The sequence below is a fragment of the Streptomonospora sediminis genome, assembly GCF_054778995.1.
This window is the reverse complement of record NZ_BAAGYZ010000126.1, coordinates 1-105,202: the sequence shown is the minus strand read 5'-3', so window position 1 is coordinate 105,202 and position 105,202 is coordinate 1. Positions and strand designations below refer to the sequence as shown.

98 protein-coding genes and 4 tRNA genes are annotated in these 105,202 nt (G+C 70.8%); 17 read left to right on the top strand and 85 right to left on the bottom strand.

The genetic code is table 11. From position 1 onward, the window contains the following. Nucleotides 1–405: 405 nt before the first annotated feature. From ACYVD5_RS25135 to ACYVD5_RS25115, 5 genes are all read right to left on the bottom strand, one after another. The gene (locus ACYVD5_RS25135; RefSeq protein ID WP_461003611.1) at nucleotides 406–987 is read right to left on the bottom strand and encodes a hypothetical protein; all 582 of its coding nucleotides are present in this window, start codon (nucleotides 985–987) and stop codon (nucleotides 406–408) included. Between the two features lie 384 nt (nucleotides 988–1,371). After that, nucleotides 1,372–2,178 (bottom strand): SDR family oxidoreductase, encoded by an 807-nt coding sequence (locus ACYVD5_RS25130; RefSeq protein ID WP_461003610.1) that lies wholly within the window; start codon nucleotides 2,176–2,178, stop codon nucleotides 1,372–1,374. An 83-nt stretch (nucleotides 2,179–2,261) separates the two neighbouring features. Then, nucleotides 2,262–3,251 (bottom strand): NADPH:quinone oxidoreductase family protein, encoded by a 990-nt coding sequence (locus ACYVD5_RS25125; RefSeq protein WP_461003609.1) that lies wholly within the window; start codon nucleotides 3,249–3,251, stop codon nucleotides 2,262–2,264. 143 nt (nucleotides 3,252–3,394) lie between these two features. Next, nucleotides 3,395–4,303 carry a universal stress protein gene (locus ACYVD5_RS25120; RefSeq protein WP_461003608.1) on the bottom strand — a complete coding sequence of 303 codons (909 nt, stop codon included), beginning with the start codon at nucleotides 4,301–4,303 and terminating at the stop codon, nucleotides 3,395–3,397. Between the two features lie 306 nt (nucleotides 4,304–4,609). After that, nucleotides 4,610–6,265 (bottom strand): glycine/sarcosine N-methyltransferase, encoded by a 1,656-nt coding sequence (locus ACYVD5_RS25115; RefSeq protein WP_461003607.1) that lies wholly within the window; start codon nucleotides 6,263–6,265, stop codon nucleotides 4,610–4,612. Between the two features lie 465 nt (nucleotides 6,266–6,730). On the opposite strand from ACYVD5_RS25115, the gene ACYVD5_RS25110 reads away from it, so the two are divergent. Further along, nucleotides 6,731–8,044: an aminotransferase class I/II-fold pyridoxal phosphate-dependent enzyme gene (locus ACYVD5_RS25110; protein WP_461003606.1), complete on the top strand. Its 1,314-nt coding sequence runs from the start codon at nucleotides 6,731–6,733 to the stop codon at nucleotides 8,042–8,044. A gap of 161 nt (nucleotides 8,045–8,205) precedes the next feature. Beyond that, nucleotides 8,206–8,823: a DUF6069 family protein gene (locus ACYVD5_RS25105; RefSeq protein WP_461003605.1), complete on the top strand. Its 618-nt coding sequence runs from the start codon at nucleotides 8,206–8,208 to the stop codon at nucleotides 8,821–8,823. 102 nt (nucleotides 8,824–8,925) lie between these two features. Here the strand turns inward: ACYVD5_RS25105 and paaC are convergent, their stop codons facing one another. Continuing rightward, entirely contained in the window at nucleotides 8,926–9,741 is an 816-nt protein-coding gene (gene paaC, locus ACYVD5_RS25100) for a 1,2-phenylacetyl-CoA epoxidase subunit PaaC (protein ID WP_461003604.1), read from the bottom strand. 647 nt (nucleotides 9,742–10,388) lie between these two features. Between paaC and ACYVD5_RS25095 the strand changes: the two genes are divergently transcribed. Further along, nucleotides 10,389–10,754, top strand: coding sequence for an STAS domain-containing protein (locus ACYVD5_RS25095; protein ID WP_461003603.1), 366 nt, complete (start codon nucleotides 10,389–10,391; stop codon nucleotides 10,752–10,754). A gap of 171 nt (nucleotides 10,755–10,925) precedes the next feature. On the opposite strand, the gene ACYVD5_RS25090 is transcribed toward ACYVD5_RS25095, so the two are convergent. From ACYVD5_RS25090 to ACYVD5_RS25075, 4 genes are all read right to left on the bottom strand, one after another. Continuing rightward, nucleotides 10,926–11,636 carry a M50 family metallopeptidase gene (locus ACYVD5_RS25090; RefSeq protein ID WP_461003602.1) on the bottom strand — a complete coding sequence of 237 codons (711 nt, stop codon included), beginning with the start codon at nucleotides 11,634–11,636 and terminating at the stop codon, nucleotides 10,926–10,928. 107 nt (nucleotides 11,637–11,743) lie between these two features. Then, complete coding sequence (locus ACYVD5_RS25085) at nucleotides 11,744–12,718, bottom strand: DUF4097 family beta strand repeat-containing protein (protein ID WP_461003601.1); 975 nt, start codon at nucleotides 12,716–12,718, stop codon at nucleotides 11,744–11,746. Between the two features lie 80 nt (nucleotides 12,719–12,798). Beyond that, complete coding sequence (locus ACYVD5_RS25080; RefSeq protein ID WP_461003615.1) at nucleotides 12,799–13,467, bottom strand: response regulator transcription factor; 669 nt, start codon at nucleotides 13,465–13,467, stop codon at nucleotides 12,799–12,801. A 2-nt stretch (nucleotides 13,468–13,469) separates the two neighbouring features. Continuing rightward, nucleotides 13,470–14,834, bottom strand: a complete 1,365-nt coding sequence (locus ACYVD5_RS25075) for a sensor histidine kinase (protein ID WP_461003600.1) — start codon at nucleotides 14,832–14,834, stop codon at nucleotides 13,470–13,472. A gap of 263 nt (nucleotides 14,835–15,097) precedes the next feature. Between ACYVD5_RS25075 and ACYVD5_RS25070 the strand changes: the two genes are divergently transcribed. The 4 genes from ACYVD5_RS25070 to ACYVD5_RS25055 all read left to right on the top strand — a co-directional run bounded on the left by ACYVD5_RS25070 (nucleotide 15,098) and on the right by ACYVD5_RS25055 (nucleotide 18,410). Then, on the top strand, nucleotides 15,098–15,508 hold the full coding sequence (locus ACYVD5_RS25070; RefSeq protein WP_461003599.1) for a TOBE domain-containing protein: 411 nt from the start codon (nucleotides 15,098–15,100) through the stop codon (nucleotides 15,506–15,508). Then, a complete protein-coding gene (modA, locus tag ACYVD5_RS25065; RefSeq protein ID WP_461003598.1) occupies nucleotides 15,501–16,352 on the top strand; it encodes a molybdate ABC transporter substrate-binding protein in 852 nt (283 codons plus the stop codon). Before ACYVD5_RS25070 ends, modA begins: the two co-directional genes overlap by 8 nt. A gap of 76 nt (nucleotides 16,353–16,428) precedes the next feature. Then, entirely contained in the window at nucleotides 16,429–17,184 is a 756-nt protein-coding gene (locus ACYVD5_RS25060; RefSeq protein WP_461003597.1) for an ABC transporter permease, read from the top strand. A gap of 8 nt (nucleotides 17,185–17,192) precedes the next feature. Then, nucleotides 17,193–18,410 carry an ABC transporter ATP-binding protein gene (locus tag ACYVD5_RS25055; protein WP_461003596.1) on the top strand — a complete coding sequence of 406 codons (1,218 nt, stop codon included), beginning with the start codon at nucleotides 17,193–17,195 and terminating at the stop codon, nucleotides 18,408–18,410. 135 nt (nucleotides 18,411–18,545) lie between these two features. Here ACYVD5_RS25055 and ACYVD5_RS25050 read toward each other — a convergent pair whose 3' ends face one another. From ACYVD5_RS25050 to ACYVD5_RS25040, 3 genes are all read right to left on the bottom strand, one after another. After that, nucleotides 18,546–20,774, bottom strand: coding sequence for a PrsW family glutamic-type intramembrane protease (locus ACYVD5_RS25050; protein ID WP_461003595.1), 2,229 nt, complete (start codon nucleotides 20,772–20,774; stop codon nucleotides 18,546–18,548). Between the two features lie 227 nt (nucleotides 20,775–21,001). Beyond that, the gene (locus ACYVD5_RS25045; protein ID WP_461003594.1) at nucleotides 21,002–21,517 is read right to left on the bottom strand and encodes a GrpB family protein; all 516 of its coding nucleotides are present in this window, start codon (nucleotides 21,515–21,517) and stop codon (nucleotides 21,002–21,004) included. Between the two features lie 152 nt (nucleotides 21,518–21,669). Beyond that, nucleotides 21,670–22,563 (bottom strand): endonuclease/exonuclease/phosphatase family protein, encoded by an 894-nt coding sequence (locus ACYVD5_RS25040; protein ID WP_461003593.1) that lies wholly within the window; start codon nucleotides 22,561–22,563, stop codon nucleotides 21,670–21,672. 371 nt (nucleotides 22,564–22,934) lie between these two features. Between ACYVD5_RS25040 and ACYVD5_RS25035 the strand changes: the two genes are divergently transcribed. Continuing rightward, nucleotides 22,935–23,432 (top strand): NUDIX domain-containing protein, encoded by a 498-nt coding sequence (locus tag ACYVD5_RS25035; protein WP_461003592.1) that lies wholly within the window; start codon nucleotides 22,935–22,937, stop codon nucleotides 23,430–23,432. A 75-nt stretch (nucleotides 23,433–23,507) separates the two neighbouring features. Here the strand turns inward: ACYVD5_RS25035 and ACYVD5_RS25030 are convergent, their stop codons facing one another. The 3 genes from ACYVD5_RS25030 to ACYVD5_RS25020 form a co-directional block, all read right to left on the bottom strand. Then, complete coding sequence (locus ACYVD5_RS25030) at nucleotides 23,508–24,998, bottom strand: NAD(P)H-hydrate dehydratase (RefSeq protein ID WP_461003591.1); 1,491 nt, start codon at nucleotides 24,996–24,998, stop codon at nucleotides 23,508–23,510. A gap of 139 nt (nucleotides 24,999–25,137) precedes the next feature. Next, entirely contained in the window at nucleotides 25,138–25,782 is a 645-nt protein-coding gene (locus ACYVD5_RS25025) for a Uma2 family endonuclease (RefSeq protein WP_461003590.1), read from the bottom strand. A 135-nt stretch (nucleotides 25,783–25,917) separates the two neighbouring features. Continuing rightward, the gene (locus ACYVD5_RS25020; protein ID WP_461003589.1) at nucleotides 25,918–26,715 is read right to left on the bottom strand and encodes an alpha/beta fold hydrolase; all 798 of its coding nucleotides are present in this window, start codon (nucleotides 26,713–26,715) and stop codon (nucleotides 25,918–25,920) included. A gap of 390 nt (nucleotides 26,716–27,105) precedes the next feature. Between ACYVD5_RS25020 and ACYVD5_RS25015 the strand changes: the two genes are divergently transcribed. After that, the gene (locus tag ACYVD5_RS25015; RefSeq protein WP_461003588.1) at nucleotides 27,106–27,657 is read left to right on the top strand and encodes a DUF4913 domain-containing protein; all 552 of its coding nucleotides are present in this window, start codon (nucleotides 27,106–27,108) and stop codon (nucleotides 27,655–27,657) included. Between the two features lie 119 nt (nucleotides 27,658–27,776). Here the strand turns inward: ACYVD5_RS25015 and coaA are convergent, their stop codons facing one another. Together coaA and ACYVD5_RS25005 are read right to left on the bottom strand one after the other, a co-directional pair. Beyond that, complete coding sequence (gene coaA, locus ACYVD5_RS25010; RefSeq protein ID WP_461003614.1) at nucleotides 27,777–28,682, bottom strand: type I pantothenate kinase; 906 nt, start codon at nucleotides 28,680–28,682, stop codon at nucleotides 27,777–27,779. Nucleotides 28,683–28,923: 241 nt separating this feature from the next. After that, complete coding sequence (locus tag ACYVD5_RS25005; RefSeq protein WP_461003587.1) at nucleotides 28,924–30,471, bottom strand: COG1361 S-layer family protein; 1,548 nt, start codon at nucleotides 30,469–30,471, stop codon at nucleotides 28,924–28,926. Nucleotides 30,472–30,812: 341 nt separating this feature from the next. On the opposite strand from ACYVD5_RS25005, the gene glmS reads away from it, so the two are divergent. Then, nucleotides 30,813–32,663, top strand: coding sequence for a glutamine--fructose-6-phosphate transaminase (isomerizing) (gene glmS, locus ACYVD5_RS25000; RefSeq protein WP_461003586.1), 1,851 nt, complete (start codon nucleotides 30,813–30,815; stop codon nucleotides 32,661–32,663). A 153-nt stretch (nucleotides 32,664–32,816) separates the two neighbouring features. On the opposite strand, the gene glmM is transcribed toward glmS, so the two are convergent. The 3 genes from glmM to rplM form a co-directional block, all read right to left on the bottom strand. Further along, nucleotides 32,817–34,166, bottom strand: a complete 1,350-nt coding sequence (gene glmM, locus ACYVD5_RS24995) for a phosphoglucosamine mutase (RefSeq protein ID WP_461003585.1) — start codon at nucleotides 34,164–34,166, stop codon at nucleotides 32,817–32,819. Nucleotides 34,167–34,389: 223 nt separating this feature from the next. Further along, entirely contained in the window at nucleotides 34,390–34,902 is a 513-nt protein-coding gene (gene rpsI, locus ACYVD5_RS24990) for a 30S ribosomal protein S9 (protein ID WP_461003584.1), read from the bottom strand. Between the two features lie 35 nt (nucleotides 34,903–34,937). Then, nucleotides 34,938–35,387 carry a 50S ribosomal protein L13 gene (gene rplM, locus ACYVD5_RS24985; protein ID WP_461003583.1) on the bottom strand — a complete coding sequence of 150 codons (450 nt, stop codon included), beginning with the start codon at nucleotides 35,385–35,387 and terminating at the stop codon, nucleotides 34,938–34,940. Between the two features lie 2,057 nt (nucleotides 35,388–37,444). On the opposite strand from rplM, the gene ACYVD5_RS24980 reads away from it, so the two are divergent. Continuing rightward, a complete protein-coding gene (locus ACYVD5_RS24980) occupies nucleotides 37,445–38,560 on the top strand; it encodes a hypothetical protein (protein WP_461003582.1) in 1,116 nt (371 codons plus the stop codon). A gap of 104 nt (nucleotides 38,561–38,664) precedes the next feature. Here the strand turns inward: ACYVD5_RS24980 and truA are convergent, their stop codons facing one another. From truA to ACYVD5_RS24750, 46 genes are all read right to left on the bottom strand, one after another. Then, nucleotides 38,665–39,549 (bottom strand): tRNA pseudouridine(38-40) synthase TruA, encoded by an 885-nt coding sequence (gene truA / locus ACYVD5_RS24975; RefSeq protein ID WP_461003581.1) that lies wholly within the window; start codon nucleotides 39,547–39,549, stop codon nucleotides 38,665–38,667. Nucleotides 39,550–39,636: 87 nt separating this feature from the next. Then, the gene (gene rplQ / locus ACYVD5_RS24970) at nucleotides 39,637–40,194 is read right to left on the bottom strand and encodes a 50S ribosomal protein L17 (RefSeq protein ID WP_461003580.1); all 558 of its coding nucleotides are present in this window, start codon (nucleotides 40,192–40,194) and stop codon (nucleotides 39,637–39,639) included. Nucleotides 40,195–40,302: 108 nt separating this feature from the next. After that, a complete protein-coding gene (locus ACYVD5_RS24965; protein ID WP_461003579.1) occupies nucleotides 40,303–41,319 on the bottom strand; it encodes a DNA-directed RNA polymerase subunit alpha in 1,017 nt (338 codons plus the stop codon). A gap of 137 nt (nucleotides 41,320–41,456) precedes the next feature. Continuing rightward, the gene (gene rpsK / locus ACYVD5_RS24960) at nucleotides 41,457–41,861 is read right to left on the bottom strand and encodes a 30S ribosomal protein S11 (protein ID WP_461003578.1); all 405 of its coding nucleotides are present in this window, start codon (nucleotides 41,859–41,861) and stop codon (nucleotides 41,457–41,459) included. A 93-nt stretch (nucleotides 41,862–41,954) separates the two neighbouring features. Beyond that, on the bottom strand, nucleotides 41,955–42,335 hold the full coding sequence (gene rpsM / locus ACYVD5_RS24955; protein WP_461003577.1) for a 30S ribosomal protein S13: 381 nt from the start codon (nucleotides 42,333–42,335) through the stop codon (nucleotides 41,955–41,957). Between the two features lie 218 nt (nucleotides 42,336–42,553). Continuing rightward, nucleotides 42,554–42,667, bottom strand: coding sequence for a 50S ribosomal protein L36 (gene rpmJ, locus ACYVD5_RS24950; protein ID WP_040274893.1), 114 nt, complete (start codon nucleotides 42,665–42,667; stop codon nucleotides 42,554–42,556). Nucleotides 42,668–42,735: 68 nt separating this feature from the next. Further along, entirely contained in the window at nucleotides 42,736–42,957 is a 222-nt protein-coding gene (gene infA, locus ACYVD5_RS24945) for a translation initiation factor IF-1 (RefSeq protein ID WP_017593374.1), read from the bottom strand. Between the two features lie 300 nt (nucleotides 42,958–43,257). Beyond that, the gene (locus tag ACYVD5_RS24940; RefSeq protein WP_461003576.1) at nucleotides 43,258–43,725 is read right to left on the bottom strand and encodes a DUF1707 SHOCT-like domain-containing protein; all 468 of its coding nucleotides are present in this window, start codon (nucleotides 43,723–43,725) and stop codon (nucleotides 43,258–43,260) included. A gap of 136 nt (nucleotides 43,726–43,861) precedes the next feature. Then, nucleotides 43,862–44,686: a type I methionyl aminopeptidase gene (gene map / locus ACYVD5_RS24935; RefSeq protein ID WP_461003575.1), complete on the bottom strand. Its 825-nt coding sequence runs from the start codon at nucleotides 44,684–44,686 to the stop codon at nucleotides 43,862–43,864. Continuing rightward, nucleotides 44,686–45,336 carry an adenylate kinase gene (locus tag ACYVD5_RS24930; RefSeq protein WP_461003574.1) on the bottom strand — a complete coding sequence of 217 codons (651 nt, stop codon included), beginning with the start codon at nucleotides 45,334–45,336 and terminating at the stop codon, nucleotides 44,686–44,688. Before ACYVD5_RS24930 ends, map begins: the two co-directional genes overlap by 1 nt. Further along, nucleotides 45,336–46,649, bottom strand: coding sequence for a preprotein translocase subunit SecY (gene secY, locus ACYVD5_RS24925; protein ID WP_461003573.1), 1,314 nt, complete (start codon nucleotides 46,647–46,649; stop codon nucleotides 45,336–45,338). The genes ACYVD5_RS24930 and secY overlap by 1 nt, the downstream gene beginning before the upstream one ends. A gap of 314 nt (nucleotides 46,650–46,963) precedes the next feature. After that, nucleotides 46,964–47,428: a 50S ribosomal protein L15 gene (gene rplO / locus ACYVD5_RS24920; protein WP_461003572.1), complete on the bottom strand. Its 465-nt coding sequence runs from the start codon at nucleotides 47,426–47,428 to the stop codon at nucleotides 46,964–46,966. Continuing rightward, nucleotides 47,425–47,613 carry a 50S ribosomal protein L30 gene (gene rpmD, locus ACYVD5_RS24915; RefSeq protein WP_461003571.1) on the bottom strand — a complete coding sequence of 63 codons (189 nt, stop codon included), beginning with the start codon at nucleotides 47,611–47,613 and terminating at the stop codon, nucleotides 47,425–47,427. Before rpmD ends, rplO begins: the two co-directional genes overlap by 4 nt. 2 nt (nucleotides 47,614–47,615) lie before the next feature. Next, a complete protein-coding gene (gene rpsE, locus ACYVD5_RS24910; protein WP_461003570.1) occupies nucleotides 47,616–48,218 on the bottom strand; it encodes a 30S ribosomal protein S5 in 603 nt (200 codons plus the stop codon). A gap of 46 nt (nucleotides 48,219–48,264) precedes the next feature. Beyond that, on the bottom strand, nucleotides 48,265–48,651 hold the full coding sequence (rplR, locus tag ACYVD5_RS24905; RefSeq protein WP_461003569.1) for a 50S ribosomal protein L18: 387 nt from the start codon (nucleotides 48,649–48,651) through the stop codon (nucleotides 48,265–48,267). Nucleotides 48,652–48,653: 2 nt separating this feature from the next. Further along, nucleotides 48,654–49,190, bottom strand: a complete 537-nt coding sequence (rplF, locus tag ACYVD5_RS24900; RefSeq protein ID WP_461003568.1) for a 50S ribosomal protein L6 — start codon at nucleotides 49,188–49,190, stop codon at nucleotides 48,654–48,656. 16 nt (nucleotides 49,191–49,206) lie between these two features. Next, nucleotides 49,207–49,605: a 30S ribosomal protein S8 gene (gene rpsH / locus ACYVD5_RS24895; RefSeq protein WP_461003567.1), complete on the bottom strand. Its 399-nt coding sequence runs from the start codon at nucleotides 49,603–49,605 to the stop codon at nucleotides 49,207–49,209. Between the two features lie 322 nt (nucleotides 49,606–49,927). Next, nucleotides 49,928–50,113, bottom strand: a complete 186-nt coding sequence (locus tag ACYVD5_RS24890) for a type Z 30S ribosomal protein S14 (RefSeq protein ID WP_461003566.1) — start codon at nucleotides 50,111–50,113, stop codon at nucleotides 49,928–49,930. 8 nt (nucleotides 50,114–50,121) lie between these two features. Next, the gene (gene rplE, locus ACYVD5_RS24885) at nucleotides 50,122–50,697 is read right to left on the bottom strand and encodes a 50S ribosomal protein L5 (protein ID WP_461003565.1); all 576 of its coding nucleotides are present in this window, start codon (nucleotides 50,695–50,697) and stop codon (nucleotides 50,122–50,124) included. After that, on the bottom strand, nucleotides 50,697–51,002 hold the full coding sequence (gene rplX / locus ACYVD5_RS24880; RefSeq protein WP_461003564.1) for a 50S ribosomal protein L24: 306 nt from the start codon (nucleotides 51,000–51,002) through the stop codon (nucleotides 50,697–50,699). Before rplX ends, rplE begins: the two co-directional genes overlap by 1 nt. A gap of 3 nt (nucleotides 51,003–51,005) precedes the next feature. After that, nucleotides 51,006–51,374, bottom strand: a complete 369-nt coding sequence (rplN, locus tag ACYVD5_RS24875) for a 50S ribosomal protein L14 (RefSeq protein WP_186356312.1) — start codon at nucleotides 51,372–51,374, stop codon at nucleotides 51,006–51,008. A gap of 103 nt (nucleotides 51,375–51,477) precedes the next feature. Continuing rightward, nucleotides 51,478–51,753: a 30S ribosomal protein S17 gene (gene rpsQ / locus ACYVD5_RS24870; protein ID WP_461003563.1), complete on the bottom strand. Its 276-nt coding sequence runs from the start codon at nucleotides 51,751–51,753 to the stop codon at nucleotides 51,478–51,480. After that, complete coding sequence (gene rpmC, locus ACYVD5_RS24865; RefSeq protein WP_461003562.1) at nucleotides 51,750–52,004, bottom strand: 50S ribosomal protein L29; 255 nt, start codon at nucleotides 52,002–52,004, stop codon at nucleotides 51,750–51,752. Before rpmC ends, rpsQ begins: the two co-directional genes overlap by 4 nt. Beyond that, a complete protein-coding gene (gene rplP / locus ACYVD5_RS24860) occupies nucleotides 52,004–52,420 on the bottom strand; it encodes a 50S ribosomal protein L16 (protein WP_461003561.1) in 417 nt (138 codons plus the stop codon). Before rplP ends, rpmC begins: the two co-directional genes overlap by 1 nt. A gap of 3 nt (nucleotides 52,421–52,423) precedes the next feature. Continuing rightward, a complete protein-coding gene (gene rpsC, locus ACYVD5_RS24855; RefSeq protein WP_461003560.1) occupies nucleotides 52,424–53,278 on the bottom strand; it encodes a 30S ribosomal protein S3 in 855 nt (284 codons plus the stop codon). Next, on the bottom strand, nucleotides 53,278–53,655 hold the full coding sequence (gene rplV / locus ACYVD5_RS24850) for a 50S ribosomal protein L22 (RefSeq protein WP_461003613.1): 378 nt from the start codon (nucleotides 53,653–53,655) through the stop codon (nucleotides 53,278–53,280). The genes rpsC and rplV overlap by 1 nt, the downstream gene beginning before the upstream one ends. Nucleotides 53,656–53,730: 75 nt before the next feature. Further along, the gene (gene rpsS / locus ACYVD5_RS24845) at nucleotides 53,731–54,009 is read right to left on the bottom strand and encodes a 30S ribosomal protein S19 (protein WP_461003559.1); all 279 of its coding nucleotides are present in this window, start codon (nucleotides 54,007–54,009) and stop codon (nucleotides 53,731–53,733) included. 12 nt (nucleotides 54,010–54,021) lie between these two features. Next, complete coding sequence (gene rplB, locus ACYVD5_RS24840; protein WP_461003558.1) at nucleotides 54,022–54,855, bottom strand: 50S ribosomal protein L2; 834 nt, start codon at nucleotides 54,853–54,855, stop codon at nucleotides 54,022–54,024. A gap of 74 nt (nucleotides 54,856–54,929) precedes the next feature. Beyond that, a complete protein-coding gene (rplW, locus tag ACYVD5_RS24835) occupies nucleotides 54,930–55,220 on the bottom strand; it encodes a 50S ribosomal protein L23 (RefSeq protein ID WP_461003557.1) in 291 nt (96 codons plus the stop codon). After that, a complete protein-coding gene (gene rplD / locus ACYVD5_RS24830; protein WP_461003556.1) occupies nucleotides 55,217–55,891 on the bottom strand; it encodes a 50S ribosomal protein L4 in 675 nt (224 codons plus the stop codon). Before rplD ends, rplW begins: the two co-directional genes overlap by 4 nt. Nucleotides 55,892–55,894: 3 nt before the next feature. After that, nucleotides 55,895–56,545, bottom strand: coding sequence for a 50S ribosomal protein L3 (gene rplC, locus ACYVD5_RS24825; RefSeq protein ID WP_461003555.1), 651 nt, complete (start codon nucleotides 56,543–56,545; stop codon nucleotides 55,895–55,897). Between the two features lie 13 nt (nucleotides 56,546–56,558). Continuing rightward, nucleotides 56,559–56,867: a 30S ribosomal protein S10 gene (gene rpsJ, locus ACYVD5_RS24820; protein ID WP_017621536.1), complete on the bottom strand. Its 309-nt coding sequence runs from the start codon at nucleotides 56,865–56,867 to the stop codon at nucleotides 56,559–56,561. Between the two features lie 253 nt (nucleotides 56,868–57,120). Beyond that, nucleotides 57,121–58,314 (bottom strand): elongation factor Tu, encoded by a 1,194-nt coding sequence (gene tuf, locus ACYVD5_RS24815; RefSeq protein WP_461003554.1) that lies wholly within the window; start codon nucleotides 58,312–58,314, stop codon nucleotides 57,121–57,123. Between the two features lie 52 nt (nucleotides 58,315–58,366). After that, nucleotides 58,367–60,481, bottom strand: coding sequence for an elongation factor G (gene fusA, locus ACYVD5_RS24810; protein ID WP_461003553.1), 2,115 nt, complete (start codon nucleotides 60,479–60,481; stop codon nucleotides 58,367–58,369). 46 nt (nucleotides 60,482–60,527) lie between these two features. Then, nucleotides 60,528–60,998, bottom strand: a complete 471-nt coding sequence (rpsG, locus tag ACYVD5_RS24805; RefSeq protein WP_461003552.1) for a 30S ribosomal protein S7 — start codon at nucleotides 60,996–60,998, stop codon at nucleotides 60,528–60,530. A gap of 2 nt (nucleotides 60,999–61,000) precedes the next feature. Next, complete coding sequence (gene rpsL / locus ACYVD5_RS24800) at nucleotides 61,001–61,372, bottom strand: 30S ribosomal protein S12 (protein WP_461003551.1); 372 nt, start codon at nucleotides 61,370–61,372, stop codon at nucleotides 61,001–61,003. Between the two features lie 504 nt (nucleotides 61,373–61,876). Further along, nucleotides 61,877–65,782 carry a hypothetical protein gene (locus ACYVD5_RS24795; protein ID WP_461003550.1) on the bottom strand — a complete coding sequence of 1,302 codons (3,906 nt, stop codon included), beginning with the start codon at nucleotides 65,780–65,782 and terminating at the stop codon, nucleotides 61,877–61,879. 180 nt (nucleotides 65,783–65,962) lie between these two features. After that, complete coding sequence (locus tag ACYVD5_RS24790) at nucleotides 65,963–69,838, bottom strand: DNA-directed RNA polymerase subunit beta' (protein WP_461003549.1); 3,876 nt, start codon at nucleotides 69,836–69,838, stop codon at nucleotides 65,963–65,965. A 34-nt stretch (nucleotides 69,839–69,872) separates the two neighbouring features. Continuing rightward, nucleotides 69,873–73,340 (bottom strand): DNA-directed RNA polymerase subunit beta, encoded by a 3,468-nt coding sequence (gene rpoB / locus ACYVD5_RS24785; RefSeq protein ID WP_461003548.1) that lies wholly within the window; start codon nucleotides 73,338–73,340, stop codon nucleotides 69,873–69,875. Between the two features lie 867 nt (nucleotides 73,341–74,207). Continuing rightward, the gene (gene rplL, locus ACYVD5_RS24780) at nucleotides 74,208–74,594 is read right to left on the bottom strand and encodes a 50S ribosomal protein L7/L12 (protein WP_461003547.1); all 387 of its coding nucleotides are present in this window, start codon (nucleotides 74,592–74,594) and stop codon (nucleotides 74,208–74,210) included. A gap of 90 nt (nucleotides 74,595–74,684) precedes the next feature. Continuing rightward, nucleotides 74,685–75,218 carry a 50S ribosomal protein L10 gene (gene rplJ, locus ACYVD5_RS24775; RefSeq protein WP_461003546.1) on the bottom strand — a complete coding sequence of 178 codons (534 nt, stop codon included), beginning with the start codon at nucleotides 75,216–75,218 and terminating at the stop codon, nucleotides 74,685–74,687. 565 nt (nucleotides 75,219–75,783) lie between these two features. Continuing rightward, complete coding sequence (gene rplA, locus ACYVD5_RS24770; RefSeq protein ID WP_461003545.1) at nucleotides 75,784–76,485, bottom strand: 50S ribosomal protein L1; 702 nt, start codon at nucleotides 76,483–76,485, stop codon at nucleotides 75,784–75,786. Nucleotides 76,486–76,564: 79 nt separating this feature from the next. Further along, nucleotides 76,565–76,993 carry a 50S ribosomal protein L11 gene (gene rplK, locus ACYVD5_RS24765; RefSeq protein WP_461003544.1) on the bottom strand — a complete coding sequence of 143 codons (429 nt, stop codon included), beginning with the start codon at nucleotides 76,991–76,993 and terminating at the stop codon, nucleotides 76,565–76,567. A 287-nt stretch (nucleotides 76,994–77,280) separates the two neighbouring features. Next, nucleotides 77,281–78,108: a transcription termination/antitermination protein NusG gene (gene nusG / locus ACYVD5_RS24760; RefSeq protein ID WP_461003543.1), complete on the bottom strand. Its 828-nt coding sequence runs from the start codon at nucleotides 78,106–78,108 to the stop codon at nucleotides 77,281–77,283. Between the two features lie 135 nt (nucleotides 78,109–78,243). After that, entirely contained in the window at nucleotides 78,244–78,528 is a 285-nt protein-coding gene (gene secE / locus ACYVD5_RS24755; protein WP_461003542.1) for a preprotein translocase subunit SecE, read from the bottom strand. A gap of 115 nt (nucleotides 78,529–78,643) precedes the next feature. Continuing rightward, nucleotides 78,644–78,716 (bottom strand) — tRNA-Trp (locus ACYVD5_RS24750). 251 nt (nucleotides 78,717–78,967) lie between these two features. On the opposite strand from ACYVD5_RS24750, the gene ACYVD5_RS24745 reads away from it, so the two are divergent. Next, a complete protein-coding gene (locus ACYVD5_RS24745; RefSeq protein ID WP_461003541.1) occupies nucleotides 78,968–80,176 on the top strand; it encodes a pyridoxal phosphate-dependent aminotransferase in 1,209 nt (402 codons plus the stop codon). Nucleotides 80,177–80,318: 142 nt separating this feature from the next. After that, complete coding sequence (locus ACYVD5_RS24740) at nucleotides 80,319–81,347, top strand: adenosine deaminase (RefSeq protein ID WP_461003540.1); 1,029 nt, start codon at nucleotides 80,319–80,321, stop codon at nucleotides 81,345–81,347. Nucleotides 81,348–81,494: 147 nt separating this feature from the next. Here ACYVD5_RS24740 and ACYVD5_RS24735 read toward each other — a convergent pair whose 3' ends face one another. The 16 genes from ACYVD5_RS24735 to ACYVD5_RS24660 form a co-directional block, all read right to left on the bottom strand. Next, on the bottom strand, nucleotides 81,495–82,085 hold the full coding sequence (locus ACYVD5_RS24735; protein ID WP_461003539.1) for a TMEM165/GDT1 family protein: 591 nt from the start codon (nucleotides 82,083–82,085) through the stop codon (nucleotides 81,495–81,497). 514 nt (nucleotides 82,086–82,599) lie between these two features. Continuing rightward, nucleotides 82,600–83,697, bottom strand: coding sequence for a UDP-N-acetylmuramate dehydrogenase (locus tag ACYVD5_RS24730; RefSeq protein WP_461003538.1), 1,098 nt, complete (start codon nucleotides 83,695–83,697; stop codon nucleotides 82,600–82,602). Nucleotides 83,698–83,755: 58 nt separating this feature from the next. After that, nucleotides 83,756–84,184, bottom strand: a complete 429-nt coding sequence (locus tag ACYVD5_RS24725) for a MaoC family dehydratase (RefSeq protein ID WP_461003537.1) — start codon at nucleotides 84,182–84,184, stop codon at nucleotides 83,756–83,758. After that, the gene (locus tag ACYVD5_RS24720) at nucleotides 84,181–84,666 is read right to left on the bottom strand and encodes a MaoC family dehydratase N-terminal domain-containing protein (protein ID WP_461003536.1); all 486 of its coding nucleotides are present in this window, start codon (nucleotides 84,664–84,666) and stop codon (nucleotides 84,181–84,183) included. The genes ACYVD5_RS24725 and ACYVD5_RS24720 overlap by 4 nt, the downstream gene beginning before the upstream one ends. A gap of 208 nt (nucleotides 84,667–84,874) precedes the next feature. Beyond that, nucleotides 84,875–85,039: a 50S ribosomal protein L33 gene (gene rpmG / locus ACYVD5_RS24715; protein WP_461003535.1), complete on the bottom strand. Its 165-nt coding sequence runs from the start codon at nucleotides 85,037–85,039 to the stop codon at nucleotides 84,875–84,877. Nucleotides 85,040–85,125: 86 nt separating this feature from the next. Beyond that, nucleotides 85,126–85,198: transfer RNA gene (locus tag ACYVD5_RS24710), tRNA-Met, on the bottom strand. Between the two features lie 112 nt (nucleotides 85,199–85,310). Continuing rightward, nucleotides 85,311–85,386: transfer RNA gene (locus tag ACYVD5_RS24705), tRNA-Thr, on the bottom strand. A 183-nt stretch (nucleotides 85,387–85,569) separates the two neighbouring features. Beyond that, entirely contained in the window at nucleotides 85,570–87,822 is a 2,253-nt protein-coding gene (locus ACYVD5_RS24700; RefSeq protein ID WP_461003534.1) for an AAA family ATPase, read from the bottom strand. Nucleotides 87,823–88,158: 336 nt separating this feature from the next. Then, nucleotides 88,159–93,174 (bottom strand): SbcC/MukB-like Walker B domain-containing protein, encoded by a 5,016-nt coding sequence (locus ACYVD5_RS24695; RefSeq protein WP_461003533.1) that lies wholly within the window; start codon nucleotides 93,172–93,174, stop codon nucleotides 88,159–88,161. Nucleotides 93,175–93,238: 64 nt separating this feature from the next. Continuing rightward, complete coding sequence (locus tag ACYVD5_RS24690) at nucleotides 93,239–94,552, bottom strand: TIGR02678 family protein (RefSeq protein ID WP_461003532.1); 1,314 nt, start codon at nucleotides 94,550–94,552, stop codon at nucleotides 93,239–93,241. Between the two features lie 196 nt (nucleotides 94,553–94,748). Then, entirely contained in the window at nucleotides 94,749–95,519 is a 771-nt protein-coding gene (locus ACYVD5_RS24685) for a DUF2397 family protein (RefSeq protein ID WP_461003531.1), read from the bottom strand. A gap of 177 nt (nucleotides 95,520–95,696) precedes the next feature. After that, on the bottom strand, nucleotides 95,697–96,233 hold the full coding sequence (locus ACYVD5_RS24680; RefSeq protein WP_461003530.1) for a hypothetical protein: 537 nt from the start codon (nucleotides 96,231–96,233) through the stop codon (nucleotides 95,697–95,699). Between the two features lie 233 nt (nucleotides 96,234–96,466). After that, a complete protein-coding gene (locus ACYVD5_RS24675; RefSeq protein WP_461003529.1) occupies nucleotides 96,467–96,769 on the bottom strand; it encodes a hypothetical protein in 303 nt (100 codons plus the stop codon). A gap of 13 nt (nucleotides 96,770–96,782) precedes the next feature. Next, nucleotides 96,783–97,031: a hypothetical protein gene (locus tag ACYVD5_RS24670; RefSeq protein ID WP_461003528.1), complete on the bottom strand. Its 249-nt coding sequence runs from the start codon at nucleotides 97,029–97,031 to the stop codon at nucleotides 96,783–96,785. 13 nt (nucleotides 97,032–97,044) lie between these two features. Beyond that, the gene (locus tag ACYVD5_RS24665) at nucleotides 97,045–97,290 is read right to left on the bottom strand and encodes a hypothetical protein (RefSeq protein WP_461003527.1); all 246 of its coding nucleotides are present in this window, start codon (nucleotides 97,288–97,290) and stop codon (nucleotides 97,045–97,047) included. Nucleotides 97,291–97,345: 55 nt separating this feature from the next. Continuing rightward, the gene (locus ACYVD5_RS24660) at nucleotides 97,346–97,600 is read right to left on the bottom strand and encodes a hypothetical protein (protein ID WP_461003526.1); all 255 of its coding nucleotides are present in this window, start codon (nucleotides 97,598–97,600) and stop codon (nucleotides 97,346–97,348) included. Between the two features lie 921 nt (nucleotides 97,601–98,521). On the opposite strand from ACYVD5_RS24660, the gene ACYVD5_RS24655 reads away from it, so the two are divergent. Beyond that, nucleotides 98,522–99,307, top strand: coding sequence for a DUF4386 family protein (locus ACYVD5_RS24655; RefSeq protein WP_461003525.1), 786 nt, complete (start codon nucleotides 98,522–98,524; stop codon nucleotides 99,305–99,307). Nucleotides 99,308–99,427: 120 nt separating this feature from the next. Here the strand turns inward: ACYVD5_RS24655 and ACYVD5_RS24650 are convergent. Continuing rightward, a tRNA-Tyr gene (locus ACYVD5_RS24650) sits at nucleotides 99,428–99,509 on the bottom strand. A gap of 257 nt (nucleotides 99,510–99,766) precedes the next feature. Between ACYVD5_RS24650 and ACYVD5_RS24645 the strand changes: the two genes are divergently transcribed. Next, on the top strand, nucleotides 99,767–100,264 hold the full coding sequence (locus ACYVD5_RS24645) for a YajQ family cyclic di-GMP-binding protein (RefSeq protein ID WP_461003524.1): 498 nt from the start codon (nucleotides 99,767–99,769) through the stop codon (nucleotides 100,262–100,264). 151 nt (nucleotides 100,265–100,415) lie between these two features. Here ACYVD5_RS24645 and ACYVD5_RS24640 read toward each other — a convergent pair whose 3' ends face one another. After that, nucleotides 100,416–101,279 carry a M48 family metalloprotease gene (locus tag ACYVD5_RS24640; protein ID WP_461003523.1) on the bottom strand — a complete coding sequence of 288 codons (864 nt, stop codon included), beginning with the start codon at nucleotides 101,277–101,279 and terminating at the stop codon, nucleotides 100,416–100,418. Nucleotides 101,280–102,011: 732 nt separating this feature from the next. Here ACYVD5_RS24640 and ACYVD5_RS24635 point away from each other — a divergent pair. Both ACYVD5_RS24635 and ACYVD5_RS24630 read left to right on the top strand, forming a co-directional pair. After that, nucleotides 102,012–103,862 carry a 2-oxoacid:acceptor oxidoreductase subunit alpha gene (locus ACYVD5_RS24635; RefSeq protein ID WP_461003522.1) on the top strand — a complete coding sequence of 617 codons (1,851 nt, stop codon included), beginning with the start codon at nucleotides 102,012–102,014 and terminating at the stop codon, nucleotides 103,860–103,862. A gap of 43 nt (nucleotides 103,863–103,905) precedes the next feature. Beyond that, on the top strand, nucleotides 103,906–104,925 hold the full coding sequence (locus ACYVD5_RS24630) for a 2-oxoacid:ferredoxin oxidoreductase subunit beta (protein ID WP_461003612.1): 1,020 nt from the start codon (nucleotides 103,906–103,908) through the stop codon (nucleotides 104,923–104,925). Nucleotides 104,926–105,202: the final 277 nt, after the last annotated feature.

The following is a 105,202-nucleotide window of genomic DNA, read 5'->3' as shown; positions in this document are numbered from 1 at the left end:
GCGGACCGCTTCGGTGCCGGCGGCTGCGGCGTGCGGGCCGCGGGCGGCGGCCCGGACGCGCCAACGCGGGTGCAGCCGCACCGCTCCGATAAGAGTTTCCACTGGTCAAGGCGGATAAATGGCTTCCGGGCAGTCCGGTGGCGAAGGTGCGGCACGTCCGTATCGGTGCACGCGGAAAACGATTGCCCTGGCACCCGAGGGCAGGCGTCGGCGCCGCCGGACGCGCATCGTGCGGAGAACCGGGCATGATCCGTGTCACACCACTGGCGCACCGCGCCCGCCCGTTGCGCGAGTCGCGCGGACAGGCGCGCGGAGCCGGCGCGCCCACTCGGCCCGCTCAAGCCGGCTCAGCGCCCTCCGGCCCGCTCGCGGCGGCCCCGGGTGGCTCGGAGCGTCCGGACGGCCTCAGGACGGCCTCAGGCTGCTGCGCAGCCCGCCGGTGCCTTCCTCCTGGCCGTAGGGAAGTTCGTCGGCCCGTTCTCCGCTGGGTGTCATCGCGAACCAGGTGCCGTCGGCGCCCTGGCCGTTGACGTCGCCGGGATTCACATCGCCGGAGAACCGGTACAGCGGCCAGCCCGCCAAGGTGAGCTGCGAACCGCCCTCGTCGTGCTCGATCCGGTCGACCGCGCTCTTGTCGAGCCCGTCCGTGGTCACCTCGCCCTCGACCAGCGCAGGCGGCCACTGCTCCGCGCAGTCGTCAGTGCAGGTGGACTCCGAAGGGTCGGCGCTGTCGGCGGTGTAGACGTAGAGCGTATAGCCCTCGGCGTCGGTGACCACGGGGCCGACCGGAGTCTCATCGGCGACGTTGACGGTGGCCGCGGCATCCTCGGCCGACTCGCCGGGCAGATCGGCCGAGCCGGATTCGCCGCCGGGAAAACCCGCCCCGCAGCCGGACACCGGCGCCAGCACCGCCACCAGGACAGCCGCCGGCAGCGCGGCGGCGCCGGCCCGCCGGCGCTTCATGGCGCTGAAAGCCTCCACGGTCACACCCCTTCCGCTGTGTTGCCGCGCAACCGAACGTATCGGTGCGAACGCGCTCCGGAAACGACTTCACCGAAGTATGTCCGTGATTTGAGCGGGATTTGGGGTCCGTAACCGGGTGCCGGTATGCGGGCGGTGCCGGCCCCGGAGGGCGTTGGGTCCCGGGACACCTCCGCCGGAAGCGGCGGCTGCGGCAGGCAAGGAGGCGAGCCGCGCGGCCGGCGGGGCGGCGATTGCGGGGTGGCGCCGCCACCTCGCGGAGCCGCAACCCGTGCCTGCTTCCGGTTGTCCGCTATCCCCAGCTTGTCGGCTTTTCCGGGATTGCGGCCAGGGTTGCGGCCCGGGTCGTGACGTGACCGCCGCGCCCCGCCGCCCCGCTCCTGCCGTCCGCTACTCCGGTCGGGCCGCGGTGCTCGGGCGGATCCTGGCCCATGCGCGGCGCATGCCCTCGATCCAGCGGTCGCGGTCGGCGGCGCGGCGCTGTTCGAAACCCGCCGCCTCGGGGTGGGGCAGGATGAGGAACCGGCCCTCGTGCAGCGCCGCCACCACCGACTCGGCAACGTCCTCGGGCTCGATGTAGGAGCCCCCGAGGCGGGTCGCCGCAGCGTCGCCGTCGCCGGCGGTCATCGCCGTGTTCACGCCCTGCGGGCACAGGCAGGAGACGGAGATGTTCTCGTCGGCGTGCCGGATGGCCAGCCATTCCGCCAGCGCGACGGCGCCGTGCTTGGTGGCCGAGTAGGGTGCGGAGTCGAGCTGGGTGAGCAGGCCGGCGGCCGAGGCCGTGACGATCAGGTGCCCGCCGCCGCGCCCGGCCATGCGCGGGAACAGTGCCCGCGCAGTGTAGACGTGCGCCATGACGTGCACCCGCCAGGACAGTTCCCAGTCGGCGTCCGTGCCCAGACCGGGCCCTGACGCGACACCGGCGTTGGAGCACCACAGGTCGATGGGCGCGTGGTCGTGCTCGATGCGGGCGACGGCATCGGCGACCGCCGCCTCGTCGGAGACGTCGAAGGCCAGCGAGTGGGCGCGCTCGCCGAGCTGCGCGGCCGCCGCGGCGGCGCGGTCGCCGTCGCGGTCGGTGACCACCACCCGCGCCGCGCCCTCGTTCAGCAGCCGCTGGGCCAGGGCCCGGCCGATCCCGCCGGCGGCGCCGGTGACGACGGCCGTCGTCCCGGGGATGGAGAACGGTTCGGCCATGGCGCGGCTCCTCAACATTCCGGGCGGCTCTGGGGACGGCGGCACCGGCACCGCGGCCGGGGCCGATCGGGGTGTTCAGGTGCTCAGGGGGCGAAGACCAGCCGGCCGACCGTGTCGCCCTCGGCGAGCCGCTGCACGCCCGCGGCCAGTTCCGCGGCGCCGAGGCGCTCGCTGACCAGCGGCTTGGCCAGCCCCTTTGCGGCGAGTTCGGTGAGGCGGTCGTGGGCCTCGGCGATGGCCTCGGGCACCCGCTGGCGGTACAGGCCCCAGTGCAGGCCGAGGATGGAGTAGTTCTTGATCAGCGCGTGGTTCAGCCGGGGCGCGGGGATGGTGCCGCCGGCGAACCCGACGACGACGATGCGCCCCTCGAAGGCGATGCATTTGGTGGAGCGCTCGTAGGACTCGCCGCCGACCGGGTCGAAGACCACGTCGGCGCCCCGCCCGCCGGTGAAGTCCTTGACCGCGGCGACGAAGTCGTCGGCGCGGCGGTCCACCACCGCGTCGGCGCCCAATGCGGCGGCCGTCGCCGCCTTCTGCGGCCCGCCGACGACTCCCACCACGTGCGCGCCGGCGGCCTTGGCCAGCTGCACAGCGGCGCTGCCTACCCCGCCCGCGGCGGCGTGCACCAGCACGGTCTCGCCTTCGCGCAGGCGGGCGCGGCGGTGCAGGGCGAACCAGCCCGTCTGGTAGCCGATGAACAGCGAGGCCGCCTCGTCGTCGGTGAGCGCCGCGGGGGCCGGGAACACCGAGTCGGCGCTCATCAGTGCGTAGTCGGCAAAGGCGCCGGCAGGCAGGTCGGCGCTGCCGATCACGCGGGTGCCGGCCTGGGCGCCGATGCCGGAGACCCCCTCGCCCACTTCGGCGACGTCGCCGCACAGCTCCACGCCGGGCGTGAAGGGCAGCGGCGGCTTGACCTGGTAGGTGCCGCGGCACAGCAGGGCGTCGGGGAAGTTCACCGCGGCGGCGCGGACCCGCACCAGGACCTGGCCGGGGCCCGGACTCGGAACCGCGGTTTCCTCCGGCCGCAGGACCGCTGCCGGCTCGCCGGTCTCGTGCACCCGCAACGCTCTCACTGGCCGCCTCCGCAGACTCCGCACTCGGATACCGGTCGGTCAGATACCAACCGGTCGGTCCGTAGCAGTCAACCGCGGCCCGCGGCTGCGCGTCAAGGGTCCGCGTGCACGGGAGGTCCCGGGCGCCCGGGACTCCGGCCGGCTCAGCGCACGACGGCGACCGGGCCGTGTGCGCCGTGCAGCACGGACTGGCTGACCGAGCCCAGCATCAGGCCGCGGAATCCCCCGCGGCCGCGCGAGCCGACCACGATCAGATCCGCCGGCGTGGCCTCGTCCAGGATGGCCACCACCGGGTGGGCGCGCACCGTGCGCAGGTCGACCGAAACACCCGGGTACTCGGCGCGGATGTCCTCCAGTTCGGCCTCGGCGGTGCGGCGCGCCGTGGCCTCGACGGCGTCGTCGTCGAACGCCTCGGGCGGCACGGGTCCCATCGCCGACACGAACGCCGCCATGGGCTGCCAGGCGCACACCCCCAGCAGTTCGCTGTCGGTCCACCGCGCCTGCGCGAAAGCGAATTCCACCGCCCGGCGGCTGGACTCCGAGCCGTCGACACCGGTGATGATGCGGCCCTTGGCCCCGTGGGCGGCCTCGTGCTTCTTCGGCAGCACCACGACCGGCACCGGCGAGTGCGCGGCCAGCTCGATGCCGACCGAGCCCACGAACGCCGAAGCCAGGCCGCCCAGGCCCCGCGAGCCCACGACCACGGCCGAGGTGTCGGACTGCTTGGCTTCGTCGAGCAGCGCCTCGGCGGGGCGGGAGGTGGGCATCCGGGTGCGCACCGATAGCTCGGGAAACAGCCGCAGGATCCAGTCGCGGGCGTAGTCGAGCAGCGCCTGGGCATCGCGCAGCCGGTCGGAGGTCTCCTGTTCGCCGCCGCGCGGCACGATCTCGCGGAAGGCTCCAGCGGAGTCGGGCGGGCCGACCGCTGTGACGATGGTGATCCCGCGCCCGCGCAGCGCCGCCTGGTTGGCCGACCATTCCAGCGCATAGCGGCTGGACTCGGAGCCGTCGACGCCGACGACCACCCACAGTTTCTCGGACGTGCCGTTCATCTCGCGCTCCTCCTCCTGCCGACGCGGCCTCGTCCGGGCGCCGCGGCCGGCGCGGCCACGCGGCGCTGGGGCCGGCCGGGTTCTCCGGGCGGGTCCGACCGCGGCGGCCGCACGGTATCCGCAGCGCAGAGTACTCGCGGTCGTGGTACCCGGAGCCGGCGCCGGTGGAAACCGCCCGGAACCGCAGCGGTGTCCTGGCCGGTGCCTACCCGAAGTGCCGCCGGCGACACGCCGCCCGCAGACACCAGCGGCCCCGCGGACGAGCCGCGGGGCCGCTGGTGAGTCGCCGGGGGGTAGGCGCCGCGATCAGGCGCGGTAGTGCAGGATGCCCCAGGCGAGAGAGCCCGACCGACCGCCGTTGACCCAGTTGCGCAGGCCGGTCTTCATGTGCTCCAGGTACTCGTTGCTGATCTTGCCGCTCAGCTCCGGCTCGCGGCGCTCGGTCTCGGCGAGCACGCGGCCGTAGTGGTTGGGCAGCTGCTCGCTAAGGTCCTCGAACCCGACCTTGCTCATCCCCAGCCGTGCGGCCTCGCGGTCGTAGAAACCGGGGGTGCCCATGGTGTCCAGGTGCAGCCGCTGCAGGATCGGCTGCAGCGTCTCCGAGGAGGCGCTGTCGGTCGCCATGGGGTCGGTGAACACGAAGTGGCCGCCCTTGCGCAGCACGCGGACGACCTCTTCCATGACACGCGAGCGGTCACCGCTGTGCAGGAAGGCGTCCTGCGACCACACGACGTCGAACCCGTTGTCCTGGACCGGGATGTCCTCGAACGACCCGTCGATGACGGTGATGAGGTGGTCCAGCCCCGCCTCGCGGTTCTTCTCGCGGTTGCGCTCGTTCTCGACCTCACTGAGGTTCAGGCAGGTCACCTGGCAACCGTAGGTGGCGGCCAGGTAGCGGGCGGAGCCGCCGTAACCCGCGCCGATGTCGATCACCTGGGTGTCGGCGGTGACGTCGACCTTGCCGGCCATGCGCTCGACGGTGCGCGCACTGGCCGCGCCGATGTCATCGTTGTCGGACTCGTAGAGGCCGACGTGGATGTCGGTGCCGCCCCAGATCGTGTGGTAGAAGGTGTCGGCGTCACTGGAGTTGTAGTAGTCGCGCGCCGTCTGCACCGCGGTCGAGTACGCGTCGCTGAGCTCGTCGTCGGTGTAGTAGGACTTCTCCGCGATGTGGATGAAGAAGTCCGGCTCGTTGGCGCGGTAGGTCTCCTGGAAGTCGCCGTAGGTGTCGATCTTCTGGAAGCCCACCTCGCGCATGAGCCGCCGCACGTAGTTCTTGCGCAGCGGGAACATGTTCAGGTGGTACTTGGACTCGTCGGGGAAGCGGTAGACGAACCGGGCCAGGCCCTCGTCTACGTGCTCGGGCTCGGCCGAGACCTCGTCACCGCAGTAGTAGTAGGTGTGGCTGTTGCCGTAGTCGCCGTCGAGCAGGCTGTCGTAGTTGCGCTGATCCAGGATGAGCACGCCGTCGTGCTTGAGCATCGCATAGAACTCGGCGAGCGCCTTGCGGCGGTCGCGCTCCGAGAACAGGTGCGTGAACGAGTTGCCCAGGCAGATGATCGCATCGTAGGTCCCGTGGACGTCCCGGTTCAGGAACCGCCAGTCGGCCTGGACGATGCGCAGGATGTGCCCGCCCCAGGTTTGGCCGTTGGCGAAGGCCTGAGCCAGCATCTCCGCACTGCCGTCAGCGCTGACGGTCTCAAAGCCCTCTTCGACGAGGCGGACCGAGTGGAACCCGGTTCCGGTCGCCACGTCGAGGACCTTCTCGACGCCGCGGGCCTTGAGCTGCTCGATGAAGAAGCGGCCCTCGCTGGCGGAGCGCTTCTTCCAGTCGATCAGCTCGTCCCACTTGTCGACGAACCCCGTCACGTACTCGGCTTTGTAGTGGTCGGTGTCGCGAACGGCCAGCGGGTCGTCACCGAAATGCTGCTGATCCTGTCCTTTAATTGTTCGACTCCTCACACTCGAAAAACCCTCTCACCAGACACACACGACGCCGAGGGTAAAACTTCGCGCCTATACATTGAACGCCATGACCCCCACCATAGTTCAAGTGGCAGAAGGCATTTTTCGGGTGTCTTCGCAGGTCAGAGCGTAAAAATTCACCCCGGGTCACCATCGCGGCACAACAGCCCGCCCCAACGCCCCCATTCAGACCCGACAACGAATCGCACTACGCAACGCATTGCGCAAGGCGCACCCTTGGAAAAAGAAAGAGCGACCAGGAATCAAGGCGGAATTCCCAATAGGCTATACTTCTCTCTCCGACCATCGGCGACATTGACGGAGAGTTGTTGGGGCCGCGCCGCCCGAACCCGCGCAACGTCCGCGGCCATCGCGGCACCTGCGCGCATCCGCCCCCTGCGCCCCGCTGTCCGCGCGCCCCGCATCCGCCCGCAACCCGCTCCGCTACTGGATAATGCGGGCATGGCCATCACCGGACGCCGATCCAATGAGATCGCCGACAGCGTTGAACGCGCGATCACCCACGGTGACCTCGGGGCCGGTGCCGCACTGCCCCCCATCCGCGACCTCGCCGGCGAGCTCGGTGTGAATCCGAACACAGTGGCGGCCGCCTACCGGGTGCTGCGCGAGCGCGGCCTGGTCGAGACGGCGGGGCGCCGCGGCACCCACGTGCGCTCGCACCCGCCCGGAGCCCCGCGCGAGACCGAGTCCGGCGGCCTGCCTCCGGGCACCCGCGACGCCGCCACCGGCAACCCCGATCCGCGCCTGCTGCCCGACCTCGCCGACGCCCTGGCCGCGGTGGCCCGGCGGCGCTCGGGCCGCCACGCGCTCTACGGCGAGCCGCCGATACGCCCCGAAACCGCCGCTGTCGCCCGCGAGATCTTCGCCGCCGACGGTGTGCCCGCCGAACGGCTGGCGGCCACCTCCGGCGCCCTCGACGGCATCGACCGGGTCCTGCGCTCCTCACTGCGGCCCGGCGACACCGTCGTGGTCGAGGACCCCGGCTGGTCGAGCACCCTGCAACTGCTCACGGCGCTCGGGTTGCGGGCGGTACCCGCCGGCGTCGACGACGAGGGGATGCTGCCCGGCCCGCTGCGCGCGGCGCTGCGCGGCGGCGCCCGCGCCGTCGTGGTGACCGACCGGGCGCAGAACCCGGCCGGCTCCGCGCTGAGCCCCGAACGGGCGGCGGCCCTGCGCGCGGTCATCGCCGAGCATCCCGACGTCCTCACCATCGACGACGACCACGGGTTCGGGTTCGTCTCGGCGCCCTTCCACAGCCTGGCCGCGGCCGCCGGCCGGTGGGTGCTGGTGCGCTCGATGGCCAAAACCTACGGCCCCGACCTGCGGCTGGCCGTGCTGGCCGGCGACACGGTGACCATCGAGCGGGTCCGGGCCCAGCAGCAGGCGGGACCGGGCTGGGTCAGCACCGTGCTGCAGGAGGCGTTCGTCGAACTGTGGCGCAGCGGCGCCGTGGACCGGGCGCGCACCGCCCGCTCCTACGACGAGCGGCGCGAGGCGCTCATCTCCCACCTGGCCGGCCACGGCATCAGCGGCCGGGGGCGCAGCGGCGTCAACGTGTGGGTCCCGGTCGACGACGAGGCCGCCGCGGTCACCGCCCTGCGCGCCCGCAACTGGGCGGTGGCGCCGGGGCGGCGTTTCCGGCTGGACTCCCCGCCGGGCATCCGGGTGACGATCTCGGCCCTCGACACCGGGGAGACCCCCGGGCTGGCCGCCGACATCGCCGCCGCGGTGCGGACGGGCGGCCCTCCGGTGTAGCGGTGCCGGACCGCGCCCGGCCCCGTGCCCGATGCGCCCTTGCCCGTCCCCGTACCGCATCCGGCGCGCTGACCTGCACCGACGAGTCGGCCGTGGTTTTCGCGAGTGTCGGCCGGGTATGTGGCAGGCAACCGTGTTCAGGCCGTATCGGGGGGATCGGCATGAGCGAATATGGCAACGAGCGGCGCGTGAACACCACCAGACTCTGGTCGGGCGGTCTCGCCACGGCCGTGGTCGCGGCACTGATCATCCTGGTAGGCGCCCTGGTGGTGCGCGGCGTCCTGGGTATCCCGATCCTCGCGCCCGAGGAAGCGGGCTACGTCGGCGGGGTCGGCACCGCGGTCTACGCCGTCATGGCGGGTGTGGCCGCGCTGGTGGCCACGGCCCTGCTGCACCTGCTGCTGGTCAGCGCACCGCGCGCCAGCACGTTCTTCGGATGGATCGTGGGGCTGGCCACCGTGGTCGCGGCGGTGAGCCCGTTCACCCAGGAGGCCCCGCTGTCCAGCCAGATCGCCACCGCCCTCATCAACGCCGTCACCGGCGGCGCGATCGTGTCCCTGCTGAGCAGCGTGGGCGCGACCGCTGTGCGCCGGCGCCGCCGCCGGCGCACAGCGGTAGACCGCGACGTGCCCGAAGGCGGCGAGTTCGACGACTCCGGCTACACCAGCGGCTACCGCGACGCCGTCACCGGGGCGCCCAACCGCCGCTACGGCGGCCGCCACCGCGGCTCCGGCGATCCCTACGACCCCGACAGCACCACGCGCATGCAGCGCGAGTGAGGTGCCGCGGCCTGCGGGCCGCCCGATGATGTGCGGCCGGGCCCGGTCCCCCGCGGGGGCCGGGCCCGGCCGCTGCCGCGCGCGCCGCACCGGCCGCGCGCCTCAGCCCGGGGCGGCGCGGTCGCGGCGGATATCGGCCAGCGTGCGGGCGAACGTCTCGGTATGCACCCCGCCGCGACCGCACATCTCCATGGAACCCACCGGCGGAACCGGGTCGGGCCGGGCCAGGTGCGCGTCGCGCAGGACCCCGCCGACACACGCCTCCCAGGCGGGGCGCAAACCCGCCGGGTCGGTCCCGATACCGGCCTCGGCGGCGGTGCGGGAGACGTCGTCGGAGGCGAACAGCTCGCCCGTGCACGGCCACACCCCGCCCAGCGCGTCGTCAAGCCGCCGCCGGTCGCGGTCGGCCGCCGCCAGCCGCAATGTCCAGCGCACGGCGTGGTCGCGGTGGAACGGCAGCTCGCTCACTGCCGTGCGGGCGATGCCGGCCAGGGCCGGATCGGCCGAGACGGTCAGCGCGGAGTACAGCTCCAGCGCGTAGGTCGAGAACAGCAGTTGGCGCACGACCGCGTGGGCGAGGTCGGTGTTGGGCACCTCGACCAGCCGCAGGTTGAGGAACTGGTCGGCGTCGCGGCCCAGCACGAGGTCGTCCTCCGTGCGCAGCACGCCGGTGAGCTGCTCCTCCATCCGCCCGGCGCAGCCCAGCAGGAAGCGGGCCAGCCGCAGCTGGCCCTGCGCGATGCGGGTGGCTTCGGTGGCGGAGTCGTGGGCCGCGGCGCCCGAGCGGCCCGGCCACAGCCCGGCGGTGGCGGACTCGGCCAGCCGGTGGCCCGCCACGAGCGCATCGTCGCCCAACCGCAGCACGTAGGCCGTGGCCGCGGTGTCCGCCGCGGCGGCCGCGGCACCTCTCTCGTTCATCGCAACCCCCACAGTGGCGACCGGGTACGCGCAGCACCGCCGATGGCCGGGCGTGCGGCGCGCAGCAGCGGTGCGGTGCGGGCCGCGAGGTCGGCGGCCCGCGTGTACCCCCCACTACCCCGGCCGCGCCGGTTCGGACACCTGACCGCCGTAGTGCCCGTTGCGGGTGTGGCACATGTCGCTTCAGCGGCCCCTCGTCAGCTGACAGGAGAATCCGCAGGTAAACGCCGCGCAAGCGCATAAGGGGACACACAAGTGCGTCACTCACGTCACGATAAGGCCACGGCGCTATGGTATTGTCCCGGACGAATGCTTGATTCTAAGCATCTTAGGAATGAGGGGGAGCGGCGTTCGCGCATCGCGAGCCGCCCAGCAGGCCGAACAGGCCACAGCCATCTGCCGCCGACCGCCTCCTGCCGACTTCGCGCCCGCGGCACTACGGCACGGCAAGCAGCGTAGATCCACATATGCCTGACACATCGGTTGTCAGCATGGGGGTAACCGACTTGAACAACCAGCCTCGCCTATGCGGCGCGTCGACCAACGTGCTGGCCGGCACGTTCGGAAAAAGCCTTCGCCCTGGAGGCGACGGAGGCGCCGCGCCGACCGCCAGGGCAACGGTATCGGCGCAACACCCCGGAGCGAACATGGCCGCGCTGAAGATCACCCGCCGCAACGGCGACGACGGCATCGTCCTCTCGCTCAGCGGTGAAATCGACATGGCCACCGAGGACCAGTTCCACCGCGCCGCACGCGATGCGGTCGAAGCCCGGCCCCAAGGCCGCCTCATCCTCGACTTCGGGCGCCTGTCCTTCATCGATTCCAGCGGGCTGCGGGTCCTCATCCAGGCGCACAAGGCCGCCAAAAGCACCGGAGGTTCCCTCTCCATCGCGGCCGCGTCCGAGCGCATCGCCCGCATCCTGCACGTGACCGCGATCGACACCCGCATCCCGGTCTTCCCCACCGTCGAAGCCGCCCTCGCGGCTCCCCAGGAGAGCTCCAGCACCAGCTAGCCTGCGCTGCCGCTTTTTCCGGGTCCGGGCCCGCTGGGCCGAAAGATAAGGCGCCCACGTGCAACGTGCGGCGCCTGAGTCATGTCCGGGCCCGGTAGCCGGCCCGCCCGGCCCGGTCCCTCCGGATCGGCCGGGCGGGGCGGCGGCACAGCGGCACGGCGCGGCGGCGGTTCAGAACAGCAGCAGCCAGATGCCCGCCGCCGTGACCGCGATGTTGACCGCGCCGAAGAACACCACCCACACGATCCCCGGCACCCCGGTCAGCCGGTGCAACTGGTCGGCGTCGGACTGCGGCGAAGGCTGGCGGCTGCGCTGCGACTGCAGTTCGAACACCGGCCGGATCCCGGCCAGCAGCAGGAACCACGTGAACAGGTAGGCGAACGCCGCCTGCACCTCAGCGGGGGTGAACCACGAGACCAGGAACACCACCGCGCCGGTACCCACCACCGAGACCACGCCGTAGACGTTGCGGATCAGCAGCAGCATCGCGGCCAGCACCAGGATGCTCATCCACAGCAGTGCGGTGATGCGGTTGCTCACCAGCAGCAGGATCGCCAGTAGTCCCACGATCGACGGCGTGATGTAGCCCGCCGCCACGGTCAGGATCATCCCTAAACCGCGCGGTTTGCCGCGGGAGACGGTGACCCCCGACGTGTCGGAGTGCAGCCGGATCCCGGTCAGCTGGCGGCCGCTGAGCAGCGCCACGACAGCGTGGCCGCCCTCGTGGGCGATGGTGACGACGTTGCGGGCGATCCGCCAGGGTCCGCTCACGACCACCACGGCCAGCGCGACCACCCCGGCCGCGATGATCAGCCAGGTGGGCGGCGGCGTCTGGACCGTGAAGACCTCCTGCCAGACGTCTCCGAACGTTGTCGCTTCCATGTTGCCGCTCTCCCATCGATCGCACTCAGGCGCAAACTGTAGGGCATGGCAGCAGGGCGGCCGTCCTGCGGTGGGGACGGCCGCTGCGCGCGATCAACTGATCGTCTCTAGTCGTCGGTGCCGACGTTGACCCCGCCGGTGGTCGTGGTGACCTCGATCTCCCCTTCGGCGTTGCCCGCCATCTCGACGTCGATGTCGCGCTCACCGGTGGTGGAGTCGCCGCTCACCTGGTAGGCGCCGTGGGGGACCTGCACATCGACCTCGCCGGTGCTGGTCTCGACGTCGATGCGGCTGAACTCCTCCAGCGCCTCGATGTCGACCGAGCCGGTGGTGGCCTCGACCTCGGCGACGGAGAACCCGGCTTCCAGGTCGATGTCGCCGGTCGTGGTCTCAAGCTCGAACCGGTCGGCGTCGAAACCGCCCAGCTCCAGCTCGCCGGTGTTGCTCTCGGCCTTGACGGTGCCGCCCTTGCCGGACGCGCTGATGGATCCGGTGTTGGACTCCAGGTCCAGATCGCCTTCGACACCGCTCAGCTCGATTTCGCCGGTGGACGTGCCGGCGTGGATCTTGCCGGTCAGGTTCTCGCCGCTGATCGTGCCGGTGTTCGTCTCGGCCTTGATGTCGCCGGCGACGCCGTTCAGGTCGACGTCGCCGCTGGCGGCCTCGATCTGCACTTCCGTGCCCTCGGGCACGCCGATCGAGTAGTCGATCTCGCACCCGCCGAACATCCACGCGCCGCCGCAGGCGGACTCGGCGACGAGGGTGCCGCCGTCCATGCTCAGGTCCTCGCGGGGATCGGTCAGCGGCGTACTGCGCAGTTCGCGCTCGATGGTGACGCGGTCGCCCGTGGCACGGTGGACGTCGACGTCGCCGCCGGAGCCGTGGTGCAGCTTGACCGTATCGGCGCCCGCGAAGTCGTCGCTGCGGGTGGAGCCGCCCAGCTCGACGCTGCCGTAGGCGGTCAACCCGCCGCCGAGCAGCACGACCAGCGCCACCATCGCGCCGATGAGCAGCCACCCGGAGCGCCGCACACGCGGTTCCTTACTGGATGTGGCGTAAAGCCCGCGTCCGGTGAATGTCATTCTGGTTCCCTCCGGGGGATGCCTGTGCTCCCCTCGATCTCTCGTGTGGGTGGGGATCGGGTGCCTGCGCCGGGGTTCGGTCATGACGCGGCCCGGTGGTGGTCGGTGCCGCGCAGGTACTCCAGGACCGCGCGCACCCGCCGGTGGTCGTAGTCGTCCTGGCCGAGGTCGAGCTTGGTGAAGATCGCGCGGATGTGTTTCTCGACGGCGCGTTCGGTGATGAACAACTGGGCGGCGATGCCGGCGTTGTTCAGTCCTTCGGCCATCGCACCGAGCACCTCGCTCTCGCGGGGGCTGAGCCGCTCGATCGCGCTGTCGTTGCGGCGGCTGAGCAACTGGGACACCACTTCCGGGTCGATGGCCGCACCGCCGTCGGCGACCCGGCGCAATGTCACGAGGAAGTCGTCGATGTCAGCCACGCGGTCCTTGAGCAGGTAGCCGACTCCGCCGGTGTCGCCGCCCAGCAACTCTGCGGCGTAGCGGCTGACAACATGCTGGGACAGCAGCAGCACGGCGGCGCCGGGCCGGCGGCGGCGGATCTCCAAAGCGGCCTGCAGCCCTTCTTCGGCGTAACCGGGCGGCATGCGGATGTCGATGAGGCACAGGTCCAGATCGGTGTGCGCGTCGACGGCGGCGAGCAGATCGTCGGCGTCGCCGACCTCGGCGAGCACCTCGACCCCGGAGTCTTGGAGGAGCTTGACCATACCGCTGCGCAGTAGCACGGAGTCCTCGGCGATGATGATGCGCACGGTCACGCCTCCCAGGGGATTTCGGCGGTGAGGATGGTCCCCGCACCGGCCGGGCTGTTTACGGCAAGTATTCCGTCGACGGCGTTGATCCGGTCCCACAGGCCGTACAGCCCCGTACCGGAATCGGGGTCGGCGCCTCCGGAGCCGTCGTCGGTGACCGTGAGGCGCAGCAGGTCGCCGGACCGGTCGGCGATCCGTTCGGCGCGGACTTCGGCGCTGCCGGCACCGGCGTGCTTGGCGACGTTGGTCAGGGCCTCGCAGGCCACGTAGTAGGCGACTCCCTCTGCGCGGGCGGAGGGGCGTTCGGCCAGTTCCACGCGAACCTGGACGGGCACCGGGCAGCGGCCGGCGGCGACGGGCAGGGCCGCTTCAAGGCCGTGGTCGGTGAGCGCGCGGGGGTGCAGGCCGCGGGCGACCTCGCGCAGTTCGGCCATCACCTCTTTGGCCTCGCTGCGGGCCTCGTCGACCAGGGTGCGGACTTCATCGGGGTTGGAGGCGCGCTCAAGCTTGGTGCGCGCGCGGCTGAGGGTCATGGTCACCGCGAGCAGGCGCTGCTGGGCGCCGTCGTGCAGGTCGCGCTCGATGCGGCGGCGTTCGGCTTCGGCCGCGTCGACCATGCGCAGGCGGCTGTCCTGCACCTGGGCCAGGCGGCGGCGGATCAGCAGTTCGGGCGCGTCCAGCAGCAGCCGGCGGCTCACCTCGATTTCCAGCCGCACCAGCCACGGCACCGCCCACATGCCCAGCACCGCGCCCACCGGGCCCAGCACCACCGCCACCAGCGGCGGTGCGTCCAGCGCCCCGTTGGTCAGTGCGTAGCCCGTACCGATGAGGGAGCCCAGCGCCAGCGCGGCGCCGTAAACCACCAGGCCCAGCGCGATCCCCCCGAGGACGACCCCTTGGATGCCGGTGAGCGTGGCGCAGACGAAAGCGGTCCAAGCGGACCGGCCGTAGAGGTAGTCGATGGCGCGCAGGAGCAGCAGCGCCGGGTTGCCCGGCTTGGTGGGCGCCGGTTCGGGCACGCGGGTCTCGACAATGCCGAAGACGTCCTCCAGGCGGCTGCGCTGGATGCGGCAGGCCACCCGGGCGAGCAGGGGCGCGGCGGTGAGCATGGCGGCGGCGAAGCCGATCAGCACCGGCACCGTGGGCGGGCTGCCCTGCGGCAGGGCGTCGATGAGCCGGCCGAAGAAGGTGAGCACCAGTGCGGTGCCCAAAAAGACCACCAGCAGAGCGGGGACGAGGAAGCCCAGGGACAGCGCGAAGGAGGTCAGCAGATGCAGCAGGCCGTACAGCCGGCCCCGGAGGGATCCGGCGTCGGGGTCGCCGGGCCACGGCGGACCCGCGGTGCCCGCGGCCGCGAAGGTGCGCACCGCGCCACCCCCTTTCCGCCGTGCAACCTGCGCGCCGATACGTCCGGTCGTGTCCTATCGCACTTGCCACGGTATGGGGCGGCGGGGCCGGCGGCCATGACGGCACCACACCGCGCGCCGGTAGTGCTACCCCCACCGCCCCAAGGCCGCCTGCGAACCCGGAACCCGCGATCGCAATCGAGAAGGATTGCGGCGGAAAACGTTGGCAGAAGCATGCCAGTGCGGTGTTTTGCTCCGCTTCTGCGAGGTGTACATTCTGGGGCGTGCCGATGTTCCGAATCAGTGAGGTCGCCGGACTCGTGGGTGTCAGCGGCGACACGGTCCGCCGCTGGATCGACTCCGGGCGGTTGCCCGCCGCGCGCGATACCCATGGCCACCGCACGGTCGGCGGCGCCGACCTCGCCGAATTCCTGCGCGCCGAACCCGAGGACGACCCGGCCCGCCGGTCCTCCTCGGCGCGCAACCGGTTCCGCGGCCTGGTCACCGATGTGCGGCGCGACACGGTAATGGCCCAGGTCGAGATCCAGGCCGGCCCGCACCGCGTGGTGTCGCTGATGAGTCGCGAGGCGGCCGACGAACTGGGCCTGGAGGTCGGCTCGGTCGCCGCCGCGATCGTGAAGTCGACCAACGTCATCGTCGAGAACGAACCGGCGAAAGGGCAGCGCCATGGCTGAGGCGGATACGGCAACGGCTCCGGCACCCCGGCCGGGTGCGCCCGCGGCGGCGCGGGTGCGCCGGGCGGCTCGGCTGGGGGCGGCCGGGGCCGCCGGGTTGCTGCTGGCGGCCGCGGCGGCGTGTGCCCCGGTCGACGACAGTGGCGGCGCGGCCGGAAGCGGCGGTGCCGCCGAACGCACCCTGACCGTGTTCGCGGCGGCGTCGCTCACCGAGACGTTCCAGGAGCTGGGCCAGCGGTTCCAGCGGGCCAACCCCGGCACACACGTCGACTTCAACTTCGCCGGCAGCTCCGATCTCGCCAACCAGATCAACGAGGGCGCACCCGCCGACGTCTTTGCGTCGGCCGACACCCGCACCATGGACCGGGTCGCCGATAAGGGCCGTACCGCGGGCGATCCCGTCGTGTTCGTCCGCAATACCCTGCAGATCGCCGTGGCCCCGGACAACCCCGCCGGTGTCGACGGGCTGGCCGACCTCGCCGACCCCGCGACCAAGGTCGCCCTGTGCGCCGCCGAAGTCCCCTGCGGCGCCGCCGCGGCCGAGGCCCTCGACACCGCGGGCGTGGACGTCACCCCGGTCACGCGCGAACGCGACGTCAAGGCGGTGCTGACAAAGACGGAACTGGGCGAGGTCGACGCCGCCCTGGTCTACCGCACCGACATCCGCGCCAGCGGTGCGGTCGAAGGCGTCTCGTTCCCCGAGGCCGAGGATGCGGCCAACGACTACCCGGCCGCCGTGCTGCAGGACGCGGCCCGGCCCGGTCTCGCGGAGCAGTGGGTGGACTTCATCCGCTCCGGCGATGGCGACGAGGTCTTTGATGACGCAGGTTTCACCACGGTCTGAGCCGGCCGGCTCCCCCGCGCCCGCACCCCGCGCACGCCGGCTCCGTGTCAGATCCGGGCGGTTTCCGTGGCTGCTCATGGTTCCGGCCCTGCTGGGGCTGGCGTTTCTGGTGCTGCCCTTTGCGGGGCTGCTGATCCGCGCGCCCTGGGCCAGCCTGGGCACCCGGCTGCTGATGCCCGAGGTCCGCGGCGCGCTGTGGCTGTCACTTACCACCGCCACCGCGGCCACCGCGGCTGCTGTGGTGCTGGGGGTACCGCTGGCGTGGCTGCTGGCGCGCACCGCGTTCCCGGGCCGGCGGCTGGTGCGGGCTCTCGTGACCGTTCCCCTGGTCATACCGCCGGTGGTGGGCGGTGTCGCGCTGCTGCTGGCGCTGGGCCGGCGCGGGATCCTGGGGCGTTACCTCGACGAGTGGTTCGGGTTGACGCTGCCCTTCACTCCGGCTGCGGTCGTGGTCGCCCAGGTGTTCGTGGCGATGCCGTTCCTGGTCATCACCGTCGAGGGGGCGCTGCGCGGCGCCGACCGGCGCTATGAGGAGGCCGCCGCCACCCTCGGCGCGTCGCGGGCGGTGGTGTTCCGGCGGGTCACCCTGCCGATGGTGGCCCCCGGGGTGATCGCGGGGGCAGTGCTGGCCTGGGCGCGGGCGCTGGGCGAGTTCGGCGCCACCATCACTTTCGCCGGCAACTTTCCCGGACGCACGCAGACCATGCCGCTGGCGGTCTACCTGGCCATGCAGGAGAGCCCGGAGTCGGCGATCGTGCTGAGCCTGGTGCTGCTGGGGGTTTCGCTGGTGATCCTGGTGGCGCTGCGCGACCGGTGGGTGGGAGCGGTATGACATCCGGTATGGCATCCGACGATTCCGGTTGTGCGGCCGGTGCGGAAACCCGCTGCCAGGACGGTGCGCGCAGCGCTGCGGGAGCGGGCGGCACGCGGCCGGAACCGCCCGTTGTGCCGGATGCGGCCGGTGCGCCTGCCGGGGGCAGCGTTGGTCTGGACGCGCGGCTGGTCGTCGACCGCGGCACGTTCCGGCTCGACGCGGAACTGCGGGCGCGGCCCGGCGAGGTCGTCGCGGTCCTGGGCCCCAACGGGTCGGGCAAGTCGACGGCGCTGCGCGCACTCGCAGGGCTCGAATCCCTTTCCGCCGGCCGGATCGCGCTGGAGGGCCGCGACATCACCGCCGCGCCCGCCGAAAGCCGGCCGGTGGGCATGGTGTTCCAGGACTACCTGCTGTTCGGCCACCTCAGCGCACTGGACAACGTGGCGTTCGGCCCGCGCTGCAACGGCACCGGCCGCGCCGAGGCCCGCGCGATCGCCGCCGGGCTGCTGGAGCGGATGGGCCTGACCGAGCACGCCGCGGCCCGCCCCGGCGCGCTGTCGGGCGGCCAGGCCCAGCGGGTCGCGCTGGCGCGGGCACTGGCGGTGCGGCCGCGGCTGCTGCTGCTCGACGAGCCGCTGGCGGCGCTGGACGTGCACACCCGCGCCGCTGTGCGCTCCGGGCTGCGCCGGCACCTCGCCGACCTGGAGTGCGCGACCGTCCTGGTCACCCACGACCCGCTGGACGCGATGGTGCTCGCCGACCGGATCACGGTGCTCGAATCCGGCCGTGTCGTCCAGGCGGGCACCCCGGGCGACGTGGCCCAGCATCCGCGCACCGGCTATGTCGCGAAGCTGGTCGGGCTCAACCTGTACCGGGGCACGGCCCGCGGGCACCGGGTCGCCGTGCGCGGCGGCTGGCCCGGGGACGGCCGCAGCGGCGGCGAACCGCAGCCGCACGCCGAGATCTCGCTGTCCGAGCACCGGGACGGCGAGGTGTTCGCGGCGTTCCCGCCGCGCGCCGTGGCCCTGTACCGGGAACGGCCCGACGGGACACCGCGCAACCTGTGGCGGCTGCGCATCGACGGTGTGGAACGGTTCGGCGACCAGGTGCGGGTCCACCTGGCGGGCGGGTTCCCGCTGCTGGCCGACATCACCCCTGAGGCGCTGGCCGAACTGCGGCTGGTCGACGGAATGCAGGTGTGGGCCGGGGTCAAGGCCACCGAGGTGCGCTGCTATCCGGCCTAGCTCGGGTACCTGGCAACGACCCTGCGGAAATGTCGGGATCCGGCGCTGGATCCGGGCATTTCCGCAGGGTCACCGCGATCATCGGTGCACCGCGAACACGCCCGCCGGCCGCGAAAGGGCCCGCCCGGGCATGTGTCAGCGGCGCCGCAGCAGCCTGTCCACGCTGCGCGGCAGCAGCAACCCGGCCAGCCCCACCGCCGCATAGGGCACCTGGCCCGGCGCCAACACGCCCAGCACCCGCCCGGCCATGCGGGTGGGACCGCGCAGGAACGCCGCGGCGTCCGGGTATTCGCGCGGCACCGACCAGCCCGCCGCGGGCAGCGTGAGCAGGGCCGCGCACCACACCCACACCCACGGCGCCTGCGACGGCGGCAGCGCAGCGAAAAAGTCCGCTGCGTGGCGCACCGCCTCGGCCGCATAGGCGGGCGGGACCGCGTCCGCCGCACCGCCCCCGAACGGCCACCCCTGCCCGGCGTACGGCACCGCCGCCACCGCGACCGCCGCGGCGGCTCCCGCGATCCCGATGGCTCCGGCGGGTGCACCCGCCGGGGCGAACGCGTCTTCGAGCCGCTGCGCACTAGCGCGCAGCTCATCGCGGGTGGGGAACCGGCGCCAGGGCCGCTCCCCGGCCCGTGCCGCGCCCATGGCGTAGGCGCGCCGCTCCCGCACGAACCGCCACGCGACCGCCGCAACGGCGGGGCCGCGCCGCGCGGCGACCAGCAGCACGGCGGCCTCGTGCAGAATTTCCGACGCCGTCCGGGCCAGATGCAGCGGCGCTCGCGCCCACACCAGCGCCGCACGGCGGAACAGCGGAGCGATGTCGCCGGGCACCCGAACGCCCAGCCGGATCGCCCGGCCGTAGGAGCGGCGGCGCAGCCCCGCCAGCGGAGGGTGCCCGGGCAACGGGGGTGTCGAGTCGGCGGCGCTGCGCGCGGTGCCGTAATCCAGCAGCACGGCGCAGACCAGCAGCACCAGCAGCAGCCACCGGTCGGCCGCCCCGCTGCCGGTCAGGCCGTAGAGCACCGCGGTGACCGGATGCGGGTCCAGCGCCGAACCCAGCGCGATCTCGGCGACGGCGGCGTTGAACATCAGGTGCTGCAGCACCGCCAGGCCCAGCGCCACCACCGGCAGCAGCCACAGCCACGCGCCGAACCGGCGGCGGCCCACCACCGCGATACCGACAGCGGCACCGACCAGCGCCGTCAGCACCCCGTGGCCGGAGAAGTGCACCCCGGCCTCCGGGATGGAAACGCCTCCCGGCAGCAGGGTGAGCAGAGCGGGCGCGGGCAGGGCCACGGGCCCGCCGGGGCCGGATGCCGGCAGCGCACGCAACAGGGTTTCGGCAAGCTGGAAACCCGCGCCCGAAGCCCCCGCAAGCAACAGGTAGTCCACAGCCGCGAGCCGCCGGAACCGGCGCCGGGCCGGCAGCCAGAGCAGCAGCAACGGCAGCAGTTTGCCCGCTTCCTCCACCCACACCGCGATGTAGGTGTGGGCGACCCACGGGTCCGCCCCGAGCGACGCGGTCAGCACCTCCTCCAGCAGGGCCAGCGGCCACAGCAGCACCGCGCCCAGCAGCAGCATCCGCACCAGCGTGGCGAAGGCCACCGTCCGGGAGCGCGACAGCCAGGCCAACTGCGCCACCAGCCAGAGCATGCCGACCGCGACCGGCACGGCGGCAGCAGTCGCCGGCACGAACAGCGGGGCCGCCAGCAGCACCGCGAGCATCGCCCACCCCCAGCCGCCGCGCAGCGCTCCCAGCGCAGCGGCGGCGCCGGGGGAGTTCTCGCGCAGCGCCCGCGCACGCACGGCCGCACGCTCGGCCAGGTCCGGACCGGGCCCGCGCGGGTTGCGGGCGTGCCGAGCGCCGGGCTCCAGACAGCTGTAGAGCTGGGCGGCGCGCAGCAGCTCGGGGTCGCGGCTCTCGCGGGCCTCCTCGGCGAAGGCGGCGCGGGCGGACTCCAGGTCGGCGCCGACCAGCGGCCGCAGGAAGTCCTCGGGACCGGCCGCCACGGTCAGCGTCGTGGCCGTGACCAGAACGGCCGCCGACAGGTCCTCCACCGCCACCAGGACGTCGGTGGGTTCGTCGCCCCACGCCCGGATGACGTGCACAACGCTGCCCGCCTCGGCGGCCACCTCGGTCACCGGCTCGTAGGCGAACTCCGCGCGGGTGCGGCACACCAGCAGGCGCTCGACACCCAGGGCGCGGCCGGCGGCGACGACGTTGTCGATCAGCGCGGTGTCGCGGGGCGCGGTGAACGGCACGACGATCTTGGCGTCCGCCTCGGTCCAACCCTGGTCGAACTCTGTTGCATTGGCGCACAGCCGCAGCGCGAGATCGCGGGTGATCATGGCCTGCTCGTCCATACGCCCCCTACGGCGGTGTCCCGGCCGGCGCGAGACCGCCGTGCCGGTATGTCGCGAGGATTCGCCTCCGCCACAAAGGTGTGGCGCAGCGAGCGACCACGCTACCGCGGAGAGCCGCCGCTCCGCCGCCCCGGTTCACCAGATCGCCGCTTGCACCGGGCATTGCCCCCGCACCGGCGCCGCCGGCGGCAGCGGTCCGGCCGGCGCCGGTGCAGCGGCCCCGCCGTTCACCGCCGCAGGCGGTCCAGCACCTCACGGACGAAAGCGGCCTTGGCCTCGGTGTAGGACTCGCGGTCGTGTCCGCCGGCGGCAGCCAAGCGGCGCTTGAGGCGTTCGTAGTCGCGGGCAAGGCCCGGATCGGTGCGCAGCGCGTCGCGGAACACGAGCTGGTCGTGCCAGCGGTGGTGATTCGGCCGGAGCAGATGCAGGTGGGCGCGGCGGTGGCGGCCGGTGGAGTCGGGTTTGACGAAGAACCGCCGCCACGGCCGCGCGTCCAGCTCGACCGGCACGTACACCCAGCCCGCTGCGGCGAGCGCGCCCCCGGCGCCGGACACCGCGGCGTCGGGGTCCTCCACCGCCGCCATCAGGTCCAGCACCGGCTTGGCGGCAAGGCCGGGCACGGCGGTCGAGCCCACGTGCTCGACCTCGGCATGGCCCTCGGCGAGCCACGGTTCCAGCAGGCGGGCGAGCTCGGCGGCTTCGCGCAACGCGAACCGCGCCCAGTCGGGGTTGTGCGGGCTCAACGCCACTTGTTCGTAGGCCCACTCCGGAACCTCCGGAGCCCCGCCGCCGGTCACCGGGGGGCCACCGGGGCCCGCACGCAACGCCGCAGGCCGCTTGCAGCCACGACCGCCTCCTTCTTCTGCGCCGCGCCGCCCCCGGCCGGCGGGCCGTTTCAGCTTCCGGGCACGGTCAGTTCGGCCAGGACCGCGTTGTGGTCGGTTTCGGGCAGGCTGTGTACCGAGGTGCGGTGCACGGCCACGCGGTGGTCGACCAGGATGTGGTCGATCACGGTGCCGGGCAGTGAACCATCGGCGGGCCACGTCGCGTGCCAGCCGGTGCCCACGGCGTCGGCCGCATCGGTGTAGCCGGTCTCCAGCAACCCGCGCAGTTCGGCGTGGTCCAGTGTCGCGTTGAAGTCGCCGGCGAGGATGCGCAGGTCCCCGTTCGGTCGCGCGCCGGGCAGCCGGCGCAGCGAATCCTGCCAGCCGGGGATGGCGGCGACGCCGGACGGCGGCATGGCGTGCGCCGAGACCACCTCCAGCGGCGGCGCACCCGGAATCCGCACCCGGGCGCGGGGCATGGCGAAGTACTCGTTGCGCCCGGTGCCGCCCACCTCCTCAAGCGGGTGCGCCGAGTAGATCGCGCCGCCGACCGGCCCGGTGCCCGCGTGCGTCACGTCGTGCGGCAGCAGCACACGCAGGCCCGAACGGGTGAGCGCATCGGCCGATTGCGGGGTCAGCTCCTGCACGCTGAGCACGTCGACTCCGTGCTCGCGCACCAGCCGCACCAGCGCATCGGGGTCGGCAAGCCCGTAGTAAAGGTTCGCGGAGAGGACGGTCAGCCGCGGCCCGCGCGGTTCGGGCTTCGGCTCGGGCCCCGGCAGCCCGCGCGGCAGCACGCTCGCCGCCAAGGCGACCGCCGCCGCACCGGCGGCAAGCGCCACCCACCCGCGCCGCGACAGCAGCGCGAACGCCAGCGGAACCACGGCGGTCGCCGCGACATAGGGGGTGAACGCGATCATCGCCACCGCGGGAAACCCGGTCTCAATGCCGGTGAGGCGGACCACGGCCCACACTCCCCATGGCAGCAGGCAGCCCGCTGCCGCGGCGGTCAACCATCTGCCGCGGACGCCGCCGCTGCCGGAGGGGCGCACCGGGCGCAGTGCCCGGGGCGCCAAGCCGCGCCAAAAGGGCAGGCCGCCGCGGGGGCGACGACCGCCGCCGGGGGGTTCGGCGCTCATTGTTCGGGCCACGGCTGTCCCCACCCCGTCCTAGCATCGGCCCCATCGCCTACTGTTCACGTGTACCACCACTGCGTGTCGCGAGGCCAGGGGCAGGAACGATTCGTACCGCCCGGACCGGGCCCGCCTGCGCGTCCCGGCCGGCTCCAGCGGCCGCAGTACCCTCAATACCCGCTTTGCGAAGAAAGGACGCAGTCTTGGCCTCGGCAGACGGCATCAGCGTTGCCCCCGGCATCCGCTTTCCCGTCGTACGCGACGGCGAGCGGTGGGTGGCGGGCGCTGTGATCACCGATGGCGAAGGGCGCGTGTTCGTGCAGCGCCGCTCGGCCGACCGGCGGCTCTTCCCGGGCTGCTGGGACCTGGTCGGCGGGCACGCCGAACCCGGCGAATCCGTGCCCGCTGCGCTCGGCCGCGAGATCGCCGAGGAGACCGGGTGGCGGCTGACCGCCGTCCTGGCCGAACTCGATCGGCTGGTGTGGACACCCGGCGACGGTGTGCAGCGCCACGAGGCCGACTACCTGGTACGTGTCGCGGGCGACCTTGCCGCGCCCCGCTTGGAGCCCGGCAAGCACACCGAGTTCCGCTGGATCGGCGAAGCGGAACTGGGCTTGCTGCACGACAGCCGCGACCCGGGCGACACCTTTGTCGCCGATATGGCCGCCCGCGGCCTCGCCCGCGCCAAGTCCGCGCACTGAAACCGGCCGCCTACCGGGCCACCGGCCCGCGGGCTGCGGGCTGCGGGTGCGGCGGGCGGAGCCGGCGGGCCGGCGTCAGCGCAGGGTCGACAGGGCGTCCGGCAGGGCCGCGAAGAGGTCCGACGCCGAGATCGCGGCGCCGCCATTGGCCCGGCGGGCCGCGAGGCCGTGCACGTATGCACCGGCCATGGCCGCCTCGCGCGGGGTCAGTCCTGCGGACAGGAAGGCGCCGATGATGCCGGCAAGCACGTCGCCGGTGCCCGCGGTGGCCAGCAGCGCGCTGCCCGTTGGGTTGGCGATGGCGGGATGGCCGGGTTCGGCGATGACCGTGGTGGAACCTTTCAGCAGCACGGTGCACCCGTACTCCTCGGCGGCGCGGGCAGCATAGGACAGCCGCCGCGCCTCGATGTCAGCGCGCTCGGTGCCCGGGAGCAGCCGCGCGAGCTCGCCGGCGTGCGGAGTGAGCAGGGTGGGCGCCGAGCGTTCGCGAACCAGCGCCGGGGACTTCGAGACCAGGGTGATCGCGTCGGCGTCGCACAGCACCGGGCCCGGAAAGTCCAGGACGGCCTCCAGTTCGGCCTGGGCGATCAGGTGCAGCCCGCGCCCGGGCCCCACCACCCACGCGGCCACCCTGCCGGGCAGCCGGCTGAGCGGGTCCATCGGGTCGAGGACCGAAATCACGGCCTCGGGCCAGTGGTTGAGCACCTCGGCGGCAACGCCCTCGGAACCGGCGTAGCGGACCATGCCCACCCCGGTGCGCATGGCCCCGCCCACGGCGAGCACGGCCGCGCCCCGGTAGCGGTCCGAGCCGACCGCCATGGCCAGCACGCCCCGCCGGTATTTGTCGGACTCGGCACCGGGGTGCGGCAGCAGCGCGGCGATGTCCGCGGCCTGCGGGCATTCCACGGCCGCGCCGGGCAGCTCCGTTGCCAGCCCGATGTCGACGAGTTCCACCACCCCCGCGCGGGCGGCGCCTGGGTCGACGAACAGGCCGGGCTTGTGGGTGCCGAAGGTGACCGTGACATCGGCGCGCACGGCCGCGCCGTCGACGGCCCCGGTGTCGGCGTCGATACCGCTGGGCAGGTCGACCGCGACCACCGGAGCCGCGGCTCCCCCGGCCAACCCGGCGACCGAGGCGTGGGGTTCGCGCAGACCGCCGCTGCCGCCCAGGCCGACCAGGCCGTCGACGAGCAGGTCGGCCGATGCGATCTCGGCGGCGGTCTCGGAGTCGCCGATGCCCTCGGCGCCGCCCGGCGCGGTGATGGTCCGGCCGCCGGCGCGCCGCAGCGCGGCGAGCCCGCCCTCGTGCACCCGCGATCCCGCCAGCACCGCCCGCACCGATGCGCCGCGGCGCGCCAGCAATGTGCCCGCGTACAGCGCGTCGCCGCCGTTGTCGCCGCTGCCGACCAGGAGCACCACCCGCGCCCCATAAGTACGCGGCAGGACCCGCGCACACACCGCCGCAAGCCCGGCGGCGGCCCGCTGCATCAACGTGCCCTCGGGCAGCCTGGCCATCAGCCCGCCTTCGGCCTTGCGCACCGTGTCGACGGAGTGTGCGTTGCGCACGGGGCCCTCCTCAGAGGTCGTAGCCGGATCGGCTGGGGGCGCGCCAGGAGCCGGCGCACCTGCCCGCGAGCATGCCGCAACCGACCTCCCGCAACAAACCCGGCCCGCCGGGAACGGGGGCCAGATGCTTGGGGCGGTGTCACTCCAACCGGGTCTGCAGCAGGTCGATATCGATGTGGAAGGGCGCATCGAGGGTTAGGCGCGTGCGATGTATGCCCGTGGCCGTGTAGGAACCGGTGGCAGGGTCGAGGCGGTGGACGTGGACGACGGGATCGCCGCCCTCGCGCTCGACCCGCCAGAATTGCGCAATGCCCGCCTGTGCGTACAACTGCGGTTTGCGTTCGCGGTCGCGGATCTCGGAGTCGGGCGAGACGACCTCGGCGACCAGGGAGACCGAATCGGCCGGGTAGTACGTCTGGTCGAGCCCGCGGTCGGCGGCGGTGGTGACGACCGCAAGGTCGGGATTGGGGCGTTGCCGCGGCGCAAGGATCACGCTCATCCGGCGCAGGACCCGCAGGCGCTCGGGCGCCTGTTGCGCGAGCCCGCGCTGCAGCACCGTGAGCGCGCAGGTGTGGAACAGGCTCTGCGGACCGGCGAAGACCAGGGCGCCGTCGATGAGCTCGACGTGGTGCGGCAGACCGGGGATGAGGTCGAGGTCGTGCGCGGTGATCCCGCAGGGGGGCGGCACCGGCCAGTCCCACGGCGAGAACAGCCGCTGCGGATCGGGATCGCCGAACCAGTTCTGCGGAAGCTCGGACTCGTCGACGCTGTCGGCCATGTCCATGGGCGGCCTCCTGATCCGGATTGCGGAACCGGACACCCAAAGTAATCGAACGCGGACCGGCGCGACGGGTTTTCCACACGCTGCACTCCAGTGGGCCGCATGACGGCTCCCCGCGAACCGGGGAAAGCCGAACACCTACCCCGCGATGATCCCCGCGACCTCTTCCGGGGCCGAGACGTGCGGGCAGTGGCCCGCGTCGACTTCGATCGCCTTGATGTTCAGGCGCAGCTCGGCTGCCGTGCGCATCCACTGCGGGCGCAGGGTGCGGTCGCGGACCGGTAGGACGTAGGTGGAGGCGACTCCGCGCGGCAGGGCGCGGGGCGGTTCGGTGTAAATCCGGGCCGGCTCGAACAGGCGGACGGTTTCCAGGCCCCAGCGCAGGGTGGCCAGGTCGCCGTCGTGGAAGAGGAAGTAGCCCGCGGCCACCGGGTCCTCGGTGGGTGGGGCCGACAGCCGGGTCCATTCGTGGTTGAACATCTCATCGGCCGATGCCCGGGTCTCGCTGAGCAGGCTGCGGCTGCCGATGGTGTCCGGCACGAAGGCCGCCAGCCACACCACCCGGCTCGCGCCCAACCGGGTGCTGATGGCCGGTGCCAGCGCGCCGGCGCCGGAGTGCACGACAACTACGGGCCCTCGGGCGGCGCCCGCGCCCTGGTTCTCGGCGGCGCCGCCCAGAGCGCCGGGCGCCGCGCGGTGCCCGGCGGAGCGCTCGGCCCGCTCTTCGTCCTCGGCCGTCCACGGCGCGGGCTGCTCGCCGGTCTGCGCCGCAACCTGCTCGGCGGCGAGTTCCGCGTAGCCCTCGGCGTCGAGTTCCGAACCGCCGGGCAGCAAGTCGACCGGCACCGCCCGGTGGCCCCGCCGGGCCAGGGCACCGGCAAGTCGCTCCCACCCCTGGGGCGATTGCGTGGTTCCGTGTACGAGGACGTAGTCCATGGAGTTTTCCTTCGCGCATTGCAGCCTTGGCGTGCCGCGGCCCCCGGGTTCCCACCCCCCACCGGCGGTCCGACGCGACAAACCTATGACCGGCGATCGCGCACAGGGAAGCGCCTTAGCAGCCGAATCACCATAGATTGCCAGTTTTTTCCCAGATTTCCGGCAATCCTGCCGAAACCAGGCGGGGCCGTTGCCTGCGGCGCGGAAGCGCGGAACGGCCCCGCTCGGACCGGTCGGCGTCCGGTGTGGCATACGGTCGGATGCAGCCCTTATCACCGCACCGGGGTGCCTCCGCACGCGCCGGCAACCGGGTGTCGGCAACCGACCCTCTCCGACCACTCGACCGGGGGAGCCGCTCCCGGCCACGGACAGCAGCACGGGACTTGCCGCATGACCTCCACAGACGACCGCATCGCCACTGACGGCGGGCTGACCGAGGACGGACTCTCCGACCGCGTGGCGCACCTGCAGAACGCCATGCACCGGCTCGGCGCGGACGTCATCCGGTTGCAGACTCAGCTCACCGACCTGGCCGCAACGCCCGAACCCGCGCAGGAGGAGGACGGCGGCCCGACCCCGTTCATTTTCAACATGTCGCGCGACGCTTACAAAGGCGAGCTGGCCGCGCTGGTCACCTGGGTGAACGACTTTCTGGTGCCGGTGTACGCGGGCCCGCTTGAGGGCGGCAGCAGCGGGGCCGGCCCCGCGCCCTGGTGCCCGGTGTGGTGGGAACACCACGAGGCGGTCGGCCGGCTGCACGCGCTGCGGCTGGCCTATGAGGAACTGGCCGACACACGGGTGTCGGGCCCTTCCGGCCCCGCGGTGTGGCACCGCGACCATCTCGACCCTGCACTGGACCGGCTGCGCTCGCCCGAAGGCCCCTTTGCGGCGTGCTCGGCGACGATGGGGCACCGGTCGCGCACGCGCTCGGAGTCGGCCTGACCGCGGCTACCGGGCGCCGACCCGCCGACCGCTGACCACCGGCCGGAGCCGCCGGATGCGGGTCGGACCCGGCCGGCTCAGGCCGGCTCCGATCGGCTCCAGGCCGGCGCGGCCGCCGGTCAGGTCTTGCGCAGCCGCACCCGCCGGATGGTGTGGTCGGCACCCTTGTGCAGCACGAGCGTGGCCCTGCCGCGCGTGGGCCGGATGTTCTCGACCAGGTTGACCTCGTTGATGCTGCGCCACACGCCTGACGCGAACTCCACGGCCTGCTGCTCGTCCATTTCGCTGGCCATCGCATGGAAATACGAGCGCGGATCGGCGAAGGCCGTGCGCCGCAGCTCCTGGAAGCGGTCCAGGTACCACGACCGGATGTGCTCGGCCTTGGCGTCGACGTAGATCGAGAAGTCGAAGAAGTCGGCGACCGCGAGACGGCCGGGCAGCGGCGGCTGCAGCACGTTGATGCCCTCGACGATGAGGATGTCCGGGCGCTGCACCACCTGGGTTTCGCCGGGGACCAGGTCGTAGGCCAAGTGCGAGTAGACCGGGATTTCCATGCGCGGCGCGCCGGACTTCATCTCTGAGACGAACCGGACCAGTGCCCGCCGGTCGTAGCTCTCCGGGAACCCCTTGCGGTTCATGATGCCCCGCTCTTGCAGGACCGCGTTGGGGTAGAGGAAGTTGTCGGTGCTGACCAGTTCGACATTGGGGTGGTCGGGCCACTGCGCCAGCAGGGTGCGCAGCAGGCGGGCTGTCGTGGACTTGCCGACGGCGACGCTGCCTGCCACGCCGATGACGAACGGCATCGGCTGGTCGCCCTCACCGAGGAAGCCGCGCACCGCCGCGTGGCGCTGGCGGGTCGCGCTGACGTACAGGTTGAGCAGCCGGGACAGCGGCAGGTAGATGTCGCGCACGTCGTCGAGCGACGTGGGATCGGTCGTGCCGCGCAGGACTTCGAGGTCCTTCTCGGTCAGCGGCAGCGGTGTCGAGTCGCGCAGCGCTGCCCACGCCGACCGGTCGAGTTCCACATACGGCGTTGAAAAGCCGTTCTTCGTCGAAGCCACGCCTGCCCACACTAGACGAGGCCAACTGCGCGAATGCGCCCTCCCCCACGGGAGAACCGGAAGCGCCGCTGCAACGGGCCTGCGGTGGAGCGGGGAACCCGCCCGCCGCACCACCGCCGGAGCGCCCCCGTCCGGCGCCGTCCGGCAGTGGACGGCACCGGACGGCACCGGACGGCTTCCGGTCGTTCGCCGGGCTTCCCGGGCCTCAGCGGGCCTTGGTACCGCGGGACACGGAGTACAGGAAAAGCCCGCAGACGGCGGTCAGGAGGCCGGCACCGCCGAGCACGGCCACGCCGGCCCCGGTCACCGGCAACTCCGGGATACCTCCGTTGCCGTGGCCGTTCCCACCGTTGCCGGGCCCGTCCGTCGGGGTCGGGCCGGGTCCTGGGCCGTCCGTCGGGGTCGGCGTGGGGGTGGGTGACGGGTCGTCCGTCGGCGTCGGCGTGGGCGTGGGCGTGGGAGACGGTGTCGGCGTGGGAGACGGTGTCGGGGACGGCCCTTCGACCTCCGTCTGCACGCACGACGCGTTGTTGCCGGTCGTGCTCTCCGCCGTGTCGGTGTTCGCCTCAGCGCAGTTGTTGATGATCGTGCCCGGCTCGGCATCGCCGTCCACCCGCACGACGAAGACGAGTTCGGCCGCCTCACCCGCTTCGAGGTCGCCGGCGTTGCAGTCGACCGCAGACCCGGCCACCTCGCATCCGTCCGGAAGCTGATCGACCTCGATGTGGTCGGAGTCGACCGTGTCCTCGGCGCGCACGTCCTCGGCCGTCCCCGGCCCGTTGTTGGTTATACGCACCGTGTAGGTCATCGTGCCGTCCGGGCTCACTGTGGCCGGCCCCGTCTTCTCCACCTCGATATCGGTTGCGGCCGGGGACGGCGGCTCGACGTCGGTACTCGCGCAGGACTGGTTGTTGCCCGTGTCGGACTCACGGGAGCCGGTGTAGACGGTCGCGCAGTTCACGATCTCGGTTCCGGCCGCGACGTCCGGATTCACCGTGACGGTGACCTCCAGTTCGACCGTCTCCCCCGGCTGGAGGGTGCCCAGGTCGCAGGTGACGGTGAGCCCGCTGGGCGGGCACTGCTCCGGCAGTGCGGTGATGGTCGTCAGGTTGCCGTCCGTGGGGTCCTGCACAAACACGTCCGCGGCCTCGGACGGGCCGTGGTTGGTGACGGCGACCGTGTACGTGATGCTGCCGTCGGGATTCACCGTGGCCGGATCGGCGGTCTTGGTGACCTCCACATCGGCCATGGTCCGGGTCTGCGCGATGTGCTGCGTGGAGGCACCGGCGGCGTTGTCGGCATCGACCGATGCCTGGTTCACCACGTTGGTGCCGTCGGCGACGCCCGGGTCCACCGCCACATTGACCGTGTAGGTGAGCGAGTCACCCGCCGCCAGGGACGTCCCGGCTCCGCCGCAGGTCACCACCTGCCCGGCGGCGGTGCAGTCCGGGGACGAGACGAAGCCGACGTTCGGGTCCAGGGTGTCTGTCACCGTGACGCCCTCGGCGGTCTCGTCGCCGTTGTTGGTGACGGTCACCGTGTAGGAGGCCTCGGCGCCGATGACCATCGGATCGGGTGCGGCCGACTTGGTGATTTCCAACGCGGGCGCCTGAGCCGCTCCCGGCGCGCCGAGGCGCTCCTGTCCGGCGGTCCCCGCGGCGGCTTGGCCGCTGAGCGGCCACCCGCCGACCACGACGATCACCGCCATCGCCCTGGCAGCACGGATCGCTCCGGCTCCCAACGTCCTGTGCATGTCCGCCCCCGCAGTATCGGTGGGTTCCGATGCTCACGGAAAGCGGTTGGGCACCCAAGGACGGACACGGCGACGCGGGCGGAGGCGGGGGTTTCTTGCCCGGAACTTGACCCGCGCTGCACGCTCGGACAGGCTCAACCGGCAAAATCCCGCAACGAGGGATAATTCTCCTGCCGTTCACTCGGCGGCACCCGTCCGGTACGCGGAGCGGCACGTGGCCCGCTGACGTGCGCGGTCTTAACGGATTCGGCCAATGGTCTATACCCTTACCTGCGCAAACTCTTATTGGTATGGCGACTGGGTGGTCGGGTTGCCGCCGTTCATTGGTTACGCTGGCCCTCATGTGCGGAATCGTTGGCTACGTCGGGCCGCAACCGGCGCTTGAGGTGGTCGTCGACGGCCTCAAAAGGTTGGAGTACCGCGGATACGACTCCGCGGGCATCGCCGTCCTGGCCGATGGCCGGATGGATACCGAGAAGCGCGCCGGCAAGCTCGCCAACCTCAAGGCGGCCCTGGCCGAAACCCCGCGCTCGGCCGACGGGATCGGTATCGGGCACACCCGCTGGGCGACCCACGGTGCGCCCAACGACGTCAACGCCCACCCCCACGTCGACAACGACAACCGGGTGGCGGTCATCCACAACGGCATCATCGAGAACTTCACCGCGCTGCGCCTGGAACTGGAGGAGCGCGGCTGCAAGTTCAGCTCCGAGACCGACACCGAGGTCGTCGCCCACCTGCTCGGCGAGGAACTGAAGGAGCAGAACGAGGACCTCTCCGCGGCCATGCGCGCGGTCTGCCGGCGGCTGGACGGCGCCTTCACGCTGGTCGCGATGTTCGTCGGCGACCCCGACCTCGTCGTGGCGGCACGGCGCAACTCGCCGCTCGTGGTCGGCCGCGGCGAGGGCGAGAACTTCCTCGCCAGCGACGTCGCCGCCTTCATCGCGCACACCCGCGACGCCGTCGAACTGGGCCAGGACCAGGTGGTCGAGCTCCGCCGCGACTCGGTGACCATCACCGACTACGACGGCAACCCCGCTCCGGTGCGCGAGTACCACGTCGACTGGGACGCCTCGGCCGCCGAAAAGGGCGGCTACGAGTACTTCATGCTCAAGGAGATCGTCGAGCAGCCGCAGGCGGTGGCCGACACCCTGCTGGGCCGCGTCGGCGTCGACGGCACGCTCATGCTGGACGAGATGCGGCTGGCGCCCTCCGAACTGCGCGACATCGAGAAGATCGTCGTCATCGCCTGCGGCACCTCCTACCACGCGGGCCTGATCGCCAAGTACGCGATCGAGCACTGGTGCCGCATCCCCTGCGAGGTCGAGGTCGCCAGCGAGTTCCGCTACCGCGACCCCATCCTGAACCGGCAGACCATGGTCATCGCGATCTCCCAGTCGGGCGAGAGCATGGACACGCTCATGGCGGTGCGCTACGCCCGCGAGCAGCGCGCCCGCGTGCTGGCCATCTGCAACGTCAACGGCTCCACCATCCCGCGCGAGTCCGACGGCGTCCTCTACACCCACGCCGGGCCCGAGGTCGGCGTGGCGGCCACGAAGACGTTCCTCACCCAGCTGGTGGCCTGCTATCTGGTCGGGCTGTATCTGGCCCAGACCCGCAGCCTCAAGTTCGGCGACGAGATCAACGCCGTCATCGAGCAGCTCGCCAACATGCCCCAGCAGGTCGAGAAGGTGCTGGACACGGTTTCGCCGGTGCGCGACCTGGCGCGGTCGCTGGCGGGCTCGGACACCGTGCTGTTCCTCGGCCGCCACGTGGGCTACCCCGTGGCGCTCGAAGGGGCGCTCAAGCTCAAGGAGCTGGCCTACATGCACGCCGAGGCCTTTGCCGCCGGCGAGCTGAAGCACGGGCCGATCGCGCTGATCGAGGAAGGGCTGCCGGTTGTCGTGGTGGTGCCGTCTCCCGAGGGGCGCGGGGTGCTGCACGACAAGATCGTGTCCAACATCCAGGAGATCCGCGCGCGCGGCGCACGCACCATCGTCATCGCCGCCGAGGGCGACGAAGCCGTGCGCCCCTTCGCCGACGACCTGATCGAGATCCCGGCGGTGCCGACCCTGCTGCAGCCGGTGGTCTCGACCATCCCGATGCAGGTGTTCGCCTGCGAGCTGGCTCTGGCCAAGGGCAACGACGTCGACCAGCCGCGCAACCTGGCCAAAAGCGTGACCGTCGAGTAGGGCCGCCGACAGCCGGGCGACCGATCCGGTACCCGGCGCTCGGCACCCGGACGAACGGAACGGGGCGGACCGCGCATCCCGCGCGATCCGCCCCGTTCCTGTTGGCGGCCGTCCGCGGTTCCAGCGGACGGTTTACCGCCCTGCTTGCAGTGCTTAGCTGATCGCCAGATCCGCGCGGACCACGTCCGCCAAGCGCTCGGCGACCTCTTTGGCGTGGACCTCGGCGGCGGCCTCGACCATGACGCGGACCATCGGCTCGGTCCCGCTGGGGCGGATCAGCACCCGGCCGGTGTCGCCCAACTCGGACTCGGCGCGGGCCACCGCCTCGGACAGCGCCGCAGAGGACTTCGCCCGGGTCTTGTCCACGCCCCGCACGTTGATCAGCACCTGCGGCAGCCTGGTCATCACCTTGGCCAACTCGTCCAGCGCGAGACCGCGCCGGCTCACCGCACCGAGCAGGTGCAGCCCGGTCAGCAGGCCGTCGCCGGTAGTGGCGTGGTTGGTGATCACCACATGGCCGGACTGCTCGCCGCCCAGCGAGAACCCGCCCTCGCGCATGGCCTCCAGCACATAGCGGTCGCCAACGGGGGTCTCGACCACAGTGATCCCTGCCGCTTGCATGGCCAGTTTCAGGCCCAGGTTGGACATCACCGTGACCACCAGGGTGTCCTGGGCCAGCCGGTCGGATTCGTGCAGTTCCAGGGCGAGGATGCCCAGGATCTGGTCGCCGTCGACTACCGAACCGTCGGCGGCCACCGCCAGGCAGCGGTCGGCGTCGCCATCGTGGGCGATGCCCGCGTCGGCGCCGTGGTGGCTCACGGCCGCGCGCAGGTCGTCCAGGTGCGTCGACCCGCAGCCCTCGTTGATGTTCAGCCCGTTGGGGTCGTCGTGGATCGCGATGACCTCGGCGCCCGCACGGCGCAGCGCCTCGGGGGCGACCGCTGCGGAGGCGCCCTTGGCGCAGTCGACCACGACCCGCAGGCCGTCGAGCCGGTGCGGCAGGGTCTCGACCACGTGCCGGATGTAGCGTTCGGCGCTGTCGGCTGCGTCGCTGACCCGGCCCACGGCCGCGCCCACGGCACCCTCTGCCGGTTCCTCCAGCGCCGCGGCGATCTCGTCCTCGACGGCGTCGGGCAGCTTGTGCCCGCCGCGCCCGAAGAACTTGATGCCGTTATCGGGAGCCGGGTTGTGGCTGGCCGAAAGCATCACCCCGAAGTCGGCGTCCAGCTCGCCGGTGAGAAAGGCGACAGCGGGCGTCGGCAGCACGCCCAGCCGCACCACGTCCACACCCGCGCTCGCGAGCCCGGCGACAACAGCCGCCTCCAGGAACTCGCCCGAGGCCCGGGGATCTCTGCCCACGACCGCCTTGGGACGCTCGCCCGCGGGGCGCTCATCGCCGGGCAGCACCCGCGCAGCGGCAACGGACAGCTCCAGCGCCAGCGCGGCGGTCAGGTCGCGGCCCGCGACCCCCCGGACTCCGTCAGTACCGAACAGCCGAGTCACGAACCAATCGCCCCTTCGTCTCAAGTAGTAGCGATGCCGGATCGCGATCCCACGCAGCAGAACTGGAACGGGACGAAGGCTCTACCGCCGAGCTGCCCGCGCCTGCGCCGGACCGGATGGAACCGACGAAATACGTACGGCCCGCACAAACCACCGGATATCCGGGGAGAGGCGGGCCGTGACCGGGCGCGCCGAGCAGAGTCGGCGCGCCGCGGCCGAGCGCTTAGCGCTTGGAGTACTGCGGAGCCTTGCGGGCCTTCTTCAGACCGGCCTTCTTCCGCTCGACCTTGCGGTCGTCGCGGGTGAGGTAGCCGTTCTTCTTCAGCGCCGGGCGGTTGTTATCGGCGTCCAGCCCGGCGAGCGCGCGGGCAAGGCCGTGGCGCAGCGCGCCGGCCTGGCCGCTGGGGCCACCGCCGCTGAGCCGCGCGAAGACGTCGTAACCACCCTCGAAGCCCAGCGCGACCAGCGGGTCCTTGATGACCTGCTGGTGCACCTTGTCGGGGAAGTAGTCCTCCAGCGACTTGCCGTTGACCTTCCACTCCCCCGTGCCCGGGGTGATACGGACACGGGCGATCGCCTTCTTGCGGCGGCCGGTGCCGGCACCTGGGCCGGAAGCCGTGGGGACGTACCCGGCGGCGGCCTCTTCGGGGGTTTCGCTGGTGTACTCGGCAGGGAACTCCTCGGAGTTCTCCTCGAGATCAGTTGCGACGTCTTCGATACCGGTCGGCTCGACCACGGTTTTCCTCGTACTTCCTTCAGTCTCGCGAACGCCTAGGCGGGCTGGTCGATCTTCTTCAACTCGTAGGGCACCGGCTGCTGCGCCTGGTGCGGGTGCTCCGCGCCGGCGTACACCTTGAGCTTCTTGGCCATCTTGCGGCCGAGGGAACCCTTGGGCAGCATGCCCTTGACGGCCTTCTCGATGGCCCGCTCCGGGTGCTTGTCCAGCAGCTCGCCATAGGAGACCGAGCTCAGACCGCCGGGGTAGCCGGAGTGCCGGTAGGCCCGCTTCTGCTCCCGCTTGTTGCCGGTCAGCGCCACCTTGCCGGCATTGATGACGATCACGAAGTCACCGGTGTCGATGTGCGGAGCGTAGTAGGTCTTGTGCTTGCCTCGGAGCAGAGTGGCGACGTGGCTGCCCAGCCGTCCCAGCACGACATCGCTGGCGTCGATGACGTGCCACTGACGCTGGACATCGTTGGGCTTAGGGCTGTATGTGCGCACGATCGTAAGCCTTCGTCTCAGTCGGCGGGGCCCATCTCCGCGGACGGAGATGGAGAACTCGTAATTACTGGTCCGGCTGCGGCGCCCTATCGCGGGGCGTTCAGCCGCCGGGTGGGTGCGGACGATGATGCGTGGTCGGCACCCACGAAAGAATGCAGGAGCCCACGGCAACTCAACGCACAACAACGGAGTATACTACCGCCCGGACGCACTGCTGGTCAAAACGACCGGAGATCATACACTGCCGAGTCATGCACAGACCCGCAGCGGCACGGCGACACGTGAATACTCCGTTCCCATTATGCCTTGCCGAACGAGTGCTTTGGACGCACCACCAGCAGGCACCGCTCCAACACCCGCGGCAGGCCCCGCCCGCCCGGGGACCGGGCACCGCTACAGTGGTCGGCCCGTGCGGGGCACTGGTGCGCGCACCGCGCCGCCTTGCCTCCGGCGCCCCGCCAGCGGGGTCCGGCCCCGGATCGCGGTGTGCGGTCACGGTACGTGGCGCCGGCGACGTTGCGGCCGCCGCGACCCGCCGAGGCCGCAAGGAGCTATCCTCAGGCCCGCACCGTCGATAAGACCGGCCGCGCGCGCAGCGCCCGCGCGCCGCCGCCCCACCGCGGCAGCCACCGGAACCGCCGATAGGAGCGGCGTCCTGCCCCCCCCGGCGCCGCAGCCAACGGCCCGCCGGCCGCCAGGAGCGCGCGGCCGCCGTCACCGGCCCCGCCGGCGCCGACCGCGAAGGCCCGCCACTTCGCCCCGACCCCATCCGCATCCCCAGGACAAGTCTTCGGAGTACCGCCATCGCACCGCATCCGAATGAGCCGACCGACGGCCGCGACGGCCCTGACAGCCGATCCGAGCCGTGGCACGCCCCCACGCACCCGGACTCCGCGGAGCCGCCGGCCGCGCCGTTCGGTCAGCCGCAGCAGCATCCGGCCGCGCCCGCGGACGGCGGCGACCTCCTCAGCGGCGGGGCGGTGACCGGGCACGGTCCGCAGCTGCCGGGCGGACCGCACCATCCGTCCCATGCCGCGTCGGGGCCCCAGCACGGCCACGCCGCCGCTTCCCCGGCCGGCGCGCCGCAGCCCGAGCCGCAGACCGAGCCGTTCGCAGCGCCGGCCGCTCCGAACCCGGGCGGGCCGCCCGCGCACAACCGGCCGCCGGCCGATGGTTCCGCAGGTCCGTTTCCGCACCCGCCGGCCGCCGCACAGCAACCTGCCCAACCCGGCCAACCGGGCCAACAGCCCGGCCAACCGATCCAGCCGGGCGCGGCGGGCGGGCCCGCGGGACCGGGACCGCAGCAGCCGCTCCCGGACCATGCCGCTTCCGGCGGCCAGCAGCCCTACCGGGGGCAGGGGCAGGGCCCGGGGCAGCACCCGCATCCGGCGGGCCCGCAGCAGCCCAGCGGGGGCCAGCAACCCCCGATGGCACCGGGGCAACTGCCTCCGGGCGGCGGGCAACCGCAGCCGCAACCACCCGCCGGCGGCCCGCCACAGGCCCCGCCCCGCCCGGGCGCACCCGGCCAACAACACCCCATGAGCGGACCCCAAACACCGCAACACCGCCCGCAGGCCGGCCCGCAGCAGCCCAGCGGCGGCCAGCAACCCCCGCTGGCACCGGGTGCGGGGCCCCAGGGTGCCCAACAGCCCCAGCACGGGTGGCAGCAGCAGCCCGGACGGCCGCCGCAAGCGCCGCAGGGTGCCCAGCCCCAGCAACCGGGCCCCGCACCGCACGGGCCGGCGCACCAACAGCCCGGCCCCGGACCGAACCAGACGCAGCCGGGACAGCCCGGCGGCCCGCCCGGACAGCCGGGGCAACCAGGACACCAACACCCGGGGCAGCAGGCACAGCCGGGCCAGGCGCCCTTCGGGCCTCCAGGCGCCGCGCCGCAAGGCCCGCCGCACGCACCGCAGCAACCCGCAGGCGGTCCGCGGCCCCCGCAGGGGCAGCAACCGCTCGGCCTGCCGGCGGCGCCGGGTTCGGGACCGCAGCAACCGCACCCGCACCAGCAGCCGCCGGGTACCGGTGCCCCCACCGGCGGCCAGCAGCCGCCGATGCCCGGCATGCAGCAGGCCGGGTACCCGCAGCAGCCGCACTCCGGCGGCCAGGCGCCGATGGGCGGCATGCCCGGCGGCCAGGGCCAGCACCCGCCGCACCAGCCGCCGCCCCATCACCACCCGGGAGCGCCCGGGGCACCGGGGGCACCCGGCGCTGCCCAGCAGCCGCCCAACCCCAATCAGCCGCTCCAGGGCCGCGTCATGACCCCCGGCACCCCCACGCCCGAAGGCGTGGAGGAGGAACCGATGTTCCCCCCGGATGCCGGTGCTTCCACCCAGAACATCAACGCTGTCACCGACGATGAAGGCTCGACCCAAGCGATCAACCGGGTCGAGGACGAATTCGGCGGGCGGCCGATGTTCCGCGAACAGTCCCGGCCGAAAGCGGGCGGCTCCAACACCGCTGAAATCGATCTGTCCGAAATGGAGGGCGACGGCGGCGGTTACGGCCGCTTCGGCGGCGGCGCGGGCGGAGGCGGGCGCAGACCGGTCCCGCGCACGCTGCTGCTGGCCGCGGGCTTTGTGGCGATCCTGCTGCTCGGGGGCGGCGGTGCGTTCTACATCGCCACCAGCGGCTCTTCGTCGGAGGCCGGCCTGGCGTCCGGTGCCGCCCCCGATACCCCCGACGCCCTGGAGACCAGCGACCTGTTCCCCAACTCGGTCGATGTCGCCGGCCGGGCCTACACGCTGAGCACCACCGACGACACCGACGAGTGCCCGACCGCCGCCCACGGCGACTACGGCAAGGTCCTCACCGAGAACAACTGCCAGCAGATCGTCCGGGCGACCTACGTCGACGAGGAGAAGTCGACCGCTGTCACGGTCGGGATCGCCGCCATGGGCAGTCCTGAAGAGGCGCAGACCGCCGAGCAGGCCCAGGACCTCGGCGCGGCGAAGTGGTTCGCCGGGCTGCAGGGCGAGGGCGGCAGCGGCGCCGAGCGGATGGACGTCGCAGGCGGGCACGGCTCCGGCGCGCGCTGGGGCCCGTACCTGGTGTTCTCCCTGGCGGCGGGCGCTGACGGCCGCGTCAATGAGAACCGCGCCGACGAGATGACCGAGACCAGCGAGGGCTTCCTGGAGACCCCGCTGAACTCGCTGGGCGAAAGCGTCTGAGGCCGGTGGCGATCATGCGGGAATGCCCGTCCCGGCTTTAATCCGGGCATTCCTGCATGATCATCGGTGCGCTGGTGGAACGGCGGATCAATCCTTGCCAGGCTTCAGCTCGCCGGCGTGCCCGGCAGCGTGCGGACCCTGCGGGTGGCGGTGGCCCGGGCCGCCATTTCCGCGGCGGCGGGGTAGCGGATCTCCTCCAGGGTGAGGCCGTGCGGCGCGACCACGTGCACGCCCGAGTCGCGGATTCCGGCGCCGAGTACCCGGGCCGGCCAGTCGGCGGCCCGGCGGCCCTCACCGACCGCCAGCAGCGCCCCGATCAGCGCGCGCACCATGTTGTGGCAGAACGCGTCGGCCTGCACGGTTGCGGCATAGAGCCGTTCGGCCTCGGTGCGCCACTCCAACCGAAGCAGTTCGCGGATCGTGGTGGCACCCTCGCGCTTGCGGCAGTAGGCGGCGAAGTCGTGCTCGCCCACCAGCCCGGCGGCGGCGCGGTTCATGGCCGCCACATCCAGCGGGCGGCGGTTCCACAGCACGTCGCGCCGGCGCAGCGGGTCGACACCGCCGGGGGCGTCGCTCACCCGGTAGGCGTAACGGCGGAACAGCGGGGAGAAACGGGCGTCGAAGCCCTCAGGAGCCACGCTGACGGCCTGCACGCGCACATCGGGTGCGAGCACCCCTGCCAGGCGGCGCAGCAGCTTGTCGGCACCCTCAGTCGCCCACAGCGGCTCCGGGACGTCGAGGTGCGCCACTTGGCCGCGGGCGTGCACTCCAGCGTCGGTGCGTCCGGCGACGGTCAGCCGCACCGCCTCCGGCTCCAGGCGCAGCACCCGGCCCAGCGCCGCCTGCAGCTCGCCCTGGACGGTGCGCCGACCGGGTTGCTCGGCCCAGCCGGAGAAGTCGGTCCCGTCATAGGCGATGTCCAACCGCAGCCGGACCCGCGCGGGCTCGCCGGTCGCCACGTCGCTCGCCTCCCTGTGGAAACTCTGCAAAACACGCAGTGCCCGATCCCGCTCGGGGACCGGGCACCTCGCTGCCCATACGTACCGCGGCCGACCGGAGCCCGCCGCAGTCCGCGGCTACTTCTCTTCGGACTTGCCCTCGGGCGTGTCCGCGGCGGGCTCAGCCGTCTCGGCGCCTTCGGCCTGCTCGGCAGCAGACGCCTGCTCGGCCTGCGCCGGCTCCTCGGCGGGAGCGGTCTCCTCGGCGGGAGCCGCGGTGTCCTCGGCCGGCTGCGCGGCCTGCGCACCGCCGACCGTGGTCACCGGCGGGGTCGCCGGTCCGGCCTCGACCAGCTCGATCACCGCCATGGGGGCGTTGTCGCCCCGGCGCGGACCGATCTTGGTGATACGGGTGTAGCCACCGGGCCGGTTCTCGTAACGCGGGCTGATCTCGGTGAACAGCTCGTGCACGACCGACTTGTCGGTGATCTTGGCCAGCACTTGGCGGCGGGCGTGCAGGTCGCCGCGCTTGCCCAGGGTGATGAGCTTCTCGGCATAGGGGCGCAGCCGCTTGGCCTTGGCCTCGGTGGTCTTGATCCGGCCGTGCTGGAACAGCGAGCTCGCCAGATTCGCCAGCATGTGCCGCTCATGTGCCGGGCCGGCCCCGAGACGGGGCCCCTTGGTCGGCGTGGGCATGGTGTCGTTCTCCTAGTGGTGCGGTCCCCCGCCGACCGCGGTGCGGCGGGCGGGGGACCATTGCGACGGCTTGGAATTACTGCGGCGCGGAGCGCCGCCTTCCACCTTCTAGTACTGCTCGGTCTCGACGAAGGCGTCGTCCTCGTCCTCGCCGTAGGAGTCGGCCGCGCTGCTCGGATCGAACCCGGGAGGGGAGTCCTTCAGGGACAGCCCCATGTCGATGAGCTTCTGCTTGACCTCTTCGATCGACTTCGCGCCGAAATTCCTTATATCGAGAAGGTCCTGCTCGGAGCGCGCGACGAGCTCGCCGACACTGTGGATGCCCTCGCGCTTGAGGCAGTTGTAGGACCGGACCGTCAGGTTGAGGTCCTCGATCGGCAGGGCCAGATCGGCGGCCAGGGCCGCATCCGTTGGCGAAGGGCCCATGTCGATGCCCTCGGCGTCGACGTTGAGCTCGCGAGCCAGGCCGAACAGCTCAACCAGGGTCTTGCCCGCGCTGGCGACGGCGTCGCGCGGGCGGATGCTCGGCTTGCTCTCGATGTCGACGATGAGCCGGTCGAAGTCGGTGCGCTGCTCGACGCGGGTGGCCTCGACCTTGTAGGTGACACGCAGAACCGGCGAGTAGATCGAGTCGACCGGGATGCGCCCGATCTCCTGACCCTGCTGCTTGTTCTGTGTCGCCGAGACGTAACCGCGGCCGCGCTCGACCGTGAGCTCCATCTCCAGCTTGCCCTTGCCGTTGAGGGTCGCCATGTGCAGCTCGGGGTTGTGCACCTCGACACCCGCCGGCGGAGCGATGTCAGCGGCGGTGACCACGCCGGGGCCCTGCTTGCGCAGGTACATCAGCACGGGCTCGTCGTGCTCGGAGCTGACGACAAGGCCCTTGAGGTTGAGGATGAGTTCGGTGACGTCCTCTTTGACGCCGGGCACGGTGGTGAACTCGTGCTCGACGCCCTCGATGCGGATGCTGGTGACCGCTGCCCCCGGAATGGAGGACAGCAGGGTGCGGCGCAGCGAGTTACCGATCGTGTAACCGAATCCCGGCTCCAGCGGTTCGACGACGAACTTGGACCGGAACTCGCCGAGGGACTCCTCGGAGAGCGACGGACGCTGAGCGATCAACATGGTGGATGATTCCTTTCACCGGGCCGCCCGCTATTTGACGGCCACTGGATGGCCCCGCGGTTGCGGGACCCGATCTGTGCCCCGCCGCAGCCGGCGCCAAACAGGCGCGCGGCGGCAGCGCGGCTACGCGCCGGTTGTCAGACCCGGCGGCGCTTCGGCGGACGGCAGCCGTTGTGCGGCACCGGCGTGACGTCCTGGATGGAGCCGACCTCAAGGCCGGTGGCCGTGAGGGAGCGGATGGCGGTCTCGCGGCCGGAGCCGGGGCCCTTGACGAAAACGTCGACCTTGCGCACCCCGTGCTCCTGGGCGCGGCGCCCGGCGGCCTCGGCGGCCATCTGCGCGGCGAAGGGGGTCGACTTGCGCGATCCCTTGAACCCGACCTGGCCGGAGCTGGCCCACGAGATCACCGCACCGTTGGGGTCGGTGATGCTCACGATCGTGTTGTTGAACGTGCTCTTGATGTGAGCATGTCCATGGGAAATATTCTTCTTTTCCTTGCGACGCACCTTGCGTGCAGTGTTCTGACGGCCCTTAGGCGGCATACCAAAAAACTCCCAAGATCATCGATCCGTTTGCAGCGTCCGGGTCCGGCGCCTCGCGGCTGCCGGGCGGTGCGGACAGAGTGGACGGACTACTTACTTCTTGCCGACCTTCTTCTTACCGGCCACGGTCTTCTTCTTGCCCTTGCGGGTGCGCGCGTTGGTCTGTGTGCGCTGACCGTGCACCGGCAGGCCGCGGCGGTGGCGCAGGCCCTGGTAACTGCCGATTTCCATCTTGCGGCGGATGTCGGCCTGGACCTCGCGGCGGAGGTCGCCTTCGACCTGGTAGTTGCCGTCGATCCACTCGCGCAACTGGATGAGCGCGTCCTCGCTCAGCTCGTGGACGCGGGCATCGGCGTTGACGCCGGTGTTCTGCAGGGTCTCGACGGCACGGGTGCGGCCGATCCCGTAGATGTAGGTGAGAGCGATCTCCACCCGCTTCTCGCGGGGGAGGTCGACGCCGGCGATGCGTGCCATATGGGCGAACTCCTCAATTGCTCTGCGGAGGTTGTACCCGCCCCACCCTCTCGTCGCCCAAATCGACGAGGCCCCGGCCTCCGACCGGGGGTGCTCCCCTCGCTGTGAGGGGATCGGGACAGGATCTTCGCTTGGCGGCCGCCGCGGGATTCCGCGGGACCGGAGACTTCGTCAGAATGCACTGCGCGCAAAAACCTGCGCGAAGCGGCCGGGCCGGTTCAGCCCTGGCGCTGCTTGTGGCGCGGGTCCGAGCAGATGACCATGATCGTGCCGTGACGACGAATCACCCGGCACTTCGCGCAGATCTTCTTGACGCTCGGCTTGACCTTCATGGTGGCTCCGAACTGATGGAACTCGTGCGTCACCGCGACCGCCGGGGCGCCCCGGCGACGGTGGCGGACTACTTGTATCGGTAAACGATGCGCCCGCGCGTCAGGTCGTACGGGCTCAGTTCCACGACGACGCGGTCGTCGGGAAGGATGCGGATGTAGTGCATGCGCATCTTGCCGCTGATGTGGGCAAGGACCTTATGCCCGTTGTCGAGCTCCACTCGGAACATTGCGTTGGGTAGGGACTCGATAACGGAGCCCTCGATTTCGATGGCGCCGTCTTTCTTAGCCATATCCTCCACCGGGAACATCCCCGCCGAAGACGGGGAACATACGGAATGACCCGGGCGCTGCGCCCGGGCACTAGCTGAAGCAATAGCGAACACTGAGAGATCAGGTCGAGTGCGACAGCAGCACGCACGCGTGAACGAAGGCAGGCAGCCCGACCCAACAGCCCGAGTGTGGGCATGACCATTCTACCCCGCTTATGCAGGTGCTGGGGACAATGCCGACACCAGCACCGCGCAGCGGGCACCGGCCCCGCAGGCGCGCACCCGCAGGCACACGCCCTGCGGCGTGCGGGCGATGCAGGCCTAACCGGCCCCGCTCTGGCGCCCGCCGCGGTTGACCGCCGCCATCGCCAGCGTGATGAACGCCATCACGATACCCCACGGCGCCAGCACCCACAGGAACCAGGGGTAGCCGTCGCTGGCTCCAGTGAGGAACAGGATCAGCCAAATCGTGAAGCACAGCAGGTTGACCGCCGCCCACACCGCCCACGGCACCGCCAGCGCGGGATCGCGCAGCAGCCCGGACTCGGCGCCCAACGGGGGCGGCGGCGGTTTCGGCGGCTCGGCCTCAAGCCGGGCGAGGTCTCGTTCGGGCAGATCCGCAGTGAGCGGCACCAACTCCCCGCGGGTGCGGGCGCTGTAGGCGTTTTCGAGCCGGTTGTTGAACTCGTCGCTTTCGAGGCGGCCGTCGGCGAAATGCTCTTGCAGCAGTTTGGCAACCCGGTCGCGGTCGGCGTCCGAAGCCCGAATCTGCGGTGAGGACTCCGACATCGCCACTCTCCTTCGGCGTCTGGCAATCCCGCGGGCGGCGCCCGCACGCCCATAGTAGGCGACCCCGCCCGCACCGGCGATCGCCATGCCTGCGCCGAATGGGCGGCCCGGCCGGCCGCCGCGGCGGCCGGCCGGATCAGAAGCCGGGGTCGGGGAACCCGAGTTCGGCGATGCGTTCGCGGTTCTCCTCGCGGGCGGTGAGCACCAACGGCCCCTCAGCGGTAATGGCGACCGAGTGCTCGAAGTGCGTGGACCGCCGGCCATCGCGGGTGACGACCGTCCAGCCGTCCTCCAGCTCCAGGACATGCCGACTGCCGGCGTTGGCCATCGGCTCGATCGCCAGGCACATGCCCTCGACCAGCTCCTGGCCCTTGCCGCGCTTGCCGTAGTTGAGCACGTGCGGGTCCATGTGCATCTCGGTGCCGATGCCGTGCCCGCCGTACTCCTGGACGTTGCCGAAACGCCCCTGGGAGCGCATGTAGCCGTCGATGGCGGCCCCGATGTCACCCAGGCGCCTGCCGGGCCGCAGCTCGGCGATTCCGCGCCACATGGACTCCTCGCAGACCTCCATCAGCCGCAGGTCCTCGGGCCTGGGCTCGCCGACCACCACCGTGATGGCGGAGTCGCCGTGCCAGCCGTCCAGGATCGCGCCGCAGTCGATGGAGATGATGTCGCCATCGGCCAACACCTTGGAGGCGCGCGGGATGCCGTGCACGACCTCCTCGTTCACCGAGGCGCAAATGGACCCGGTGAACCCGAAATAACCCTTGAACGACGGCACCGCACCCGCGTCGCGGATGCGGCGGTCGGCGATGGAGTCGAGGTCGAGCGTGCTCATGCCGGGTTTGACGGCGGCGCGCAGCTCATCGAGCGTGCGCGCCACCACCTTGCCCGCCTCGCGCATCTTCGCGATTTCGGTCGCGGTCTTGAGCTGTACAGGCGGCTCCGCCTTACGGAACATCAGGCGCCGTCACGCAGCGCGGCCTTGGCCCGTTCGGTCACCTGGTCGACGGAACCGGTGGCCTCGATGGCCACCAGGATGCCCTCGCCTTGGTAGAACGCCACCAGCGGCTCGGTCTGCTCGCGGTAGACGTCCATGCGGTGGCGGACGACGTCCTCGCGGTCGTCCTCGCGCTGGAACAGTTCGCCGCCGCAGGAGTCGCACACGCCTTCGGCCGCGGGCGGCTCGTACTCGACGTGGTGGACGTTGTTGCAGTTCCGGCACTGCCGGCGCCCGGAGAGCCGCTTGACGACCTCTTCTTGGTCGACCTTGAGCTCCAGCACCGCATCGAGCCGCACGCCGAGATCGTCGAGGATCTTGTTCAGCACCTCGGCCTGGGCCACGTTGCGCGGAAATCCGTCGAGCAGGAAGCCGCCCTGGGCATCCTGCTGTGCCAACCGGTCGCGGACCATCGCGTTGGTGATCTCGTCGGGCACGAGATCACCCCGGTCCATGTAGGACTTTGCCTGCTTTCCGAGCTCAGTACCACCGCTCACGTTGGCACGGAAGATGTCGCCAGTGGACACCTTCGGGATCGACAATTCGGACGCCAAGATCTGGGCCTGGGTGCCTTTTCCGGCTCCCGGGGGTCCCACCAATACGGCACGCACTATCGCAAGAAACCTTCGTAGTTCCGCTGCTGGAGGTGACTCTCGATCTGCTTCACCGTGTCCAGCCCGACACCGACCATGATCAGGATGCTCGTACCACCGAACGGGAAGTTCTGGGTCGCGCCGGAGGCTCCCAGCGCGATCATCGGCAGCAGAGCGATCAGCCCGAGGTAAAGCGATCCGGGAGTCGTCAGCCGGGTCAACACGTAATCGAGGTACTCGGCGGTCGGACGCCCAGGCCGGATACCCGGGATGAACCCACCGTACTTCTTCATGTTGTCGGCGACTTCAGCGGGGTTGAAGGTGATCGCCACGTAGAAGAACGCGAAGCCGATGATCAGCAGGAAGAACGTTGCCATGTACACCGGGTGCGTGCCCGAGGCGAAGTACGTGTTGATGAAGTCGGCAACCGGGTTGTCGGCGTTCTGGCCCATCAGGCCGATGGCCAACTGCGGCAGGTACAGCAGCGACGAAGCGAAGATGACCGGGATGATGCCGGCCTGGTTCACCTTGAGCGGGATGTAGGTGGAGCTGCCCCCGTACATCCGCCGGCCGACCATGCGCTTGGCGTACTGCACCGGGATGCGGCGCTGCGCCTGCTCGATGAAGACCACGCCCGCGATCAGGAAGAGCCCCGCGACGCAGATGAGCCCGAACATCCAGGGCTCCTGCTCCTGGAACATGGTGGTCAGCGCCGAGGGGAAGCCCGCGACGACCGTGGTGAAGATCAGCAGCGACATGCCGTTGCCGACGCCGCGTTCGGTGATGAGCTCGCCGAACCACATGATGATGCCGGTGCCCGCGGTCATGACGACAACGATGGTGACCAGGGTCAGCGGGTCCTGGTTGGGCATGTAGCTACTCACCGGGATCTGGCCTTGGAACAGCTGCCCGGTACGCGCCATGGCGACGATGCTGGACGACTGCAGGACCGCCAGCAGCAAGGTCAGATACCTGGTGTACTGGGTGATCTTGGTCTGCCCGGACTGGCCCTCCTTCTTCAGGGCCTCAAGCCGCGGGACCACCACCGTAAGCAGGTTGATGATGATGCTGGCGGTGATGTAGGGCATGATGCCCAGCGCGAACACCGCCAGTTGGAACAGCGCACCACCGCTGAACACGTTGAGCAGCGTGAAGACACCCGTGGTGTCCTGCTGCTGGACCGCCTCCAACTGCTCGCGGATGGCCGCCGAGTTGATGCCCGGTGCCGGAATGACCGCCCCCAACCGGAAGACGGTCAGGATGAGCAGCGTGAACAGCAGCTTGTTGCGCAGGTCAGGCGTGCGGAACGCACGGATGAACGCACCTAGCACGTCTCCTCCTGCGAGGTTTCGGCGGCGGAACCGGTTCCAGACATCGCGGCCGATCCTGAATCGTCGTAGAGGGTCGACCCCGGGAGGCGCCCCGGGGCTCTGGGGTCATCGGTCAAGCAGTATCGCACTGTAACAGCCAATCGCGGGGGATAAAGAGCGCCCAGGTCACACGGTGTTACACCCTGTGTTCGAATGGTGGCACGCGGGCGGTGCCCCCGAACCTATCTCACCCCGCCACACAACGCGCAGGGGCGCCCGCCGGTTCCCGTGGGATCCTCCGGCGGGCGCCCCTGAGCGCGCTGCGAGCGTCATTCCTACCGCTCGGCGACGCTGCCGCCGGCCGCGGTGATCTTCTCCCGAGCCGATGCGGAGACCGCGTCGACACTCACGTGCACGGCGACCTGGATCTCGCCTTCGCCCAGCACCTTCACGAGCTGGTTCTTGCGAACCGCCCCGTTGGCGACCAGGCTCTCGACGGTGACCTCGCCGCCCTCGGGGTAAAGCTCGTTCAGCTTGTCCAGGTTGACCACCTGATACGTGGTCTTGAACCGGGCGTTGCTGAAGCCCTTCAGCTTGGGCAGCCGCCGGATCAGCGGCATCTGGCCGCCCTCGAACCCGACCGGGACCGTGGAGCGTGCCTTCGTGCCCTTGGTGCCGCGACCCGCGGTCTTACCCTTGGACGCCTCGCCGCGGCCCTTGCGGATCTTGGCCTTGTTGGAACCCGGTGCGGGCCGCAGGTGATGCAGTTTCAGCGGCTCGTCGGGCGTGTAGTCGCTCATGCGTCGACCTCCTCGACAGTCACGAGGTGCGCGACGATGTTGACCTGCCCGCGGACGGAGGGAGAGTCCTCGCGCACCACGGTCGAGCCGATCTTACGCAGCCCGAGCGTACGCAGGCTGTCGCGCTGCTTCTGCTTGCCGCCGATCTTGGAGCGGACCTGGGTGATCTTCAGCTTGCCGGCCATGGTCAGGTACCCGCCTTCGCCTCAGCACGGGCGCGCAGCATGGCGGCCGGAGCAACGTCCTCCAGCGGCAGGCCGCGCCGGGCTGCGATCTCCTCGGGCTGGTTAAGGCCCTTGAGCGCCGCAACGGTGGCGTGCACGATGTTCAGCGGGTTGGACGAACCGAGCGACTTGCTCAGCACGTCGTGGATCCCGGCGCACTCCAGCACAGCGCGGACCGGACCGCCGGCGATAACACCGGTACCGGGCGCGGCCGGGCGCAGCAGCACGACGCCGGCGGCGTCCTCGCCCTGCACGCGGTGCGTGATCGTGCCCTGGACGCGCGGGACTCGGAAGAAGTTCTTCTTCGCGGTCTCGACGCCCTTGGCGATGGCTGCGGGGACCTCTTTGGCCTTCCCGTAGCCGACGCCCACCATGCCGTTGCCGTCACCGACGACGACCAGGGCGGTGAAGCTGAAGCGCCGACCGCCCTTGACCACCTTGGCGACCCGGTTGATGGTCACGACTTTTTCGATGTAGGAGACACCCTTGTCTGCGGCGCCGCCGCGGCGATCGTCACGGCGGTCTCGCCGCTCGCCACCGGCGCCGCGCCGCGGAGCTGCAGCCATCAGTGGTTCCTCTTCCCGTTGGTGATGATGCTTGCGACCGGGTTCATCAGAACTCCAGTCCGCCGGACCGCGCGCCCTCGGCCAGCGCGGCGACACGGCCGTGGTAGCGGTAGCCACCGCGGTCGAACACGACGGCCGAGATGCCGGCGGCCTGCGCGCGCTGCGCCAGCAGCTCGCCGACCTGGTGCGACTTCTCGGACTTCGTGCCCTCGCCGCTGCGGAGGTCGCGGTCGTGCGTGGAGGCGGCAACCAGCGTGTGGCCCTGGGTGTCGTCCACGATCTGCGCGACGATGTGCTTGGACGAGCGGTACACCACCAGGCGCGGACGCGCCGTGGTGCCCGAGACCTTCTTCCGGACCCGCAGGTGGCGCCGCGCACGGGAAGTCGCGCGCTTGGCCGTCTTGGTGCGGGCCAGCGTCGTGCTCTTGCCCATGACTACTTACCAGCCTTTCCGGCCTTGCGGCGAATGCGCTCGCCTTGGTAGCGCACGCCCTTCGCCTTGTAGGGGTCGGGCCTACGCAAGTTGCGGATGTTCGCGGCGACCTGGCCCACGAGCTGCTTGTCGATGCCATCGACGTGCAGCAGGGTGGGACGCTCGACACGGAAGCTGATGCCCTCGGGCGGCTCTACGACAACCGAGTGGCTGTAGCCCAGGGAGAACTCCAGGTTGGAGCCCCTGGCCTGCACGCGGTAGCCGACACCGTGGATCTCCAGCGTCTTGGTGTAACCGTTGGAGACACCCTCGATGAGGTTGGAGAGCAGCGCCCGCGTCAACCCGTGCAGCGAGCGGTTGTCCGGCTTGTCGTCGGGACGGGACACGCGCAGCACGTCCTCGTCCCAGGCGATGGTGATCGGCTCGGCGATCGTGTGGCTCAGTTCGCCCTTGGGCCCTTTGACCGTGACGTCCTGACCGTCGATGGTGATCTCGACGCCCTTGGGAACCGAGATCGGCAGTCGACCAATACGCGACATGGCGAAATCCCTCCCTCTACCAGACGTAGGCGAGGACTTCGCCGCCCACGCCGCGCTTTTTGGCCTGCTTGTCGGTCATCAGGCCACCGGACGTCGAAATAATGGCGACACCGAGGCCGCCCAGCACGCGCGGAAGGTTGTCCTTCTTCGCGTAGACGCGCAGACCGGGCTTGGAAACCCGCCGCACGCCGGCGATGGAGCGCTCACGCGTGGGGCCGTACTTGAGGTCGACCACCAGCGTCTTGCCGACGGTCGCCTCCTCGGTGCGCCACGTCTGCACAAAGCCCTCCTGCTGGAGGATGTCGGCGATGTGCGCCTTGATCTTGGAATACGGCATCGCCACGGTGTCGTGGTAAGCCGAATTCGCATTGCGCAGACGCGTTAGCATGTCTGCGATCGGGTCGGTCATCGTCATGGCCGATAGGCCCTTCCTCACCGCGGTTTCCCCAAGGACAGGCCCGTCCCTTTGCGGACCTGTTCCCGCGCCGGACGCGGGCTCCTCTAGGACCTACGGCGTGGTCGCGGGCACCGCTCCGCTCTGGTCGGATGCAGCGCCCTGCCGGTTCGTTGTTTTGTGCGTCTCATACACGCAGCCGCCGGCGGGGCCGGGGCGGCGTTTCCTACGTTTTCCTACAATCCGCTTCGCCGCAGGGCCGTTGTTTCCAACGGCCGCGCCGGTGCCCGGGGTCGGGCGCGCCGCAGCGGCGCCGATCCCCGGGCGGAGGCGGGAGGAGGGGTTACCAGCTCGCCTTGGCGATACCGGGAAGCTCGCCGCGGTGGGCCATCTCGCGGAAGCAGATACGGCACAGGCCGAACTTCTTGAAGACGGCACGCGGCCGACCGCACCGCGAGCACCGAGTATATGCGCGAACGTTGAACTTCTGCTTACGGTTCGCCTTGGCGATCAGTGCCTTCTTAGCCATGCTCTCCCCTAGGACTCCTTGAAGGGGAAGCCGAGCCGCTTAAGCAGGCTGCGCCCCTCGTCGTCGTTGGTCGCCGAGGTGACGACCGTGATGTCCATGCCGCGCTGGCGGTCGACCCGGTCCGGGTCGATCTCGTGGAACATGACCTGCTCGGTCAGCCCGAACGTGTAGTTCCCGCGCCCGTCGAACTGCTTGGGCGAGAGCCCGCGGAAGTCGCGGATGCGCGGCAGCGCCAGCGAGAGCAGCCGGTCGAGGAACTCCCACATGCGGTCGCCGCGCAGAGTCACGCTGGCGCCGATGGGCATGCCCTCACGCAGCTTGAACTGGGCGATGGAGTTCTTCGCCCGGTTGATGCGGGGCTTCTGGCCGGTGATCGCCGTAAGGTCGGTCACCGCGCCCTGGATCAGCTTGGCGTCGCGCGCGGCGTCGCCCACACCCATGTTCACCACGATCTTGGTAAGACCGGGGATCTGCATGATGTTGCCGATCCCGAACTCCTCGCGCAGAGCCTGGGTGATCTCCGAGCGGTACTTCTCCTTGAGCCGCGGCATCGCCGGGGCGGAGGTGTCAGTCTCGACCGTCATCAGATGTCCTTACCACTGCGGCGGGAGATCCGGACTTTGGTCCCGTCATCCTCAAAGCGGTAACCGACGCGAGTCGGCTGTCCGTCTTCCACGACAGAAACGTTGCTGACGTGGATCGGCGCCTCTTTGGTGACGACCTCGCCCTGCTGGCCGCCCGCCGGGTTCGCCCTCTTGTGCTTCTTAATGAGGTTGACGCCCTCGACGACGACACGCTGCTCCTTAGGAAGGGCCTTGATGACCTTCCCGGTGGCACCCTTGTCCTTGCCGGCGATGACGACGACCTCGTCGTCCTTCTTGATCTTCATCGCCTAGAGCACCTCCGGCGCTAGCGAGATGATGCGCATGTACCTCTTGTCCCGCAGCTCGCGCCCGACCGGGCCGAAGATGCGGGTGCCGCGCGGGTCCCCACCGTCCTTGATGAGTACGGCGGCGTTCTCATCGAAGCGGATGTAGGAGCCGTCGGGCCGGCGGCGCTCCTTGGAGGTGCGCACGATCACGGCCTTGACGACATCGCCCTTCTTCACGCCCGCGGCGGGGAGGGCGTCCTTGACTGTCGCCACGATGGTGTCGCCGATGCCCGCGTAGCGCCGACCCGAGCCGCCGAGGACACGGATGGTCAAGATTTCCTTGGCCCCCGTGTTGTCGGCGACCTTGAGTCGCGACTCCTGCTGAATCACGTCTGCTCCTGATATGTGCGCGCGTAACCCGCAAGGGCCCGCGCTGCTAGGTGGTCACACCCCTGGGGCGGCCGATCTCCACGAACCGGCCGCCAGTCAGGGGTTACTTCGCCTTCTCCAGGATCTCCACGACGCGCCAGCGCTTGGTCGCGGACATCGGCCGGGTCTCCATCAGGCGCACCCGGTCGCCGACGCCGCAGGTCTCCGCCTCGTCGTGGGCCTTGTATTTGGTCGTGCGGCGGATGACCTTGCCGTAAAGCGCGTGCTTCACGCGGTCCTCCACCTCCACGACGACCGTCTTCGACATTTTGTCGCTGACGACGTAGCCCTCGCGCACCTTCCGGTAGTTGCGCACCGAGCTCTGCGTGGTCTCGCTCATTCGGCTGCTTCCTTCGTCTTCTCAGCCGACTCACCGGCCAGCGGCATGATTCCGAGCTCGTGCTCGCGCATGACCGTGTAGATACGAGCGATCTCACGTTTCACAGTGCGCAGCCGACTGTGGTTGTCGAGCTGGCCGGTGGCGGCCTGGAAGCGGAGGTTGAACAGCTCTTCCTTCGCCTCTTTGAGCTTGCCCACCAAGTCCTCTGCGGACTCGCTGCGCAGCTCCTGGGCGGTCAGGGACTTTGCCATCACGCCTCCACTTCGCGCTTCACGAACTTGCACTTCATAGGGAGCTTGTGCATCGCCCGGCGCATGGCCTCTTTGGCGATGGGCTCCGGCACGCCCGACAGCTCGAACATGATGCGCCCAGGCTTGACCGGCGCCACCCACCACTCGGGGGAACCCTTACCGGAACCCATGCGGGTCTCGGCCGGCTTCTTGGTGATCGGGCGGTCCGGGAAGATGTTGATCCACACCTTGCCGCCACGGCGGATGTGCCGCGTCATGGCGATACGAGCGGCTTCGATCTGCCGGTTGGTGACGTAGGCGGAGTCCAGTGCCTGGATGCCGTACTCACCGAAGTTGACCTTTGTGCCGCCCTTGGCCCGCCCCTTGAGATCGGGGTGGTGCTGCTTGCGGTACTTGATCTTGCGGGGAATCAGCATCGGTCAGCTCCCCTCGTTCCCGGACTTCTCGGCGCCCTGGCCGCCGGCCTCGGCCGAAGCTCCGGCCTTGGCCTCGCCGCCCTGGGCACCGCCCTGGCCGCCTGCTGTACCGCCGCGACGGCGGCGCTGCGGACGCTCGCGGCGCTGAGCGGCTCCACCGCCGCCACCGCCGCCACCGCTGCCGCCAGGGGCGCGCTGCGCGGCCTGTGCGGCCTCGCGCTCGGCCCGGGTCGCGGGGGCGTCGCCCTTGTAGATCCAGACCTTCACGCCGATACGGCCGAAGGTGGTGCGGGCCTCGAAGAAGCCGTAGTCGATGTCGGCGCGGAGCGTGTGCAGGGGCACGCGGCCCTCGCGGTAGAACTCCGAACGCGACATCTCAGCGCCACCGAGGCGCCCGCCGCACTGGATGCGGATGCCCTTGGCACCGCTCTTCATTGCACTCTGCATGGCCTTGCGCATTGCCCGGCGGAACGCGACTCGGCTGGACAGCTGCTCCGCAACACCCTGGGCGACGAGCTGAGCGTCGGTCTCGGGGTTCTTGACCTCAAGAATGTTGAGCTGGACCTGCTTCTTGTTGGTCAGCTTCTCGAGGTCGGCGCGGATGCGGTCGGCCTCCGAACCGCGGCGGCCGATGACGATGCCCGGCCGGGCGGTGTGGATGTCGACGCGGACACGCTCACGGGTGCGCTCGATCTCAACCTTGGAGATCCCGGCGCGCTCCATGCCGCGGTTCAGCATCCGGCGGATGGCCACGTCTTCCTTGACGTAGTCCTTGTACAGCTTGTCGGCATACCACCGGGTCTTGTAGTCGGTGGTAATCCCGAGTCGGAACCCGTGCGGGTTGACCTTCTGCCCCACTATCGGGTCCTCTCCTTCGTCTTGGTCGACGAGGCGCTCGCGGTCTCCCGCGGCTCAACGACCACAGTGATGTGGCTCGTCCGCTTGGTGACCCGGAACGCACGGCCGAAGCCGCGCGGCATGATGCGCTTCAGGGTCGGACCTTCGTCGACCCACGCGCCACCAACCACCAGCGTCTCGCGGTCCAGCTTGTCGTTGTGCTCGGCATTGGCGATGGCGCTCGCGAGCACCTTGCCCACCGGTTCGCTCGCCGCTTGCGGCGCGAACCGGAGCACCGCCTGTGCCTCGTCAGCGGGCAACCCGCGAATAAGGTCCACCACCCGGCGGGCCTTTCGGGGCGTAACACGGATGAACCGTGCCTGTGCCCTCGTTCCCATCGCTTTTCCCTCGCTCACGGAAATCACCCCCACGCACCGTGGGGTAAATAACGGTTCTTACTCCAACTGCAACCGCTAGCGGCGGCTACGGCGGTCTTCCTTGACGTGGCTGCGGAAAGTGCGCGTTGGAGCGAACTCGCCGAGCTTGTGACCGACCATCGACTCGGAAACGAACACCGGGACGTGCTTGCGGCCGTCGTGTACGGCGATGGTGTGCCCGATCATCTCGGGGACGACCATGGACCGCCGCGACCACGTCTTGATGACGTTCTTGGAACCCTTCTCGTTCTGAACTTCCACCTTCTTGATGAGGTGGTCGTCGACGAAGGGACCTTTCTTCAGGCTACGTGGCATCCGACGTGCTCCTTACCGCTTCTTCTTGCTACGCCGACGCACGATGAGCCGGTCACTGGGCTTGTTCGGCTTGCGGGTACGGCCCTCGGGCTGCCCCCAAGGGCTGACCGGGTGCCGGCCGCCCGAGCTCTTGCCCTCGCCACCGCCGAGCGGGTGGTCCACCGGGTTCATGGCGACACCGCGGACCGTGGGGCGCTTGCCGCGCCAGCGGTTGCGGCCGGCCTTGCCCCACCGGATGTTGGACTGCTCGGCGTTGCCCACCTGGCCGACGGTGGCGCGGCAGGTCACTTCGACCTGGCGCATTTCACCGGAGGGCATACGCAGCGTGGCGTACTTGCCCTCCTTGGCCAGCAGCTGGATCTGCGTGCCGGCGGAGCGGCCCAGCTTGGAGCCGCCGCCCGGCTTCAGTTCGACCGCGTGCACGAAGGTACCCGTGGGGATGTTGCGCAGCGGGAGGCAGTTGCCCGGCTTGATGTCCGAGCCGGGACCGTTCTCGACCCGGTCGCCCTGCTTGAGGCCGGCGGGCGCCAGGATGTAGCGCTTCTCGCCGTCAACGTAGTGCAGCAGCGCGATCCGCGCGGTGCGGTTCGGGTCGTACTCGATGTGGGCGACCTTGGCGGGAACGCCGTCCTTGTCGTGGCGACGGAAGTCGATCACGCGGTACGCCCGCTTGTGGCCGCCGCCCTGGTGCCGGGCCGTGATGCGGCCCTGCCGGTTGCGTCCGCCCTTGGAGTGCAGCGGCCGCACCAGCGACTTCTCCGGGTGGTCGCGCGTGATCTCGACAAAGTCGGCCACGCTCGACTCGCGGCGACCCGCTGAGGTCGGCTTGTACTTACGAATGCCCATCTTCTTCGCGCATTCCTTTACGTGTTACGTATTGCGATCGCTCGGGTGTCCGGCCCGCCTTGGCGGCGGATCGGTCACACGCCGAAGATGTCGATCCGGTCGCCTTCGCGCAGACTCACGATCGCCCGCTTGGTGTCGGGGCGCTTGCCGTACCCGAACCGGGTCCGCTTGCGCTTGCCGGTGCGGTTGATCGTGTTCACGCTGTCGACCTTCACATCGAAGATCTTCTCGACCGCGATCTTGATCTGCGTCTTGTTGGCCGACGGCTGCACCAGGAACGTGTACTGGTTGCGGTCCATCAGCCCGTAGCTCTTCTCGGAGATCACCGGCTCGATGATCACGTCCCGAGGGTCGGGGATCCTCACTGGTCCTCCTCCTGCTCTCCGCGCGCCGCCTTGGCGGTGCCCTGAGCGTGGGCGAGGAACTCCTCGTAACCGCGCTCGGTGAAGACCACGTCGTCGGAGTACAGCACGTCGCGGGTGTTCACCTGGTCCGCGTCGAGGATGTGCACCTCGGGCAGGTTGCGCAGGGCCAGCCGGTTGCGGCTGTCCTCGCGGTCCAGCACGACGAGCACCTTGTTCGACTCGGTGACCCGGCGCAGCGCCTTCAGCGCGGTCTGGGTGCGCTTGGCTGCGACGTCCTCGCCGACGAACTCGCTGACGATGTGCAGCCGGCCGTGCCGGGCGCGGTCGGACAGCGCCGAACGGACCGCAGCGGCCTTCATCTTCTTGGGGGTCCGCTGGCTGTAGTCACGCGGCTGGGGCCCGTGGACCGTGCCGCCGCCGGCGAACTGCGGGGCGCGGGTCGAGCCCTGGCGGGCGCGGCCGGTGCCCTTCTGGCGGTACGGCTTCTTGCCGCCGCCGCGGACCATGCCCCGGGTCTTGGTGGCGTGGGTGCCCTGCCGGGCAGCCGCCTCCTGGCCCAGGACGACCTGGTGCATCAGCGGAATGTTCGCCTGCCGGTCGAAGATCTCCGCGGGCAGCTCGACGCTACGGCCGGCTTTGCCCTCGGAATCCTTCACCTGGATGGTTGCCATGGCTTACTTTGCCCCCTTCACGGCGGTGCGGACGAGCACCAGCCCGCCGTTGGGGCCGGGAACAGCGCCCTTGACCAGGATCAGGCCCTTCTCAGCGTCCACCGAGTGGACGATGAGGTTCTGAACGGTCTTGCGCACGTTGCCCATGCGCCCGGCCATCCGGGTGCCCTTGAACACGCGCCCGGGCGTGGCGCAGCCGCCGATCGCGCCCGGGGAGCGGTGCTTGCGCTGGGTGCCGTGCGTGGCGCTGAGGCCGCGGAAGCCGTGGCGCTTCATCCCGCCGGCGAAGCCCTTGCCCTTGCTCTTACCCGTGACGTCGACGAGCTCGCCGACCTCGAAGGAGTCGGCGGTGAGCTCCTGGCCGAGCTCGTACTCGGCAGCGTCGCTGGTGCGGACCTCGACGTAGTTGCGGCGCGGGGTGAGATCGTGCTTGCGCAGGTAGTCGCCGAGCGGCTTGTTGACCTTGCGCGGGTTGATCTTCCCGTAACCGATCTGGATGGCGGAGTAGCCATCGGTCTCCGGAGTACGGACGCGCGAAACGACGCACGGACCGGCCTTCAGAACCGTCACGGGCACGATCTTGCCCGCGTCGTCGAAGACCTGGGTCATGCCGAGCTTCTCGCCCAGTACTCCCGTGATCTGCTTGGTGGCCATGTCTGTGCGTCCTTTAAAGCTTGATCTCGATGTCGACGCCGGCCGGGAGATCGAGTCGCATAAGCGAGTCGACGGTCTTCGGCGTCGGGTCGATGATGTCGATCAGCCGCTTGTGTGTGCGCATCTCGAAGTGCTCGCGCGAGTCCTTGTACTTGTGCGGCGAGCGGATGACACAGTAAACGTTCTTCTCCGTCGGCAACGGCACCGGGCCGGCAACGCTTGCGCCGGTCCGCGTCACGGTCTCGACGATCTTTCGAGCCGAGCTGTCGATGACCTCATGGTCATAGGCTTTGAGCCGAATGCGGATCTTCTGTCCCGCCATGGTGGCCTTTTCGTCCTTCGCTTAGTGTCCGTAGTGGCGCGGTGCCGGCATGCCGACACGTGCCCAACAGGGGGTTTTTCGCCCTGGTTGGCTCTATTCACCTGAGAATCTGCAACAGGGCTTTCCCCTGAGGCGCATCACCGCTACAGAGCCCGATGACGTCGTTCATGTCGGGGGCGGCCGGACCGGGTCGACCGGCCGCCCCCGAGGGCGGATCCGGCGTTTCCGCCGGGGCCGCCCCCGCACGTGCGTGCTACTTGATGATCTTGGTCACTCGGCCCGCGCCGACGGTCCGGCCGCCCTCGCGGATGGCGAACCGCAGGCCGTCTTCCATCGCGACCGGCTGGATGAGCTGGACGGACATCTCGGTGTTGTCACCGGGCATGACCATGTCCGTGCCCTCCGGCAGCGTGACGACGCCGGTGACGTCGGTCGTGCGGAAGTAGAACTGCGGACGGTAGTTGTTGAAGAAGGGCGTGTGGCGGCCACCCTCGTCCTTGGACAGGATGACGACCTGCGCCTCGAACTCAGTGTGCGGGGTGGTCGTGCCCGGCTTGATGACAACCTGGCCGCGCTCGACGTCCTCGCGCTTGGTGCCCCGCAGCAGCAGACCGACGTTGTCGCCGGCCTGGCCCTGGTCGAGCAGCTTGCGGAACATCTCAACACCGGTGACGGTGGTGGTCTGCTTCTCGTCCTTGATGCCGACGATGTCGACGGTCTCGTTGACCTTGATGATGCCCCGCTCGACACGGCCGGTGACAACGGTCCCGCGGCCGGTAATCGAGAAGACGTCCTCGATCGGCATCAGGAACGGCTTGTCGACGTCGCGCTCCGGGTTCGGAATCTTCTCGTCGACACCGTTCATCAGCTCAAGGATGTTCTGGCTCCACTCCGGGTCGCCCTCCATCGCCTTGAGCGCGGAGACCTTGACCACCGGAACGTCGTCGCCGGGGAACTCGTACTCGTTGAGCAGTTCGCGGACCTCGAGCTCGACCAGGTCGAAGATCTCGTCGTCGTCGACCATGTCGGCCTTGTTCAGCGCGACGACGATGTAGGGCACGCCGACCTGGCGGGCCAGGAGCACGTGCTCCTTGGTCTGCGGCATCGGGCCATCAGTGGCGGCCACGACGAGAATGGCACCGTCCATCTGCGCCGCACCGGTGATCATGTTCTTCACGTAGTCGGCGTGACCGGGGCAGTCCACGTGCGCGTAGTGGCGCTGCTCGGTCTCGTACTCGACGTGCGCGACGGAGATCGTGATTCCGCGCTCGCGCTCCTCAGGAGCGTTGTCGATGTCCTCGAACGGCGTGAACGGGTTCAGCTCCGGGTACGAGTCGTGCAGAACCTTGGTGATGGCGGCGGTAAGGGTGGTCTTACCGTGGTCGATGTGACCGATGGTGCCGATGTTTACGTGCGGCTTGCTCCGCTCGAACTTGGCCTTCGCCACTGGATTTCTCCTAGACGTACAGGGTTGCTAGCTGACTGGATACGTGTCGCGGTTACTCGCCGCGCGCCTTCGCCACAATCTCTTCTGCGACGCTGGACGGGACCTCCGCGTAGGAGTCGAACACCATCGTGTACGTGGCTCGACCCTGCGTACGGCTGCGCAGGTCTCCCACGTAGCCGAACATCTCCGACAGGGGCACCTGGGCTTGGACCACGCGGGCGCCCGAACGCTCCTCCATCGACTGGATCTGACCGCGCCGGCTGTTCAGATCACCGATCACTTCGCCCATGTAGTCCTCGGGCGTCGTGACCTCCACCGCCATGACCGGCTCCAGCAGAACCGGCTTGGCCTTGCGCGCCGCTTCCTTGAAAGCCATGGAACCGGCGACCTTGAAGGCGAGCTCCGAGGAGTCGACGTCGTGGTACGCGCCGTCCTGCAGCGTCACCTTGATCCCCACCAAGGGGTATCCGGCGAGAATGCCGAATTCGGCGGTCTCCTGGCAGCCCGCATCGACCGAGGGGATGTACTCCCGCGGGATGCGTCCGCCGGTGATGTTGTTGACGAACTCGTAGCCCGCACTGTCGCCGTCGCCGTCGGCCAGCAGCGGCTCCAGGTCGATAACCACGCGGCCGAACTGGCCCTGGCCACCCGTCTGCTTCTTGTGGGTGTAGTCGACCTTCTCGACCTTCTTGCGAATGGTCTCGCGGTAGGCGACCTGCGGGCGGCCGATGTTCGCCTCGACCTTGAAATCGTCGCGCATGCGGTGGACGAACACCTCAAGGTGCAGTTCACCCATGCCCGAGATGACCGTCTGGCCGGTCTCGTCGTCGGTGGACACCCGGAAAGAGGGGTCCTCCTCGACGAGCCGCTGGATGGCGACACCCAGCTTCTCCTGGTCGCTCTTGCTCTTGGGCTCGATGGCGACCTCGATGACCGGGGCCGGGAAGGTCATCGACTCCAGGACGATCGGCGACTGGGAGTCGCACAGCGTCTCGCCCGTGGTGGTGTCCTTCAGACCCATCACGGCCACGATGTCGCCGGCGCCCACGCGCTGGATCTCCTCGCGCTTGTTGGAGTGCATCCGGTAGATCTTGCCGATGCGCTCCTTGCGCCCCTTCACGCCGTTGAGCACCTGCGTTCCGGTTTCCAGCACGCCGGAGTACACCCGGATGTAGGTGAGCTTGCCCAGGTGGGGGTCGCTCATGATCTTGAAGACCAGTGCCGAGAACGGCTCCGACTCGTCCGGGCGCCGGAGCAGTTCGGCCTTCTCGCCCTCGTCCTTGGGGTCGTGGCCCTGGATGGCCTCGACGTCCAGGGGCGCGGGCAGGTACTCGACGACCGCGTCGAGCAGCGGCTGCACGCCCTTGTTCTTGAACGCGGTGCCGCACAGCACCGGAATGGCGGTACCGGCGATCGTCGCCCGCCGGATGGCCGGCTGGATCTGCTCGATCGTGGGCTCGACGCCCTCGAGGTACAGCTCCATGATCTCGTCGTCGGCCTCGGCCAGCGTCTCGATCATCTTGTCGTGTGCCTCGCGGGCGGCCTCGGCGTGGCTGTCGGGGATGTCGACGGTGTCGTACATCTCGCCCAGCTTGGTCTCTTCGCTCCAGACCAGCGCCTTCATGTGCACCAGGTCGATGACGCCCTTGAAGTCGGACTCGGCTCCAATGGGGAGCTGCACCGGCAGCGGGGTGGTGTTGAGGCGGTCGCTGAACATGTCGACACAGCGCTGGAACTCCGCGCCGATCTTGTCCATCTTGTTGATGAAGCAGATCCGCGGAACGCCGTACCGGTCGGCCTGGCGCCACACCTGCTCCGACTGGGGCTCGACACCCTCCTTGGCGTCGAACACCGCGACGGCACCGTCAAGCACACGCAGCGACCGCTCGACCTCGACCGTGAAGTCGACGTGCCCGGGCGTGTCGATGATGTTGACCGTGTGGTCTTTCCAGTGGGTGGTCGTTGCCGCGGACGTGATCGTGATGCCCCGCTGCTGCTCCTCTTTCATCCAGTCCATGGTGGCTGCGCCGTCATGGACCTCGCCCAGCTTGTAGTTCACGCCGGTGTAGTAGAGGATGCGCTCGGTGGTCGTGGTCTTGCCCGCGTCGATGTGCGCCATGATCCCGATGTTGCGGACCTTGGCAAGGTCAAGAGCAGTGGTAGCCATGAGGGCTCGTCTTCTCTCGGTCTCTCGTATCGATAATGCCGCGGGATTACCAGCGGTAGTGGGCGAAGGCCTTGTTGGACTCCGCCATCTTGTGGGTGTCCTCGCGGCGCTTGACGCTGGCGCCGAGTCCGTTGCTGGCGTCGACCAGCTCGTTCATCAGCCGATCCGTCATGGTGGTCTCGCGGCGCTTCCGCGAGTAGGTGACGAGCCAGCGAAGAGCAAGGGTCGTACTGCGGGACGAACGGACCTCGACCGGCACCTGGTAGGTGGCACCGCCGACGCGGCGGCTGCGCACCTCAAGGGCGGGCTTCACGTTGTCCAGCGCACGCTTGAGCACCACGAGGGGGTCCTGGCCGGTCTTCTCGTTCGCACCTTCGAGCGCCTTGTACACGATGCCCTGGGCGATCGAACGCTTGCCGTCGAGCAGCACCTTGTTGATCAGCGAGGTGACGAGCGGCGATCCGTAGACCGGGTCGGTAATGAGCTGGCGCTTCGGCGCCGGGCCTTTGCGCGGCATGCTTACTTCTCCTTCTTAGCGCCGTACCGGCTGCGCGCCTGCTTGCGGTTGCGCACACCCTGGGTGTCGAGGGAGCCGCGGACGATCCGGTAGCGAACACCGGGCAGGTCCTTGACACGACCGCCGCGCACGAGCACGATCGAGTGCTCCTGCAGGTTGTGTCCGATTCCGGGGATGTAGGCCGTGACCTCGATCTGGCTACTCAGCCGCACACGTGCGACCTTGCGAAGGGCGGAGTTCGGCTTCTTCGGCGTAGTGGTGTAGACACGCGTGCACACACCACGACGCTGCGGACTCCCCTTCAGCGCCGGAGTCTTGTTCTTCGCGACCTTGTCCTTTCGGCCCTTTCGGACCAACTGCTGGATGGTGGGCACCGCGTCTCCGTCTTCCTCGTGACCTACGCCGGTTCTTCTTGGCCGTTCTGTGTCCCTGCGACCTGGTGACTCCCCGTCCTCCCCTACCCCCGCACCCGGGCGTGTCGCGCTCTACCCAAGCGTGGCGGAAAACCGGATAACGTCCGACCTTGCGGTCGTTTCTCTGGGAGGAGGTGTCACGCGGCGCGCTCTGCGTTGTGCGGCGAAGGCCGACCGCAAAGTGCGCACGCGCTGACCCGTCGACTCACGGGCACGAATTTACAGAGTACCGAAGGCGGAGTGACAGGTCAAAATGGTGACCGCTCGCCTTGGTACCCACGCTCCGCAGCCTCATGCTGTCGTAGGTCTATACCTAGTGTACGGGCTTTTGCGAGTGCTCGCGCGGCTTTCCCCGCCGATCGCCTCACACCGGCTGCGCAGCGTGCACACAGCACGGACCCCGGCGCAGTGCGTACTGCGCCGGGGTCCGTGCCATGCGCCGGTTGCGGTCGGCCGCAACCGGTGTCAGGAAAGTACGAAAATCCCAACGAAGCTCGCGAGCTCTGCCGCGAACAGGATGATGCCGACCCAGGCGAAGACGGTCCCCAGCTTGACCAGGTTGGCCCCCTCCAGCTCGCCCTGCGAACGCCGGATGGCGCGCCGCGCGCGCGGCCCCATGACCAGCGACGCGATGGACGTGAACAGGCCGATCACCGGCACCAGGCCGGCGATACCCAGCCACAGCGCTGCCGTGGCCTCGGGAGCGGTGTCGGGCCAGTGGTCGATGTTGTCGTAGCCGGGGTAGGGGTCGCCGGACGCACCACCGGGCGGTCCTGCACCGAACCCGGGGAACTCCTCGCTGATGGGGTCGCGCGAGGACCGGCCGCGCCTGCCCCGGTCGTCGGGGGCGCCGTGCTGCTCGCCGTAACCGTCGGGCGCACCCTGGTCCTGATACGCACCGGGCCCATTGGGGTCGGCACTGTACTGGCCGGCGCCATACGGGTCGGACGGCCGGCCGTCGCGCGGGTGGTCCGCAGGCGCGTACGCCTCGGGGCCGGCCGAACCGCGGTGCTCCCCATAGAATCCGTGGTCGCCATAGGCGCCATAGGGGTCGTGGCCGTGCTGCCCCGGCCGGCCGGGGTCGGCGCCCGCTGCACCGTAGGACCCGACATCGAGGGCGGCGGTGTCCATGGCCCCGGAGGCGGAGCGGCCGAGGTCGGCGGAGTCCGGGTCGTAACCGGCCGAGGCGGACAGGCCCGCATAGGCCGCGCCCGGGTCGCCGCCGGCACCGCCGGTCGGCTGCTGCTGCGCACCGCGGCGGTCGCCGGGATCGGCAAGGGGATCGGCGAACCGGTCCCAGCGGTCCTGGGCGGCTGTCTCGTCCGGGAAAGCGGCGTCCTGGAAACCGGCCGCGCCGGGGCCGGCATCCCTGTCCCTGCCGTAGGCGGCGGACGGGTAACCGCCGGCCGCAGCACCCTCGGACGAGCCGTAGGGCCCCGAGGGACCGCCGGCCGGGTACTCGCCGGTGCCGTGGTCGGCGGCCGCCGATGCGGAATACCGGCCGTACTCGCCGTACTCCCCGTACTCGCTGCGGCGCCCGTACTCATCGTCGCGGGAATCGCGGGAGTACTGCCCGTATTCGCCGTATGCCTCGGACCGGCTCGGTTCGCCGTACTCGCCATGCTCGCCATAGTCGCCGTAGGACGGGGCGGAGCCGCGGCGGCCGTGGCCGCCGTCGCCGGAGTCGGCGGGATCGGCACCAGGCTCGGGGCCGCGGAAGTCGGGGCCGAGTTCGTCGCCGAGCGCAGGCATCGCCTGGGTTCCGGGGCCACCGGCACCGGGATCGGTGCCGGCGCCGCCCCACCGGTCGTCGGCCGCCCCCTGCTCGCCCGCAGCCTCATCGGCCCGGGCGCGCGCCTGCTGCGCCGCGATGGCGGCCAGCGGGTCGTCGCCGAGGTCGGTGACCGGGGCGGAGCCGAGCGGTGCGCCGCCCGGATCGGTGCCCGGCTGCTCGGTACCGCCCGCATCGGCTGCGGAGCGGAACGTCTGGGTCGTGTGGTCGGGGGTTCCGCTGCGGCGCTTGCGCTGCGCCTCGGCGACGGCCTCGCGGACGCTCTCGGGCAGCCGGGTGTCGTCGCGGCTGAAGGCCCAGGTGTTGCCGCTGCCGGTACCCAGGTCGCCGCCCCCGGAGGCCGGCTCGCCGCGCTGACCGGACTCGGCGGGTTGCGGGCCCGCCGGGTGGTCGCCACCGGATACGCCGCCCAGCTCATCGGCCGCGGACCCGGTGGACGGACCCGACCGGAGCGGGTCGGCGGCGGAGGGCCCCGACCCGAGCGGGTCGGACGCCGGTGCGCGGGTCTCGCTCCAGGACGCCGCCGACCGGGGGGTATCGCCGCTGTCGGCGTGGATCCGGGAGGAGTACGGCCGCGACAGCTCGTCGTCGTAGCCGCCGCGGTCGCCGGCCGCCGGAGCTGCGCCGGAGGGGCCGGCGGGGTCTGCGGGGCCGATACCGGAGGCGCCGGAGGCACCGGAAGCGTCGAAACGGGGGCCGTCGAGTGGATCGCCGGTGCCCTGCCGGTCGTACGCAGGGCGGCCGCCGGGTTCGGAGTCGAGCCGGTAGGCCGCTCCGGAGGGGTAGCGTTCCGGCTGCACACCGAAGGCGGCAGCGGAGTGGTCGGCTGCGGGGTCGTCGCCGCGCCGCGGCTGCCAGGGCTCGCCGGCGCCGGGCTCGCGAGGGGGCTCGGTGAACCGGTCGCCCTCACCCGCCGGCCCTGCAGGAGCCTCGGGCCCCGGCTGGTAGGGGTAGGCAGCGTTCCCGCGTTCGCCCGCGGGCGCACCGGCGCCCGCAGCGCCCAGTGCGGGATCGGCGCCGTAACCGGGTGTCTCGCCCGCGCGCCACAGATCGGCGCCGGCACCCGGCCCGCCCGACCCGCGCTGGTCGGCGTATGGCGACGCACCGCCGGGCCCGTACGCGGGGTCCGCAGGCCGCCGCGCGGCCGAGTCGCGATCCCAGGCCGGCGTTCCGGACGTTGCGGATGCAGCAGGGGTGTCCCAGGAACCGCGGGACTGCGGGCCATCGGCGGCGGAGGGTCCCGGCCAGGGCGGTGGTCCGGCGTGCTCGCGCCACGGCTCGCCGGTGTTCCGGTCGGCGGTGCCGCCGGTGGGCTCACCGCCGTACGCGGGTTCGCCGGGGTAGGGCCGGGCGGGATCGGGGGGCCGCGGCCCGCCGAGTTCGTCGACCGCTGCATGGCCCTCGGTGGGACTGCGGTCGGCCCAGCGGGCCGGGCCATCGCCGGGCGCCGCGGCAGCACCGGCGGCACCGGCGGCACCGGCGGCACCGGCGGCACCGGCGGCACCGGCGGCACCGGCGGCACCGGGGCCGTCGTACCTGCCGGTGTCACCGTCCCATGGCGCCGGACCGCCCTCCGCCGGGTAAGAGGAGCCGGGCCCGGTGGCCTGCGCGGAGCGGGCCTCGCCGTACTCCGGATCGCCGGCCCGGAACGGCTCGGTGCTGGGACCGGAGCCGCCGGGAACCGCGCCGGAGCGCTGCTGCGAAGCAAAGCCGTCGGCAAGGCGCTCGGGCGGCGGACCCGCCGGGTCGGGGTAGGTCGGGCCGCCCGAACGGTCCGCCGCAGCGGACTCGCCGTGCGAACGCACCGTGGACCCGAACCCGGGGTAGCCGCCGGTGCCCTCGGCGGTGCTCAGCGGCGCCGTGCCAGGTCCGGCGGCCGGGAGGTCCGGCAGCCGGTACCCGCCCACGGTGCTGCCGCCGCTGGAACCGGCCGGATTCCGGGCACCGGATTCGGCGGAGCCGCCCTGTCCGGGCCACGCCGGGGGCCCGGGCTGCGGATCGCGGCCTGCGGCGTCGTGCGCCGGGTCGGGGATCGCCGCAGGACGGCCGCCGGAGAAGTCGGGGTCGCCCGCGGACGGGCGGTCTTCGCCCGTTGCGCCCGTGCTCCCCGCGGGCCCGGTGGGCGCCGCGTAGGGCCGGCTCAACGAGGGCGGCCCCTGCCCGCCGGAGGTGCCGGCCGAGCCGGTGCCGCGCGGTTCGGCGGGCAGCCCGAGGTCGCCCAGTGCCGAAGGATAGGGCTCGGCCATCCCCGGCCGCTCGCCGCTGAGTCCCGGGTAGCCGCCGGTGCTGGGGAACGGTCCCCCCGGACGCTCCGGCTCCGGGGATCTCTGCGGTTGCTGCGGGCCCTGTTGCGTCGCCTGCCCGTCAATGGGCGGCCCGCCGGCAGGGCCCGTTTCGGGCTCCTCTTCGCCGGCCTGCCCGCTCGGTGATGCGCCCAACTGCCCGTCACCCTCTTCGGCCTCGCCGGCCTCGTTGTAGGTGTCCTGATACGCAGACTGTGTCCGGTGGCGGTCGCCGCTGGGCATGAACCACGAGCCCGCGGCATCCTGCCGAGCGCCGGGTCCACTGTCGGACGGCACGTCCCGCTCTCCCCCGTTATCCGTCACTGTCTTCGATCTCCCGACCGCGCGCTTGCGCTGCTGTCCCCATCCAATACGAGTATGCCGATCCACGACGAACGGCGGCAGCCCACCCGGAAAACGGGTGGACTACCGCCGCCGCTCGATAAACCAATCGGTTTCGCCGCTCGACTCTTCAGGTCACCTGTTGTAGGGACCGAAGTCGTACTCCTCCAGCGGCACGGCCTCTCCCGAGCCCTGCCCGAAGGTGTACTCGCTGGGCTCTTCGTAGCCCGACACCGAGTACATGGACGCCTTGGCCTCCTCAGTGGGCTCCACCCGGACGTTGCGGTACTGCGGCAAGCCGGTACCGGCCGGGATGAGCTTACCGATGATGACGTTCTCCTTGAGGCCGACCAGCGGGTCGCTCTTGCCGTGGATGGCGTTCTCGGTGAGCACCCGGGTGGTCTCCTGGAAGGAGGCCGCCGACAGCCACGACTCCGTGGCCAGCGACGCCTTGGTGATACCGAGCAGCACCGGGCGGCCGGCCGCGGGCTGGCCGCCTTCGGACACCACGCGGCGGTTGATGGACTCGAACTTGGGACGCTCGACCATCTCGCCGGGCAGCAGCTCGGAGTCGCCGGACTCCAGGATGTTCACCCGCTTGAGCATCTGCCGCACGATGATCTCGATGTGCTTGTCGTGGATCGAGACACCCTGCGACTTGTAGACCTCCTGCACCTCCGACACCAGGTGCTGCTGCACGGCCCGCGGGCCCTGGATCCGCAGCACCTCGTGCGGGTTGATGGCGCCCTGGATCAGCTGCTGGCCGACACCGACGTGCTCGCCCTCCTCGACAAGGAGCTGGGCGCGCATGGGCACCGGGTAGGCGATCTCGTCGGACCCGTCGTCGGGCACGAGGATGATCTTCCGGCTCTTCTCGGTGTCCTCGATGCGGACGCGGCCCTCAAGCTCGGAGATCGGGGCCACACCCTTGGGGATGCGGGCCTCGAACAGCTCGGTCACACGCGGCAGACCGTGGGTGATGTCCTGGCCGGCCGAACCGCCCATGTGGAAGGTCCGCATGGTCAGCTGGGTGCCGGGCTCACCGATGGACTGCGCCGCGATGATGCCGATGGCCTCGCCGACATCGACGGGCTTGCCGGTGGCCATCGAACGGCCATAGCACGTGGTGCAGACGCCGATCTTGGCCTCGCAGATGAGCGAGCTGCGCACGCGCACCCGCTCGACGCCGTTGGCGACCAGCTTGTCGATGACCGTCTCGGAGGTGTCGGTCAGCGCCGGCACCAGGACCTTGCCGTCGACGATGACGTCCTCGGCGATGGTGCGGCCGAACCCGGTGTTCTCGACGTTGTGCTTGCGCACCACGGTGCCGGCCGCGTTCTTCTCGCCGAACTCGTGCCAGAGCGAGCGGTCGGTACCGCAGTCGATCTCGCGGACGATGACGTCCTGGGCCACGTCGACCAGGCGCCGGGTGAGGTACCCGGAGTCGGCCGTACGCAGCGCGGTGTCGGCCAGACCCTTGCGCTGACCGTGCGTGGAGATGAAGTACTCCAGCACCGACAGGCCCTCGCGGTAGGAGGACTTGATCGGCCGCGGGATGGTCTCGCCCCGGGTGTTGGACACCAGGCCGCGGATACCCGCGATCTGGCGCACCTGCATCGGGTTGCCTCGGGCACCGGAGTTCACCATCATCCACACCGGGTTATCGGCGGGAGCGTTGTCCTCCATGTCCTTGGCGACCTCGTTGGTGGCCTTGGTCCAGATCTCGGTGAGCTCCTGGCGGCGCTCATCGTCGGTGATCAGACCGCGGTCGAACTCGCGCTGGATCTTGTCGGCCTGGCGCTCGTGGCCCTCGAGGATGTCGGTCTTGCGCGGCGGCGCGAGAACATCGGAGATACCGATGGTCAGCCCCGACCGGGTGGCCCAGTGGTACCCGGCGTCCTTGAGCGCGTCCAGGGTGGTCGCGACGTGGACCTTCGGGTAGTTCTCGGCGAGCTCGTTGACCAGGCTGGAGACCTGCTTCTTGCCCACCTGGTAGTTCACGAACGGGTAGTCCGTGGGCGTGGTCTCGTTGAAGAGGTAGCGCCCCAGGGTGGTTTCGAGAATGTAGGGCTCGCCGGGCTCGTGGCCCTCGGGCTCGACCCAGTCGCGCGGCGGCAGCACATCGCCGTCGACGCGGAGCTTGATCTTCGCCTGCAGGTCGAGCTCGCCCAGGTCGTAGGCCATGATGGCCTCGGACGGGTTGCGGAACGCCTGGCCCTCCCCCTGCGCACCCTCCTTGAGGGTGGTCAGGTAGTACAGCCCGATGATCATGTCCTGGGTGGGCATGGTGACGGGCTTGCCGTCGGAGGGCTTGAGGATGTTGTTGGTGGCCAGCATCAGCAGCCGCGCCTCGGCCTGGGCCTCGGACGACAGCGGCAGGTGGACGGCCATCTGGTCACCGTCGAAGTCGGCGTTGAACGCGGTGCACACCAGCGGGTGGATCTGGATGGCCTTGCCTTCGACCAGCTGCGGCTCGAAGGCCTGGATGCCCAGGCGGTGGAGTGTCGGCGCGCGGTTGAGCAGCACCGGGTGCTCGGTGATGACCTCTTCGAGGACATCCCAGACCACCGGGCGGGAACGCTCGACCATGCGCTTGGCGCTCTTGATGTTCTGCGCGTGGTTCAGGTCGACCAGGCGCTTCATCACGAACGGCTTGAACAGCTCCAGCGCCATCTGCTTGGGCAGGCCGCACTGGTGCAGCTTGAGCTGCGGACCCACGACGATGACCGAACGGCCGGAGTAGTCGACGCGCTTACCCAGCAGGTTCTGCCGGAACCGGCCCTGCTTGCCCTTGAGCATGTCGGACAGCGACTTCAGCGGGCGGTTGCCCGGTCCGGTGACCGGACGGCCGCGGCGGCCGTTGTCGAACAGTGCGTCGACGGCCTCCTGCAGCATCCGCTTCTCGTTGTTGACGATGATCTCGGGGGCGCCGAGGTCGAGCAGCCGCTTGAGGCGGTTGTTCCGGTTGATGACCCGGCGGTACAGGTCGTTCAGGTCGGACGTGGCGAACCGGCCGCCGTCGAGCTGCACCATCGGACGCAGGTCCGGCGGGATGACCGGGATGCAGTCCAGCACCATGCCCATGGGGCTGTTGCGGGTGTTCAGGAACGCCGAGACGACCTTGAGCCGCTTGAGCGCGCGCGCCTTCTTCTGGCCCTTGCCGCTGCGGATGGTCTCGCGCAGCCGCTCGGCCTCGGCGTCGAGGTCGAAGTTGGCCAGGCGCTCCTGGATCGCCTGAGCGCCCATGCCGCCGCGGAAGTACTTACCGAAGCGGTCCCGCATTTCGCGGTAGAGCATTTCATCGCCCTCAAGGTCCTGCACCTTGAGGTTCTTGAACCGGTTCCAGACCTCTTCGAGCCGGTCGATCTCGCGCTGCACCCGGTCGCGGATCTGGCGCATCTCGCGTTCGGCGGACTCGCGGACCTTGCGCCGCGCGTCGCCCTTGGCGCCCTGCTCCTCGAGTTCGGCGAGGTCGGCCTCAAGCTTCTTGTGGCGTTCCTCGACCGTGGTGTCGCGGCGCTGTTCAAGGTGCTGGCGCTCGACGGCGATACGCGCCTCGAGCGACTGCAGGTCGCGCTCGCGGGCCTCGGTGTCGACCCAGGTGACCATGTAGGCGGCGAAGTAGATGATCTTCTCGAGATCCTTCGGGGCCAGGTCCAGCAGGTAGCCCAGGCGGCTGGGCACGCCCTTGAAGTACCAGATGTGGGTCACCGGGGCGGCGAGCTCGATGTGGCCCATCCGCTCGCGCCGGACCTTGGCCCGGGTGACCTCGACACCGCAGCGCTCGCAGATGATGCCCTTGAAGCGGACCCGCTTGTATTTACCGCAGTAGCACTCCCAGTCGCGGGTCGGGCCGAAGATCTTCTCGCAGAAGAGCCCGTCCTTTTCCGGCTTAAGAGTCCGGTAGTTGATGGTTTCCGGCTTTTTGACCTCGCCGTGCGACCACTGGCGGATCTCGTCAGCGGTCGCGAGGCCAATCCGGAGCTCGTCAAAGAAGTTGACGTCGAGCACTTAATTCGTCCCCTGCTCTTGAAGATCGCGGAAGTTAGACCTCTTCGACACTGCTCGGCTCGCGCCGCCCCAGGTCGATACCCAGTTCCTCCGCTGCCCGGAAGACGTCCTCATCCGTATCCCGCATCTCGATGGACATACCGTCACTGGACAGCACCTCCACATTCAGACAGAGCGACTGCATCTCCTTGATGAGCACCTTGAAGGATTCAGGGATGCCCGGTTCGGGGATGTTTTCGCCCTTTACGATCGCTTCGTAGACCTTCACGCGGCCCAGGACGTCGTCGGACTTGATCGTCAGCAGCTCCTGCAGGGCGTAGGCGGCGCCGTAGGCCTCAAGGGCCCAGACCTCCATCTCGCCGAAGCGCTGGCCGCCGAACTGCGCCTTACCGCCCAGCGGCTGCTGGGTGATCATCGAGTACGGGCCGGTGGAGCGTGCGTGGATCTTGTCGTCGACCAGGTGGTGGAGCTTGAGGAAGTAGGTGTAGCCCACCGCGATCGGCTCGGCGAACGGCTCGCCGGTACGGCCGTCGTACAGCTGCGCCTTGCCGTGCTCGTCGATCAGCCGCACGCCGTCCTCGTTGGGCAGGCTGGAGGCCAGCAGACCGCCGATCTCCTCCTCGCGCAGGCCGTCGAAGACCGGAGTGGCGAGCTTGGTGCCGGGCGGGATGTCGGAAGTCCCGATGGCTTCCATCGCCTGCTTCCACTCGGCGTCGTTGCCCTCGACCTTCCACCCGTTCTGGGCGAGCCAGCCCAGGTGGATCTCCAGGATCTGCCCGACGTTCATCCGCCCCGGCACACCGAGGGGGTTGAGCACGATGTCGACAGGGGTGCCGTCCTCCATGAACGGCATGTCCTCCTGCGGCAGGATCTTGGCGATGACGCCCTTGTTGCCGTGGCGGCCGGCGAGCTTGTCGCCGTCGGTGATCTTGCGCTTCTGCGCGACGTAGACCCGGACCAGCTCGTTGACGCCGGGCGGGAGCTCGTCGCCGTCCTCGCGGCTGAACACGCGCACGCCGATGACCTTGCCGGACTCGCCGTGGGGCACCTTCAGCGAGGTGTCGCGGACCTCGCGTGCTTTCTCGCCGAAGATCGCGCGCAGCAGCCGTTCCTCGGGGGTGAGCTCGGTTTCGCCCTTGGGCGTGACCTTGCCGACGAGGATGTCGCCGTCGATGACCTCGGCACCGATCCGGATGATCCCGCGGTCGTCGAGGTCGGCAAGGACCTCCTCGCTGACGTTGGGGATCTCGCGGGTGATCTCTTCGGGGCCCAGCTTGGTGTCGCGGGCGTCGACCTCGTGTTCCTCGATGTGGATCGAGGACATGACGTCGTCCTGGACCAGGCGCTGCGAGAGGACGATGGCGTCCTCGTAGTTGTGGCCCTCCCACGACATGTAGGCCACGAGCAGGTTCTTGCCCAGCGACATCTCGCCCTTGTCGGTGGACGGGCCGTCGGCGAGCACCTGGCTCTCCTCGACCCGCTGGCCGTCGTCGACGATCGGGCGCTGGTTGAAGCACGTGCCCTGGTTGCTGCGGCGGAACTTGCCGAGCCGGTAGGTCTTGCGGGTGCCGTCGTCGGCCATCACGGTGACGTAGTCGGCCGTGACGTCCTCGACCACGCCGGCCTTCTCGGCGAGGACGACATCGCCGGCGTCGGTGGCGGCCCGGTACTCCATGCCGGTACCCACCAGCGGCGATTCGGCGCGCAGCAGCGGCACCGCCTGGCGCTGCATGTTGGAACCCATCAGCGCGCGGTTGGCGTCGTCGTGCTCCAGGAAGGGGATCATGGCCGTGGCCACCGACACCATCTGGCGCGGCGAGACGTCCATGTACTCGACTTCGCTGGTGTAGACGGCCTCGAACTCCCCGCCCTTGCGGCGGACGAGCACACGATCTTCGGTGAAGTGGCCGTCGGCATCGACCGGGGTGTTGGCCTGGGCGATGACGTAGCGGTCTTCTTCGTCGGCGGTGAGGTAGACGACCTCGTCGCTCAGCCTGTTGTTGATGACCTTGCGGTACGGGGTCTCGATGAAGCCGAACGAGTTGACGCGCCCGTAGCCGGCCAGCGAGCCGATCAGACCGATGTTGGGACCCTCAGGGGTCTCGATCGGGCACATGCGGCCGTAGTGCGACGGGTGCACGTCGCGGACCTCGAAGCCGGCGCGCTCACGGGAGAGACCGCCCGGGCCCAGCGCCGAGAGGCGGCGCTTGTTGGTGAGCCCCGCAAGCGGGTTGGTCTGGTCCATGAACTGCGACGACTGGCTGGTGCCGAAGAACTCCTTGATGGAGGCGACGACCGGCCGGATGTTGATCAGGGTCTGCGGCGTGATGGCCTCGACGTCCTGGGTGGTCATCCGCTCGCGGACGACGCGCTCCATGCGGGCCAGCCCCAGCCGGACCTGGTTCTGGATCAGTTCGCCGACGGTACGCAGGCGGCGGTTGCCGAAGTGGTCGATGTCGTCGGTCTCGATCGGCCGCGGCCCCTGGGCGGCGTCGAGCTCTTCCTCGCCGGCGTGCAGCCGGACGAGGTAGTCGACCGTTGCGACGATGTCGTCCTCGGTCAGCGTGCCCTGGCCGAACTCGGCGTCGACACCCAGCTTCTTGTTGATCTTGTAGCGGCCGACCTTGGCGAGGTCGTAGCGCTTCGGGTTGAAGTAGAGGTTCTCCAACAGCGCCTGGGCGGACTCCTTGGTCGGCGGCTCGCCCGGACGCAGCTTGCGGTAAATGTCCAGGAGGGCGTCGTCGGTCCCCGCTGTGGGGTCCTTCTCCAGGGTGTTGCGGATGGACTCGTAGCCGCCGAAGCGCTCCAGGATCTGGTCGGTGGTCCATCCCAGCGCCTTGAGCAGGACGGTGACGCCCTGCTTGCGCTTGCGGTCGATGCGGACACCGACGAAGTCGCGCTTGTCGACCTCGAACTCCAGCCAGGCGCCGCGCGACGGGATGACCTTGCAGCCGTACAGGTCCTTGTCCGAGGTCTTGTCGACCTGGCGGTCGAAGTACACGCCGGGCGAGCGGACAAGCTGGGACACCACGACGCGCTCGGTGCCGTTGATGATGAACGTGCCCTTGCCGGTCATGAGCGGGAAGTCGCCCATGAAGACCGTCTGGCTCTTGATCTCACCGGTGTCGTTGTTGATGAACTCCGCCGTGACGAACATCGGGGCGGAGAAGGTCATGTCCTTGTCCTTGCACTCCTCTTCGGAGTACTTGGGCGGCTCGAACCGGTGGTCGCGGAAAGAGAGCGACATCGTGCCGGAGAAGTCCTCAATGGGACTGACCTCCTCGAAGATCTCTTCGAGACCGGACTGCTCCGGAACGTCCTTGCGGCCGGCGTTACGAGCCGCCTCGACTCGGGTACTCCACTTCTCGTTACCGAGCAGCCAGTCGAACGACTCGGTCTGCAGAGCCAGGAGGTTCGGGACTTCGAGTGGTTCCTGAATACGAGCGAAGGAAACGCGGTTCGGACCAAGGGCGTTAGCGGAGGCGTTGCGCGAGGCTGCCAACAGGGGTCCTTCCGAAGGCTTGTGGCGGTTGATGCGCGCGCACGCCGGACGATCCGGAATGTCTGGCCGAGGCCCGCCGATACGGTCGGTCGGGTCTCTTAGTGGGAACGTACGGTGGGGTCCGGGAACACCGAGGGAGCCTCGGAATCCGGCCGCGGAGCACGGACACCGGCACACGGATCGTCAATGGGCAGCGCAAAAGGGCAGTGTAGCCGAAGACTACACCGCTGTCCAACCACAACCCCCGAAGCCACTCACGACACCTCGCAGCATCGCCCCAACAGGCGGATCCGTCAAGCCCGGGCAGCGGCCGACTGCGGGTTCGCGAGCCGTGAGAGGCCCCACAGGAAAAATGGGGTGTGAGCGGCACGGCACGAGGGAAAGCTCCTTCGATCCAGGGGTTGCCGGAACAGTCTCGCAGTGATTGCCGCGGCCGCGTGGCCGCCCCCAGCACAACCGCTGCGGCGCAGGCCTTTCCGCCGGCCGCCAACCTCCGCGAACCGCCCGATCGGGCTGCTTCGGACAAGCCAAATCCGGATTACGGACATGTCCGCGACAGCCACAAAATCGCGTGAGCCGGCCGTGTTCCGCCCGACGCCGAATGGGCCTTCCCCGGGGTACCTGGAACACCCGGAGCCGCCGCAGGCGCTCCAGAAGCGCTCCCATCCCGCTGCGGCGGCCGCCCACCGCCGTCCCCCGGAAGGCACCGCGGAAGACTCCTGCGGGCTCCTGCGCGCGTTTGGGGCGCCGCCCGCGCGCTTGCGCGCGCGGGGTGCAAAAGAGCGAGGGCGGGCGCCCGGCGGGCGCCCGCCCTCGCATACGGACCTGCCGGGCCGCGCCAGGCGGCCGGCGGCGGACCGATCGGTACTACTTGACCGTGACAGTGGCCCCGGAGCCCTCGAGGGCATCCTTGGCCTTGTCGGCGGCCTCCTTGCCGACACCCTCCAGCAGCGCCTTGGGAGCGTTGTCGACGAGGTCCTTGGCCTCCTTGAGGCCCAGGCTGGTCAGCCCGCGGACCTCCTTGATGACCTGGATCTTCTTGTCGCCGGCGGACTCGAGGATGACGTCGAACTCCGTCTTCTCCTCTTCCTCCTCGGCCGGGCCGCCACTGGTGGGGGCGGCGACAACGGCGGCGGCCGGAGCGGCGGCCTCGACGTCGAACTTGCTCTCGAATTCCTTGACGAACTCGGACAGCTCGAGGAGGGTCATCTCCGCGAAGGCGCCAAGAAGCTCTTCGTTGCTGATCTTCGCCATGATTGCGGTCTCTCTTTCTCTACGAACACGCGCGCTCTGCGGCGCCGTGCCGAGCCTGACACCGGCGCGGGCACGCCAGCGGGATCGTTCCTAAGCCTCGGCGCCCTCTTGCGCACGCTTGTCGTGCAGCGCCTGAGCGAGCCGCACGGCCTTGAGGGGCAGTGCTTGGAACAGTGCGGCGGCCTGGCCCTGCTTGGACTTCAGCGCGCCGGCCAGCTTCGCGAGGAGCACCTCGCGGGACTCCAGATCGGCCATCTGGGTGATCTGCTCGGGCGTCATGGCTCTCCCGCCGATGACACCACCCTTGATCACCAGCGGCGCGTTCGCCTTCGAAAAGTCACGCAGGCCCTTGGCGGCCTCGACCACGTCCCCGCGGACGAAGGCGATTGCCGAGGGGCCCTCGAACAGGTCCAGGACCTGGTCGTCCAGGCCGGCCTCGGAGGCGGCGATCTTGCTCAGCGTGTTCTTGACGATGCGGAATCGCGCGTTCTGACCGAGGTTGCGGCGCAGCTGTGTCACCTGCGCCACGCTGAGCCCCCGGTATTCGGTCAGCACAGCGCCCTGCGAGCTCTCGAATTCCTCTTTGAGCTCGGCGACCGCGGCTGCCTTGTCCGGCCTCGCCATGGGACTCCTTCCAACAGTGAACGCCGGCTTGCGGCAAAGACCCGGCGATGGGAAGGCTCTGGATCGAGGCACATGAAAAAAGCCCCGGCGCAGGTGTCCGGGGCAACGGCGTTTCGGCCGTGGCTCTCAGCTCACCTGCGCGGGCCGCCCATTCGCATGGGACCTTAGGCCACCTCTTGGGTGGCGACCGGCGGTCTTCGGCAGTTAACAGTCTAACCGACGCGCACGGATGCTCGCCCCGCCCGTGCACAGGGCGGACGACACGAGTGCACCGGAGCGGGCGGTGGACGCCGTAGCGGCGCCGGAAAGTCGCGGCGCCGGAGGCGGGAAACCCGACCCCCCGGCCGGCGCGCAGCGGCGGACCCGAAGCAAGACCGCGGCAGTGCGCCCGGTGCGCCACGTGCCCTGTCGAGGCAGCGGCGGCGCCGTACGGCCGTGCCGCGGTACTGCGATACAGCGGTGCAGCGGTGCGCTGTCTGCTGCGCGGAGCCCGCCGCGCAGCAAAGGGCGCCCCGGGCTCGGCGGAGCCCGGGGCGCCCTTCGTGCTGCCGTCAGCCGGCCACCGTCAGGCGGCGGTGGGCCGGGTGATGTTGGGGTCGACCGGAATGCCCGGAGCCATGGTGGTGGTCAGGGTCGCCCGGCGGAGGTAGCGCCCCTTGGCCGCGGAGGGCTTGAGGCGGAGGACCTCTTCCAGCGCCGCACTGTAGTTCTCGACCAGCTGGGCGTCGTCGAACGACAGCTTGCCGATGATGAAGTGCAGGTTGGCGTGGCGGTCGACACGGAACTCGATCTTGCCGCCCTTGATCTCGGAGACGGCCCTGGCCACATCGGGGGTGACCGTGCCCGTCTTCGGGTTGGGCATCATGCCGCGCGGACCGAGCACGCGGCCCAGACGGCCGACCTTGCCCATCAGGTCCGGGGTGGCCACAACGGCGTCGAAGTCCAGGAAGCCCTTCTGGATCTCCTCGACGAGGTCGTCGTCGCCAACGAAGTCGGCCCCGGCTTCGCGGGCCTGCTCGGCGCGGTCACCGGTGGCGAAGACCAGGACCCGGGCGGTCTTGCCGGTGCCGTGCGGCAGGTTCACGGTGCCGCGGACCATCTGGTCGGCCTTGCGCGGGTCGACACCCAGGCGCAGGGCGACCTCGACGGTCGGGTCGAACTTGACGACGCGGGTTTCCTTGGCCAGCGCGACGGCCTCGACGGGCCCGTACAGCTTGCTGCTGTCGACCCGCCGGCTTGCCTCGCGGTAGTTCTTGCTGCGCTTCACTGCTTCTCCAAACGAGAGATGTGGTGGGGGCCAGCGCGCGGCCCTTCCACGGTTACCCCGGGGTGCTGCGGCCCGCCGGTTACTTGATCTGGATGCCCATCGAGCGGGCGGTGCCCGCCACGATCTTGGTGGCGACGTCCAGGTCCTCGGTGTTGAGGTCGGGCAGCTTGGTCTGCGCGATCTCGCGAACCTGGTCCTCGGACACCGAGCCGGCCGACTTGCGGCTGGGGTCGTTGCTGCCCTTGTCGAGGCCCGCGGCCTTGAGGATCAGCTTGGGCGCCGGCGGCGTCTTGGTGATGAAGGTGAAGGAGCGGTCCTCGTAGATGGTGATCTCTACGGGGATCACGCTGCCGCGCTGGGCCTCTGTAGCAGCGTTGTACTGCTTGCAGAACTCCATGATGTTGACGCCGTGAGGACCGAGCGCGGTACCGACGGGCGGCGCCGGGGTGGCCTGGCCAGCGGGAAGCTGCACCTTGACCAGCGCGGCGATTTTCTTCTTCGGAGGCATATCGGGTCCTTTGCCTGATCTGCTGTGCGTTGTGGATCCCGAACGGCCGTCCCGAGCGGGACGGCCGCAATCGCGGAAGGTCATCGTCCGCGGTGCGGCCACGCCTGCGGCGGGATCCGCGCCCAGGCGTGGAGGTGCCCCGGATGCGGTGCAGCGGGGCACAACAGGCCCGCCCGGCAGGGCGGACCCGTCAAGTCTACGCGCCGGCGGCGGCCGATGGCGCGGCAGCCGTTCGGCGGGAGCCTGCTGAGCTCCCCGTGGTCCCCGGACTCGTGCGGAGCCGGTGCCTAGATCTTGGAAACCTGATTGAAGCCGAGCTCCACCGGGGTTTCGCGGCCGAAGATCGACACCAGCACCTTGAGCTTCTGGGTGTCGGCGTTGATCTCGCTCACCGTGGCGGGCAGGGTCGCGAACGGCCCCTCCATCACGGTCACGGACTCGCCCACCTCGTAGGCGACGTCGGAGCGCGGCTCGACCTTCTCCTTCGCCGGCTGCTCGGGCTGGGCCTCGGGCTCGGGGGCGAGGAGGTCGGCGACCTCCTGCAGGCTCAGCGGCGCGGGCCGGTTGGACAGGCCCACGAAGCCGGTGACACCAGGGGTGTTGCGGATGGCCGCCCACGATTCGTCGGTCAGTTCCAGGCGCACGAGCACGTAGCCGGGCAGCACCTTCTCGGTGACCTGCTGCCGCTTGCCGCTCTTGACCTCGGTGACCTCCTGGGTGGGCACCTCGACCTGGAAGATGTACTCCTCCATGTTGAGCGACTGGGTGCGGCTCTCGACGTTGGCCTTGACGCGGTTTTCGTAACCGGCGTAGGTGTGCACCACATACCAGTCGCCGGGAAGCAGCAGCAGCTCCTGCTTGAACTCCTCGACGGGATCGGCGGGTGTCGCCGCGGCCTCGGCGCCGTCCTCGGCGGCGGTGTCCGCGGGCTCGTCGCCCTCGGGCTCGGCACTGTCGGCCGCAAACTCCTCGGCACCGCCCTGTGCGGGCTCGGCCCCGAGCGCGGCCGCGTCGGCGGGGTCGATGTACTCGGCGCGCTGACCGGCCTCTTCCTCCGACGACTGGTCCGGCTCCTCGGTAGGGAGGTCGCCGGGGCTCAGTGGGGACTCAGACACGGCTGCTCTTTCTCTCGTCGGTTGCGCGCTGGACGGCGCGTTTCGATGGCGCCGCCTCCGGTTACTGCCAGCTTACGGGCTTGCCGGAGGTATCGGGGCCAGGCCGGGGCGGGCGGCGTTTGCCGCACGCAGCCGCTACTGGCCCGGGACCGGCGCCGGCGCCCCTCCACCGCTGGTGTCGGGGGCGAACTGGCCGTAAAGCCATGTGACGGCCTCGCCGAACCCGAAGTCGAGCAGCGAGACGTAACCGACCATGATGAGTACGAACACGATGACCACGATCGTGTAGGTGATGAGCTCGCGCCGCGTGGGCCAGCGGACCTTGCGGAGCTCGCCGACGACCTGCTTGGTGAAGGTCACCGGACCGGTACGGCGCTTCGGCTCCTTCTCCGGCTTGGCGTCCGCGTCAGTCTGAGTCACCTGAGGTCCTTAGGAATCGACGGTTCGGCTGGCACTGTCCCGGCGGAACTGCCTCGATCGAGGAAGCCCACCGCGCCGGTACGCGATGCGCCCTGTCTCGCCCAAGTGTCCTTTGCAGGGCAGGAGGGACTCGAACCCCCAACCGCCGGTTTTGGAGACCGGTGCTCTTCCAATTGAGCCACTGCCCTTCAATGCGGGTACCGCGGTGCCCACAATATCCGCCGATCCGAGTGGATGAGCACGGAGTACAGCGCTCAGTGCCCGATCCGGACCATCGGTTGCACGAGTGTATGCCCAAACGCTCCGCGGGACCAACCCGGTTCGGCGCGCGGCGGCGCGCCGACCCCCGCGAACCACACGGAAGTGCACATAACAGCGCGGGGAAACCGGTTGGGCCGGGTCCGGAAAACGGCCGGCCCGCGCGTGCAAACATGGTGGTATGACTGACCGACCTCGTATCTCCGCGCGTATCGGCGGCATCTCCGAGTCGGCGACTCTCGCCGTCGATGCCAAGGCCAAGGCAATGAAGGCGGCCGGGCGCCCCGTAATCGGATTCGGCGCCGGCGAGCCCGACTTCCCCACCCCCGACTACATCGTCGAGGCCGCGGCGCAAGCCTGCCGCGAGCCCCGTTTCCACCGCTACACCCCCGCCGGCGGGCTGCCCGAGCTGAAGGAGGCCATCGCCGCCAAGACGCTGCGCGACTCCGGCTACTCGGTCGAGCCCGCCCAGGTGCTGGTCACCAACGGCGGCAAGCAGGCCATCTACGAGGCCTTCGCCACACTCCTCGACCCCGGCGACGAGGTCCTGGTCGTGGCTCCCTACTGGACCACCTACCCCGAGTCGATCAAGCTGGCCGGCGGTGTGCCGCGCTACGTCGTCACCGACGAGTCCACCGGCTACCTCGCCTCGGTCGAAGACCTGGAGGCCGCCCGCACCGAACGCACCAAGGTGCTGGTGTTCGTCTCCCCGTCCAACCCCACCGGCGCGGTCTACCCGCCCGAGCAGGTCCGCGCCATCGGGCAGTGGGCCGCCGAGCACGGCCTGTGGGTGCTCACCGATGAGATCTACGAGCACCTCGTCTACGGCGGCGCGCGCTTCACCTCGCTGCCGGTGGAGGTGCCCGAGATGGCCGAGCGCACCGTGGTCGTCAACGGCGTTGCCAAGACCTACGCGATGACGGGCTGGCGCGTGGGCTGGATCACCGGGCCCAAGGACGTGGTCAAGGCCGCCGGGAACCTGCAGTCGCACGCCACGTCCAACGTTGCCAACGTGTCCCAGGCGGCTGCGCTCGCGGCCGTCTCCGGCGACCTCGCCGCCGTTGCGGAGATGCGCACGGCCTTCGACCGGCGCCGGCAGGACATCGTGCGCCTGCTCAACGAGATCCCCGGCGTGCTGTGCCCCGAGCCCGAAGGCGCCTTCTACGCCTACCCGTCCGTTAAGGGCCTGCTGGGCCGCGACATCCGCGGGCGCCGGCCGCAGACCTCCGCCGAGCTGGCCGAGGTCATCCTGGAGCAGGCCGAGGTCGCCGTGGTCCCGGGTGAGGCCTTTGGCACACCCGGATACCTGCGGCTGTCCTATGCGCTGGGCGACGCCGACCTGGCCGAGGGCGTGGGCCGCATCCACAAGCTCATCACCGAAGCCGAATAGCGCTGGTAAGCCGCACGGACGAACCGGCGGAAGCGGGGGCCCGATCGGGCGGTGCCGGGCAGCCGGCACCGCCGCCGCGGCGGCGGTGCCGGATTCGAGGGGATTCCGGGCACTGCCGCCGCGGTTAAGGCACCCTTGGGACATGGAACGTCCGATCTCCCGACTGCCAAAGGCCCACCTGCACCTGCACTTCACCGGGTCGATGCGGCATCCCACCCTGGTCGACCTCGCCGAACGCCACGGCGTGCAACTGCCGCAGGCGCTGGCGACGGAATGGCCGCCCAAACTGCGGGCCATTGACGAACGCGGGTGGTTCCGGTTCCAGCGGCTCTACGACATAGCGCGCTCGGTGCTGCGGACCCCCGAGACCATGTACCGGCTGCTCAGCGAGACCGCCGAGGAAGAGCGTGCGGCCGGATCGGGGTGGCTGGAGATCCAGGTCGACCCCAGCGGCTACGCCGCCCGGTTCGACGGGCTGACCTCCACGCTGGAACTGATCTTGGACGCCGCGCGCGCCGCCGAGCGCGAGAGCGGTGTCGGCATCGGGATCATGGTCGCCGCCAACCGCACCAAGCATCCGCTCGACGCCAAGGCGCTCGCCCGGCTGGCCGCCCAGTACGCGGGGCGCGGGGTGGTCTCGTTCGGGTTGAACAACGACGAGCGCCGCGGGCGGGCGCTGGACTTCGAGGGCGCCTTCCGCATCGCGCGGCGGGCCGGGCTGCTCTCGGCGCCGCACGGCGGCGAGCTGCAGGGCCCCCGCAGCGTGCGGGAGTGCCTGGACGACCTGGCCGCCGACCGGATCGGCCACGGGGTGCGCGCCACCGAGGACCCCTACCTGCTGGAGTACATCGCCACACAGGGCGTCACCCTGGAGGTCTGCCCCAGCTCCAATGTGGCTCTGGGCGTGTTCGACGAGGTCGCCCACGTGCCGCTGCGCCGCCTGTTCGCCGCCGGAGCCCCGATCGCGCTGGGCACCGACGACCCGCTGTTGTTCGGGCCGCGCCTGGTCGAGCAGTACCGCATCGCCCGCGAGGAGTTCGGGTTCAGCGATCCGGAGCTGGCCGAACTCGCGCGGATGTCGATCCGCGGGTCCGCCGCGCCCGACGCGCTGAAGAAAGAGCTGCTTGCGGGGGTCGACTCCTGGCTGGCGGCGCCGCCCGGGGCGCAGTGAGTCCGCTGCCGGACCGTGCGCGCCCCGGTGCGGTGGCGTGCGGCGGATAAGGCGGGTGAAGCACAGGGCGGTGTTGGCCGCGCCGGCAGCGGGGGTGCCGGCTGCCGCGGATACCGGCGGCGGAATGGGCGGGCGGCGCCTGCGGGATCAGCCCGCGACGGCGAGCACGCCCTGGACCAGCATCGCGCCGCCGGCCAGGAAGAACAGCAGGGCGGCGCCGATCTGGACTGCGCGTTCGGGCAGCTTCTTCCCGAGGACCATCGCCAGGGCGATGGCGAGGGCATCGGCGGCGACCATGCCCGCGGTGGAACCGATCCACACCGGGAACCAGTCGTGCTGGGCGCCGACCGTGATGGTCGCGAGCATCGTCTTGTCGCCGAGTTCTGCGACGAAGAACACGACCGCGACGGTGATGAGCGCGGAGCGGGCCCGCCGCGATGCCGCGCGCTCTTCGTCCTTGTCCGTGAGTTCGTCGCCGATGAGTGTCCAGACGCCGAAGCCGACGAACGCGATTCCGGCGATAAGGGTGATCCAGTCGGTGGGCAGGGCGAGCCCCAGCACTTCGGCGATGAGCACGCTGACGCCGTGCACGAGCACGGTCGCCACGGTGATTCCCAGAAGTACGGTCAGCGCGCGGTAGCGCGAGGCCAGCGACATCGCGACCAGCTGGGTTTTATCGCCCATTTCGGCGACGAATACCACACCGGTACTGACCGCGATCGCGGTTAGGAATTCCATGCATCCTCCGTGGTCCGCGCCGGACTGGGGCGCGGACCGACGCTCCAGCCCGGCAGCACTGCTGCCGGACCGAAGGTCTCGTCCGCCTCGTCTCTGCGCAGGCCCACGCGGCCGGGCGGAAGTACCAGGCGGTCTCGGACGCCGCCCGCGGTAGCCGCCAGTATGTCGACCGCGTAAATTGAGGACTACTCCCCTTCGACTGTTTCCACAGTAGCATCGGAGAATTTTTTCGCAATTCATGGGCCACCCGATTAGAGCGGGAAAGAATGGCCAATAAAAATGTTTGGCCAGCCGAAAACAAAAGGTTCCCGAGGCGTTGCGGAGAAGAGGGATCGGCGGGTTTGGGACACCCGTTCCGGGCGCGGGTCTGCCGGCAGGCCGCAACGGGACGGCCCGGACCAGCGAGTCCGCCTTGCCGCGGGTCTGCCGACTGAGGGCCTGAGGACGCAACCGGCGGTCGACGGCCGCCGGGTTCGGCGGGCTCCGGTGCCGGTAGCGGGACCGGTCGCCTCAGCTACAGCGCCACGCCCACCAGGACCGGTTCGTTGACCAGGGTCACGCCGAACGCCTTGGCGACTCCTGCGCGGACCTCGCGGGCCAGTGCCAGCAGATCCTCGGTGGTCGCGCCGCCGGGGTTGGTCAGGGCGAGGGTGTGCTTGGTGGAGATGCGGGCGGCTGCGCCGTAGCCGCGGGCGAACCCGGCGCGGTCGATGAGCCAGGCCGCCGACAGCTTGGCCCGGCCTTCGGTGTCGAAATGCGCGGGCGGTTGGACACCGTCGCCGAGGAAGTCGGCCGCCCGGCGGGTGAACTCCGCGTATTCGGGCGGATCCAGGACCGGGTTGGTGAAGAACGAGCCAGCGCTGCGGGTGTCGGGATCGGCCGGGTCGAGCACCATGCCCTTGCCGCGCCGCAACTCCAGCACGGTCTCGCGCGCACGCGCCAGCGGCACACCGGCTCCGGCCTCGGTGTCCAGCGCGCGGGCGACCTCGGCGTAGCGGATCGGCCGGCTCTGCTGCGAGCGCTCCAGTTCGAAGACGACCTCGCAGACCACGTAGCGGTCGCCGCCCTTGAAGACGCTGTCGCGGTAGCCGAAGCCGCACTCGGCGTTGTCCATGGTGCGCCGCCGACCGGTGCGCCGGTCGTAGACCAGCACCTCGACGATGGTCTCGCTGACCTCCTGGCCGTAGGCGCCCACGTTCTGGATCGGCGTGGACCCGACACGGCCGGGGATTCCGGAGAGGAACTCGGCGCCGCTGAGCCCTTCGGCGACGGCCCGTTCGACCAGCGGGTCCCACAGCACTCCGGCCCCGGCCCGGATCCGGACACGGTCGCCGCCCATCTCGTGGAAGGAGAGCTCGCGGGAGTCGGCGTGCACGACGGTTCCCGGGAATCCGTCGTCGGAGACCACCAGGTTGCTGCCGCCGCCCAGCACGAGCAGCGGGTCGCCGGCCGCGTCGGTCTCGGCGACCGCGGCGATCAGCTCCTCGGTGCCGGCCGCGGTGCGGAAGCGCGATGCCGGGCCGCCCAGCCCGAGTGTGGTGTAGCCGGCCATGCGCACGCCGGCCGCCGGGGCTTCGGCAGCGGGTTCGGGTTCGCGATCGGGACGGGACACGGGCAACCTCTGGCTGGACGGGTGTGCGGGCCCCCGACCGTGCCGGGGACCGCCGGATTCAGGCGAGGCGGACGACAGCGGTCGGGCGCGCCAGCACCTTGGCGCCGCTGGAGCGGGCGGTCAGGGCGATCCGCACCAGGTTGCCGTCGAGTTTCTCCTTTACGACCCCGCTGACGGTGATCTCGGCGCCCTTGTCGTCATCGGGGACGACGACCGGAGCCGAGAAGCGCACCTTGTAGTCGACGAGCGCGCCGGGGTCGCCGGCCCAGTCGGTGACCAGGCGCCCGGCCTGGGCCATGGTGAACATGCCGTGCGCGATCACGTCGGGCAGCCCGACGGCTTGGGCGGTGCGCTCGTTCCAGTGGATCGGGTTGAAGTCGCCCGAGGCACCTGCGTAGCGGATGAGGTCGATGCGGCGGACCGGGAAGACCCGCTCGGGCAGTTCGGTGCCGGCTTCGACATCGCTGTAGCGGACGGTGGCGGTCATGCGGTGCCCTCCTGCCCTTGCGCGTTCTGCGGGGCATCGGCGCCGCCGCGGACCACGAGCATGTTCATCGCGGTGAGGACATGCTCGCCCTCGACGGTGCGCATCTCGCTCTCCAGGGTCAGCCGCTCGTTGCCGCCCAGGGCGGCGATGTCGGCGATGCGGGTGACGGTCTCGATGACGTCGCCGGCCTGGAGGGGACGCTGGTAGGAGAAGCTCTGGTCGCCGTGGACCACCATGGAGAAGTCCAGCCGCAGCTCGGGGTCGACGACCGCCTGCGACATCCCCTCCATGCCCATGATGACCGGGAAGGTCGGCGGGGCGATGACGTCGTCGTAGCCGGCGGCGCGCGCGGTGGCGGTGTCGATGTAGACGGCGGCGGAGTCGCCGATCGCTTCGGCGAACTCCCGGATCTTGCCCCGCGTCACCTCGTAGGGCTGCGGGGACCGGTACTCCCGGCCCAGGTATTCGCGGTTGATCCCCATCGGTTCTCTCTCACTGTGCTCTGGGCGAACCGCCGGGTCGCGACCCGGCGCACCCGCCGCTTCAACGGCCGGCACCGGCCGCGCGGCGATCGGGCGACACACTAATAGCCCAGCGAGCGGGTGCTCGCTGGGCTTGTGTCCTCGTACCTCTGCGGGGCGGCCGCCACCCGCTACGGGATTGCCGGGGCGCCCGGGGCAGCACTGCCGACTAGCGGGTCTCGCGGTGGTCGCGGTGTGTACGGCAGTTCGGGCAGAACTTTTTCAGCGAGAGACGGTCGGGGTTGTTCCGACGGTTCTTGCGCGTGATGTAGTTACGGTGTTTGCACTCCTGGCAGGCCAGGGTGATCTTCGGCCTGACGTCAGTGACAGCCACGACGGAGTGCCTTTCTCGCTGGAGACGGTGGACACAACTTCAGGACCCGCGCGGCCACCTGCACAGAACAGGGGCTACGAAGGCAGTAGCGGAGGCCGGACTCGAACCGACGACACAACGATTATGAGCCGTTTGCTCTGCCAACTGAGCTACTCCGCCGTGAACCCGGGTGGCCGGGAACTCTTCAAGAGTACCCGAACCCGGACAGACCGGGGAAACGAGGTTTCCCCGGCCCAGGCCACCTGAGTGGTTCGCAACCTCGATCAAGTGGTGGAGCCCCTTTACGGAATCGAACCGTAGACCTTCTCCTTACCATGGAGACGCTCTGCCGACTGAGCTAAAGGGGCACGTCTGCGGGTTTCGCCCCGGGGTTCCGGGTTTCCGCCGCTCGCGTTGGTGATGACTATACAGGGGTCCGGGGGTGCTCTGCCAAATCGGTTGCGGCCGAGCAGCCGACTGCGGCCGGAACACGCCCCGCCACCTGCGTTTTCAACCCTGCTTAACCGGCTGCAACGCACGCACGGGCCCGGTCATTCCAGCCCGTAGAACGGGCCCGGATCGGGACCGGGGCCGCTGCCGCGCCACGGAGGCTGCTGGGGCGGCGGGCCCGGCGGCGGGCCCCACGCTGCGGCCGCCTGCGCCGCGCCCGCGTGAGCGGCCGCGGCGGGGGCCTCACCACCGGTCCGGCCGGACTCCGCGACCCAGACGTTGGACATCGAATCGCGCTGGATACCGCGGACCTCCGCGGGCAGCCCCAGCCGGTGCAGCGCGTCGGGCAGCCGGGTGTCGTGGGTGAACACCACCAGTTGGCGGTGCCGCCCGACCTCCGCGAGGACGGAGGCGAGCCCTTCGACGGTCTCGGTGTCCATCGCCTGCACGGGGTCGTCCAGCAGCAGGAACCCGAACGGGTTGTCGGGCACCATGGTCCGCGGCAGGCAGATCGACAGCGCCAGCGCCTGGAACTCCCCCTGGCTGAGCAGGCCGGGCGCGTTGCCCTCGTTCGTGCTGCCGTCGACGGCCACGTCAACGGCCACCCGGCGCCGTGCGCCGCGGCCGACCAGGCGCAGCGCCTCCAGGTCGATGCGGCGCTCCTGGCGCAGCCGGTGCCAGACCTGCTCGGCGTGGTAGGCCAGCGGACGCAGCCGCTCGGCGCGGATCTCGCGGGCGATCGAGGCGAACCACTCCAGTGCCCGCTCGGCCGGGCCCAGGGTCTCGCCCGCGCTCACCGCGGCCCGGGCGTCCTCGATCCAGGTCCCCAGCCGGTCGGCCAGCTCGGCCCAGCCGTCGGTGGGGTCGTCCAGTTTCTCGCCGGCGGCCTTGCGCGCCGCGATCGCGGTCGAGCGCAGCCGGCGCCCCACCGTCTCGATGTGCTCGGCCAGCTGACCCAGGTCGGTGATCTGCGCACCGGCCTCCCACTCGGCCCACACGCGCCCCAATTCGCTGTCAGGCGGCAGCCACGAGGGCATCGGGGCCATCAGGAAGCGGGCCTGGTCGCGGGCCGCATCGGCGCGCTCATAGGCCGATGCGGCACCCGCCGCCACCGGCTCCAGCGACCTGATTTCGGCGCGGGCGCGTTGCTCCCAGTCGGTGCCGAAGGAACCGCCGGCGCCGCAGGTGGGGCAGTCGGTTTCGGCGGGGTGGCGCTCGTGGTGCTCCAGGGCGCGGCGCAGCAGGTCGACGACGCCGCGGGCCCGGTCGCCCTTGGTGCCGGCCTGCATCGCCAGCTCCATCGCCGATCCGCGCAGCTCGTTGACCACGTCGGTGAGCAGGGCGCGTTCGGGCACCGACAGACGGCGCAGGCGGCGCAGGACGACCTGCTGTGCGGGGTCGGCCGGTCCGTCGTCGGCGGCGATGGAGGCCAGCCGGTCCAGGTCGAGCTGCTCGGCGCCGAGCAGGCTCGCGGCCTTTGCCGCGCGCCGGTCGCTGCTGGCCCGCAGCCGCTGCACGAGATCGCCGTGTTCCTGACCGGGCCGCTCGCGCTGCTTGGCGAGGCGGTCGCAGGCCTTGGCCAGGCGCCGTTCGGCCTCGGTCAGATCGGTCAGTCCCAGCAGCGCCGTGATCGTGTCGTAAAGCTCGGCGGCGCGCCCGGTGACCGCCTTGCCGAGCTCGTCGTAGGACAGGAACGGGCGGTACCGCGCCAGTTCGGGATCCCACCCCAGGTTGCGCAGCGGCGCTACGGCGCCGTCGGGCGAAACCACCTCGCCGCGCGCCGAGCGCACGCTCTCGCCCGTCCAGGTGCGTGTCACGCGGGTGGGCCCGGAGTCGCCGGCCAACTGGAGTTCGACGGTGATCTCGGTGCGGTCGTCGAAGTGCAGGTTGCGCCAGCCGTCGCGCCAGCCGGCGGGCATCGCGTCCCAGCGCAGGTTGCGGCCTGTCAGCGCCGCCTCGGCGGCTTCGGCAAAGCTGGACTTGCCCGATCCGTTGCGGCCCACGATGACGGTCAGGCCCGGCCCGGGAGCGAACTCCAGCGAGCTGGGTTGGCCGATGCCGCGGAAGCCCTGCACCTCGATGCGGCGCAGGAAGCTGCGGCGGGCCTGCCCGCGTGCGCCCGCCGCCTCGGCCTCGCCGGGCTCGGGCGGCGGCTCGGGCACCTCTTCGCCGCGGCCGCACGCCGCCACTGCGTCGTCGCCCTGCAGCGCCGCCAATACCCACCGGCGCGCGGCGGGCTCCAGGCCGGAGTCGGCCAGGCGGTCCAGGAGCGAACGCGCGGCCACCGCACTGCTGTCATACCGGCGCGGCGCAGCACCGGAGGAGGTCGCAGGACCCGTCGTCACTGTCCTCACCACACCCGCTCAATTGTTGGCCTCGCACAGCAGACTAGGACAGGACGGGTCAAAGCAGTTAGTGCGGCCCGGAATCGGGGGCGGGTGCGGCGGCCGGCCCCGCCGCCGCACGGGCGCCGCCCGCCCCGGCACCTGCTCCACCGCCGGACCTGTCACCGGCCCTGATACCGGCAGGGGCGGGCCGTGCCCGCGCGGTGCGCACGGGTCCGATGCCCTCCCGTGCCGCGCCCGGACCGGGTGGCCGGGTCGCCCGAACGCCGGGTGGCCGCCCCCCGGCGGGACCACCCGGTCACCGATCGAACCGGGCCGTGCCCGGCGGGACCCGGATGGGATCGGTCACACCCCCACGAGCCTTCGCCTACTGCCGTCCCAGGTGAAGTGCAAGGTGGCGATACCGGGTACCGCCGGGTCGCGCAGGCACTCGTAAATGTGCAGGCTCGGCACGCTCGCGAAGCAGCCCCACACGCGCTCGGACGTGAGCACGAAGTCCAGGTCCAATTCCACAAGCAGGCCCAGCAGCCGGCCGTGAGTGGGCTCGTCCACCTTCGCGAACGCGTCGTCGAGCAGAATCAGCCGCGGCGCGGCCGGCGCCTGCGCGGCCAGCGCCCCGAACTGCGCCGCCGCTGCGGCGAACAGCACCAGGTAGGCCACCACCCGTTGCTCGCCCTGGCTGAGCGCCGTGCGGTGGCTGAGCCGCCGCTCCCGGTCGGGGTGTGCGGCATCGGTCACATAGACCGTAAAGGCGAACCAGGAGCGGTAGTCCAGCGCCGCCCGCAGCTGGGCGCCGCCGGTGGCGGTGGGGTCGAGGCGGCGGATCGCCTCGATGCAGCGGCGCAGCGCATCGCGCAGCCGGGTGGTCTCGACCCGGGTGCGCTCCTCTGGCGGGCGGGCCAGCAGCGGGACGACCGCCTGGATGTCCTCGTCGGCGTCGGGGGCCAGCTGCCAGTCCAGCCGCACGCCCAGGCCCTGGGAGGTGGTGATGTCGCCGAGCACGTCGTTCATCGTGGAGATGAGCGCGCGGGCCTCCTCGATCTGCTGGCGCAGGTGGCCGGCCAGCTCGCCGAGCAGGTGGCGTTCAAAGGCCTCCTCCTCGCGCAGCAGAGCCGCTTCTTCGGCGGCGGCGACGGCATCGTCCAGGTGTCCCGCGTAGTCGGTGATGTCGTGGCTGCCATCGTCGCCGTGGACGGTCAGCCGCTTGAGCCCGGCGGGCTCGGTCAGCTCGGTCCAGGCACCCACTGCGTCTCCTGCGGCGAGCAGGCCGTGCAGCTCTTCGCGGCGGCGCAGGATGCCGCTGTCGTCCAACTCGTTCTCGGACTCGGGGCCGAGGCCGGCTTCCAGCTTGCTCAGCAGCGTGTCGAGCTCCTCGACGCGGCCGGCGAGGACGTCGTCGTCGGCCTCGCCGGGGGCGGCGCCGGCGTCCGCGGCCGCGCCATCGTCCGCGGCGGGGCCGTCGTCGGCACCGGTGTCCCCGCTCGTGTCCGCGCCGGCGCCACCGTCCGCGGCTGTGTCCGCCCCGTTGTCCGCGTCGGTGTTCTCACCGGCGCCGGCATCCGAAGCGGCATCGGCTTCGTCGGTGGCCGGTGCCAGGTGCGGGGCGAGCGACTCCAGCCCGGCGGCGGCCAGCAGCGCGGTGTCGGCCTCGCCGCCGTCGCGGGTGAGCATCCCGCGCAGCACGTCGCCGGCGCCCAGCGCGCGGCGGGCCTGTTCGGCGCGTTCGAGCACCGCGGTGTCCAGCCGGGTCTCGGCGGCGACACGTTCGTCGCGGGCGCGCTGGGCCTCGCGCTCGGCCTCGGGCAGGCTGCCGGCGGCGTCGTCCATCCGCTCGCGGACCTGGTCCACGGCCGCCGCGATCTGCTCGGGCGCGGCGGAACGGGCCCGGTCGGTCAGCTCGATCTCGCGCCGCACGGTGATCATGTCGCTGATGGCGGCCGTGCGGGCGTCCTCGGCAAGGATGCGCCCGGAGCGGGCGTCCTCCCAGGCGGCGGTGTGGCTGCGGTAGTCCTCCAGCAGGACGGCAAGGGATTCAAGGTCGCGGTGGGCCGCGGCCAGTTCGGTACGCAGCCGCCCCAGCCCGGTACGGGTGGCGGCGAGGTCGTCGGCGCCGGTGGGCAGCCCGTAGCGGGCCGCGGGGTCGGCCAGCTCGGCGCGGCGGCTCAGCGTGGTCTCGCGGGCCTGGACCAGCTCGTCGCGGGCCGCGTTGTGCACCCGCTGTGCCTGGGCCAGCCAGTCGCGCGCGTTGTCCAGGCCCGACCAGGCGGCGAGCACGGCGGAGGCGTCGGGCAGCAACCGGTCGGTCTCGACCAGGGCGGAGTGCAACCGCTCGATGTCGCCGCGGCGCTCGCCGGCCTCGGCCAGCAGCGCCTCGGCAATGGCGATGCGGCGGTCGATGTTGGCGAGGTGGCGGTCGCTGGTCTCGGCGCGGGCCTCCTTGCCGATGTACTCGGCGCTGGACTTGCTGTGGGCGCCCGCGGCGGCGCCCAGCCGCCAGCGGCCGTCCAGGGAGACCGCGCTGGAGACCGGCGGCGGGCTGTCGCGCCGGTGGCGGGGTTCGGGATCCTGCTCGCCCAGGGGCGGCAGCACCGCGACGCAGTCCAGCAGGGCCGATACGGCGCCGCTGCTGACACCGGCGGGCGGCGGGTCGGCGGGAACGAGGGCTTCGCGCAGGCTGCGGCCCTTGATCGGGCGGCCGGGCACCAGCAGCAGGTCGCGGGTGGCACCGTCGGTCAGGGAACCGTCGGCGGTGATCCAGCCCGACAGCATCCCGCTGGCTTCAAGGGCCGCTTCAAGGCCGGCGCGTTCGGCGTGGCCGAGGTCGGCGGCAAAGTCGACGGCCAGGTAGAAGGGGGCACCGGCGGAGTCGTCGCGCGCGGCGGTGGCCCAGGCGGGCCGCTCGGGCGCGATGTGGCCGGAGGCGGCGCCGCGGCGCTCGGAGAGCTCGTCCAGCTCGGTGGCCAGCTCGCGCTCCTCGCCCACCGCGGTGTCGCGGCGGGTGCGCAGCTCCCGCAGCAGCGGGTCGACGATGCCGTGGGCCTGGCGGGCGACCCGCTCGGGGATGTCGGCGTCGAGCACCCGCAGGCTGTCCTCCAGGGGCAGCTCTACCAGGGTCTCCAGTTCGGCGAGCTGGCCGCCGAGTTCGGCGTCGGGTGCGGTCTCGCGCAGGTCGGCGCTCCAGCTGCGGACCCGCTCGGCATAGTCGGCGCTGGCCGCGCGGACCGCCTCGACGGCGGTCCGCTCGCGCTCGCGGGCCCGTTCGAGGGCGGCTTCGGCCGCCTCGGCCTCGCCGGCCAGGGCGGCCTCGCGCTGTTCGGCGGCCAGTCGGCGCTCAGCGCGCGCGATGAGGTCGGCGACGGCCTCCTCGCGCCGGGCCGCCTCCTGGTCGGCGGTGCTGAAGAGGTCGTGCAGTTCGGCAAGGCGCCGGCGCAGGTCGCCCACGTCGAACCCGGAGACCGGTTCGCGCTCGACGGCCTGCTCCAGCCCCTCCAGGTTCACCCGGGTGACGCTTTCGCGCGGGGCGAGGGTGGTGGGCACCGGGTGGGGCACCTGACCCAGGCCCTTGGCGTCGGTGCCGGCGTCGCGGGCGGTGGCGCAGAGCTGCTCGTGGACGCGGCCGAGGCCCTCCAGCGCGCGTTCGACCGCTGCGGTGTCGGCAGCGATGCGCTGCTTGGCGTGCTCCTCGTTGGTGATGGCATAGCCCGCGGCGGCCGAGGCGGCCTCGGCGGCGCGGATGTAAGCGGCCACGGCGGCATCGCGGGCCTGCTGCTCGAAGTCCGAGGGCGACGCGGGGGCGCCGCCTCCGCCGGAAAGGGTCGCACTGTCGGAGGCGGCGGTGTCGCGGGTGCGGCGCAGCCGGTCGCGTTCCTCCTGCACGGCGCTTTCGGCGGTGACCAGCTCTTCGAGTTCGCCGGTGAGCCGCTCGACCTCGGTGTCGCGGCGGTGGTAGGCGCCGACCTGCTCGCGTACCGTTCCGGCCTGGGTGCGCAGGGTGCGGTGCAGATAGCCGCGGTAGTCGCCGAGGAAACCGGCGACCTGCTCGCGGGCCGTGCGCAGCGCTTCGAGCCGCGAGCGCGCCTGCTCCAGGTCGGTGATGTTGCGCGCCATCTCATCGACGACGGTCTCGTCCATGGGCGGCAGTGCCTCGGCGAGCACGGAGACCAGCTCGCCGGCTTCCAGGCGTTCGCCGATGGTGGGGCGGCGCAGCCGGTACAGCAGGTGGATGAGGTTGCGGTAGCGGACGGGGTCGTCGATGCCGAACAGTTCGCGCATCACCCGCGCGCGGTAGTTGACCGGGGTGTCGTAGCAGTTGTCCGGGCCGACCTCGGTGCGCAGGCGGTCGATGGGCATGGGGCGGCCGTCGGCGACCAGTTGCAGGTCGGCGCCTGGTTCGCGTTCGGTGATGAAGAACACGCTGCGCGCGTCGGCGCCGGGGGACGCGGTGACGGCGGCGCCCAGGGTGATGCGCTGGAAGCCGGCCGCCGCGGCCGGGTCTGCGGCGGCGCCGGTGTTTCCGGTGGTGCCGCCGGCATCGGTGCTGTCGGGCCCGCGGGTGAACTCCACCCACAGGTAGCCGAGGGTGGCCGTCGGAGCTTCGTCCGCGGCGCCATCACCGTCGCCGGAACCGGTGCCCGCGGGCAGGGCGTCCGCGGCGGGTGCGGACGGCGCGCCCAGCAGGTCGTCGCCTTCTGGGGCCGCCGCAGCGCGGCGGGGCGCGCCGGCGGCCGGTGCGGCCGATTCGCGGCCGCGGCCTTCCAGCAGCAGCCAGCGCAGGCTGGTCCGGCTGCTGCCGGTGGTGTCGAGCCGGCGGGCGTCGCCGTCGAGCAGGAACGGCAGCAGCATCTCCAGCGCCTTGGACTTGCCGGCGCCGTTGCGCCCGCGCAGCAGCAGGCGGCCGTCGGCGAAGTCGAAGACGTGGTCGTCGTAGTGCCAGACGTTCTGGATTCCGGCCCGGTTGAGGCGGTAGCGGCCCGCGCCGGGCGGCTCCGCGGCCGGGTCGCCGGGTTCGGCCCCGGGCTCGGGGCCGGGGTCGGTGCCGGTTGCCGGGTCGGTCTCGGCTGCGTCCTCGGCAGGGGCCGGGGGTTCGCTGCCGCCGGTACCGCCGAGCAGGTCGCCGGCAGGCACCCCGGACCCGCGAGCCGCGCTCGCCCAGTCGCCGGACAGGGGTGCGGTGCCCCCGTCTGGGACCGCTTCGCGGGCCGGTGGGGGCTGCTGGGCGCCGATGGCGCCGACCGGCCGCTCGGTGCCGCCGGGCGGCGGCTCCGTTCGCCCGTGGGCGTTGGCGACGGTCATCGCCCGTCCTCCGCTCTGTACCGTCTGCGCCGCGCCGCCGGAGTCTCCGGTGGCGGGCGATCCTGCCATTCTTCCGGATGGTGCGAGTGCCCGGCGTGCACTCCCCGGTTGCTCGGGGCAGGCAGGCACCGGGTCATCGTGCGGTTCCCGCCGGCGCCGCCGCGGAACCGGCTGCGCCCGCCCCGTCAGCGGCCTGCGGGGTGCGGGGGTGCGACGGGCCGGGGCCGGAGCCGCCGGATCCGCCTGGGCCCGCGGGAGGGGCCGGACCGTCCGCGGGACGGCCGCCGTACCGTGCTGCGGCGGCACGCAACCGCCATCCCGAACGCTCGCCGGCTGCAGGGGCGGGATGGTGCAGCAGCCCGGCGTCGTGCAGCAGGCGCAGTGCCTCGGCCGCGAGCGTTGCCGGGTCGGGTTCGTGCGGCAGCGCCGACCGGGCCCCGTGGCCGGGCCGGGCTTCGACCGCCAGTACCCGGTCGAGTTCGGCGGTCAGCACGTCCTCGGGCACGGCCACTCCGCTCTCGGGTACCGCTGCCGGGCGCAGGCGGGCCACCAGGCGCTCCAGCAGCAGCAGCGCCGCTTGGCCGACCGGTTCGGCGCTGGGGAAGGCCGCGGCGGTCTCGGCACCGGTGTCGCCGGGCATGATGAGTGCCACGCCCTCGGCGCGGATCTCGGTATCGCAGCCGAGCAGGCCGCCCAGTTCGGACGCCGCCCGCCACTGGTGGCCGGCCAGCCGTCTGCGCTGGCGTTCGGACAGGTCGGCGCGGTACAGGACCGCGGTCTCGGCGAGTGTGCGGCGCAGCGCGATCTCGCCGGCGTCCTCGCCGGCGGGGTCGGTGGCGTCCTGCTCGGTGACGAAGGCGCGCGAGTCGGCGGCGGCGTGCGGCGGGTGGGCGGCGACGCTGCGCGCCACCTCGTGGTGGACGTTCAGCAGGACCTCTTGGGCGGGATCGTCGGCGTAGGCGGACAGCAGTCCCTGCTGCTCGCCGATGGCGCCCCACTCGGCGAGCTTGCGCAGGGCGGCGGCGAAGGCGCGGCGCTCGGCCATCCGCCGGCGCGGATCCAGGTCGAGCCCGGCCTCCTGGGCCGCAGCGGTGACGTCGTCCGCCAAGCGGGTGAGGGCGATGGGTGAGGGCGCCTCGACGAGCACCGCCAGGCATAGCGCAAGGTAGCTGTAGGTGCGCGGTGTGAACCGGGCGCCGCTGGCGCGGGTCAGCGGCCGCGCCGCGGACCGCGCCAGGCCGGTCTTGGCCAGGCGCGCATGATCGGCTGCGACGGTGAGCTCGTAGCCCAGGACGCGGCGGAAGCGCTGGATCAGCCAGTCGGAGTGGGCGCGGATGAGGGCGAAGTCCTCCGGGTGGGTGCGGTCGGTGACGATCGGGTCGGCGAGCAGCCGCCGGGCGGCCGCCTGGCGTTCACCGATGAGGGCGATGTCCTCAGTGGACGTCACGGTCGTCGCCACCTCCTCCGTCGCTGTTCGTCACTTGCTCGGTGCTCGGGTTCTTGCGGCCGGGTGCGCGGGCGGCACGCCCCGGGGGCCGGCCGGGGCGGTCCGGGTGGTCGGGGCGGTGCGCTCGCGGCGTGGAGCCGAAGGATAGAAGGTAGTGGGTAAACAGGTAGCGGGTGGCAGGCAAGCGGGTTGCGGGTCAGAGTTCACGTGCAACAGGCGGTGCCGTGCCCGAGGCGGGTGTGGGGCCTTCGGCGGAGCCGGGGCCCGTACCGGCCGGGTTCGCGGGGTCTTCGGACACGGCGAACGGGGTCACCCGCAGGCGCAGCCCCTCCAGGTTGAGGTCGCCGCCGGAGCCGCGCAGGGTGATGGCGGCCTGGTCGTCGTGCTGGACGTGCAGGCGGATGCCGAGTTCGAGGTCGCCCGCCGATACCGGGTGGCGCGTTGCGTCGCCCGAGCTCAGCGCGGCGGTGAGCAGTTCCATCAGGACTTCCATGGCGGAGTTGGAGAGCCGGATGCGGGAATCGCCGCCGGTGGCTTCGGCGATCAGGCGCCGCAGTTCCTGGGCGGCCGACCGGCGCCAGTGCGCAGAGGATTCGGCCGCGTCGCGCAGCTTGGCGCGCTGGGCGGCGTGGTCGCGTACGGGGCCGGCCGGCAGCGCGCTGGCCAGCCGGGCGGCGGCGACACTGGCCAGTGGTGCGTCCCACCAGCTCAGGGTGGCGCCGGCGGGTTCGTCGCACGGCCCTCCGAGGTGCGTGGCGCCGTGCACGCCGAAGGCCGCGGTGCAGATCCGGTGCGCGGATTCGGGGTCTGCTTCCTCAAACCAGGCCGCCAGGCGCAGCAGGGCCGCGCGGCCGTGCCGGGGCACCGGCCCCTCGGGCTGCGCGCGCCCGCCGGACACTCGTTGCAAGGGGTCGGCGGCACTGCCGCCGAGGCCCGCCGTCCGCACTTGTTCCGCTGAGACACCCACAACTCAGCAGACTAAAGACCCCCGGCCACCGGCGCGGCCCGAACAACCGGATCCACGGCCCCGATCGGGCCGATTCCGTCGCAGTGACCTGCGAATATCGGACATTCGTATTTCTTGGGCGGCGGTGGTTGTGAGGTTGTCGACCCGCTCGGCGGGACGGCCCGGGCCACCACCTGGTCACCACCCCGAGGGCAGTTCCAGCCGGCCGCTGTCGACCTCGCGCATCCGGCCGCGCATGTCGGGGGGCACATCGTTGGACAGGGTGAAGGAGTAGTCGGTGTAGAAGGCCGTGCCGTCGACCAGTTCGGCGCCGCTGAGTTCGACGGTGGCGGCGTAGGGGGTTTCCTGGCAGTCGGGCAGGCACCAGGTGCCCTGGACGCTGCCGGTGCCCCGGGCGGGGCCGCCGCCCCAGGTGTCCCACTCCAGTCCGGTGAAGGTGGTCGTGGGCGATGCGACGAGGTCGCCGGGACGCTGGTCGGGCTCGCCCTGCTCGTTGCCGTAGGTGTTGAACACGAAGACGGTTTCGGGCGGCACGGTGGGGGTCGTGGGCCGCGGTTGCATGCCCGCGGTGGCTGACGGCGGCTGCACCGGCACGGCGGTGCCGGCCTGCTGCCCGCCCGCCGGCGGTGTTGCGCCGCATCCGCCCAAGAAGGCGAACAGGCACAGCAGCGCCGATCCCCGCACGGCACCCGCTGCCCGATCCGTCGCTTGCATCGGCCCCTCCTGGGATCCGCATTGCGGGCACGCAGCCGCTGCCCGGCGCCTTCCGGTAACGGGTCTACCCCGCGGCGGCCCCGGTCAATGGCGGCGCACACAGCGGTCCCCCGGCGCGCCCGCGCTGTGCGGGGCACCGGGGGACCCGGGTCGTACTGAGCGCCGACCGGCGTGCGGCCCCGTCCGGGCCCGGCCCTAGGAACCGTGCCCTCAAGTGCCGCTGCGCCGCTCGGTCAGCGTTGGTCCCCGTTGTATCCGGGGATCGCGTCGTAAGCGTCCTGGGAATCCAGGTCCACCAGTGTCGGACCGTTGACGCAGTCGCCCGCGACCTGCGACGACAGCACCGGTACCGTCGCCGCTAGTGCCGCCACGTTGGCGTTGCAGACGGTGATCGGCGCGATCTGCAGATTCTGGTCGAACTGCGGCAGCGGCGGCGGCTCACCGCCGCTGGTCTGCGCCTGCGCGGGACCTGCCAGCAGCAGCGCCCCAAGGGCCGCACCGGCGACCGTCCCGGCCGCGGCGAGCTCGCGCAGCATGCCGGACCGGCTCCTACTTCTGGACGTTGACGCTGCTGGGGCCGTTCTGGCAGTCGCCGGTGGTCTGCGGCGACAGGACCGGCACCGTGACGCCGATGACCGCACCCACGTTGGTGTTGCACAGGTTGGCGGCGACACCCTGCAGGTTCTGGTTGTACTGCTGGTCGCCTCCGTAGCCGCCCGCGCTGGCGGGAGAAGCGGCGACAACGGCCGCGAGGGCCGCACCGGCGATCGCACCGGCGATTCCGAGTTTGCGCAGCATGTCTACTGTTCTCCTACTTGTCGATGTTGGCGCTGGACGGGCCGTTGGTGCAGTCGCCGGTGGTCTGCGGCGACAGGACCGGCACCGTAAGGCCGAGGACCGCGGCGTTGGTGTTGCAGGCCTGGATCGGCACGACCTGCAGGTTCTGGTTGTACTGCTGGTCGCCTCCGTAGCCGCCCGCGCTGGCGGGAGAAGCGGCGACAACGGCCCCGAGGGCCGCACCGGCGATCACACCGGCGATTCCCAGCTTGCGTAGCATTGGGAAATTCCTTTCTGACTGTGGAACGTGCGGAAAGCGGCCGAAGCCTGTCGGCCTACTTGTCGATGTTGGCGCCGCGCGGGCCGTTGGTGCAGTCGCCGGTGGTCTGCGGCGACAGGATCGGCGCCGTGACGCCGACCACCGAAAGGTTCGTGTTGCACAGCTGGATCGGCAGGACCTGCAGGTTCTGGTTGAACTGCTGGTCGCCTCCGTAAGGGCCGGAGCCGCCGGCGTGCGCGGGTCCGGCCATAAGCACAGCGCCCATCGCAGCGCCGGCGAGCAGCCCGGCAGCGGTCAACTTCTTCATCACGATTCCCCCGGAATTAGCAATACGAGATGCTGGAGAAAGACGCATCGAGGCGCCCGTTGTCGCGGTGGACGGGAGTAATCATCGATGCACTCAATGGTTTCTGTCAACGCCAAAAACAGCGAAATCGGTATGTCCGATTCCTCCGCGGATTTGATATTGGTTCCAATGCGACGAAAATAGACCGAGATAAATTTACCGATCCTTCGGGATGGCGTGGAGTGTCCGTTACACGGGGACTTCGGAGCGCTGAATGCTTTTGCCCCGGGCATTCCAGACGTATCTCCGGCGATCTCGCGGACACGCCGGAGCAAGGTCGTCGCGGTGCAGCGGCCGTTGCGGTAGGCGACACGCCGACGCCCCGCTCACCGGGTGGCCGCAGCAACCCTGCTCCGTCGCTGGTGAACCTATTCCGGGCATGACGAAATGACCCTGTGCGAGAGCAACGACAGGAACCCGGTGGAAAGTAGGACCGCTTGCGCGGTCGACGGCGCCCGAACCGCGCGACCCGCTCGGCATGGCGCCCTGAACCGCCCGGAACAGCGGGCGGAAACGGCGGACACAGACACTGCAAACCTTAGTGTCCCGCCGATCCCGCCGGCCCGGCTTTTGCAGCAGACCGCCCGGCCCGCCTCCGCAGCCGGCACCCGTCCCGCCGTTCCGTGCCGCCCGCCCGGGCTGCGCCAATGTGAGCCAGGGCTCCGCCGGGGTAGTCGGCGGGTGAGCGGGATGGCCGGCCCGGCCCTATCCGCCGGGCATTCCCCGGCCACCAGCAGTGAGCCGGCAGCCGGGGCCGGTATCCGGATATCCCCGATCCCCGGTTCAGGGCGCGGCCCCCGATGCGCACCGGTCCCGGCCGCGCGATCCTGGCCGGCAAGGGCCGTTCGCGGCCGCACGGGGCACGCACGGAAGGTGGTGGAGGCCATGCCGGAACCGTCGGAGCGGTCGGAGAAGTCGGAGAACACCCCGCGGCAAGCGGCGCAGGACGGGGGTGCCCAACGCTTCCAGCTGGTGGCGGCCGGGGTCCTGGCGCTTGCAGGCGGAGCCCTGACCATCGCCGGCAACCTTCTCCAGCAGCGAGCGGATATCCCGCGCGGCGATCCGGCCGGGGTGCTCGACCACATCGCCCAACGGCCCTGGTTCGCCGCCGCCCTGATCGGCGTGTTCGGGGCCGTGTGCTGGGCCATGGCCTTCCCGGCGGTCGGGCGCACCCTGCACGATCCGCTGAGCAGGGCGGTCGCGCGACTGGCCGAGCCGTTGCTGATCATCGCGGCGGCGGTCTTCGCCATCAACCACGCCCACGACGGTTTCAGCAGCGGTGTGCTCGCCCGGCAGTGGTCCTCCGGCGGGCGCGATGCCGCCAACGCACTGGCCGATATCCGCGTCGTCGAAGGTCTCGTCGGCGGCACCTCGATCCTGTCCCAGAGCCTGCTCGGCCTGGCGCTGGCGATCTACGCCCTGGCCATGCTGCGCAGCGGCCAGTATTCGCGGGTGCTGTCCTGGGTCGGCCTCATCGCAACCCTCGGCTGGTTCATCGGCGGCGCGGCGCTGTTCCTGCAGCTGCCCGGCAGCTCGTTCGCGCTGGTCGTACCGTTTGCCGGGATCGCGACGATCTGGGCGCTGGGCGTCGGGATCGCCCTGCTGCTCCACGCCTTCCGGGGCCCGAGGTCCCGCAGCCGGTCACCGGCGCGGCAGGTCGGCGCCGAGTAGAACCGGTGGGGCACGGCCGGCGGGCCGGGGCGCACCGGCAAGGCGGCCGCAGTGGCCGACGCATGGCAGCAAAACGCGCCCTGACCGTGAAGCCGGTGGTCAGGGCGCGTTTGCGCTGGGTGGCAGGTGTAGGGTTCGAACCTACGAAGGCTGAGCCGGCGGTTTTACAGACCGCTCCCTTTGGCCACTCGGGCAACCTGCCTGGGGTGCGGCGGCGATTCCTCGCCGCGGCGCATCAGCGAGAATAGCGGACATCGGGCCCGGATACGAAATCGGTTTGCTGCCGCGGGTCGGCGCGGGCCGCGGCGGGACCGCTGCGGGCCTGCGCGGGCGGGCACGGGCCCCGCTAAGCTCGGGCCCTGTCGCAGCTCCGCCGCCGACGAGCGGGGCCGCGCCGACGACAAACGCGGGCCGCGGACCTCGCGGCCCTGAACCGCATTTTCAAAGGTGTGAGCGCACGTGGCCGCTGAATCCAGTTTCGACGTCGTGTCCAAGCTCGACCGGCAAGAGGTCGACAACGCGCTGAACCAGGCCGCCAAGGAGCTCTCGCAGCGCTTCGACTTCAAGGGCACCGGCGCCACCGTCGCCTGGTCGGGCGAGCAGGGAGTGGAGGTCCGCGCCAACTCGGAGGAGCGGGTCAAGGCCGCCCTCGACGTGTTCAAAGAGAAGCTGATCAAGCGCGGTGTCTCGCTGAAGGTCTTGGACACCGACGAGGAGCCCAAGACCTCGGGCAAGGAGTACCGGCTGGGCATCAGCCTCAAGGAGGGGATCTCCACCGAGGACGGCAAGAAGATCTCCAAGATCGTCCGCGACGAGGGCCCCAAGGGGGTCAAGGCGCAGATCCAGGGCGACGAGCTGCGTGTCAGCTCCAAGAAGAAGGACGACCTGCAGGTGGTGCAGAACCTGCTGAAGGAGAAGGACCTCGACATCGCGCTGCAGTTCACCAACTACCGCTGACGGAACCGGGCCGGCCGCCCGGCCACCGGGGCGCCGGGGCTGCGGGCGGTCGCCGGACCCTTTCGGATTCGGGCGCCGACCGGGGCGGGGCGGTGGGTAGGCCGGCGGCGCTCCGAGCCGCCGGGGCCGGCGGCGCAGGATCCGCTGGACGCTAGAACGCGCCCCAGCGGTTGGCGAGGCCGCGCAGGCGCTGGATGCGCTGCTGGACCGGCGGGTGGACGGCGAAGAGCTTGTTGATGCCGCGCCGCGGGAACGGGTGGGCGATCATCAGGTGGCCGGCGGCCAGCAGCGGGCGTTCGGTCGGCAGCGGGTGGGTGCGGGTGCCGACATCGATCTTGCGCAGTGCGCTGGCCAGCGCCAGCGGATCGCCCGTGAGCTCGGCGGCCGCCTGGTCGGCGCGGTGCTCGCGGGAGCGGCTCACGCCCAGCCGGATGACACCCGCCGCCAGCGGTCCCAGCACCAGGAACAGCAGGGCGCCCAGCACGCTGGGCACGTCCTCGTCCTCGGAGTCGCCCAGCGGCAGCAGCAGCGCCAGCGCCGTCAGCGACGTGATGACGACGGCGATGGTGCCCGCGACCGAGCACACGAGGGTGTCGCGGTTGCGTACGTGCGCAAGCTCGTGGGCGATGACGCCGCGCAGTTCGCGTTCGTTGAGCGTGCGCAGCAGGCCGGTGGTGCAGCACACGGCGGCGCGGCGCGGGCTGCGGCCGGCGGCGAAGGCGTTGGGCGCCGGTGTTGGCGACAGGTAGAGCCGCGGCATCGGCTGGCGCGCCCTGGTGGCCAGCTCGCGCACGATCCGGTAGAGGTCGGGCTGTTCGATCTCGCTGACCGGGCGCGCCCGCATCGCGCGCAGCGCCATGCTGTCGCCGAAGAAGTAGACGATCGCGTTCAGCGCCACCACGGCGACGATGCCGATCTGCAGACCCTGGGAACCCGCGGCGGTCCAGCTGACGGCGACGACCAGGGCCGAGAGCCCGACGAGCAGGGCCGCTGCGCGGATCGTGTTGAGCTGCACGACTCACGGCCTCCCTCGAATCCGGGGCCCCCTCCAGGCCACTTCTGCGATGCAAACGTGCGAATCGCGCCCGAGCGTTCCCGTTTCGCCAGGCGAACCCAGTATCGGCCCTCTTTCGGCCGGCACACCGGCCTGGCAAGGGTCGGCCGCTTCTGCGATCGGCGGGGGCCCGGCGGGCGAATGCGCCCTGGTCCAACCGGTTCTGCTGTGATATCCGCCACTTGCTTCGGTGGCGGCAGGAGCGACCGCCTATAGTTGCGAGAGTGGCCGCTTTCCCTTCGACGCCCGCTGAACCGGTAGCCCCGCTCACCGGTCTGCGGAACGTGGACCCAGGCCGTGCAAACGGGGCTTCGCTCTTCGGCTGCGCGACACCCGCGAGTGCGCCGCTCGCTGCGGGCGGACCCGCCCGGCACCACCCGGTGCGCACAGCACGCGAGCCTTGTTGTCCTTGACACAGTGCCCATCCGCGCACCGGCCACCGCGGTTCGGAGGGTCCACCGGCGTACCCGCCGCCTCCGTTCGCACCAACGGCCCGCCCTCGGCGATCGCTCCCGGCAAGAGCGAAAACCGGCGCGGGTGCGGTAGCGCGCCGGTGCCCAGGCCAGGTCCCCGCTCGAAATCCCGTGTCCGGCCACCCTTGGGCCCTGCCGGTCCACAACGTGGTGGTGCGGACTCTGCAAACCTGGGCCGCCGCCCCCATACGGCGGTCCAACGAGGAGGTCGGCGATCCCCGTGACCAAGCAGGTCCAGCAGATCGATCGCGTCATCATCCGCTTCGCAGGCGACTCCGGCGACGGCATGCAGCTCACCGGAGACAGGTTCACCCAGGAGACAGCGTCCTTCGGCAATGATCTGTCGACCCTGCCGAACTTCCCCGCGGAGATCCGCGCGCCAGCGGGCACTCTGCCGGGTGTCTCCAGCTTCCAACTACATTTCGCGGACCACGACATCATGACCCCGGGCGATGCGCCCAACGTCCTGGTGGCCATGAACCCCGCCGCGCTGAAGGCCAACGTCGAGGACCTGCCGCGCGGCGCGACGGTCATCGCCAACACCGACGAGTTCACCAAGCGCAGCCTGGCCAAGGTCGGCTACGACAGCGACCCGCTGTCCGACGGCTCGCTGGCGGAGTTCAAGGTCAGCCAGGTTCCGCTGACCTCGATGACGGTCAACGCGGTCGCCGACTTCGACATCTCCAAGAAGAACGCCCAGCGGGCCAAGAACATGTTCGCGCTGGGGCTGCTGTCGTGGATGTACAACCGGCCCACCGAGGGCACCGAGGGCTTCCTGAAGTCGAAGTTCGCCGGCAAACCCAAGATTCTGGCGGCGAACGTGGCGGCGTTCCGGGCCGGCTGGAACTTCGGCGAGACCACTGAGGACTTCGCGGTCTCCTACGAGATCAAGCCCGCCCAACTGCCCGCCGGCACCTACCGCAACATCACCGGCAACCTGGCGATCTCCTACGGGCTGATCGCCGGCTCGCAGCTGTCGGGCCTGCCGCTGTTCCTGGGCTCTTACCCCATCACCCCGGCCTCCGACATCCTGCACGAGCTGTCGCGGCACAAACACATGGGTGTGCGCACCTTCCAGGCCGAGGACGAGATCGCCGGCGTAGGGGCGGCGCTGGGTGCCTCGTTCGGCGGCTCGCTGGGGGTCACCACCACCTCGGGCCCGGGCATGGTGCTCAAGGCCGAGTCGCTGGGCCTGGCGGTGATGACCGAACTCCCGCTGCTGGTGATCGACGTGCAGCGGGCCGGCCCGAGCACGGGCATGCCCACCAAGACCGAGCAGGCCGACCTGCTGATGGCGATGTTCGGGCGCAACGGGGAATCTCCGGTGCCCGTGCTGGCACCGCAGTCGCCGTCCGACTGCTTCGACATCGCGATCGAGGCCACCCGCATCGCCGCGAAGTACCGCACCCCGGTGATCGTGCTCTCCGACGGCTACCTCGCCAACGGCTCCGAGCCGTGGCGGATCCCCGACGTGGGCGGCCTGCCCGACCTGTCGGTGGAGTTCGCGGCCGAGCCCAACGGCGCCGACGGCACGTTCCAGCCCTACCAGCGCGACCCCGAGTCCCTGGCGCGGCCGTGGGCCGTGCCGGGCACTCCCGGGCTGGAGCACCGCATCGGCGGCATCGAGAAGAGCGACGGCACCGGCAACATCTCCTACAGCCCCGCCAACCACGACCTGATGGTGCGCTCGCGCCAGGCCAAGGTCGACGGCATCGCCCGCGACATCCCGGCGCTGGAGGTCGACGACCCCACCGGCGACGCCAAGGTCCTCGTCCTCGGTTGGGGCGGTACCTACGGGTCGATCGGAGCGGGCGTGCGCCGGGTGCGGCGCGCCGGCGGGAAGGTCGCGCAGGCCCACCTGCGCCACCTCAACCCCTTCCCGGAAAACCTGGGCGAGGTGCTGCGGTCCTACGACCGCGTGCTCGTCCCCGAGATCAATCTCGGCCAACTCGGGATGCTGCTGCGCAGCAGGTACCTGGTCGACATCATCGGCTATACGAAGGTCCGCGGCCTGCCGTTCAAGGCCGAAGAGCTGGCGGGCGTGGTTCAGGAGGTCATCGACCGTGGCTGAGGGCAACGGAAACGGTGCGGGCGCGGGCTTCAAGAGCCTGCGGATGGTCCCGCGCACCGACACCGAGTACAAGATGAAGGACTTCAAGTCCGACCAGGAGGTCCGCTGGTGCCCGGGCTGCGGCGACTACGCGATCCTCGCCGCCTTCCAGGGCTTCCTGCCCGAACTCGGCGTCCCCCGCGAGAACATCGTCATCGTCTCGGGTATCGGGTGCTCCTCGCGGTTCCCCTACTACCTGAGCACCTACGGCATGCACTCCATCCACGGGCGCGCGCCGGCCATCGCCACCGGGCTGGCGGCCAGCCGGCCCGACCTGTCGGTGTGGGTGGTCACGGGTGACGGCGACGGCCTGTCCATCGGCGGCAACCACCTGATCCACGCGCTGCGGCGCAACGTCAACATCAACGTGCTGCTGTTCAACAACCGCATCTACGGGTTGACCAAGGGGCAGTACTCGCCCACCTCCGAACCCGGCATGGTCACCAAGTCCTCGCCGATGGGGTCGCTGGACACCCCGTTCAACCCGGTGTCGCTGGCGCTGGGCGCCGAGGCCGGGTTCGTGGCGCGGACGGTCGACTCCGACCGCAAGCACGTCACCAGCGTGCTGCGTGCGGCGGCCGACCACGAGGGCGCCTCGTTCGTGGAGATCTACCAGAACTGCCCGATCTTCAACGACGACGCGTTCGGCCCGCTGAAGGACCCGGGCGAGCGCGACACCCGGCTGCTGCGTATGGAACACGGCGAACCGCTGCGGGTGGGCACCGACCGGGGCGTGGTGCTGGGCGACTACGGCGAATTGGAACTGGCCGACACCGCCGAGGTCGGCGAGGACGCGCTGCTGCGCCACGACGCGCACCGGGCCGATCCGGGTTATGCGTTCGCGCTTTCGCGCATGGACCAGCCGGCGTTCGAGCACGTGCCGATCGGGGTGTTCCGCGACGTCGACCGCCCCACCTACGACGGCCGGCTGAACGATCAGCTCAGCGCGGCCGAGACCGAGCGCGGCGGCCAGGCCGAGCTCGCGGCGCTGCTGTCCAGCGGCGACACCTGGACGGTCGGCTGACCGCGCACACCGCGGACACCGGACACCGGAGCAAGCGGGCGGCGGCGCAGTGCGCGGCCGCCCGCTTTGCGTTTGCGCCGGCCGCCGAGGCGGCTGCGGCTGCGGTCGGCTGCGGCCGTTGGGGCGGACCGGCCGGGCGGCGCATCCCCGCTGGCCGAGTGGCGGGGCGGCGTTCGTCCACAGGTCGGCTCCGCGTCTGGCCTAGCGGCCGGTCGGCGGCCTAGATCGTTGATGGGAGTTGTTGTGTGTACCGGTCAGTGGTCGTAGGCGATCAGTG

Excerpts from the sequence above, each read along its gene's own strand:
- ACYVD5_RS25130 (WP_461003610.1), bottom strand. The coding sequence starts at position 2,178 with ATGGCCGAACCGTTCTCCATCCCCGGGACGACGGCCGTCGTCACCGGC.
- ACYVD5_RS25120 (WP_461003608.1), bottom strand. The coding sequence starts at position 4,303 with ATGAACGGCACGTCCGAGAAACTGTGGGTGGTCGTCGGCGTCGACGGC.
- ACYVD5_RS25110 (WP_461003606.1), top strand. The coding sequence starts at position 6,731 with ATGGCCATCACCGGACGCCGATCCAATGAGATCGCCGACAGCGTTGAA.
- ACYVD5_RS25105 (WP_461003605.1), top strand. The coding sequence starts at position 8,206 with ATGAGCGAATATGGCAACGAGCGGCGCGTGAACACCACCAGACTCTGG.
- paaC (WP_461003604.1), bottom strand. The coding sequence starts at position 9,741 with ATGAACGAGAGAGGTGCCGCGGCCGCCGCGGCGGACACCGCGGCCACG.
- ACYVD5_RS25095 (WP_461003603.1), top strand. The coding sequence starts at position 10,389 with ATGGCCGCGCTGAAGATCACCCGCCGCAACGGCGACGACGGCATCGTC.
- ACYVD5_RS25090 (WP_461003602.1), bottom strand. The coding sequence starts at position 11,636 with ATGGAAGCGACAACGTTCGGAGACGTCTGGCAGGAGGTCTTCACGGTC.
- ACYVD5_RS25085 (WP_461003601.1), bottom strand. The coding sequence starts at position 12,718 with ATGACATTCACCGGACGCGGGCTTTACGCCACATCCAGTAAGGAACCG.
- modA (WP_461003598.1), top strand. The coding sequence starts at position 15,501 with ATGGCTGAGGCGGATACGGCAACGGCTCCGGCACCCCGGCCGGGTGCG.
- ACYVD5_RS25060 (WP_461003597.1), top strand. The coding sequence starts at position 16,429 with ATGGTTCCGGCCCTGCTGGGGCTGGCGTTTCTGGTGCTGCCCTTTGCG.
- ACYVD5_RS25055 (WP_461003596.1), top strand. The coding sequence starts at position 17,193 with ATGGCATCCGACGATTCCGGTTGTGCGGCCGGTGCGGAAACCCGCTGC.
- ACYVD5_RS25050 (WP_461003595.1), bottom strand. The coding sequence starts at position 20,774 with ATGGACGAGCAGGCCATGATCACCCGCGATCTCGCGCTGCGGCTGTGC.
- ACYVD5_RS25025 (WP_461003590.1), bottom strand. The coding sequence starts at position 25,782 with ATGGACATGGCCGACAGCGTCGACGAGTCCGAGCTTCCGCAGAACTGG.
- ACYVD5_RS25020 (WP_461003589.1), bottom strand. The coding sequence starts at position 26,715 with ATGGACTACGTCCTCGTACACGGAACCACGCAATCGCCCCAGGGGTGG.
- ACYVD5_RS25015 (WP_461003588.1), top strand. The coding sequence starts at position 27,106 with ATGACCTCCACAGACGACCGCATCGCCACTGACGGCGGGCTGACCGAG.
- ACYVD5_RS25005 (WP_461003587.1), bottom strand. The coding sequence starts at position 30,471 with ATGCACAGGACGTTGGGAGCCGGAGCGATCCGTGCTGCCAGGGCGATG.
- glmS (WP_461003586.1), top strand. The coding sequence starts at position 30,813 with ATGTGCGGAATCGTTGGCTACGTCGGGCCGCAACCGGCGCTTGAGGTG.
- ACYVD5_RS24980 (WP_461003582.1), top strand. The coding sequence starts at position 37,445 with ATGCCCGGCATGCAGCAGGCCGGGTACCCGCAGCAGCCGCACTCCGGC.
- rplQ (WP_461003580.1), bottom strand. The coding sequence starts at position 40,194 with ATGCCCACGCCGACCAAGGGGCCCCGTCTCGGGGCCGGCCCGGCACAT.
- ACYVD5_RS24965 (WP_461003579.1), bottom strand. The coding sequence starts at position 41,319 with ATGTTGATCGCTCAGCGTCCGTCGCTCTCCGAGGAGTCCCTCGGCGAG.
- rpsK (WP_461003578.1), bottom strand. The coding sequence starts at position 41,861 with ATGCCGCCTAAGGGCCGTCAGAACACTGCACGCAAGGTGCGTCGCAAG.
- rpsM (WP_461003577.1), bottom strand. The coding sequence starts at position 42,335 with ATGGCACGCATCGCCGGCGTCGACCTCCCCCGCGAGAAGCGGGTGGAG.
- rpmJ (WP_040274893.1), bottom strand. The coding sequence starts at position 42,667 with ATGAAGGTCAAGCCGAGCGTCAAGAAGATCTGCGCGAAGTGCCGGGTG.
- infA (WP_017593374.1), bottom strand. The coding sequence starts at position 42,957 with ATGGCTAAGAAAGACGGCGCCATCGAAATCGAGGGCTCCGTTATCGAG.
- ACYVD5_RS24940 (WP_461003576.1), bottom strand. The coding sequence starts at position 43,725 with ATGTCGGAGTCCTCACCGCAGATTCGGGCTTCGGACGCCGACCGCGAC.
- map (WP_461003575.1), bottom strand. The coding sequence starts at position 44,686 with ATGTTCCGTAAGGCGGAGCCGCCTGTACAGCTCAAGACCGCGACCGAA.
- rplO (WP_461003572.1), bottom strand. The coding sequence starts at position 47,428 with ATGAGCGACTACACGCCCGACGAGCCGCTGAAACTGCATCACCTGCGG.
- rpmD (WP_461003571.1), bottom strand. The coding sequence starts at position 47,613 with ATGGCCGGCAAGCTGAAGATCACCCAGGTCCGCTCCAAGATCGGCGGC.
- rpsE (WP_461003570.1), bottom strand. The coding sequence starts at position 48,218 with ATGGCTGCAGCTCCGCGGCGCGGCGCCGGTGGCGAGCGGCGAGACCGC.
- rplR (WP_461003569.1), bottom strand. The coding sequence starts at position 48,651 with ATGGGCAAGAGCACGACGCTGGCCCGCACCAAGACGGCCAAGCGCGCG.
- rplF (WP_461003568.1), bottom strand. The coding sequence starts at position 49,190 with ATGTCGCGTATTGGTCGACTGCCGATCTCGGTTCCCAAGGGCGTCGAG.
- rpsH (WP_461003567.1), bottom strand. The coding sequence starts at position 49,605 with ATGACGATGACCGACCCGATCGCAGACATGCTAACGCGTCTGCGCAAT.
- ACYVD5_RS24890 (WP_461003566.1), bottom strand. The coding sequence starts at position 50,113 with ATGGCTAAGAAGGCACTGATCGCCAAGGCGAACCGTAAGCAGAAGTTC.
- rplE (WP_461003565.1), bottom strand. The coding sequence starts at position 50,697 with ATGACGGTCGAGACTGACACCTCCGCCCCGGCGATGCCGCGGCTCAAG.
- rplX (WP_461003564.1), bottom strand. The coding sequence starts at position 51,002 with ATGAAGATCAAGAAGGACGACGAGGTCGTCGTCATCGCCGGCAAGGAC.
- rpsQ (WP_461003563.1), bottom strand. The coding sequence starts at position 51,753 with ATGAGCGAGACCACGCAGAGCTCGGTGCGCAACTACCGGAAGGTGCGC.
- rpmC (WP_461003562.1), bottom strand. The coding sequence starts at position 52,004 with ATGGCAAAGTCCCTGACCGCCCAGGAGCTGCGCAGCGAGTCCGCAGAG.
- rplP (WP_461003561.1), bottom strand. The coding sequence starts at position 52,420 with ATGCTGATTCCCCGCAAGATCAAGTACCGCAAGCAGCACCACCCCGAT.
- rplV (WP_461003613.1), bottom strand. The coding sequence starts at position 53,655 with ATGGGAACGAGGGCACAGGCACGGTTCATCCGTGTTACGCCCCGAAAG.
- rpsS (WP_461003559.1), bottom strand. The coding sequence starts at position 54,009 with ATGCCACGTAGCCTGAAGAAAGGTCCCTTCGTCGACGACCACCTCATC.
- rplB (WP_461003558.1), bottom strand. The coding sequence starts at position 54,855 with ATGGGCATTCGTAAGTACAAGCCGACCTCAGCGGGTCGCCGCGAGTCG.
- rplD (WP_461003556.1), bottom strand. The coding sequence starts at position 55,891 with ATGGCAACCATCCAGGTGAAGGATTCCGAGGGCAAAGCCGGCCGTAGC.
- rplC (WP_461003555.1), bottom strand. The coding sequence starts at position 56,545 with ATGGCCACCAAGCAGATCACGGGAGTACTGGGCGAGAAGCTCGGCATG.
- rpsJ (WP_017621536.1), bottom strand. The coding sequence starts at position 56,867 with ATGGCGGGACAGAAGATCCGCATTCGGCTCAAAGCCTATGACCATGAG.
- fusA (WP_461003553.1), bottom strand. The coding sequence starts at position 60,481 with ATGGCTACCACTGCTCTTGACCTTGCCAAGGTCCGCAACATCGGGATC.
- rpsG (WP_461003552.1), bottom strand. The coding sequence starts at position 60,998 with ATGCCGCGCAAAGGCCCGGCGCCGAAGCGCCAGCTCATTACCGACCCG.
- rplL (WP_461003547.1), bottom strand. The coding sequence starts at position 74,594 with ATGGCGAAGATCAGCAACGAAGAGCTTCTTGGCGCCTTCGCGGAGATG.
- rplJ (WP_461003546.1), bottom strand. The coding sequence starts at position 75,218 with ATGGCGAGGCCGGACAAGGCAGCCGCGGTCGCCGAGCTCAAAGAGGAA.
- rplK (WP_461003544.1), bottom strand. The coding sequence starts at position 76,993 with ATGCCTCCGAAGAAGAAAATCGCCGCGCTGGTCAAGGTGCAGCTTCCC.
- ACYVD5_RS24745 (WP_461003541.1), top strand. The coding sequence starts at position 78,968 with ATGACTGACCGACCTCGTATCTCCGCGCGTATCGGCGGCATCTCCGAG.
- ACYVD5_RS24740 (WP_461003540.1), top strand. The coding sequence starts at position 80,319 with ATGGAACGTCCGATCTCCCGACTGCCAAAGGCCCACCTGCACCTGCAC.
- ACYVD5_RS24735 (WP_461003539.1), bottom strand. The coding sequence starts at position 82,085 with ATGGAATTCCTAACCGCGATCGCGGTCAGTACCGGTGTGGTATTCGTC.
- ACYVD5_RS24725 (WP_461003537.1), bottom strand. The coding sequence starts at position 84,184 with ATGACCGCCACCGTCCGCTACAGCGATGTCGAAGCCGGCACCGAACTG.
- ACYVD5_RS24720 (WP_461003536.1), bottom strand. The coding sequence starts at position 84,666 with ATGGGGATCAACCGCGAATACCTGGGCCGGGAGTACCGGTCCCCGCAG.
- ACYVD5_RS24695 (WP_461003533.1), bottom strand. The coding sequence starts at position 93,174 with ATGGCAGGATCGCCCGCCACCGGAGACTCCGGCGGCGCGGCGCAGACG.
- ACYVD5_RS24680 (WP_461003530.1), bottom strand. The coding sequence starts at position 96,233 with ATGCAAGCGACGGATCGGGCAGCGGGTGCCGTGCGGGGATCGGCGCTG.
- ACYVD5_RS24675 (WP_461003529.1), bottom strand. The coding sequence starts at position 96,769 with ATGCTGCGCGAGCTCGCCGCGGCCGGGACGGTCGCCGGTGCGGCCCTT.
- ACYVD5_RS24670 (WP_461003528.1), bottom strand. The coding sequence starts at position 97,031 with ATGCTGCGCAAACTCGGAATCGCCGGTGCGATCGCCGGTGCGGCCCTC.
- ACYVD5_RS24665 (WP_461003527.1), bottom strand. The coding sequence starts at position 97,290 with ATGCTACGCAAGCTGGGAATCGCCGGTGTGATCGCCGGTGCGGCCCTC.
- ACYVD5_RS24655 (WP_461003525.1), top strand. The coding sequence starts at position 98,522 with ATGCCGGAACCGTCGGAGCGGTCGGAGAAGTCGGAGAACACCCCGCGG.
- ACYVD5_RS24630 (WP_461003612.1), top strand. The coding sequence starts at position 103,906 with ATGGTCCCGCGCACCGACACCGAGTACAAGATGAAGGACTTCAAGTCC.